113 protein-coding genes and 1 pseudogene (2 of these 114 only partly in view) are annotated in these 113,505 nt (G+C 56.6%); 73 read left to right on the forward strand and 41 right to left on the reverse strand.

Features of this window, described 5'->3' with window-relative positions:
- Positions 1-45: the end of an ATP-dependent DNA helicase RecG gene (gene recG, locus BLR97_RS00555; protein WP_089701420.1), read on the forward strand. It extends 2,034 nt beyond the left edge of the window; the window shows 45 of its 2,079 coding nt (coding positions 2,035-2,079); its start codon lies beyond the left edge, outside the window; its stop codon occupies positions 43-45.
- A gap of 5 nt (positions 46-50) precedes the next feature.
- Here the strand turns inward: recG and yccS are convergent, their stop codons facing one another.
- The 4 genes from yccS to BLR97_RS00575 all read right to left on the reverse strand — a co-directional run bounded on the left by yccS (position 51) and on the right by BLR97_RS00575 (position 4,363).
- Positions 51-2,258, reverse strand: a complete 2,208-nt coding sequence (gene yccS / locus BLR97_RS00560; protein WP_089701422.1) for a YccS family putative transporter — start codon at positions 2,256-2,258, stop codon at positions 51-53.
- Between the two features lie 198 nt (positions 2,259-2,456).
- Positions 2,457-2,813 (reverse strand): hypothetical protein, encoded by a 357-nt coding sequence (locus BLR97_RS00565; RefSeq protein ID WP_089701424.1) that lies wholly within the window; start codon positions 2,811-2,813, stop codon positions 2,457-2,459.
- On the reverse strand, positions 2,813-3,124 hold the full coding sequence (locus BLR97_RS00570) for an HU family DNA-binding protein (RefSeq protein ID WP_170832956.1): 312 nt from the start codon (positions 3,122-3,124) through the stop codon (positions 2,813-2,815). Before BLR97_RS00570 ends, BLR97_RS00565 begins: the two co-directional genes overlap by 1 nt.
- A 69-nt stretch (positions 3,125-3,193) precedes the next feature.
- A complete protein-coding gene (locus BLR97_RS00575; RefSeq protein WP_089701428.1) occupies positions 3,194-4,363 on the reverse strand; it encodes an NAD(P)/FAD-dependent oxidoreductase in 1,170 nt (389 codons plus the stop codon).
- A 158-nt stretch (positions 4,364-4,521) separates the two neighbouring features.
- Between BLR97_RS00575 and BLR97_RS00580 the strand changes: the two genes are divergently transcribed.
- The 4 genes from BLR97_RS00580 (at position 4,522) to phoR (ending at position 8,049) form a co-directional block, all read left to right on the forward strand.
- Positions 4,522-5,016 (forward strand): chorismate--pyruvate lyase family protein, encoded by a 495-nt coding sequence (locus tag BLR97_RS00580; protein ID WP_089701926.1) that lies wholly within the window; start codon positions 4,522-4,524, stop codon positions 5,014-5,016.
- Between the two features lie 35 nt (positions 5,017-5,051).
- On the forward strand, positions 5,052-5,960 hold the full coding sequence (gene ubiA, locus BLR97_RS00585; RefSeq protein WP_089701430.1) for a 4-hydroxybenzoate octaprenyltransferase: 909 nt from the start codon (positions 5,052-5,054) through the stop codon (positions 5,958-5,960).
- Between the two features lie 77 nt (positions 5,961-6,037).
- Positions 6,038-6,727, forward strand: a complete 690-nt coding sequence (gene phoB, locus BLR97_RS00590; RefSeq protein ID WP_089701432.1) for a phosphate regulon transcriptional regulator PhoB — start codon at positions 6,038-6,040, stop codon at positions 6,725-6,727.
- A 2-nt stretch (positions 6,728-6,729) separates the two neighbouring features.
- A complete protein-coding gene (gene phoR / locus BLR97_RS00595) occupies positions 6,730-8,049 on the forward strand; it encodes a phosphate regulon sensor histidine kinase PhoR (RefSeq protein WP_089701434.1) in 1,320 nt (439 codons plus the stop codon).
- Between the two features lie 458 nt (positions 8,050-8,507).
- On the opposite strand, the gene cysZ is transcribed toward phoR, so the two are convergent.
- The 6 genes from cysZ to BLR97_RS00625 form a co-directional block, all read right to left on the reverse strand.
- Positions 8,508-9,236 carry a sulfate transporter CysZ gene (gene cysZ / locus BLR97_RS00600; protein ID WP_089701436.1) on the reverse strand — a complete coding sequence of 243 codons (729 nt, stop codon included), beginning with the start codon at positions 9,234-9,236 and terminating at the stop codon, positions 8,508-8,510.
- An 82-nt stretch (positions 9,237-9,318) separates the two neighbouring features.
- Positions 9,319-10,047 (reverse strand): phosphate signaling complex protein PhoU, encoded by a 729-nt coding sequence (gene phoU, locus BLR97_RS00605; protein WP_089701438.1) that lies wholly within the window; start codon positions 10,045-10,047, stop codon positions 9,319-9,321.
- 28 nt (positions 10,048-10,075) lie between these two features.
- Entirely contained in the window at positions 10,076-10,891 is an 816-nt protein-coding gene (gene pstB, locus BLR97_RS00610) for a phosphate ABC transporter ATP-binding protein PstB (protein ID WP_089701440.1), read from the reverse strand.
- A complete protein-coding gene (gene pstA / locus BLR97_RS00615) occupies positions 10,885-12,282 on the reverse strand; it encodes a phosphate ABC transporter permease PstA (RefSeq protein WP_244511090.1) in 1,398 nt (465 codons plus the stop codon). The genes pstB and pstA overlap by 7 nt, the downstream gene beginning before the upstream one ends.
- Positions 12,279-13,391: an ABC transporter permease subunit gene (locus tag BLR97_RS00620; RefSeq protein WP_089701442.1), complete on the reverse strand. Its 1,113-nt coding sequence runs from the start codon at positions 13,389-13,391 to the stop codon at positions 12,279-12,281. Before BLR97_RS00620 ends, pstA begins: the two co-directional genes overlap by 4 nt.
- Positions 13,392-13,490: 99 nt before the next feature.
- Positions 13,491-14,447 (reverse strand): PstS family phosphate ABC transporter substrate-binding protein, encoded by a 957-nt coding sequence (locus BLR97_RS00625; protein WP_089701444.1) that lies wholly within the window; start codon positions 14,445-14,447, stop codon positions 13,491-13,493.
- 106 nt (positions 14,448-14,553) lie between these two features.
- Between BLR97_RS00625 and BLR97_RS00630 the strand changes: the two genes are divergently transcribed.
- Positions 14,554-14,973, forward strand: a complete 420-nt coding sequence (locus BLR97_RS00630) for an acyl-CoA thioesterase (RefSeq protein WP_089701446.1) — start codon at positions 14,554-14,556, stop codon at positions 14,971-14,973.
- A gap of 61 nt (positions 14,974-15,034) precedes the next feature.
- Here the strand turns inward: BLR97_RS00630 and BLR97_RS00635 are convergent, their stop codons facing one another.
- The 4 genes from BLR97_RS00635 to hexR form a co-directional block, all read right to left on the reverse strand.
- On the reverse strand, positions 15,035-16,129 hold the full coding sequence (locus BLR97_RS00635) for a TRAP transporter substrate-binding protein (protein ID WP_089701448.1): 1,095 nt from the start codon (positions 16,127-16,129) through the stop codon (positions 15,035-15,037).
- A gap of 107 nt (positions 16,130-16,236) precedes the next feature.
- Positions 16,237-16,716, reverse strand: coding sequence for a phosphate-starvation-inducible PsiE family protein (locus BLR97_RS00640; RefSeq protein ID WP_089701450.1), 480 nt, complete (start codon positions 16,714-16,716; stop codon positions 16,237-16,239).
- Positions 16,717-16,780: 64 nt separating this feature from the next.
- Positions 16,781-18,979, reverse strand: coding sequence for a DNA helicase II (uvrD, locus tag BLR97_RS00645; RefSeq protein WP_089701452.1), 2,199 nt, complete (start codon positions 18,977-18,979; stop codon positions 16,781-16,783).
- 65 nt (positions 18,980-19,044) lie between these two features.
- Positions 19,045-19,899, reverse strand: coding sequence for a transcriptional regulator HexR (hexR, locus tag BLR97_RS00650; protein ID WP_066316464.1), 855 nt, complete (start codon positions 19,897-19,899; stop codon positions 19,045-19,047).
- Positions 19,900-20,153: 254 nt separating this feature from the next.
- Here hexR and BLR97_RS00655 point away from each other — a divergent pair, with 254 nt between their 5' ends.
- Positions 20,154-20,372 (forward strand): PA3496 family putative envelope integrity protein, encoded by a 219-nt coding sequence (locus BLR97_RS00655; RefSeq protein ID WP_089701454.1) that lies wholly within the window; start codon positions 20,154-20,156, stop codon positions 20,370-20,372.
- Positions 20,373-20,440: 68 nt separating this feature from the next.
- On the opposite strand, the gene BLR97_RS00660 is transcribed toward BLR97_RS00655, so the two are convergent.
- The gene (locus BLR97_RS00660; RefSeq protein ID WP_089701457.1) at positions 20,441-21,784 is read right to left on the reverse strand and encodes a sodium-dependent transporter; all 1,344 of its coding nucleotides are present in this window, start codon (positions 21,782-21,784) and stop codon (positions 20,441-20,443) included.
- A 176-nt stretch (positions 21,785-21,960) separates the two neighbouring features.
- Positions 21,961-22,815: a DUF72 domain-containing protein gene (locus tag BLR97_RS00665; RefSeq protein WP_089701459.1), complete on the reverse strand. Its 855-nt coding sequence runs from the start codon at positions 22,813-22,815 to the stop codon at positions 21,961-21,963.
- 194 nt (positions 22,816-23,009) lie between these two features.
- Between BLR97_RS00665 and hglS the strand changes: the two genes are divergently transcribed.
- Complete coding sequence (hglS, locus tag BLR97_RS00670; RefSeq protein WP_089701462.1) at positions 23,010-24,380, forward strand: 2-oxoadipate dioxygenase/decarboxylase HglS; 1,371 nt, start codon at positions 23,010-23,012, stop codon at positions 24,378-24,380.
- On the opposite strand, the gene BLR97_RS00675 is transcribed toward hglS, so the two are convergent.
- Positions 24,354-25,148 (reverse strand): IclR family transcriptional regulator domain-containing protein, encoded by a 795-nt coding sequence (locus tag BLR97_RS00675; protein WP_089701464.1) that lies wholly within the window; start codon positions 25,146-25,148, stop codon positions 24,354-24,356. The genes hglS and BLR97_RS00675 overlap by 27 nt on opposite strands.
- A gap of 179 nt (positions 25,149-25,327) precedes the next feature.
- Between BLR97_RS00675 and aroQ the strand changes: the two genes are divergently transcribed.
- On the forward strand, positions 25,328-25,771 hold the full coding sequence (aroQ, locus tag BLR97_RS00680; RefSeq protein ID WP_089701466.1) for a type II 3-dehydroquinate dehydratase: 444 nt from the start codon (positions 25,328-25,330) through the stop codon (positions 25,769-25,771).
- Positions 25,772-25,782: 11 nt separating this feature from the next.
- Here aroQ and BLR97_RS00685 read toward each other — a convergent pair whose 3' ends face one another.
- From BLR97_RS00685 to BLR97_RS00710, 6 genes are all read right to left on the reverse strand, one after another.
- Entirely contained in the window at positions 25,783-26,733 is a 951-nt protein-coding gene (locus BLR97_RS00685) for an AEC family transporter (protein WP_089701468.1), read from the reverse strand.
- Positions 26,734-26,808: 75 nt separating this feature from the next.
- Complete coding sequence (locus BLR97_RS00690; RefSeq protein ID WP_089701470.1) at positions 26,809-27,687, reverse strand: shikimate dehydrogenase family protein; 879 nt, start codon at positions 27,685-27,687, stop codon at positions 26,809-26,811.
- Complete coding sequence (locus BLR97_RS00695; protein ID WP_089701472.1) at positions 27,684-29,570, reverse strand: bifunctional sugar phosphate isomerase/epimerase/4-hydroxyphenylpyruvate dioxygenase family protein; 1,887 nt, start codon at positions 29,568-29,570, stop codon at positions 27,684-27,686. The genes BLR97_RS00690 and BLR97_RS00695 overlap by 4 nt, the downstream gene beginning before the upstream one ends.
- A gap of 28 nt (positions 29,571-29,598) precedes the next feature.
- Positions 29,599-30,864 carry a TRAP transporter large permease gene (locus BLR97_RS00700; RefSeq protein ID WP_170832957.1) on the reverse strand — a complete coding sequence of 422 codons (1,266 nt, stop codon included), beginning with the start codon at positions 30,862-30,864 and terminating at the stop codon, positions 29,599-29,601.
- Positions 30,861-31,358, reverse strand: coding sequence for a TRAP transporter small permease (locus BLR97_RS00705; RefSeq protein ID WP_089701476.1), 498 nt, complete (start codon positions 31,356-31,358; stop codon positions 30,861-30,863). Before BLR97_RS00705 ends, BLR97_RS00700 begins: the two co-directional genes overlap by 4 nt.
- A gap of 88 nt (positions 31,359-31,446) precedes the next feature.
- A complete protein-coding gene (locus tag BLR97_RS00710; RefSeq protein ID WP_089701478.1) occupies positions 31,447-32,487 on the reverse strand; it encodes a DctP family TRAP transporter solute-binding subunit in 1,041 nt (346 codons plus the stop codon).
- Between the two features lie 167 nt (positions 32,488-32,654).
- Here BLR97_RS00710 and BLR97_RS00715 point away from each other — a divergent pair, with 167 nt between their 5' ends.
- The 11 genes from BLR97_RS00715 to BLR97_RS00765 all read left to right on the forward strand — a co-directional run bounded on the left by BLR97_RS00715 (position 32,655) and on the right by BLR97_RS00765 (position 43,567).
- The gene (locus BLR97_RS00715; protein WP_089701480.1) at positions 32,655-33,338 is read left to right on the forward strand and encodes a TetR/AcrR family transcriptional regulator; all 684 of its coding nucleotides are present in this window, start codon (positions 32,655-32,657) and stop codon (positions 33,336-33,338) included.
- Positions 33,339-33,476: 138 nt separating this feature from the next.
- Positions 33,477-34,805, forward strand: a complete 1,329-nt coding sequence (locus BLR97_RS00720) for a class-II fumarase/aspartase family protein (protein WP_089701481.1) — start codon at positions 33,477-33,479, stop codon at positions 34,803-34,805.
- 188 nt (positions 34,806-34,993) lie between these two features.
- Entirely contained in the window at positions 34,994-35,812 is an 819-nt protein-coding gene (locus BLR97_RS00725) for a CoA transferase subunit A (protein WP_089701483.1), read from the forward strand.
- On the forward strand, positions 35,812-36,585 hold the full coding sequence (locus tag BLR97_RS00730; protein ID WP_089701485.1) for a CoA-transferase subunit beta: 774 nt from the start codon (positions 35,812-35,814) through the stop codon (positions 36,583-36,585). The genes BLR97_RS00725 and BLR97_RS00730 overlap by 1 nt, the downstream gene beginning before the upstream one ends.
- A gap of 26 nt (positions 36,586-36,611) precedes the next feature.
- On the forward strand, positions 36,612-37,814 hold the full coding sequence (pcaF, locus tag BLR97_RS00735) for a 3-oxoadipyl-CoA thiolase (protein ID WP_089701930.1): 1,203 nt from the start codon (positions 36,612-36,614) through the stop codon (positions 37,812-37,814).
- An 11-nt stretch (positions 37,815-37,825) separates the two neighbouring features.
- Positions 37,826-38,995, forward strand: coding sequence for an alpha/beta fold hydrolase (locus tag BLR97_RS00740; RefSeq protein ID WP_089701489.1), 1,170 nt, complete (start codon positions 37,826-37,828; stop codon positions 38,993-38,995).
- 33 nt (positions 38,996-39,028) lie between these two features.
- Positions 39,029-39,757: a protocatechuate 3,4-dioxygenase subunit beta gene (gene pcaH / locus BLR97_RS00745; protein ID WP_089701490.1), complete on the forward strand. Its 729-nt coding sequence runs from the start codon at positions 39,029-39,031 to the stop codon at positions 39,755-39,757.
- A gap of 16 nt (positions 39,758-39,773) precedes the next feature.
- Positions 39,774-40,418, forward strand: coding sequence for a protocatechuate 3,4-dioxygenase subunit alpha (gene pcaG / locus BLR97_RS00750; protein ID WP_211605014.1), 645 nt, complete (start codon positions 39,774-39,776; stop codon positions 40,416-40,418).
- 307 nt (positions 40,419-40,725) lie between these two features.
- On the forward strand, positions 40,726-41,754 hold the full coding sequence (locus BLR97_RS00755) for a TRAP transporter substrate-binding protein (protein WP_089701492.1): 1,029 nt from the start codon (positions 40,726-40,728) through the stop codon (positions 41,752-41,754).
- A 6-nt stretch (positions 41,755-41,760) separates the two neighbouring features.
- Positions 41,761-42,288, forward strand: a complete 528-nt coding sequence (locus BLR97_RS00760; RefSeq protein ID WP_089701494.1) for a TRAP transporter small permease — start codon at positions 41,761-41,763, stop codon at positions 42,286-42,288.
- On the forward strand, positions 42,278-43,567 hold the full coding sequence (locus BLR97_RS00765) for a TRAP transporter large permease (RefSeq protein ID WP_089701496.1): 1,290 nt from the start codon (positions 42,278-42,280) through the stop codon (positions 43,565-43,567). Before BLR97_RS00760 ends, BLR97_RS00765 begins: the two co-directional genes overlap by 11 nt.
- A gap of 6 nt (positions 43,568-43,573) precedes the next feature.
- On the opposite strand, the gene BLR97_RS00770 is transcribed toward BLR97_RS00765, so the two are convergent.
- Complete coding sequence (locus tag BLR97_RS00770) at positions 43,574-44,476, reverse strand: helix-turn-helix domain-containing protein (protein ID WP_089701498.1); 903 nt, start codon at positions 44,474-44,476, stop codon at positions 43,574-43,576.
- 148 nt (positions 44,477-44,624) lie between these two features.
- On the opposite strand from BLR97_RS00770, the gene pobA reads away from it, so the two are divergent.
- The 3 genes from pobA (at position 44,625) to BLR97_RS00785 (ending at position 47,324) form a co-directional block, all read left to right on the forward strand.
- A complete protein-coding gene (gene pobA / locus BLR97_RS00775; protein ID WP_089701500.1) occupies positions 44,625-45,809 on the forward strand; it encodes a 4-hydroxybenzoate 3-monooxygenase in 1,185 nt (394 codons plus the stop codon).
- Between the two features lie 252 nt (positions 45,810-46,061).
- Positions 46,062-46,892: a 3-oxoadipate:acetyl-CoA acetyltransferase gene (locus BLR97_RS00780; protein ID WP_089701503.1), complete on the forward strand. Its 831-nt coding sequence runs from the start codon at positions 46,062-46,064 to the stop codon at positions 46,890-46,892.
- Positions 46,893-46,922: 30 nt separating this feature from the next.
- Positions 46,923-47,324, forward strand: a complete 402-nt coding sequence (locus BLR97_RS00785) for a nuclear transport factor 2 family protein (RefSeq protein WP_089701505.1) — start codon at positions 46,923-46,925, stop codon at positions 47,322-47,324.
- Between the two features lie 47 nt (positions 47,325-47,371).
- Here BLR97_RS00785 and BLR97_RS20075 read toward each other — a convergent pair whose 3' ends face one another.
- From BLR97_RS20075 to BLR97_RS00800, 4 genes are all read right to left on the reverse strand, one after another.
- A complete protein-coding gene (locus tag BLR97_RS20075; protein ID WP_280140165.1) occupies positions 47,372-47,494 on the reverse strand; it encodes a hypothetical protein in 123 nt (40 codons plus the stop codon).
- 235 nt (positions 47,495-47,729) lie between these two features.
- A complete protein-coding gene (locus BLR97_RS00790) occupies positions 47,730-47,924 on the reverse strand; it encodes a tautomerase family protein (RefSeq protein ID WP_089701507.1) in 195 nt (64 codons plus the stop codon).
- 127 nt (positions 47,925-48,051) lie between these two features.
- The gene (locus BLR97_RS00795; protein WP_089701509.1) at positions 48,052-48,972 is read right to left on the reverse strand and encodes a LysR family transcriptional regulator; all 921 of its coding nucleotides are present in this window, start codon (positions 48,970-48,972) and stop codon (positions 48,052-48,054) included.
- Between the two features lie 71 nt (positions 48,973-49,043).
- Positions 49,044-49,961, reverse strand: coding sequence for a LysR family transcriptional regulator (locus tag BLR97_RS00800; protein ID WP_089701511.1), 918 nt, complete (start codon positions 49,959-49,961; stop codon positions 49,044-49,046).
- 158 nt (positions 49,962-50,119) lie between these two features.
- Here BLR97_RS00800 and BLR97_RS00805 point away from each other — a divergent pair, with 158 nt between their 5' ends.
- The 3 genes from BLR97_RS00805 (at position 50,120) to BLR97_RS00815 (ending at position 52,474) form a co-directional block, all read left to right on the forward strand.
- Complete coding sequence (locus tag BLR97_RS00805; RefSeq protein WP_089701513.1) at positions 50,120-50,569, forward strand: DoxX family protein; 450 nt, start codon at positions 50,120-50,122, stop codon at positions 50,567-50,569.
- A 68-nt stretch (positions 50,570-50,637) separates the two neighbouring features.
- Positions 50,638-51,585, forward strand: coding sequence for a glutathione S-transferase family protein (locus BLR97_RS00810; protein ID WP_089701515.1), 948 nt, complete (start codon positions 50,638-50,640; stop codon positions 51,583-51,585).
- A 73-nt stretch (positions 51,586-51,658) separates the two neighbouring features.
- Positions 51,659-52,474 (forward strand): DODA-type extradiol aromatic ring-opening family dioxygenase, encoded by an 816-nt coding sequence (locus BLR97_RS00815; protein WP_089701933.1) that lies wholly within the window; start codon positions 51,659-51,661, stop codon positions 52,472-52,474.
- 35 nt (positions 52,475-52,509) lie between these two features.
- Here the strand turns inward: BLR97_RS00815 and BLR97_RS00820 are convergent, their stop codons facing one another.
- Complete coding sequence (locus BLR97_RS00820; protein WP_089701517.1) at positions 52,510-53,415, reverse strand: LysR family transcriptional regulator; 906 nt, start codon at positions 53,413-53,415, stop codon at positions 52,510-52,512.
- Between the two features lie 158 nt (positions 53,416-53,573).
- Between BLR97_RS00820 and salA the strand changes: the two genes are divergently transcribed.
- From salA to BLR97_RS00885, 13 genes are all read left to right on the forward strand, one after another.
- A complete protein-coding gene (gene salA, locus BLR97_RS00825; protein ID WP_244511092.1) occupies positions 53,574-54,908 on the forward strand; it encodes a salicylate 1-monooxygenase in 1,335 nt (444 codons plus the stop codon).
- Positions 54,909-55,261: 353 nt separating this feature from the next.
- Positions 55,262-56,380, forward strand: coding sequence for a muconate/chloromuconate family cycloisomerase (locus tag BLR97_RS00830; protein ID WP_089701519.1), 1,119 nt, complete (start codon positions 55,262-55,264; stop codon positions 56,378-56,380).
- Positions 56,381-56,446: 66 nt separating this feature from the next.
- Positions 56,447-56,737: a muconolactone Delta-isomerase gene (gene catC, locus BLR97_RS00835; protein ID WP_089701520.1), complete on the forward strand. Its 291-nt coding sequence runs from the start codon at positions 56,447-56,449 to the stop codon at positions 56,735-56,737.
- Between the two features lie 66 nt (positions 56,738-56,803).
- Positions 56,804-57,778 (forward strand): catechol 1,2-dioxygenase, encoded by a 975-nt coding sequence (catA, locus tag BLR97_RS00840; RefSeq protein ID WP_089701523.1) that lies wholly within the window; start codon positions 56,804-56,806, stop codon positions 57,776-57,778.
- Between the two features lie 53 nt (positions 57,779-57,831).
- Complete coding sequence (locus tag BLR97_RS00845; RefSeq protein ID WP_089701525.1) at positions 57,832-59,199, forward strand: Rieske 2Fe-2S domain-containing protein; 1,368 nt, start codon at positions 57,832-57,834, stop codon at positions 59,197-59,199.
- A 34-nt stretch (positions 59,200-59,233) separates the two neighbouring features.
- Positions 59,234-59,722 carry a benzoate 1,2-dioxygenase small subunit gene (gene benB / locus BLR97_RS00850; protein ID WP_089701527.1) on the forward strand — a complete coding sequence of 163 codons (489 nt, stop codon included), beginning with the start codon at positions 59,234-59,236 and terminating at the stop codon, positions 59,720-59,722.
- 103 nt (positions 59,723-59,825) lie between these two features.
- Positions 59,826-60,998, forward strand: coding sequence for an ABC transporter substrate-binding protein (locus tag BLR97_RS00855; protein ID WP_089701529.1), 1,173 nt, complete (start codon positions 59,826-59,828; stop codon positions 60,996-60,998).
- Positions 60,999-61,063: 65 nt separating this feature from the next.
- Entirely contained in the window at positions 61,064-61,924 is an 861-nt protein-coding gene (locus BLR97_RS00860) for a branched-chain amino acid ABC transporter permease (RefSeq protein WP_089701531.1), read from the forward strand.
- Positions 61,925-61,936: 12 nt separating this feature from the next.
- Positions 61,937-62,998: a branched-chain amino acid ABC transporter permease gene (locus tag BLR97_RS00865; RefSeq protein ID WP_089701533.1), complete on the forward strand. Its 1,062-nt coding sequence runs from the start codon at positions 61,937-61,939 to the stop codon at positions 62,996-62,998.
- Between the two features lie 2 nt (positions 62,999-63,000).
- Positions 63,001-63,768 carry an ABC transporter ATP-binding protein gene (locus BLR97_RS00870; protein ID WP_089701535.1) on the forward strand — a complete coding sequence of 256 codons (768 nt, stop codon included), beginning with the start codon at positions 63,001-63,003 and terminating at the stop codon, positions 63,766-63,768.
- Entirely contained in the window at positions 63,765-64,496 is a 732-nt protein-coding gene (locus BLR97_RS00875; protein WP_089701537.1) for an ABC transporter ATP-binding protein, read from the forward strand. Before BLR97_RS00870 ends, BLR97_RS00875 begins: the two co-directional genes overlap by 4 nt.
- 76 nt (positions 64,497-64,572) lie before the next feature.
- Entirely contained in the window at positions 64,573-65,769 is a 1,197-nt protein-coding gene (locus BLR97_RS00880; protein ID WP_089701539.1) for a benzoate/H(+) symporter BenE family transporter, read from the forward strand.
- A 27-nt stretch (positions 65,770-65,796) separates the two neighbouring features.
- Positions 65,797-66,600, forward strand: a complete 804-nt coding sequence (locus tag BLR97_RS00885; RefSeq protein WP_089701541.1) for a universal stress protein — start codon at positions 65,797-65,799, stop codon at positions 66,598-66,600.
- 24 nt (positions 66,601-66,624) lie between these two features.
- On the opposite strand, the gene BLR97_RS00890 is transcribed toward BLR97_RS00885, so the two are convergent.
- Positions 66,625-67,527, reverse strand: coding sequence for a LysR family transcriptional regulator (locus tag BLR97_RS00890; RefSeq protein ID WP_089701543.1), 903 nt, complete (start codon positions 67,525-67,527; stop codon positions 66,625-66,627).
- Between the two features lie 212 nt (positions 67,528-67,739).
- Between BLR97_RS00890 and BLR97_RS00895 the strand changes: the two genes are divergently transcribed.
- Complete coding sequence (locus tag BLR97_RS00895; RefSeq protein ID WP_089701545.1) at positions 67,740-68,183, forward strand: universal stress protein; 444 nt, start codon at positions 67,740-67,742, stop codon at positions 68,181-68,183.
- 325 nt (positions 68,184-68,508) lie between these two features.
- On the opposite strand, the gene BLR97_RS00900 is transcribed toward BLR97_RS00895, so the two are convergent.
- From BLR97_RS00900 to hemC, 4 genes and pseudogenes are all read right to left on the reverse strand, one after another.
- Entirely contained in the window at positions 68,509-69,771 is a 1,263-nt protein-coding gene (locus tag BLR97_RS00900) for a heme biosynthesis HemY N-terminal domain-containing protein (protein WP_089701547.1), read from the reverse strand.
- Positions 69,768-71,270, reverse strand: a complete 1,503-nt coding sequence (locus tag BLR97_RS00905) for a uroporphyrinogen-III C-methyltransferase (protein ID WP_089701549.1) — start codon at positions 71,268-71,270, stop codon at positions 69,768-69,770. Before BLR97_RS00905 ends, BLR97_RS00900 begins: the two co-directional genes overlap by 4 nt.
- A 16-nt stretch (positions 71,271-71,286) precedes the next feature.
- A pseudogene (locus tag BLR97_RS00910) lies at positions 71,287-72,065 on the reverse strand (uroporphyrinogen-III synthase).
- A complete protein-coding gene (gene hemC / locus BLR97_RS00915; RefSeq protein WP_089701550.1) occupies positions 72,062-73,006 on the reverse strand; it encodes a hydroxymethylbilane synthase in 945 nt (314 codons plus the stop codon). The pseudogene BLR97_RS00910 and the gene hemC overlap by 4 nt, the downstream one beginning before the upstream one ends.
- Before the next feature lie 139 nt (positions 73,007-73,145).
- On the opposite strand from hemC, the gene BLR97_RS00920 reads away from it, so the two are divergent.
- From BLR97_RS00920 to BLR97_RS00955, 8 genes are all read left to right on the forward strand, one after another.
- Entirely contained in the window at positions 73,146-75,572 is a 2,427-nt protein-coding gene (locus BLR97_RS00920) for a bifunctional diguanylate cyclase/phosphodiesterase (RefSeq protein ID WP_089701552.1), read from the forward strand.
- Between the two features lie 189 nt (positions 75,573-75,761).
- Complete coding sequence (argH, locus tag BLR97_RS00925; RefSeq protein ID WP_089701554.1) at positions 75,762-77,168, forward strand: argininosuccinate lyase; 1,407 nt, start codon at positions 75,762-75,764, stop codon at positions 77,166-77,168.
- Positions 77,165-77,272 (forward strand): LPS translocon maturation chaperone LptM, encoded by a 108-nt coding sequence (gene lptM, locus BLR97_RS00930; RefSeq protein ID WP_089701556.1) that lies wholly within the window; start codon positions 77,165-77,167, stop codon positions 77,270-77,272. The genes argH and lptM overlap by 4 nt, the downstream gene beginning before the upstream one ends.
- Positions 77,273-78,544 (forward strand): diaminopimelate decarboxylase, encoded by a 1,272-nt coding sequence (gene lysA / locus BLR97_RS00935; protein WP_089701557.1) that lies wholly within the window; start codon positions 77,273-77,275, stop codon positions 78,542-78,544.
- Positions 78,544-79,377, forward strand: a complete 834-nt coding sequence (gene dapF / locus BLR97_RS00940; RefSeq protein WP_089701559.1) for a diaminopimelate epimerase — start codon at positions 78,544-78,546, stop codon at positions 79,375-79,377. Before lysA ends, dapF begins: the two co-directional genes overlap by 1 nt.
- 71 nt (positions 79,378-79,448) lie before the next feature.
- Positions 79,449-80,159, forward strand: coding sequence for a DUF484 family protein (locus tag BLR97_RS00945; RefSeq protein WP_089701561.1), 711 nt, complete (start codon positions 79,449-79,451; stop codon positions 80,157-80,159).
- Positions 80,152-81,060, forward strand: a complete 909-nt coding sequence (locus BLR97_RS00950; RefSeq protein ID WP_089701563.1) for a tyrosine recombinase XerC — start codon at positions 80,152-80,154, stop codon at positions 81,058-81,060. Before BLR97_RS00945 ends, BLR97_RS00950 begins: the two co-directional genes overlap by 8 nt.
- Positions 81,057-81,794 carry an HAD family hydrolase gene (locus BLR97_RS00955; RefSeq protein WP_089701565.1) on the forward strand — a complete coding sequence of 246 codons (738 nt, stop codon included), beginning with the start codon at positions 81,057-81,059 and terminating at the stop codon, positions 81,792-81,794. Before BLR97_RS00950 ends, BLR97_RS00955 begins: the two co-directional genes overlap by 4 nt.
- Here the strand turns inward: BLR97_RS00955 and yihA are convergent.
- Positions 81,788-82,423, reverse strand: a complete 636-nt coding sequence (yihA, locus tag BLR97_RS00960) for a ribosome biogenesis GTP-binding protein YihA/YsxC (RefSeq protein ID WP_089701566.1) — start codon at positions 82,421-82,423, stop codon at positions 81,788-81,790. The two genes, BLR97_RS00955 and yihA, sit on opposite strands and share 7 nt — an antisense overlap.
- Positions 82,424-82,750: 327 nt before the next feature.
- On the opposite strand from yihA, the gene BLR97_RS00965 reads away from it, so the two are divergent.
- The 10 genes from BLR97_RS00965 (at position 82,751) to dtd (ending at position 91,415) form a co-directional block, all read left to right on the forward strand.
- Entirely contained in the window at positions 82,751-83,371 is a 621-nt protein-coding gene (locus tag BLR97_RS00965) for a c-type cytochrome (protein ID WP_089701568.1), read from the forward strand.
- Positions 83,372-83,480: 109 nt separating this feature from the next.
- Positions 83,481-84,113 (forward strand): thiol:disulfide interchange protein DsbA/DsbL, encoded by a 633-nt coding sequence (locus BLR97_RS00970; RefSeq protein WP_089701569.1) that lies wholly within the window; start codon positions 83,481-83,483, stop codon positions 84,111-84,113.
- Positions 84,114-84,148: 35 nt separating this feature from the next.
- Entirely contained in the window at positions 84,149-84,958 is an 810-nt protein-coding gene (locus BLR97_RS00975; RefSeq protein WP_089701571.1) for an endonuclease/exonuclease/phosphatase family protein, read from the forward strand.
- A 98-nt stretch (positions 84,959-85,056) separates the two neighbouring features.
- The gene (locus tag BLR97_RS00980; RefSeq protein ID WP_089701573.1) at positions 85,057-85,614 is read left to right on the forward strand and encodes a TRAP transporter small permease subunit; all 558 of its coding nucleotides are present in this window, start codon (positions 85,057-85,059) and stop codon (positions 85,612-85,614) included.
- The gene (locus BLR97_RS00985) at positions 85,614-87,020 is read left to right on the forward strand and encodes a TRAP transporter large permease (RefSeq protein ID WP_089701575.1); all 1,407 of its coding nucleotides are present in this window, start codon (positions 85,614-85,616) and stop codon (positions 87,018-87,020) included. Before BLR97_RS00980 ends, BLR97_RS00985 begins: the two co-directional genes overlap by 1 nt.
- Positions 87,021-87,197: 177 nt before the next feature.
- Positions 87,198-88,310 (forward strand): TRAP transporter substrate-binding protein, encoded by a 1,113-nt coding sequence (locus BLR97_RS00990; protein ID WP_089701577.1) that lies wholly within the window; start codon positions 87,198-87,200, stop codon positions 88,308-88,310.
- 118 nt (positions 88,311-88,428) lie between these two features.
- A complete protein-coding gene (gene thiD / locus BLR97_RS00995; RefSeq protein WP_089701579.1) occupies positions 88,429-89,259 on the forward strand; it encodes a bifunctional hydroxymethylpyrimidine kinase/phosphomethylpyrimidine kinase in 831 nt (276 codons plus the stop codon).
- A 132-nt stretch (positions 89,260-89,391) separates the two neighbouring features.
- Positions 89,392-90,234 (forward strand): universal stress protein, encoded by an 843-nt coding sequence (locus BLR97_RS01000; RefSeq protein WP_089701581.1) that lies wholly within the window; start codon positions 89,392-89,394, stop codon positions 90,232-90,234.
- A gap of 95 nt (positions 90,235-90,329) precedes the next feature.
- A complete protein-coding gene (locus BLR97_RS01005) occupies positions 90,330-90,926 on the forward strand; it encodes a chalcone isomerase family protein (RefSeq protein WP_089701583.1) in 597 nt (198 codons plus the stop codon).
- A gap of 51 nt (positions 90,927-90,977) precedes the next feature.
- Positions 90,978-91,415, forward strand: a complete 438-nt coding sequence (gene dtd, locus BLR97_RS01010) for a D-aminoacyl-tRNA deacylase (RefSeq protein WP_089701585.1) — start codon at positions 90,978-90,980, stop codon at positions 91,413-91,415.
- 11 nt (positions 91,416-91,426) lie between these two features.
- Here dtd and BLR97_RS01015 read toward each other — a convergent pair whose 3' ends face one another.
- The gene (locus BLR97_RS01015) at positions 91,427-93,373 is read right to left on the reverse strand and encodes an ABC-F family ATP-binding cassette domain-containing protein (RefSeq protein WP_089701587.1); all 1,947 of its coding nucleotides are present in this window, start codon (positions 93,371-93,373) and stop codon (positions 91,427-91,429) included.
- A gap of 26 nt (positions 93,374-93,399) precedes the next feature.
- Here BLR97_RS01015 and BLR97_RS01020 point away from each other — a divergent pair, with 26 nt between their 5' ends.
- The 7 genes from BLR97_RS01020 (at position 93,400) to BLR97_RS01050 (ending at position 99,673) form a co-directional block, all read left to right on the forward strand.
- Entirely contained in the window at positions 93,400-93,990 is a 591-nt protein-coding gene (locus tag BLR97_RS01020; protein ID WP_244511094.1) for a TIGR02444 family protein, read from the forward strand.
- A gap of 171 nt (positions 93,991-94,161) precedes the next feature.
- Positions 94,162-95,184, forward strand: a complete 1,023-nt coding sequence (locus tag BLR97_RS01025; RefSeq protein ID WP_089701589.1) for a TRAP transporter substrate-binding protein — start codon at positions 94,162-94,164, stop codon at positions 95,182-95,184.
- Between the two features lie 257 nt (positions 95,185-95,441).
- Positions 95,442-96,020 carry a TRAP transporter small permease gene (locus BLR97_RS01030; protein ID WP_089701591.1) on the forward strand — a complete coding sequence of 193 codons (579 nt, stop codon included), beginning with the start codon at positions 95,442-95,444 and terminating at the stop codon, positions 96,018-96,020.
- Between the two features lie 30 nt (positions 96,021-96,050).
- Entirely contained in the window at positions 96,051-97,334 is a 1,284-nt protein-coding gene (locus tag BLR97_RS01035) for a TRAP transporter large permease (RefSeq protein ID WP_089701593.1), read from the forward strand.
- 21 nt (positions 97,335-97,355) lie between these two features.
- On the forward strand, positions 97,356-97,799 hold the full coding sequence (locus tag BLR97_RS01040; protein WP_089701595.1) for a universal stress protein: 444 nt from the start codon (positions 97,356-97,358) through the stop codon (positions 97,797-97,799).
- 128 nt (positions 97,800-97,927) lie between these two features.
- On the forward strand, positions 97,928-98,608 hold the full coding sequence (locus BLR97_RS01045; protein ID WP_089701598.1) for a BamJ family beta-barrel-assembly machinery protein: 681 nt from the start codon (positions 97,928-97,930) through the stop codon (positions 98,606-98,608).
- Between the two features lie 78 nt (positions 98,609-98,686).
- Positions 98,687-99,673: an alpha/beta hydrolase-fold protein gene (locus BLR97_RS01050; protein WP_244511096.1), complete on the forward strand. Its 987-nt coding sequence runs from the start codon at positions 98,687-98,689 to the stop codon at positions 99,671-99,673.
- Here BLR97_RS01050 and BLR97_RS01055 read toward each other — a convergent pair.
- Positions 99,670-100,263 carry an SCO family protein gene (locus tag BLR97_RS01055; RefSeq protein WP_089701602.1) on the reverse strand — a complete coding sequence of 198 codons (594 nt, stop codon included), beginning with the start codon at positions 100,261-100,263 and terminating at the stop codon, positions 99,670-99,672. The genes BLR97_RS01050 and BLR97_RS01055 overlap by 4 nt on opposite strands.
- Before the next feature lie 100 nt (positions 100,264-100,363).
- On the opposite strand from BLR97_RS01055, the gene BLR97_RS01060 reads away from it, so the two are divergent.
- Positions 100,364-101,278 carry an AEC family transporter gene (locus BLR97_RS01060; RefSeq protein ID WP_089701604.1) on the forward strand — a complete coding sequence of 305 codons (915 nt, stop codon included), beginning with the start codon at positions 100,364-100,366 and terminating at the stop codon, positions 101,276-101,278.
- 73 nt (positions 101,279-101,351) lie between these two features.
- Here the strand turns inward: BLR97_RS01060 and BLR97_RS01065 are convergent, their stop codons facing one another.
- Entirely contained in the window at positions 101,352-102,629 is a 1,278-nt protein-coding gene (locus BLR97_RS01065) for a M20 family metallo-hydrolase (protein WP_211605016.1), read from the reverse strand.
- A 27-nt stretch (positions 102,630-102,656) separates the two neighbouring features.
- Positions 102,657-103,325 carry a DUF1028 domain-containing protein gene (locus BLR97_RS01070; RefSeq protein WP_089701606.1) on the reverse strand — a complete coding sequence of 223 codons (669 nt, stop codon included), beginning with the start codon at positions 103,323-103,325 and terminating at the stop codon, positions 102,657-102,659.
- Positions 103,326-103,493: 168 nt separating this feature from the next.
- Between BLR97_RS01070 and BLR97_RS01075 the strand changes: the two genes are divergently transcribed.
- From BLR97_RS01075 to BLR97_RS01105, 7 genes are all read left to right on the forward strand, one after another.
- Positions 103,494-105,071 carry an ABC transporter substrate-binding protein gene (locus tag BLR97_RS01075; RefSeq protein ID WP_089701608.1) on the forward strand — a complete coding sequence of 526 codons (1,578 nt, stop codon included), beginning with the start codon at positions 103,494-103,496 and terminating at the stop codon, positions 105,069-105,071.
- 63 nt (positions 105,072-105,134) lie between these two features.
- Positions 105,135-106,082 (forward strand): ABC transporter permease, encoded by a 948-nt coding sequence (locus tag BLR97_RS01080; RefSeq protein ID WP_089701611.1) that lies wholly within the window; start codon positions 105,135-105,137, stop codon positions 106,080-106,082.
- Complete coding sequence (locus BLR97_RS01085; protein WP_089701613.1) at positions 106,079-107,977, forward strand: dipeptide/oligopeptide/nickel ABC transporter permease/ATP-binding protein; 1,899 nt, start codon at positions 106,079-106,081, stop codon at positions 107,975-107,977. The genes BLR97_RS01080 and BLR97_RS01085 overlap by 4 nt, the downstream gene beginning before the upstream one ends.
- A complete protein-coding gene (locus BLR97_RS01090; RefSeq protein WP_089701615.1) occupies positions 107,974-108,999 on the forward strand; it encodes an ABC transporter ATP-binding protein in 1,026 nt (341 codons plus the stop codon). The genes BLR97_RS01085 and BLR97_RS01090 overlap by 4 nt, the downstream gene beginning before the upstream one ends.
- The gene (locus tag BLR97_RS01095; protein WP_089701617.1) at positions 108,996-109,805 is read left to right on the forward strand and encodes a FadR/GntR family transcriptional regulator; all 810 of its coding nucleotides are present in this window, start codon (positions 108,996-108,998) and stop codon (positions 109,803-109,805) included. The genes BLR97_RS01090 and BLR97_RS01095 overlap by 4 nt, the downstream gene beginning before the upstream one ends.
- Before the next feature lie 756 nt (positions 109,806-110,561).
- Positions 110,562-111,473 (forward strand): ectoine hydroxylase, encoded by a 912-nt coding sequence (gene thpD / locus BLR97_RS01100; protein ID WP_089701619.1) that lies wholly within the window; start codon positions 110,562-110,564, stop codon positions 111,471-111,473.
- A 178-nt stretch (positions 111,474-111,651) separates the two neighbouring features.
- Positions 111,652-112,254, forward strand: a complete 603-nt coding sequence (locus BLR97_RS01105) for a glutathione S-transferase family protein (RefSeq protein WP_089701620.1) — start codon at positions 111,652-111,654, stop codon at positions 112,252-112,254.
- 6 nt (positions 112,255-112,260) lie between these two features.
- On the opposite strand, the gene trmB is transcribed toward BLR97_RS01105, so the two are convergent.
- Together trmB and BLR97_RS01115 are read right to left on the reverse strand one after the other, a co-directional pair.
- Entirely contained in the window at positions 112,261-112,989 is a 729-nt protein-coding gene (gene trmB, locus BLR97_RS01110; RefSeq protein ID WP_089701622.1) for a tRNA (guanosine(46)-N7)-methyltransferase TrmB, read from the reverse strand.
- A gap of 19 nt (positions 112,990-113,008) precedes the next feature.
- Positions 113,009-113,505: the 3' portion of a thiazole synthase gene (locus BLR97_RS01115; RefSeq protein WP_089701625.1), read on the reverse strand. Its footprint extends 298 nt past the window's final position; only the last 497 of its 795 coding nucleotides appear in the window; the start codon falls outside the window, past its right edge; its stop codon occupies positions 113,009-113,011.

The raw sequence follows: 113,505 nt of genomic DNA on the forward strand, positions 1-113,505 counted from the left end.
CGCCGCTGGCTGGGCGAAGCCGCCGGGCGCTATGGGCAGGTTTAGGTCCGTTAAGCGCTAGCGGGTTGCGATTTGGTGTCTGGCTCGCTGTTCGTGAGTCGACCGGCGGCCTCGCTCAGCGGTGCTAACTGGTTGGCGATCAGGCGTAGCTGGCTTTGAATCGGCCGGTAACGAGTGATGGTTTTATCCTCCGTGGCGGCTGCCCCCTGCTCATCTAACTGGGTTAACAGCGCCTCGGCCTGATCAGCTAGTGGCGCAATCGACTGGCGTTTATATAGCCGCTCGGCCAACTGGTCGAGCAGCTCGCACATGCGCTTGGCAGCCGGCACCAGCGCGGTGTCGTCCTCATCGTCTGCCAACTGGTGGCGGTGAGCGCCCAGTGCGGAAAGGTGGCTTAATAAGGTGTTGGAGAGCACCAAAAAGCGCAGCCCGTTATCGGCATCCTGTTTACGGTAATGCCCCGGTTCGTGAAGCATATTGGTCAGCATGGTGGACAGCGCGGCGTCGGCGTTATGCGCATTGCGGCGGGCCAGGCGGTAAGCCAAATCGTCCTGCTTGCCTTCTTCGTACTGGTGGATGATTTCTTCCAGATAGCGGCGATGGTTGGTCAACACATGGGCTGCCTCGCGGTTGAGCTTCCGCCCTTGCCAGTCGGGCAAAATAAAGAATACCGCTAGGCCGGCAATGAACGCGCCAATTAGCGTATCGAATAACCGTGGCCAAATAAGATCGAATCCATCGCCCACCTGGTTAAAGCTGCACAAGACCAGCAGGGTAATGGAGGCGGTGGCCAGCACGTAGTGTTTTTCACGGTTGGCAAAAAACGACACTCCGGCGGCCACGGCGATCATGCTCTGCACCAGCGGGTGGGGAAATAAACTGATCGACGCCCAGCCGACTACCAAGCCGAGTATCGTGCCGATAATCCGTTGGGAGAGAAACCGCCGAGTGGTGGCAAAGTTAGGCCGGCAGACAAACAGCGTCGTGAGCAGAATCCAAAAGCCCTGCTCGGGGTCGATCCACTGCATGAGTCCATAGCCCGTCATCAATGCAATGGAAAGCCGCACCGCGTGGCGAAATGTGGGCGAGCCCAGATTAAGGTTCATGCGTACCCGTTTCCACGCTTCGAGCAAACTTGACGGAGAGCGGTCAAACAAGTCGCTATCCCGGCGATCGTCGGTCGCGTCCGGGGTATGGGCACTGGCGATCTGGGATTCCAGCGTGGTCAGGTTGTCGGCCAGGGCATTAAGCGGGCGTATGAGCGGTCGCCACTCGGGCTTGCCTCGGTCACGCAGGTTATCAATCGAGGCGCGTAAATCGACCAGCGCCTGTTCGCTTTGTTCGTGGCCAAACGGGCGATTCAGCAGCAGTGACTTGGCTAACTGGCGGCAGGCGCGGCCTTGCTGATCCAACAGCCGCTGGCAGCGGAACAGCACATCATGATGAAAAAAGGCATCGGTTAAGGCGCTATACGGGTAGTGGGTTGAGCTTGCCCGCTCGTGGATATCTTGGGCGATAAAGTAGATGCGTAGATAACGGTTGAGCTTACGGTCGCCCCGCTGGCCTTCTAAGCGACGGAAAATCATCTCCTTGGCCTGGTTAAGCGCGCCGACTACTTTGCCGTTTTGGCGTGCCAGCGCCACGCGGCGGGCTTCCACATCCACGCCGCGAACCGGCTCAAACAGCGCCGATTTCAAAATCAGAAATTCACCCAGCGCCTTATACACCCGCGCCATGCTCTGTTTGACCGGCTGGCGCGAAAACAGTGCGCACCACACCACGGAAATGGCGCCGTACCAGGCAGCCCCCGCCAACAGCAGCAACTGGCGTGCCGCCACGTCTTCGTCTACTCCGCCGTGCTGTTCGATGTTGATCATCGAGTAGATCGATAGAATCAGCGTGCCCGAGGCAATTGTGGCGTAGCGTTGGCCGACAGCGCCGAGCATAATCAGCGTAAAAGCCGAAAGCCCCAGCCCAAGGGCAAACAGCCACGGCCAGGGGAACAACCACTGCACGATAAACGACGCCGAGGCAAAGCACACAAGCGTCACCAGCAGCGCCTGAAAGCGACCCTCCCAGCTGTCGTCGGTTTCCGACAGGGCGCTGGCGATAATGCCGAGAAAAAGCGGGATGACCAGCGCCACATCGCTCAGCGTAATACTCACCAACAGCGCGCCACTAAACGCGATAAATACGCGCAGGCTATAGGCGAATTTATCTAGCGTCCAAAGACGTCGCAGTGGCAATGAAATGGGCATAAGGTCTCTTGTTGATCGTCATTATTAGACTTTAGTCGTGACCTTAGTATAGAGGGTTGGCATACCGGTTGTCTTCAACGGCGGCCCACTTGATAACGGCAGGCGCCATTAAATACAGGCGTCAGGCAGGGGGATATCGATAGTTGGCGTGGTTTAGGTTGGCCCCTCAAGCGTCAACCTGGCTGTCGGGGCCATCCACTACAAATACTTGAGCAGTTTCTGCAGCTTGTTCATATCGGCGGAGTCGCCTACCAGGCGAACTTCGCCGTTAATCATACCGTCGAGAAAGGCTTGCTGCGTTGGCTTTTTGAGGATGCGTAGTGCCGCCTCATCATCGCGAAAACGCAGCTCAAGATCCAGATCGACAGGCAACCCCTTACCCGATGTGATGCTTGTCGGCGACATCCGGTAATGGCGGGCAATGCTCAAATCTTCTGTGGCAATGCCCCAGTTCAGGCCGCGCATCCGTTCGAGTTGTTCCCGAAATTGCGGCTTGCGGCGCAGGGCTCGTTTGAGCAATAAGCCCAGTAGCCACAGCGTCAGTTTGAGCTTCATTACGAGACGGCATCCTTAAGCGCTTTACCCGGCTTAAATGCCACGTTCTTGCTGGCCGGAATCTGCAGCGGCTCACCGGTTTGCGGGTTTTTACCGGTACGGGCGGCACGTTCACGAACGGTGAAGGTGCCAAAGCCAATCAGGGCGACGTCTTCGCCTTTGGACACGCTGTTGGTAATTTCATCAAGAATGACGTTGAGTACTTGTCCCGCTTTGTCTTTGGACAGGTCGGCATTTTCAGCAATGGCGGCTGCAAGTTCAGGTTTACGCATAAGGAAACTCCCCTTGTTTAATAATCGTGCAAGATACACTGTCGTGTTGTTGGTAACGTCACTTAAGGCTGAGCCAGAGATTTAGACAAGCCGTCAGCGCCGCGGGATTTAGCCTAGCAGCGCAGGGGCTGCTCTGGAAAGCTCCACTTTCCTTCTCACGCAGCCGCCTGTCAATGCGAAACCAATCAAACGTCCGTCCCTATCTTCAGCGATCGCCGTCATATCTCCGCCTTCGCCTTCGATTCGCCAGCGCTCGGGAGGGTTAAGCGGCGGGTAGGCGACCACCGGGAGCAACGGCGTTTTGACGATGACCGGCCAAGCACCGAACCGCACCGGCGTGGGCGTGCCCGCCAGGGTCGTGGCAAGGGCCTGAGCACTGGCTTGAAGGGGCTGTACGTACATTGCGTTGACGCCGTCGACGCAGGCCACATCGCCCAGAGCGTCGATGTCTGGATGCGAGGTGCGTAACTGCCGATCCACCTGAATACCGCTGGTCGAGACGTCAAGCCCCGCGGCTTCGGCCAGCGCGGTACGCGGGGCCAAGCCGGTCGCCATTAAAATGATATCGGCGTTGAGCGAGTCCTCGTTATCCAGCGTAAGCGTCACACTATCGTCATCGTTCAACGCCATGGTATTGAGCGTGCGACCCAGCGCAAGGCGAATGCCCGCGTCAAGGAACGCTTCACCTAGCGCGCGGCCTAGCGGATCCGGTAACAAGCGGGATAGTGGTGTGGTGTCAGGCGCGATAACGGTGACGGCGTGGCCCCCCGCGTGCAGGTCATTGGCAAACTCGCAACCCACTAGCCCCGCGCCGATCACCGCCACACGGGCAGGCATTGACCCCAAGGCGCGATGAAAACGGCGATAGTCGTCAAGGTCGTTAATGGTAAAGCAGCGCGCTTTTAGCGAGTCGGGTATCGCCATCGGCACATGCGGTTTGGCCCCCGTGGCGAGCACCAAACGGTCGTAGTCAAGCGTATGACCGTCTTCCAGCCGTAGCGAACGGTTATCCACGTCAAGCTGGCCCACGCGGGTGTGGGCTATTACCCGAGCGTTAAGCGTTGTTTCGAGCTCAGCGGCGTTGCGTTGGGCGAGTCGCTCCGGAGGCAGGCGCTTGGCAAAGCCGGTAGATAGCAGCGGTTTGCTGTAGTCGTCGCCACTGTCGGCGCTGACCAATAGCAGAGAGCGCGTATCTCCCTGGCGGCGTAGCGCACGAGCAAGGCCAATGCCCGCCATGCCAGTGCCGACAATGATGAGCTCAGCGTGTGATGAGGGCATACAGTCACCCAAAGGTCGATGGGACAAAAGCCTTTACAGCGCCACATGTTACACTAATGCATCGTTTAATTACCTAGGAGGCGCTGGTGTCGCGTCGCTCTGTTTGGTCAGCCGATGACTTTCCCTGTTGGCGTCCCGTGAAAGCGCTGCGCCCTGCTATGAGTGCGCCGTGGTGGCAGTGGGTCGCATCGACCGATTCATTGACCGCGCGTATTGTGGCAGCTAGTGGTCACCGGCCTTTCCACGTGCGCTTATTGCGCCAGGGGGTGGCGCTGCCTGAACCGCACGAAGCCCAGGCGCTGGGCATTGCCGCCCGACGCTATGCTTGGCGGCGCGAAGTGGCTTTGTGTGTGGGCGAGTCACCCTGGGTGGTGGCGCGCTCGCTGGCCCCGCTGGCGTCATTAAAGGGCCAGTGCCTGGATCGTTTAGGCGAACGGTCATTGGGCAGTTGGCTGTTTCGTCAGCCGGATTTGGTGCGCGGCCCGCTCTACGCCACTCGCCATGCGCCTAGGTTCGCGTACCCGACAAGGGAGGCAGGTATTGGTAGCTGCTGGGGGCGGCGTTCGGTGTTTCAGCACGCGGGGTTATCGCTGCTGGTACAGGAATACTTTTTATCAACCATGGTGGATGATCTTGCGCTGCCTTCGCGCTAGGCTAGCGCTGCGTTTCTTGGATGGGTGAGGTAAGCATGGATCGTTCTCTATTGCGGCCAACGGGGGTTGGTCGCGTTATGGATTTTATACGGCTGATGCGCTTGGATCGGCCGATTGGCACTTGGCTGCTGATGTGGCCAACGCTCTGGGCATTATGGATTGCCGCCGAGGGCGTTCCGGGGCGTAACGTGCTGCTGATTTTTATCGCCGGGGTATACGTTATGCGCGCGGCGGGGTGTGTGGTGAACGACTATGCTGACCGACACCTTGACGGTCATGTGAAGCGCACAAAACATCGCCCATTGGCCACCGGCCGAATCAGCGACACCGAGGCCCAACTGCTGTTTATCGTACTGGTGGCCGCAGCGTTTATGCTGGTGCTGTTAACCAATTGGTTTACCGTACTGTTGTCGGTGGGCGGTGTGATACTGGCGTTTATCTACCCGTTTATGAAACGTTATACCCACCTCCCCCAAGCCGTGCTGGGCGCGGCGTTCTCCTGGGCGATTCCCATGGCCTTCGGGGCTATCTTGGGGTATGTGCCGGTGGAGGCTTGGTTGCTGTTTAGCGCCAATGTGCTGTGGACCGTGGCTTATGACACCCAGTACGCCATGGTGGATCGCGACGATGACATTAAAATTGGTATTAAATCGACGGCGGTACTACTGGGCAATGCTGATCGGCTGGTGATTGGGCTACTGCAACTGGCTACGTTGGCGCTTTTGGCCTGGGTTGGCTTACGCGTTGGCTTGGGCGGTTTTTTCTGGTTGGGTTTGGCGGGTATGGCGGCCACGTTTGTCCACCAGCAGCGCTTGATTCGTCACCGCGAGCGGGATCCTTGTTTTCAGGCGTTTTTGAATAATCACTGGTCGGGGCTATTGGTGTTTGCCGGCATCGCACTGAGTTGGTGGCCCATTGCTGGCGAATCCCTGGCTATGTCATAAAATTGTCATCAAGTCATGGTGTGATCGTCATAGACCAGTCACTGGATTTTTTCTATCGAACACCGTGAGGCACTGGAATGACCGCCAAGACCGTTTTAATTGTCGATGACGAGGCACCGATTCGCGAGATGATCGCGGTGGCGCTGGAAATGGCTGACTATAATGTACTTGAAGCGGATAATGCCCAGGACGCCCATGCGATGGTGGTCGATCACCAGCCCGACCTGCTATTGCTCGATTGGATGATGCCCGGTACCAGCGGCATTGAGCTGGCACGGCGTCTCAAGCGAGAAGAAACCACCGCCGAACTGCCAATTATCATGCTCACCGCCAAAAGTGAAGAAGATAATAAAATTCAAGGGCTTGAAGCAGGTGCCGACGACTACATTACCAAACCGTTTTCGCCCCGAGAGCTGGTGGCTCGGCTAAAAGCTGTACTCCGCCGCTCCACACCGCACGGTGTCGAAGACCCAATTGAAATCAACGGGCTGCTGCTTGATCCGGTGAGCCACCGGGTCAGCGCTGACGGTAAAGCGCTGGACATGGGGCCAACCGAATATCGCTTGCTACAATTTTTTATGACCCACCAGGAAAGGGCTTACACGCGCAGTCAGTTACTCGACCAGGTGTGGGGAGGCAATGTGTACGTGGAAGAGCGCACCGTTGATGTTCACATACGTCGGCTACGGAAAGCCTTGGGCGACGCGCATCAAAACTTAATTCAAACGGTACGCGGTACAGGCTACCGCTTCTCCGCGCGGGTGTAACCTTGCGTTTGTGGAGCCGTGAGTTGTGGCGCCTGCTGGGATGGGCGTTACTTGGCACGTGCTTAGGTTGGTTAGTGGGGGTGCCGGGCCTGGGGTTAGCCGGTGGCTTTGCCGTTTGTTTGGTCTTTCACCTGCGCCAACTGCGTGCCGCGTATCTTTGGTTGACGCTACGTCCGCAAGGCGAGCCGCCCACTGCAAGTGGCCTGTGGGGCGAGCTGTTTGATCGCCTTTACCGCTATCAGAAAAGTCAGCAAATTACCCAAAGTCGCCTGCGGACTACCCTGGCCCGTATTCAGGAATCCTCGGAAGCCATGCGCGACAGCATAGTGATGCTGGATCGCCACGGCGATCTGGAATGGTGGAATAGCGCCGCCAGCAATATGCTGGGACTGCAAACCGCCCACGACCGTGGCCAACACATTACTAACCTGCTGCGTGACCCGCAGTTTATTAGTTACTTCAACGGCCGTGATTACAGCGAGCCGCTCACCCTGACATCTCCCATCGACGAGCGGCGTATCTTGCAGTACCAGATTACCCTTTACGGCGACGACGAGCGCTTGGTGATGGCTCGCGATATCACGCGACTGCATCAGCTTGAGCAGATGCGCCGTGATTTTGTCGCCAACGTATCCCATGAGTTGCGCACGCCGTTAACCGTGCTATCAGGCTATCTTGAAACCTACAGCGAAATGGCCGAGCAGCTTCCTCCACGCTTGGGCCGCAGCATCGGGCAGATGCAGGCTCAGACCCAGCGGATGCAAAATCTGGTGAACGACCTATTGCTACTATCGCGATTGGAAATTGACCAGGGCGGGAAGGATCATGAGCCCCTCGATGTCACGGCGTTGCTCAACAGTGTTGCAGCCGATGCACGGGCGCTTTCCGGTCATCAGCATGCGCTCACCATCGAAGGCGATTACGCGGCACAGCTGGTGGGAAGCGAGCAGGAGGTTCGTAGTGCCGTATCCAATCTCGTCTTTAATGCGGTGCGTTATACGCCCGCAGGCAGTGCCATCACGCTGCGCTGGAAAGCTTTCGGCCAAGGAGCCTGTATTGAAGTGAGTGACGACGGGGAGGGTATCGATCCCGTACATATTCCCCGCCTAACCGAGCGTTTTTATCGTGTGGATAAAGGCCGCAGTACCGCGACGGGAGGCACCGGACTGGGGCTTGCCATCGTCAAGCACGTGCTGTTACGCCACGACGCCCAGTTACAAATAAGCTCCCACCCGGGAGAAGGGGCACTGTTCCGCTGCGTGTTCCCTGCGACACGTATCCATCTTCCCGCAGCTCTGCCGCGCAATGCTTCATCGGTGTGAGAATCCACGCTGCTGGATAAGCACGTCACATGTGCCATTTCGACTCACTTTAAGCGTGCCCTAATGTCACCCTCAGGTTTGACGGACGCCTCGCGCTTAAAACTCAACTCTTTGTTATTAAAGCATAATATGCTTTCAAGTGGGTAGCTGGCACAAAGTCTGCTCTTTTAAATGTAAGGCAGTCACTTCACATTGTAAAATGTAGAAAACTGTTGATACTTTTCTTTACGGAACGAAGAAAAGTAACTACGCTTAGAAAGTAAAACGATGCAGGGCAAGGATGTGCTGTATTAACAGGGATGATTGAAGATTCAAAGGATGAATCAAACAGGCGGTCACACGGCCAGTTAGGGTAACGTCCAAGGTTGGAATCCCGCAAAAGGAAAGGAAGCTGGTAAGCTCCATCGCCTGATAATGATCACTGTCGAAGACCCCGCCCCGGCGGGGTCTTGTTTTTGCTAGCGGCTAAGAACTGGGGCATTGCGGTAGTGGTAATCCCACATCAGCACGGCACCGGCTACGGCACCGGGGATCAAAAACAAGTTGGCCAGCGGGATCCAGGTCAGCAGTGTGACCAGGCCGCCGAAGCTAAAACTCTGCCACCATCGAGCGGATAAGCGATAGCGCATATCGCGGAACGATACCTTGTTGTTGTCCATGGGGTAATCCAAGTAGGTGATAGCCATCACCCAGGCGGAAAACAACGCCCACAGCAGCGGTGCAACGAGGTTAAGCCCTGGGATCCAGCCCAGCACAAATAGCAGCGCCATGCGCGGCAGGATATACCCCAGTTTGACCAACTCGCGTCCTAGCGCATCCACCGCCGTCTTGGCTAACCCGCGCTCATCCAGCGGCTCTCGGCCGATGACTTGACGTTCCACTTTGGCGGCCAAAAAGCCGTAAAACGGCGCGGCGATAAAGTGCGTTACCAGCGTAAAGGTGAAAAAAATCACCACCAGCAAACAGATAAAAAACACCGGCCAAATCAGCCAGGAAAGCCATTCCAGCCAGCTAGGCACGGCGCTCATCCAACTGGCTAGCCAGCCTGAAAAGCGCTCCAGCACGATGTGAAGCATCGCGCCGTAGACAAGCATGTTGACCAGGATGGGCAGAAAAATATAGCGTCTCAGCCCAGGCCCATAAACACAGCGTGTACCTCGGCTGATTGCAGTGACCGCGTCTAGCATGAAAAGGGGAGACTCCTCGTTGATTACAATGCCCTGGCTGCCGCGCAGCCAGGGCGTATTGCATGAGGAATCGAGGGATAGGTCAAGACTTTTTCGGCACTGCCTGCTGATCCAGGGTGTTGGGATCGGTATGGCGAATATCCAGCCCTTTGACGAGGTAAACCACGTGTTCTGCGAGGTTATTGGCATGATCCCCCACACGCTCTAGGGCACGCAGTATCCACATGACGCTGAGCACTGAGGTAATCGAGCGCGAATCTTCCATCATAAAGGTCACCAGCGAGCGCATAGCGCTGCCGTATTCACCGTCGACAAATTCATCTTCACGGATGACCTGCATGGCCAGTTCGGTATCAAAGCGAGCGAACGCGGTCAGCGAGTCGCGCAGCATTTTGCGCACGTGCTCACTGATATGACGCACCTCGACAAGCCCGCGCACGGAATTGCTGCTTTCGCTTAAGCTCAGGGCGTTACGGGCAATCTTGCTGGCTTCATCGCCAATCCGCTCTAAATCAGAGGTGGCGCGGATTACCGCCAGCACCAAGCGCAAATCCGAGGCGGCCGGTTGGCGACGGGCAAAAATGCGGGTGCATTCGTCATCGATTTGTAGCTGTAAATCGTTCACCTGGGCGTCGCCATCGCGAACCTTCTCGGCCAGCCGGGAGTCGCTTTCCATTAACGCGGCGATGGCGTCCTGCACCTGTTTTTCGACCATGCCACCCATCGCCATTAAATGGGTTTTGAGCTCTTCCAGCTCTTGGTTGAATTGGCGCGAGATATGTTGGCTGTGGGAATCACTGGTAATGTCCATGTCGCCCTCCTAACGGGGTTGCTTCAACCTAAGCCATGCGGCCGGTTATGTAGTTTTCGGTGCGTTGTAAACGGGGGTTAGTGAACACGTGGTCGGTGGGACCGTACTCCACAAGTTCACCCTCCTGTAAAAAGGCGGTGTAATCGGACACTCGCGCCGCCTGCTGCATATTGTGGGTCACTAACACTAACGTTAGCTGAGATTTGAGGTTACGAATCAACTCTTCGATCTTAAGCGTAGAAATCGGATCAAGCGCCGATGCCGGTTCGTCGAGCAGCAACACATCGGGTTGAACCGCCAAGGTGCGAGCAATCACTAAACGCTGCTGTTGCCCACCGGACAATCGCCAAGCGGAGCGATGCAAGTCGTCTTTGACTTCATCCCATAGAGCCGCCGACGTTAATGCCCATTCGATAATGTCATCACGCTGGCGCTTGGCGAGGCGCTTCTGCAGGCGCAGGCCAAAGGCAACATTGTCGTAGATCGACATCGGAAAGGGGTTGGGGGTTTGGAATACCATGCCCACCCGACGCCGTAGCTCTGTCACGTTTATCCCCGGGTCGTGAATATTGTGGCCCTCCAGCGAAATGCTACCGCTGTGGGTGACCGATCCATTCAGATCGTGCAAGCGGTTGATCGCCCTCAACAACGTCGACTTACCACAGCCCGATGGCCCAATAAAGGCTGTCACCCGATGGCGTGGCACCTGCAGGGTTAACGCCTGCAACGCCAATTTCCCCGCATAGGCGAGGTTGAACTGCTCAATGTTCAGGCAGCACTGATCCGCCGGAAAATGCGTTGCGGGTGCCTGAGTTGTCTGATCGACGTGTCGAGATGCTAGCATTCGCTTCCTCGCTGACGACGTAGATGATGACGCAGTAATATGGCAGTTAGGTTAAGCACCAACACAAGCAGCACTAACAATAAGGCGGTGGCATACACTAATGGGATAGCGGCCTGCACATCCTCGCCGTGAAAAGCGGTATCAAACAGATGATAACCGAGGTGCATAAACTTGCGTTCCAAATGTAAATAGGGAAATTCACCGTCTAGCGGCATCTGCGGCGCCAGTTTGGCAACGCCCACCAACATCAGCGGGGCCACTTCCCCCGCCGCCCGCGCCACGGCTAAAATGACGCCCGTCAACATGGCCGGCATAGTCATGGGCAGCACCACCCGAGTGATCATTTCAAGCCGCGTGGCACCCAGCGCTACCGCGCCTTCTCGTTGCGCTTCGGGGATGCGCGCCAGTCCCTCTTCGGTCGCCACGATGACGACCGGTAGTGTCAGTAGGGCGAGGGTTAACGAGGCCCACAGCAAGCCGCCGGTACCAAAGGTAGGCGAAGGCAACGCCTCGTCGAAAAACCATTCGTCCAGCGAGCCGCCAATACCGTAAACAAACACGCCTAAGCCGAATACCCCATAGACAATCGAGGGCACCCCGGCCAGGTTGTGAACGCCGATGCGCACTAAGCGGGTGAGGGGCCCCTGATGGGCGATCTCATTGAGATAGATGGCGGCTAACACGCCAAACGGCGTCACCATGACGGACATCAAAATAACCATCAGCATGGTGCCAAAGATAGCCGGCCATACACCGCCCTGGGTATTGGCCGCACGCGGGCCTTGGCTTAAAAATTGCCAAATACCGTTTCCCCACGTTTGGACTTTTTGCCCTACGCTCATGGCGTTGGGCGCTTCAGCGCTGAGCACGGTGGCCAATGACTGGCGCAGCGTTTGCCCCTGGGGAGTGCGCAGCGTGAGTTGATACTGGGCGCGTTGAAGTGTTGGTAAGCGTAGTGCTTGCTTTACCTGCTGCCAGGCGTCTTGGCCAGTAATACGCTGCCCGTTAACGTCGACGGCTTCCAGGTAGCCAATAAAGTCGCCCCAGGTGCGCCGTTCCAAACGAAGTAAAGTCGCCGGCTGTGTGCGTTGGGCAATGCTGTCCAGTGCTACCCAGCGCCAACGGACGTCGTCGATGTCGCGGTTGCCGATGAAATAGAGGCGTTCGTTGCCTGCTTGATCGGGAAGCGGCAACTCGCGCACGGCTTCACCGGCCACAATATCGCCATTGGCCAGCGTGACCTCGTCTAATGTTGCTGGCCAGAAATGCCCTAATCCACGGGTCAGCAGCAGCGCCAGCAATGCCCCTAGCATTAGCAGCGAGAGTGCGACACTGCCCGCACATAGCCAGGGCCAAACACCTTGCCGGAGGGCGCTTTTTAGTCGCTTCACGAGGCTCCCCCTATGCGGTGGTAGCGACGCCGCAGCCGTTGACGGACAACTTCCGCCAGGGTGTTAACTAAAAAAGTGAACAGAAACAGCACCAACGCCGCTAACACTAGCATGCGATATGGTGTCCCACCGGCGGAAGCTTCGGGCAGTTCAATGGCGATGGCGGCTGCCATCGTGCGCATGCCCTCAAAGGGGCTGGCACTTAGCAGCGCCGTATTGCTGCTGGCCAGCAACACAATCATGGTTTCCCCAACCGCTCTACCCGCGCCGATCATGGTCGCCGAAAACAAACCCGGCCAAGCCGCGGGCAGGGCCACTTTCATAGCGGCTTGCCAGCGACTGGCGCCTAGCGCCTGAGCACCTTCCATGAGCGAGCGAGGCACCTCGGTGAGGGCATCTTCTGCCAGCGAGTAAATGCTGGGAATAACGGCGAAGCCCATCGCCAGGCCGACAATCAGCGCATTGCGCGTGACATAATCGAGACCAAACCACAGATAAAGCCGTTGACGAAGGTCGCCACCCCACCAGGCCTGTTCTACCAACGGCGTTAACCAGAGCGCCACCATGAACATGGCGATTAGCCAGGGTATGAGCCACAGGGCTGCCCATGAAAGCGGCAGCCGGCGCTGCCAACGGCGACTCGCCAGGTGCCAGAGTAAGCCTGCGAGGCCCATACTGAGTGGCAGCCAAATTAGGAGTACTAGGGTGCTGGCCAGATGGCGCTCGACCCACGGGGCAAAAATCAAGCCGGCGATAAAACCGATGACCACGCCGGGAATCGCTTCCATCATTTCCAGCGTCGGCTTAATGCGGCTGTGCAACTGACGAGACATGAAAAAACCCGAGTAAAACGCCGCCCCTAGCGCCAGTGGCAGCGCAAATAGCAGCGCCATTAGTGCCGCTTTCAACGTACCCCACGCCAGCGGTGATAGCCTGGTGAGCGCGTTAGTGTTGCCGCTAAGTAACAATGGCATCGCTTCCCATACCAGGAACACCCCAATGCCCAACACTGCCAATAGCACACCCATACCACCGGCGGTAATTAATCCGGTAGCGATGCGGTCTTGTAGGTGGCGAAACGGCTGAGAAGTGAGCCGGTTGCGGGTCATGTGACGATCATGGACAAGTCAGTGATAAGATCAGCAAGTGGGATTGCATAAGGCCTCTTTACGTTACGTCACCTTTATGACAGTTAAATGACATTCTACCTACCATGTCCGCTGGGCTTCCAAGGTGCTTAAGGGCAAGGGAACAAAGCCTGCCGCGCGGGTAATCTGCTGTCCTTCAGCGGAAATCACCATATTCAGAAACGCCTGTTCGGCGGCAGGGAGTGTCTCGCCGGGCGGTAAGTTGATATAGACATATAGGTAGCGCGAGAGCGGATAGTCACCGTTTTGAATCGTGGTCTCGCTAGGCATCACCGCGTTACCCTGCTGGGTAGATAGCGGCAGTGCCCTTACCGAAGGCGTTAAATGATTATATCCGGAGTAGCCCATTGCCGCATATGACTCGCCGACCGCTGCGACCACCGCCGATGCGCCCATATGTTTACTGACATCGGGCCGAAATTCGCCGTCGCACAGCATGCGCTGACGAAACAGACCGTAGGTGCCAGACGCCATATTACGGCTATGCAACGCGATTCGACCCCTCGGCCCCGTATCATCCTCCACCAGTGTTTCCCAGCGCGCTATCGGATGGTCGCCACCACAGGCCCGCGTGCTTGAAAAAATCGCATCGACATCTTTAAGGGAGATCGCGGGCAGCGGATTATGGCGATGTACAATGACTACCAAGGCATCGCGTGCAACGCGCAGTTCTAACGGCGGGTAACCGTAGCGCTCGACAAAGGCATTGCGTTCCTCGTCGGTCATGCGCCGCGACATAGGGCCGATGCGGGTGGTTCCGGCGAGTAGCGCAGGGGGCGCGCTGGCGGAGCCGCTGGCTTGGAATTGAAGGCTGATATCCGGGTGCCGGGTAGTGAGTGCTTCTCCCCAACGCAGCATCAACCCGGCCATGGTGTCTGAGCCGACAGAGCCAAGGGTGCCGCTTGCTGAAGGCCCCGAGGTTTGCGCCCAGCCGGTAAGGGGCAAGCTGCAAAACAGCCATAGCAACCCCAAGGCGGTACGATATTTAATGCGTAAAGCGAAACCGTTACTATTCAATCGTAAACTCTCTTGTGATTAACTACTCGCGTATTGCGACGCAGCACGGTGCGCCCTCGATGGCGGCCTGATTTTCACAATAATAAACCGACAAAGCGACCGACACATGACATTGTTGGATACTGATTTGGATGACGTCCCCGCTCCCCAAGGACAACTCACCCTAAAATTATTGGCCTCGCGCCAGGATACCAATGTTTACGGCGATATTTCCGGCGGCTGGCTGATTAACCAGATGGATCAAGCGGTCGAGCTGGCGGCTGGGCGTGAGGCAGGTGGGCGTACCGCGACCGTTGCCATCGAGGCGATGGATTTTTTAAGCCCGGTGCGAGTCGGCTCGGTGGTCAGTGTGTACACCCAGCTACAGGAAGTGGGGCATAGCTCAATGACGATCGACGTAGAAGTATGGGTACGCGCCCCCCACGAGCGGCATTCGGACGAGCATCAAAAAGTCACCGAAGCGCGTTTTGTGATGGTGGCGCTGGATGACAACGGCCGGATTCGCGCCGTGCATGGTCAAGCCTAAACGATAAAGGACGCTTGTTTAAGCGTCCTTTATGCGTGTTTCATGTTGCCGCTTGGGTGGCTTAGGCGCCTACGTTGTCACGGCTTTTCAGGTACGCGTATTCGCCTACATCGCTGAACGGACGGACGATCTTTTGGAACGCCGCGTAGGACTCGTACACGCGGCGTGATTCCTCGTCGTCGTCTACCTGGCGTTGAATGGCGTCCTGAGAGCTTTGGTAAAGTGCCGTCATGACGTCTTCCGGGAAGGTGCGCAACTTAACGCCATGTTCGTCAACCAGGGCTTCAAGGGCCTGGGCATTACGGAAGGCAAACTCGCTATACATGGCCAGGTTCGAGGCGCGAGCGGCTTCGGTGATGACCGCTTGAAGATCTTCAGGCAGCGCGTTCCACGCATCCAGGTTGATGGTGCCTTCCAGCACGGCCGAGGGCTCGTTCCACACCGAGGTGTAATAGTAATCCGCCACCTGATGAAGCCCAAATGCCAGGTCGTTATAGGGGCCCACCCAGTCGGCGGCATCCAGCACGCCAGTTTGTAGCGAGGTGAATATCTCTGATCCCGGCATGTTGACGGTGCTCACGCCGATGCTGTTCATCGCTTCACCGGCGAGGCCCGGCAGGCGCAGTTTCAGCCCTTGCATATCCTCCAGCGAGTTAATCTCTTTCTTGAACCAGCCCGCCATTTGAGGCCCGGTATTGCCGACCGCAAAGGGTTTCAGATTGTGCTGAGCGTAAATCTCATCCCATAGCGTCTGACCGCCACCGTAGTAAAGCCAGGCGTTCATTTCGGTGGTGGTCATGCCAAAGGGCACAGCAGTGAAAAACTGTGAGGCGGCGACTTTTCCGCGCCAGTAATAGGACGCCGAGTGGCCCATTTCGGCGGTGCCAGCGGCGACGGCATCGAACACTTCAAGGGCAGGTACCAGCTCACCTGCCCCGTGAACGCGGATCTTCATGCGCCCGTTGGAAAGCTGCTCGACCCGGCGTGCAAAATCATTGGCACCGGTGCCTAAGGCGGGGAAGTTTTTCGGCCAGGACGTGACCATATCCCAGGTGTAGGTTTCGTTGGCGCGCGCAGTCGATGTGGCAACAAAGGGGGCGGCAGCGGCCCCTGCGACGCCAAGACTGGCGGTTTTGAGGAAGTGACGGCGTTGCATAGTGAGCAAGACTCCAAAAGTAAGCAGGCTGTTGTTATTAGGCGCCTAGGGCGCTGAGTAAGCGTATTAGTATGCGTGAATGCGAATTTTACTCGCAAGCTTGCTGATTAATCGTCGCTTGCGTCTTTCATACGGTTGGCATGGCGAACCAGCCAATAGGTACCCCCCAAGGCCAGCCCCGCAGCGGCCAGTGAGGCAATTTGCCAGGGGTCGATGGTTTCCATGTCCAGCACCATAAACTTGCGCACCAACGCCATAATGGCAATCAGCACCACGATTTCGACGTGGATAAAGCCTTTGCCGCTGGTCATCGTGCGGATGATGGAGTTGTTGAATTCCATGGCAATCAACACGGTGAGAATCATGTCGAACAGGGCTTGAAACACGCGGTAGTCGAAGGGGTCGCGACTCTCAATAAACAACAGCTGCACCACGTGAATCACCAGGTAGTACATGGCGACCAGCACAGCGCCGCCGATGGCCAGCGCCAGTACCAGCGAGATAATGCGTTCAAAACGATGGTAGCCGCTAAGTTCCGACCAGCCGTTACACACTTCAGGAAATAGGCGTTTTAAGCGTTGTTTCATAAGGCCCTCTGGATGGCGCATGGATGCGCGAGTAATGACGCGTGTGCGACGATTCGTGAGTGATTTACAGCGGCGTTAGCTTAGCAAACCCTAACACCAGCCATTTAACGCCTTCGCCTTCAAAGCTGACCTGCACGCGGGCGCGGGCACCTTCGCCTTCCGCGTTAAGAATAATGCCTTCACCGAATACTGGATGCTCTACCCCCTGGCCGACGTGCAGGCTAGGAAGGTCGCCGTCGCTCTCGACGCTTTGCTGGGCAAACGAAGTGCGCGAAGCGGTCACCGGGCGTGAAATATGCCCGCGCAGGCGGACTTCTTCGAGCAGGTGCGGCGGTAATTCGCGTATAAAGCGAGAAGGTCGTGGAAACACCTCTTTGCCGTGCAGGCGGCGCGTTTCAGCATGGGTTAAGTAGAGTTTTTGCATTGCGCGGGTAACGCCCACATAACAGAGTCGGCGCTCTTCCTCGAGCCGTCCAGGCTCCTCCAGCGACATCTTGTGGGGGAACAGCCCCTCCTCTACGCCGGCGATAAACACCACCGGGAATTCCAGGCCCTTCGCCGAGTGCAGCGTCATCAGCTGCACGCTATCTTCAAACTCTTCGGCCTCGTGGTCACCGGCATTGAGGGCCGCTTCGGATAAAAACGCCTCCAGCGCGGCCATGCCTTCGCCGGCTTCCGGCGTTTCAAAAGCATCGCCGTGGGTAAACGCCCGTGCGGCGTTGACCAGTTCTTCGAGGTTTTCCACTCGCGCTTGGCCTTTTTCGCCGCGTTCGCTTTTGTGGTGCTCAATCAGACCCGTGTGGTCGGTCACGTGGTCGATGATCTCGTGTAGAGGCAAACCGGCGGCGTCGTTATCCAACTGCTCGATCAGGTTGGCAAATGCCTGAACGGCATTGCCCGCACGGCCTTTCAAGGTGCCGTCTTGCATCGCGTCGTGCAATGCTTGCCATAGTGGGATGTTCTGCTCGCGTGCACGCAGGCGGACGATTTCCACCGTGCGGGTGCCAATGCCCCGGGTGGGCACGTTAATTACCCGTTCCAGGGAGGCGTCGTCGTCGCGATTGAGCAGCAGACGCAGGTACGCCAGGGCATTTTTAATTTCCAGCCGTTCGTAGAAGCGGTGGCCACCGTAGATGCGGTAGGGCATCCCCTGGCGTATCAGCGTCTCTTCCAGCAACCGCGATTGTGCATTGGAGCGGTAGAGAATCGCCATATCGCGTCGGTTCAGCCCCTCATCGACTTTTTCTTTGATGGTGTCGACGATGAAACGGGCTTCTTCGATATCGTTAAAGCCAGCGTATATCGAGATGGGTTCGCCTTCGCTGCCCTCTGTCCATAGCTGTTTGCCCATGCGTTCACTGTTGTGGCTGATAAGCGCGTTGGCGGCGTCGAGGATGGCGCTGGTCGAGCGGTAGTTTTGCTCAAGGCGCACGGTGTGGGTCTGGGGAAATTCCTGCTCAAAGCGGCGAATGTTCTCCACTTTGGCGCCGCGCCAGCCATAGATCGACTGATCGTCATCGCCGACGACCGTCATGGGCGTTTGCATGCCTGTGATCAGTTTTAGCCACGCATACTGAAGCGTATTGGTGTCCTGAAACTCGTCGACCAGTAAGTGGCCGAATCGCTCGCGATAGTGGGCCAGTAGCGCCGGGTTATCACGCAGTAGTTCGAGGCTTCTAAGCAATAGCTCGCCGAAATCGACCAACCCGCCGCGCTCGCAGGTCAGCTGATAGCGTTCGTAGAGCTCGACCATTTGGCCCAGGTAGGCATCGCCGTCCACGTTAACCTGGTGAGGGCGCAGGCCTTCTTCTTTGCAGCCGGAAATGAACCCTTGAACCTGACGCGGCGGAAAACGTTCGTCGTCGATGGAATAGTCTTTCAGCAGGCGTTTCACCAGCCGCAGTTGGTCGTCGGCATCAATGATCTGAAAGTGTTGCGGCAGCCGCGCATCCTGCCAGTGGGTGCGCAGCAGCCGATGGGAAATCGAGTGGAAGGTACCCACCCAGACATGGCGCAACGACAGACCTAGCAACGCCTCCAAACGAGTGCGCATTTCGCGCGCGGCTTTATTGGTAAAGGTCACTGCGAGCAACGCGTAGGGCGACAGCCCCTCCGCTTGCATTAGCCAGGCAATACGGTGCACCAGCACGCGGGTTTTACCTGAGCCCGCGCCCGCGAGTACCAATAGGTTGCCTTGGGAGGCGCTGACCGCTTCGCGCTGGTCAGCGTTAAGCTGATCAAGTATCGCCGTGACGTCGTCCATGTAAGCCGCTGCCGGGTCGAAAAATGGGCGACCAGTTTAGCACAGCCGAGGCGATAACTCGGCGTTCACGAGTCTTCCGGAAAGCGCAGCGAGTTAAGGCTCTTCTTCACCGATTTGAGCTGCTCTGCCAGCTTGGGACCGCGGGTTTTGGCCACGCCCACCGCCAGCACGTCGACCAATACCAGATGCGCGATGCGCGAACTCATCGGCGTGTAGATTTCGGTGTCTTCGTGCACGTCGATGTAGAGCGGCAGCGTGACTTCTTCGGCCAGCGGCGAGTCACTGGGGCAAAGACCAATCACCGTCGCCCCCGCTTCCCGCGCCAATCGCACGCTCGCCACCAGCGCCTTGGTGCGTCCGGTTTGCGAAATGGCCACCACCACATCGCCTTCCTTGAGCGTCACTGCCGACATGTTCTGCATGTGGGGGTCGGCATAGGCCGAGGTGGAAATCTGCAGCCGGAAAAACTTGTGCTGGGCGTCAAACGCCACGGCGCCAGAGGCGCCAAAGCCGTAAAACTCCACGCGATTGGCCATCGCCAGGGCATTCACCGCACGCCCCAGGGCGTCGTTGTCCAGGCGGTCGCGTACCGAGAGCAGCGTGCCCACCGTCGAATCGAAAATGCTGTGGGAGAACTCGGCGACCGAGTCGCTATCGTTCATCGAGAATTGGGCAAACTGGCTGCCGGTGGCCAGCATTTGCGCCAGCTGCAATTTAAAATCCTGGAAACCGTTGCAGCCCAGCGCGCGGCAGAATCGCACCACGGTGGGCTCGCTGACCTTCGCCTCGGTGGCGAGGTCAACGATCCGCATATGAATCACTTCTTCCGGATTGCGCAGTACAAACCGTGCCACTTTCTGCTCGGAGCGTCGAAAGTGCTCCATGCGGCGTCTCATTTCATCAAACAGGGCGCGACTCACGTGTAGCTCCTTTAAATCAAGCGGGCGCAGCGTTATGTGCTAAGCGTGCGCCTAGTATGCCTGAGTGACGCACTAAATGGGCAAGCAACGCACTGGCCCACGTTAGGTTGACACGGCGTTAGACGATTTTTTTCGAATTGGTCATCATTTTGTCAAGTAGGTTATAGTAAGAAATGAAGTGCCGCACTGCATCATCTAACAGTCGTCACCGATGTAGGTGGACGAAGGCATATTCACCTGGAGGAACGTCGATCATGCGAAACGTCGAACGAATCACCTCGGTTAAGAGCGAATTGCTCGATATTTTCATGAGTATGGAAGTGGACGAACACGCTGAGCGCCGTCGTAGTGCCGCGCAACGTAACCTGCGCGCACGGCGGGGGATAGAGCTGCATCGGGAATTTCAACAGCTATCGCGGGAGATCGCCCCCTTGCCGGACGAAGATGAACGGCAAGAGAGCGAACTGCACTAAAGTCTAAGATCAGGTTATTAAGGTCAAGCGGCTACGCCCTGCCACTGCAGGGCATAGACAACCAGTGATTAAAGGATGCCCGCCAGGAACACGGCAATCACGCCAATCGGTGCGATAAAGCGTGCGACGATGTTCCATACGTTCATTCCCGTCGCGGATAAGGCCAATTCTTGCTCGACGCCCTTACGCTCCAGGCACCACGCGACAAAAACGACCGCACCAAGACCGGTCAGCGGCAGTAGAATCTTCGCGGTGAACGTATCCAGCAAGTTGAAGATATTCAGCCCGAAGAACAACACGTCTGACCAAAGGTTAAACGACAGCAGGGCAGCCACGCCTAACAGCCATATGGCAATGCCGCTTACCAGCGTTGCAGTGATACGCGACAGCGGCGTGCGCTCTTCCAGCATCTCAACGGTGGGCTCAAGCAACGAAATCGCCGAAGTCAGCGCGGCAAAGGTTAGCAGCAGGAAGAACATCAGTCCCAATATCACGCCACCGGACATGTTACCGAACGCGATAGGCAGCGTGACGAAAATCAGGCCTGGGCCTTCGCCGGCGCTTAAGCCATTGGCAAACACAATGGGGAAAATCGCCAAACCGGCCAGTAGCGCAATGGCGGTATCAATAATGATAACGGTGCGCGCTGTGCTCAGCAGGTTCACGTCTTCGCCGAGATATGAGCCGTAGGCCATCATAATGCCCATTCCCAGCGATAGGGTGAAGAACGCTTGACCCATGGCTGCCAGCACCACGCCGCCATCCAGCGCGCTCCAGTCGGGGCTGAACATAAATTCTAGTGCTTCGCCGAAGTGGCCGGTGGTCATCCCGTAGCCCACCAAAATCAGCATTAAAATGACCAGTGCGGGCATCAGCGAACGCACGGCACTTTCCAGCCCCTTGGTCACGCCGCGGGCGACGATGCCAATCACCAACAGCATAAAGGCGCTGTGCCACAGCAGCAGTGTGCCGGGGCTTGCCAGCATACCGCTAAAGATCTCGCTGACGCTGTCAGCATCTTGGCCGCTAAAGGTGCCCATCACCGAACTTAGCGTGTAGTTGAGCGACCAGCCGCCAATCACGCTGTAGAAAGACAAAATCAAGAAACCGGCGAGTACGCCACTAATACCGACCAACGCCCATCCCTGGGACTTTCCACTTTGCTTGGCCAGCTCTCGCATACTATCGATGGGGTTTTTCTGCCCGCGTCGGCCAATCAGCCACTCAGAGAGCAAAATGGGCACGCCAACCAATGCCACGCAGGCAAGATAGACCAGCACGAAAGCCGCCCCACCGCTTTCTCCGACCAAATAAGAGAAGCGCCAAATATTGCCTAAACCAACCGCAGAGCCAGCGGCTGCCAGCACAAAGGCCATTTTGGATGACCACTGCGCATGCGCAAGTTTTGCCATACATCACCTGTTAATTAATTGATTGTAATAAGTCGTTGTCGGCGCGTTGCACCGCTATTCGAAGCTATTCGAAAAAAACATAGGTAAGCAGCAGATTGCCAGCGTCTTTTTCGAAAGTACGCGCAATTTATCCGATCAGTGCCGTGCATGCCAGTCAGCCACCCTAAAAAGGTGGGTTAAAATAGTTGGCTCTGCTTTTCACCGGCAAAGGGGACAAGCGGGGGGAGTGGGGTGATGTCGTGGACATCGTTATACAGCCTGCGGGCAAGCTCGGGCGACTCGCGGTTATCTGCAGTATGCACAAATAAGAAAGGGGTTTTCCCCTGATTTATCCACAGGCTTAGGCGAGCTTTCCAGGCATTGAAGTAGTTAACGTTAATGGTTTTGTCAACATGGCCAATAAAGCGAATCACAGGATGTTTCGCTGTTGAAAGCACGTGTAATGGGAGTTTCGGCTTTTCTTGCTGGGCATGAGCAAGGTTCGGATAGCCATTGGCTGAGGTTGAAAACAGCGGGCGCACATCAAGCATGACGCGGTTCGCCCGATAAGTTATCAACAATTGGTTAAGCGCTTTCTCAGCGGCGCCCTTGTGGAAAAATACAGGGTGGCGCACTTCAACTGCACAGGCTAAATGCGCGGGCCAACTGGCGAGCAGGGCTTCCAACTGCGGCAATTCATCGGGGCCAAAATCGCGGGGTAACTGAACCATCGTGGGGCCTAGCCGATCGTGAAGCGGGGCGAGGGCTGCTAAAAACGCCCAGGCGTCTTCCAGGCGTGTCAGGCGCTGGTCGTGGGTAACGCTGGCGGGTAGTTTGAAGCAAAAACGAAAATGCGCGGGTGCTTGGCGCGCCCAGGCAGCTACCGTCTCCGGCTTGGGCGCACCGCTGTAAAAAGTGGTATTGCCCTCGACACTGGAAAACACCGCGGCGTAATCGCTGAGCAACTCGGTCTTGGCATGACGCGGATAGAGCGTGCCCAACCAATCCTGGTTGGACCACATGGGCAAGCCGATATAGAGCGGGCACGTCATGATGAGGCGTCTACCTTAAGAAACGAGGCTGCTAATGTAACAGTCGTGTGGCGAACGTCGCCAACGACTTATCAGGGTGTTTGCTGTCTACCCAATGGCATTTTGATGAAGCTATGGGCGGAAAATATGCAATTGTCGGTTTAACAGTCGCGCTACTATCTTACCAAGTTCTTATTCTTCCCAAGGAGCGCATGATGAGTGCAGTGCACGTCAGCAGCGACGACATTCGCGATCAGTTTTCCAACGCCATGTCGGCCATGTACCAGCAGGAAGTGCCCCAATACAGCGCCCTACTGTCGTTGGTTGCGTCGGTGAATACGGATGTGCTGGCGGCAGATCCGACGCTGCGTGGCAGCCTCGCGGCGAATAACGAGTTAGCCCGCCTCGATGTGGAGCGTCACGGTGCGATTCGCGTCGGCACGGCTGATGAGCTTGCCATGCTGCGGCGTATGTTTGCGGTCATGGGCATGCAGCCCGTGGGTTACTACGATTTAGCCGCGGCGGGGGTGCCGGTTCATTCCACGGCGTTTCGCCCGGTCGACGACGCGGCGCTTTCGCGCAATCCCTTTCGAGTCTTCACCTCCTTGCTGCGCCTGGAGCTGATTGACAATCCTGAACTGCGTCAGCAGGCCAGCGAAATTCTTGATGCGCGCCGTATTGTCACCCCGCAGGCCGTTGCGCTGATTGAATGCTTTGAGCGCCAAGGCGGGCTGAACGCTGAACAGGCAGAGCAGTTTGTCGATCAAGCGCTGGAAACCTTCCGTTGGCATGAACAAGCCACCGTGGATCTAGCCACCTACGAGCGCTTGCAGCAAGAACATCGCTTAATTGCCGATGTAGTGTGCTTCAAGGGGCCACATATCAACCATCTGACGCCGCGCACCCTGGATATCGACGAGGTGCAACGGCGCATGCCGCAAGTGGGCATTGACCCGAAAGCTATCATTGAAGGGCCGCCCCGGCGGCGCTGCCCACTCCTGCTGCGTCAAACCAGTTTCAAGGCACTGGAAGAGCCCATTTCGTTTGCTGACGCGGCCCAGGGATATCACACCGCACGTTTTGGTGAAATAGAGCAGCGTGGCATTGCCCTGACCCACGCCGGGCGGACGCTGTATGATCGTTTGCTAGGCGAGGCAAAAAATGCAGCGGTGGCGGAAAACGATGCCCATCAGGCCCACTTGTCGGCGGTGTTTGAGGATTTTCCGGATGACGAAGCCACCCTGCGGCGTGAGGGGTTGGCGTTTTTCCACTACCACGCGGTACCAGGCGCCCATGTAGCCGGGCCCGTCGATGCAGATGACGTGGAACGCTTATTTGAGCAGGGCATGCTGACGGTCACGCCGATGATTTACGAAGACTTTTTACCGGTTAGTGCAGCGGGCATTTTCCAGTCAAACCTGGGCGACAAAGGTCATAATGGCTACGCTCGAGATGCCAATCAGCAGCAGTTCGAACAGGCGCTTGGCGTGCCGGTGATTGACGAAATTGCGCTTTACGCCAAGCGCCAGCAGGCATCACTTCAGCGGGCGCTGGCGCAGTTAACTGGTAATGGTGGTGCGAATTAGCCGGGCTTTTTCCAACAGCAGCGGCAAGTGTCGTTCCATCAGGGCCTCAAGGTCGACCCGGGCGGCATTGGTACTGATGTTGATGGCGCCTAATAGCTTGTCGTTAGCATCAAACGCCGGTACCGCCAATGAACGCAGACCCGGATCAAGTTCCTGGTCGGCAATTGCGTAGCCTTGCTGACGAACCTTGCCAATGCACTTCTTAAGGTCGTCTTTGTGGGTAATGGTTTTGTCGGTGTAGCGAGTCAGCGTAATCCGTTCCAGATAGGCGTCGAGCTTGGCCTCGGGAAGCTGAGCGAGCAGCACACGCCCCATGGAGGTGTGCGCGGCGGGCAGCCGTGTGCCCACTGATAGGGTAATGCCCATCAGCCGGTGGGGGGCGGCAGAGCGGGCCACGTAGGTGATGTCATCGCCATCCAGTACGGCAAGTGAAGAGGACTCACCGCTCTCCTGGGTAATATCTTCCAAGTATTGTTGAATGACGCTGCGGTAGTTGTTGGCCGACAAAAAGGCATAGCCAAGTTGCAGCACGCGGGGCGCGAGCTCAAAGTAGCGCTGCTGTTTGCGTACGTAGCCCAATGAGTGCAGCGTCAGCAAAAAACGTCGCGCTTTGGCGCGATTCATGCCGGTTCGCGAGGCCACTTCGCTTAATGTCATTCGCGGGTGCGCATCATCAAACGCCAGAATGACGTCCAAGCCGCTGGCAAGCGCGGTGACAAAATCGCGGTCATCGGGATCAAGTTTGTCTTCCTGAACCATTGCGTCCATGGGGTCGATAGGCCATTTTGAGGGTGATTAAAAAACGCAATATAACACGTTGTTCGAATAACGAACAAATGAGCGTTTTTGGAAGTCACCCGCTGATAACGTAGTATTAATAACAAGTTATAATGATTGTATGAGCTTATCTACGATGATGGCCTAGCGCTAAGAAAGGATATTAATCAATGAGTCAGCCAAAAGTAACGGTACTCCATGGTCCCAACCTAAACCTTTTAGGGGTACGCCAGCCCGATGTGTACGGGTATGAGACGCTTGACGATATTAACAACGCTTTGCGCGAGACAGCGGTAATGGCGGGCTGGGATATAAGCTGTTTTCAGAGTAATCACGAGGGCGAACTGATTGACGCGATTCATGCGGCGCGTCTCGATGGAACGCTGGCCATCATTATGAACCCCGCTGCCTATACCCACACGTCTATCGCTATCCTGGATGCGCTCAATGCCTTTGAAGGTAAGGTTATTGAGGTGCACATTTCAAATGTCCATAAGCGTGAAAGCTTTCGGCATCACTCCTATGTCTCGCTGCGTGCCGATGGGGTCATTGCAGGTCTTGGCACGCAGGGCTATCAAGCGGCGCTAGATTCTATTCTAAAATCCGCCGACTAAGCATTGACGCGCTACATGGTTAGCAAGCCTGCTAGCGTCATCCACCAGATAATCAGGCTGAGCGTAAAGAAGGACGCCACTGTCGCCACCAGCATGGCGGTGGCGCTGACACCGCCTAAGCCATAGCGCTGGCCGAACAGTGGGTAAATGCTGATCATCGGCGCGGCAGCGAACAGCAGCGCGCCGGCAAAGTAAACTGGGTCGATATTGGGGATCAGCAGAAACGCCACCAAGATCGCCAGAGGATGAAGGATAAGCTTGCCGACCACAATTTGGCCCACATCGCGCACCATCCCCTTAACGTGCAGGCCAAAGAGCGACCCGCCAATCACAAACAGCGCCGCAGGCCCCGCTGCTTCGGCGAGCATATTGATGACTTGATCGATAGGGCCGGGAACGGTGAGCCCTGTTAATGCGATCAATATCCCCACCGATAGCCCAATTAATACCGGATTTTTGGCCAGGCTAAGCACTGTTTGGCGAACGGTTTGCCATAGGCTGGAACCATGTTGGTTGCCCATTTCAGCAAGAATCAGCGTCGCCGGAATAATAAGAAGATTTTCAATCAGCATATTGAGAGCCAAAAGCACCGCGGCGGGAGAGCCGATGACCATGGCCGCAACAGGGTAGCCAACGAAACCGCTATTGGCCGCGGCCATGCCCAGCGCGTGCATGGCACTGGCGTTAAGCGGCTGGCGCTGTAGCCGCAAACAAAGAAACAAACCTGCGCTGAAAACGACGATGGAGCCCAAGCCGTAAGCGATCAGGTAGTTGAGTCTAAAAATCTCTTCCAGAGGCTGCTGGGTTAACGCGCGGATCACCAAGGCCGGCAGCGCGCAGTACAATACAAATACGCCGACACCCTGCAGTTGCTCGCGTGAGATTATGCCGCTCCACCGCGCCCCATAGCCAATGCCGATCAGCAGAAAGATGGGCGCGGTAATCGCCAGAATCGCGAGCATGTCAGCCTCTTTAGCGCATAATGGTAAACGGTGATATTCGAATAGCGAATAATTGTACGCTATTTTGCAGAGACGTCATGACACGCTGGGCGCCCGTGGCGAGACAAGCTGTTCGACATAGTGAGTACGCAGCGGTATCACATGCGGATCAATCTGTTCAGAAGCGATGTGACCAGCGGTGAAAAAGCGAAATGCATCCACGCCCTGGAACACGAAGAGATCAACGCCGGAGAGCGTTTTGGCACCGGCCTGATAAGCGGCATTTAAAAGTTCGGTATGGGCGGGGATGTACACTGCGTCAAACACCCAATGTTGGGCGCCCAGCCCGGCGGTATCGATGGGGCAGCCGGGGTGGTTGATATGACCAATGGGCGAGCAGTTGACCACGCCTTGCCAATTAGGCAGTTCTTGTTGCGCCTGCTCCGCTGTGATGGATTGTGCGGTAATACCCATGGCGTTGAGGTCGCGGCTGAGGTTTTTTGCCCGCGTGATATCGTGTTCGAGAATGTGGACGCAACTGACTGCGAGCTCACCCAAAGCACACGCCACCGCGCGACCCACGCCCCCGGCGCCAATCAGTAACACATCACCCGCGGGCTGGCTGCCGAAAGAGTGGCGATAGGCGCTGATAAAACCGGTGTAATCGGTGTTTTCAGCGCGCAGACCGTCAGCGTCAAACAGCAGCGTGTTGGCGGTGCCCACCCGGCGAACGCCTTCGCCGCGGATATCGGCCAGCTTCGCGGCTTTTTCCTTAAAGGGGAACGTAACGTTGGTGCCCCGGTAGCCTTCGGCACGTAGCCTTTGTATGGCGCTGGGAAAGTCAAAATCCGCCACGCCCCGGCTATCGACTAAATCGTAGCGTACCGGCTCGCCCAACGAGGCACCCAGGCGTTCGTGCAAATCCGGAGATTGCGATTTGGCAATGCCTTCCCCTACCAGTCCGAGTTTGATCATGCTTGGCTCCCTCCCGAGTCGTGGTTTGGTGTTTCTTGAGCAATACCATCAATTTCCGCTTCGAGGCGCTGCTGCGCGGTCACGCGCACAAAGGCATTCGGTGCGCCCAGCCCTTGGTAACCCTCACGCTGTACCAGCTCAAAGAAAAACGCCTGGCGCCCGGGTTGGGTATACAGCTGATGGAAGTCGCCGTCGCTGTCCTGGTCAAAGAGGATGTGGTGCTCTTGCATCCATTGCAGAGTTTGTGCCGGCAGGTCAAAGCGCGCGGCCAGGTCGCGGTAGTAGTTGCCGGGAATTGGCAGTACCGGTGTGCCTGCTTGCTGCAGTGCTGCACTGGTGTCGCGCATGGAGTTTGTGCGCAGGGCAACATGGTGGATTCCTGAGCCGCCGTACTGGCGCACAAAACGATTGCTGGCGGTATCCGGCGAGGCGCTGGCGTTAAGCGCCAGGCGGAAGCGACCGTTGTAGTTCTGCAGCACTTGGCTTTGGATCAGCCCGCGGGGATCGGTGACATCGAAGGAGGGCGTTGGCTCCAACTGGAAAATAGCGCGGTACTGCAGCATCAGCGAGAGGTAGTCGTGGTAGGAGAGCGCCACGCTGATATGGTCGATATCCACCAGCGACCCCTGGGGAATGGGCTGTACATCGACAGTGAACTCGCGATCCCAGGTGCGGCTTAGCTGTGAGTCATCAATAATGTAGGAGAGGCTGCCATCCACGTTGCGCAGTGCACTCATGCGGTGGCTGGCGTCGACCTCTTCGGGCTCGACGATATCGTAGCCAAGCTTGTCCGCCCGCTTGAACGCTTCATAGGCGTTGCCTACGCGCAGGCCAATGGCAGTGATAGCAGTGGCGTCGCGCCCCGGTACACGGCCGGTGAAACTCGCCTCGGTATTGAGCACCAGATTAACGTCACCCGCGGCCCAGCGTTCGGCGTTTAGCGTGTGGTGGCGCCCCACACAGGCCATACCCAGCGCGCTGAGCAACTCGCGTAGTGACGCTAAATCGTCAGGCTCAACGGCGATTTCCAGAAAGGCGACCGACTCAATCGGCTGCGGCGCGGGAATACCGCTGTCGCCCTGCATGCTGCGCAGCAAATTATACGAGCGCAGACCGTCGCGGGCGGTCTGGTCGCTATGGCCCATACGGAAAACATCGTTAAAGATCTCGTGGGAGAGCGGGCCGTCGTAACGGGTCTCCTGCAGCATGGCCATGAAGCTATCCATCTGCAGCTCGCCCTGGCCGGGGAAGCAGCGGTAGTGGCGGCTCCACGATAGGTGATCCATGGATAGACGCGGTGCATCGGCGGTCTGTACCAGGAAGATCCGATCCCCCGGAATGCGGCCGATGGTGCCCAACTCCGTCTGGCGCGAGAAGATATGGAAGGTATCCAACACCAGGCCAACATTGGGATGCGCGGCGCGGCGCACCACTTCCCAGCTGTCGCGGTAGTCGTGAATATGGCGGCCCCAGGCCAGCGCCTCATAGGCCACGCGCAGATTACGCCGCGCGGCACGCTCGCCGAGCTCATAATAGTCATCGGCGGCGCGGCTTAATCCCGGTAGTGAATCGGGATGAACGGTACTGCATGCCATAAGGAGATCGGTGCCGAGCTCCTCCATCAGGTCAAACTTGTGCTCGGCGCGGTCGAACGCCCGCTCCCGCGCGCGCCCCTGCAGGCCTTCAAAATCGCGAAATGGCTGAAGCGTGACCAGTTTGAGCCCGCGGGAGCGGATCAGCTCACCGGCCTCGCGTGGCGTGCCGGTGAACGCTGTTAGGTCGTTTTCAAACAGCTCAAGCCCCTCGAAGCCGGCCTGGGCAATGGCGTCTACCTTCTCTTCCAGCGAGCCGCTTAGGCAAACCGTGGCGATGGATGAGTACATGGCATTACGCTCCTTTTATTGATTAACATCAGTAACCCGCCAGGCGCGGCAGGAAGGTGACCAGCTCAGGCACGAAGGTAATCAGCAGCAGGATCAAAAACTGCACGGCGAGCATCGGTAGAATTCGGCGGATAATGGGGCCCATCCCCACGCCAGAGACGGAGTCGGCAACAAACAAGCAGAGCCCCATGGGCGGTGTGATCAGCCCCATCATCAGGTTGAAGATCACCACGATGCCGAAGTGCAGTGGGTCGATACCCAGCGCCATGGCGATGGGGTGAAGGATGGGTACCAGTACCAAAATGGCCGCGATGCCCTCCAAAAACAGCCCCACCACCAGTAGCAGGAGAATGACGGCAATCAGGAAAGTCCACTGGGTGTCGATGCTCATCAGCGCCCACTCGGTGAGCATGTTGGGCACGCGCTCGAACGTTAGTACCCAGTTGGCTGCGGCAACAGCGCCCATGATGACCATGATCACCGCACTATCGCGCATGGCCCGGGCGAAGATGCCGGGCAGATTCACCAGTTTGATATTACGGTAGAGCACCACGCCCAGAATCAACGCGTACACCACGGCAAAGGCCGCCGCCTCGGTGGGCGTGACGATACCGGCGAGAATGGCACCGACCACAAACACCGGCATGAGCGCGGGTAGCAGGCCGTGAAGGAGGGCGTGGCGGCGCGACTGCTGTTTTGACTGCGTGGCACCCAGGTCACCGGCAAAAAAATAGACGTAAATGGATAGCCCTAACGCCAGCAATAGCCCGGGCACGATACCGGCCAAAAAGAGCCCCGGCACTGACACCCCAGAAACCGTGAGTGCGTAGATAATCACCGGGATACTTGGCGGAATAATTGGGCCAATCACCGACGAGGCAGCGGTAAGCGCGGCCGAAAAATCACGCGGGTAGCCTTCTTTCTCCATCGCTGGAACGAACACCCGCCCCAGCGCCGAAGTATCGGCAATCGCCGAGCCAGAAAGGCCGGCAAAAATCACTGATGCCCAGATGTTGACGTGGGCTAACCCCGCCTTAAGGCGGCCCACAATGGCGGTAGCCAGGTTAATAATCCGGTGGGTGATACCCGCTTCGTTCATCAGCTCGCCGGCCAGAATGAACAGCGGTATCGCCAGCAGCGGAAAGGACTCCATGCCGCCGAAAAATTGCTGCGAAACAATACGGATGTGGTAGGGCAAGTCGCCGGTACTCATCAGCACCGTGAGCGTGCCGAGTATGGCAAAGGCAAACGGTACGCCAAGCAGGATGAGGGCTAAGAGCAATATAAAAATCAAGATGTTGCCTCCTCATCGGCATGCTTGGTCAAACGACGTGCGCCCATCACCATGGCAGAGAAGCTCAGCAGCCCACCGCCAATCAGCATGGAGGCTTGAAAAAGCCACATCGGCATACCCGTGCTTGATGAGGTGCGCCCACCACGCGCGGCGATAAATTCAACCGCCGACACCATTAAGCCGATGCCAATCACCAGTACCATTAAGTCGACAGCAACGGCCTGCCAGCGCACCCAGCGTGGCGGTAGCAGGCGTCGAATCAGGTCAAAGTCGATGTGTCTGTCCTGTAGGTACGCCCAGGACATGCCAAACATCAGGCCGTAAATCATTAGATAAATGGCGGTATCTTCTCCCCAGGTTATGGAGCCGCCAAAGGTGTAGCGCGCAAAGGCGTTGCCTGCGACCAGCAGAAAAATCAGCACCATGGCAAGCCCTGCCAAGCTGCCATTGAACAGGATCAGGCCGCGGTGTATCCGGGCGAGAAGAGGAGACATAAGAGCACCTTCAATCGATAGTCAGGCACGCAGGGTCGCGAGTGGGCCTTAGGTGGCCCACTCGCAAAGCGCTTTGATCAGGCGGGAGTTAGAAGCGCGCGGAAGCCTCTTCAACAGCGGAAGAGAGACGCTCAATCCACTCCGCGTCATCGCCAAGCTCTTCGGTCAGGTACGCCTGAACCGGCGGTTGGGCGGCTTCGCGGAAAGCTTCCATTTGCTCAGCGGTTGGCTGGGTGATTTCCATGCCCTCTGCCGCCAGTTTGGAGATGCCCTCCGCCGAGTTGAATTGCTGAACGGCACGACCGGTGGTGCCAGCGACCACAGCGGCGCGTTTAACCGCGGCTTGTTGTTCCTCGCTAAGCGACTGGAATATCTCATCGTTGATGAGGATATGATCCACACCGTAAACGTGGCGATCTAATGTGAGGTAATCCTGAAACTCGTAGAAATTATTGCCGTAGATCACCGAGATGGGGTTCTCTTGACCATCGACCACGCCAGTCGCGAGCGCCGTTGGCACCTCGCCCCAGGCGATACCCTGTGGTTCAGCGCCAAGTCCTTCTACCATTTCCAAATAAAGCGGAATGGTTTGCACGCGGAACTTCAGGCCTTCCATATCCTCCGGGGAGTGGATCGGGCGCACGGAGTTAGTGAAGTGGCGAAAGCCCGTTTCACCGTATGCCAACGTGCGCAGGCCCGTCTCTTGTAAGCAGTGCTCGGCCAGCGCGGTGCCAAACTCACCATCCATGACTTCCCAGGCCACCGGCGCTGAAGGGAAGGTGTAAGGGATATCGGTGACGGCAACCGCTTCGCAGAAGTTAGCGTAGGCACCGGAGACCATGGCGATGCTGATGGTGCCATCTTGGGCGCCTTCAATTAGCTCTGTTTCACCGCCCAGTGAGCCAGCGGGGTAAAGCTCCACGGTGAGATCGGTTTCAGCTTCTACCAGATTCTTGAACACCTGACCGGCCGCGCCTTTTTTAGAGGTGGTCCAGTCATCCGGGTCAACGTGGGCAAAGCGTAACGTTTGAGCAGAGGCACTGGCCGCGGTAGCGAGAGTGGCGGCGGCGACGGCAGCGGTTAGCGTGCGCTTAATGGATACTTTTTTTGTAAATGGGGTTAAAGGCATTGTTGTTGTCCTCTTATCGGGGTGTTGTCATGGGTTTGAAAAAGCCATAAGTAAAGGCGTGCTTGGCCGTTTCATCCTGTCCCAATGAACAATGTACGAAATGGTACGTTCAGTCAAGCTGTGGCATACTAGACAAAAGACGACCATGACAATAAAAGGCACGCTTTATGACAGTCCCTTCGACCAAGGCCAGCCCTCCTGCCGCGCGGCGTCGGCGTAAAAATGACCCCGAATCTGTGCGCGCCGATATTCTTGCGGTGGCTACCCGCGAATTCTCGGAAAAAGGCCTCTCTGGGGCTCGGATCGATGAGATCGCAGAGAAAACCCGCGCCTCTAAGCGCATGATTTACTACTACTTTAATGATAAAGAGACGCTCTACCTGCACACCCTGGAAGCTGCCTACCAGAAAGTGCGCCTGCAAGAGGCCGAGCTAGATCTTGACCACCTAACCCCGCTTGAGGCGCTTAGCCGACTAGTGCGGTTTACTTTCTGCCATCACGCCACAAACCCTGACTTTATTCGCCTGGTAATGATCGAAAATATTCATCATGGCCGCTTTTTGGCGCAGTCAGAGTTGATTCAATCGCTCAATGCCGGGGTAATTGATGTACTCACCAACGTCTATATCCGTGGTGTAGAGGAGGGTTGTTTTCGCGAAGGCTTGGATCCTCGGGAACTGCACTGGCTGATTAGCGCGTTGTCATTTTTCAATGTCTCAAACCAGCACACCTTTTCGCTGATTTTTGATTGGCACCAAGCCGCGCCGGAGAATCAGCAAAAATTAGAAGATCATGTTACCGACATGGTGCTGCGTTACGTACGTGTCGACGAGGAACCTTCTAAATCTTGAGTAAAAGCCACTTCACGTTGACGTTTGTTGGTCAGGTGGTGTTTGAAAGATGGTGCCTGCCTATTTAGCGTGTAGTTCGAATGACGAACATATGTGCAATTTTATCCTGAGCAACGTTATAAAGGAGGCCCGCTGCCCATGCCCCCCGTGTTTTTAAAGCATCCGTTCATGAGCCAGCATGCTATAGACGCGTGCGACGATAATGCCATGGTGCGCGCCATGCTGGCCTTCGAGTTGGCTCTGGCAGAGGTACAGGAAGCTAGCGGCGCCGTGCCAAATGGCGTTAGCCAGAAAATACGCAGCCAGCTGGAAAGCGCTACCTTTAATGTCGCCGACATTGCCGAGGGCATCTCAAGCGGTGGCAATGTGGCGATTCCTTTCGTCAAGCAGAGCCGTGCGTTGCTCGCCGATGACATCAAGCGTTACTGGCACCAGGGGGCAACGAGCCAGGACGTCATCGACTCCGCGCTGATGCTGTTACTTAAACCACGTTTAGCGGCGCTGGATAAGCTGCTGTTGCGCTGCCGCTCGGCTGCGACGGCGCTGATGGATGCGCATATCGACACGCCCATGGTGGGGCGCACCTTAATGCAGCAGGCGCTGCCAATTACCTTTGGGGTGAAAGTGGCTCACTGGGCAGTCGGCCTGGAGCAAGCGCGCCGCCGCTTGAGCAGCGTTGAGCTACCCGTGCAGTTTGGTGGTGCGGTAGGTGTGCACTCGGGTTGGGATACCCTCGGGCTTGAGTGGATGGATGCCTTGGCCGAGCGGCTAGGTCTGGCCGCGCCGGTGCTCCCCTGGCATACCGACCGTTACCCTATTCATACACTCGGCACGGCGTTAGATGCCGTGGCGGGGGCAGCCGATAAAATTGCCCTGGATGTGTCTCTGCTCACCCAGACCGAAGTCGGCGAAGTGGCGGAGCCTTCCGCTCCGGGGATGGGAGAATCCTCGTCGATGCCTCACAAGCGCAACCCGGTTCGCAGCGCCCTGATCCGCAGCGCGGCGCGGCAAGTGCATGGCCATACCAGCGTGCTGCTAAACGCCACCGCCCAACCCCATGAGCGCGGGTTAGGCGAATGGCATGCAGAGTGGGCGCCGCTTACGGAGAGTGTTCTGCTGGTAGAAGGTGCATTGGAGCAAGTGGCGGTGCTGCTTGAAGGTTTAGAGGTGAACCACGCGAACATGCAACACAACCTGGCGGCCACGGGCGGCGGCATTATGGCCGAGCCAGTAGCGCGATTGCTTACTCCCCAATTAGGTGCGGATAAAGCGAAAGCCGTGAGCGCGGCGGCTGCGGAAACGGCTCGCCAAGAAGCACGACCCTATTCCGATGTGCTTGCCGACCACTCCGATGTAAAAGGCAGCGTTGATACCGATGCGCTGCGCAAAGCGTGCGACCCTGCATTATACCTTGGTAGTAGCGCAGCTCAGGTCATGCGCGCTAAAAAATGGCTAAAAGCGAAATAAGCGCATTGAAAAACAATACGTTAAGTTACAGATGTGAAGTATGCGGGTGGTTCGCCAGGGCGTCAGGCGAGCGCTGATAGAGTTGACCGGATTAGCGTTCGACAGTAACTTGTTCGTATAGAGAATCTATGTTCGTTTAACGAACAAATACCGATAAGTTAGTAACGTCCAGCTAAGAGGCACCCCACATGGCCGAGTTACTCAGCTTGCATGACGCGGTAGCGCGCTACGTCGAAGACGGCGCTACCGTGGCCATGGAAGGCTTTACCCACCTGATTCCGTTTGCGGCGGGTCACGAAGTGATCCGTCAGAAAAAGCGCGACCTGACGCTGATCCGCATGACCCCCGATATCATCTATGATCAACTGATTGGCGCGGGCTGCGCCCAAAAGGTGATCTTCTCCTGGGGAGGCAACCCCGGCGTGGGCTCGCTGCACCGCCTGCGCGATGCGGTAGAGAAAGGCTGGCCACATAAGGTCGAGATTCTCGAGCACAGCCACGCCGCCATGGCCTGCGCTTTTGAAGCGGGTGCCGCCGGTCTGCCGCTGGCAGTTTTTCGCGGCTACATCGGCAGCGAACTGCCCAGCGTCAACGATCAAATAAAATTCATCGAATGCCCGTTTACTGGTGAGCGCCTAGCCGCCGTGCCGTCGGTGCGCCCGGACGTCTCGATCATTCACGCCCAGCGGGCGGATCGTCAGGGCAATGTGCTGGTGGAAGGTATCGTTGGCGTGCAGAAAGAGGCGGTTCTGGCGGCCAAGCACAGCATCGTCACGGTGGAAGAGATCGTCGATGACCTGAACACGCACCCCAATGCCTGCGTGATTCCTGGTTGGGCCATCAGCGCCATTGCCGTCGCCGAGAAAGGCGCGCTGCCCTCGTACACCCACGGCTATTACGATCGAAGCAACCGTTTCTACAAAGAGTGGGATGCCATCGCCCGTGACCGCGACACCTTTACCCAGTGGCTCGATGAAAATGTGTTTAAAGCGGGAGGCCAAGCCTGATGAGTCTGGAATATAGCTCTTCTGAAATGATGTCGGTGACCGCGGCGCGGGCACTGGAAAATGGCATGACCTGCTTTGTGGGTATCGGGCTACCCTCGGAAGCCGCCAACCTGGCGCGGCTTACTCACGCGCCTGAGGTGGTGCTGATTTACGAGTCCGGCACGCTACAAACCAAGCCCGAAATTCTGCCGCTTTCCATCGGCGATGGCGAGCTGTGCGAATCAGCGCTGACCACAGTCGCGGTGCCGGAAATGTTCCGCTACTGGCTCCAGGGCGGAAAGGTAGACGTGGGCTTTCTGGGCACTGCGCAAATCGACCGCTTTGCTAACCTGAACACCACGCTAATCGGCGATTATAAGTCGCCCAAGGTTCGCCTGCCGGGCGGCGGCGGTGCGCCGGAAATTGCCACTAACGCCGGTGAAGTGTTTATCACCCTAAAACACTCCAAGCGCGCCTTTGTGAAAGATGTCGACTTTGTAACCACCCTTGGCTTTGGCCGCGACGGCAAAGGGCGGGACAACGTGCCCAATATCGGCAAAGGGCCGACCCGGGTAATCACCGACCTGTGCGTCATGAAGCCTGACCCGGACAGCAAAGAGCTGGTAGTGGTGTCACTGCACCCCGGTGTGAGTCGCGAAGACGTGATTGAGGCGACCGGCTGGGAGATTCGCTTCGCCGAACAGCTTGAGAGCACTCCAGAGCCCAGCGAAAACGAGCTGACGATTTTGCGTGAGCTTAAAGCGCGCACCGAGCGGGCTCACGCGGACGCATAAAGGATCTATTTATGAGCGATGTTGTTATGCAAGACGTCTATCTATGTCATCCCCGCCGCACCGCCGTTGGCCGCTTTGGTGGCACCCTTGCCAGCGTGCGCCCAGATGATTTCGCCGCGACGATTTTTAAAGCCGTGCTGGCGGAGGCGCCGGATCTCGACCCCGCTGCGATTGAAGAAGTCTTTATGGGCTGCGCCAACCAGGCCGGTGAAGATAACCGCAACGTGGCGCGGATGTCATCGCTGCTGGCGGGCATTCCCACCTCGGTACCCGGCACGACCATGAACCGCCTGTGCGGCTCCGGTATGGACGCAGTGGGCACGGCGTTTCGTGCCATTAAAGCAGGTGAGGTGGCGCTGGCGCTGGCAGGTGGCGTGGAGTCAATGTCCCGCGCGCCCTACGTGATGGGTAAAGCCGACAGCGCCTTCGCCCGTGGGCAAAAAATCGAAGACACCACCATCGGCTGGCGCTTTATCAACCCACTGATGAAGAAAGCCTACGGCGTGGAGTCCATGCCGGAGACGGCTGAAAACGTCGCCGAGCAGTTCAACATTTCCCGTGAAGACCAGGACGCCTTTGCCCTGCGTTCCCAGCAGAAAGCCGCCGCGGCACAAAAGGGCGGGCGTTTCGCCCAGGAAATTACCGCTATTGAGATTCCCCGCCGCAAGCAGGAACCGCTGATCTTCGATCAGGACGAGCACCTGCGGGAAACCACGCTCGAGAAACTCGCTGGCCTGCCCACGCCCTTCCGCGATGGCGGTAGTGTTACGGCAGGTAACGCCTCGGGCGTCAACGATGGCGCCGCCGCCATGCTGGTGGCAAGCGAAGCGGCGGTAAAACAGCACGGCCTTACCCCGATGGCCCAAATCATCGGCATGGCGACGGCGGGCGTCGAGCCGCGCATTATGGGTTACGGGCCCGTTCCGGCCGTCAACCGGCTGCTTGAACGCACCGGCGTAAGCCTCGATGACATCGATATTATCGAACTTAACGAAGCCTTTGCCGCCCAGGCACTGGCGTGTATGCGCGACCTGGGCCTTAAAGATGATGACCCCCGCGTCAACCCTAACGGTGGCGCGATCGCCCTGGGACATCCGCTGGGTATGTCTGGCGCCCGCCTGTTGCTCACCGCCGCCCATCAGTTGCAGGCAAGCGGCAAGCGCTACGCGCTGTGCACCATGTGCGTAGGTGTCGGCCAGGGTATCGCCACACTGATTGAACGCGTTTAACGGAGAAAGTCATGGCATTTCATACCATCAACGGTCGCAGCGTAGCCTACCGGCTGCTCGGCGCGGAAGTGAATCCACTCGTGGTACTGGCGCATCCCCTGGGCATGAGCCAGGCAGTATGGGACGACGTGATCCCCGCGCTGCTTTCACGCTATCGGGTGCTGACCTGGGATCTACCTGGCCACGGCGCCAGTCAGGCGGTAAGCGGTGAGCAGATTACCCCTGCTGATTTGGCCGAAGAGGCCTTGGCCCTGGTGAAGCTTGCGGGTGCTCAGCGCTTTCACTTCGCGGGTACCTCGATTGGTGGCGTGGTTGGCCAGCAGCTGATTGCGGAGCATGGTGATCGGCTGCTCTCCGCCACGCTGACCAACACTGGCGCAGTGATCGGTAACCCGGATCTATGGAATACCCGCGCAGGGCGTGTGCGCCAGGAAGGCCTGGCGACGATGTCCCAGGAAATCGTGCCGCGCTGGTTTGCCCCATCGGCGTTTGAGGAAAGTCCCGCGCTGAAAGCGGGCTGGTGCACTCAGATGGGCCGTGGTGACGATGAGTCCTACGCCCAGCTGTGCGAAATGCTTGGCCGAGATATCTTCACCGGTAAGCTCTCCGGCAAGCGCGTCAAAGTGCAGTTGTTCGGCGGCAGTGAGGATATGGCTACGCCGCCCGCGACGCTGGAAGCGCTGTCTACTGAACTCGATGGAGCGCCGCTTGAGATTTTTGCCGACGTGGGCCACGTGCCCCCGGTGGAAGCCCCGGCGCTATTCGCGCAAAAGCTACTCGCGGTGCTCGCCGCTGATCTAGGCGACGTGGCCAATCACGGCGTGGCCTACACCAACGGCCTGGAAACCCGCAAGCAGGTGCTGGGAGAAGAGCACGTTGAACGTTCCACTGCCAACGCCAACAGCCTGGATGCGCCCTTCCAGCAGATGATTACCCGCCTGGCCTGGGGCGAGCTGTGGAGCAACAACGACCTGACCCACCGCGAGCGCAGCATGATCACCACCGGTATTCTAGCCGCGCTCGGCCGTGAAGAGCTTGCGCTGCACTTAAAAACCGCCAAGCGTATTGGTCTGACAGAGGCCGAGTTGCGCCAGGTACTGATGCACGTGGCGATTTACGGCGGCGTACCGGCGGCCAATCACGCCTTCGCGCTAGCCAAAGAGCTTGGCTGGGGTGAGTAGGCGAGTGATGTTAACAAACGAGAGGTAAGGGTGATGACCCACGATAATAAACGCTTTGTAGCACGCGACCGGGACTGGCATCCGCCTGCCTATGCCCCAGGGTACAAAACTTCGGTGGCGCGCTCGCCGCAGCAGGCACTGGTGAGTATGCAGCAGCCGACTGTGTCGGAACTAACCGGCCCGGACTTCAGCCATCTGCGTATGGGGCCTCACGACAACGACCTGTTGCTAAACTTTCGGCAAGAGTCTAGCCAGGGGCTGCCCCAGGGCGAGCGAATTATCATGTTTGGTCGGGTAGTGGATCAGTTCGGCAAGCCCGTGCCGCACACCCTGGTGGAAATGTGGCAGGCCAATGCGGGTGGCCGTTACCGGCACAAAAATGACAAGTACTTGGCGCCTCTGGATCCGAATTTCGGCGGCGTGGGTCGCTGCTTAACTGATGAGCTGGGCGTTTATCGTTTCCGCACCATTAAGCCAGGTCCTTACCCGTGGCCGAACGATATGAACAGTTGGCGGCCTGCGCATATTCACGTATCGGTCACAGGGCCTGCGATTTCCACTCGCCTGATTACCCAGATGTATTTTGAGGGCGACCCGTTAATTCCCCTTTGCCCTATCGTGCATACGCTGAAGGATCCCGACGCCGTTGAAACCATGATTGGGCGGCTGGATATGGCCCACAGCAAGCCGATGGACTGCCTAGCCTATCGCTTTGATATTGTGGTGCGCGGCGAGCTGCAAACCTACTTCGAAAACCAGTAAGGCGAGGGGAGTCATCATGAAACAGCCTGCTATTCAGCCCAACAGCCAGCCGACCAGCGAGATGATGCTGCGCGAAACCGCTTCGCAGACCGCTGGCCCCTACGTACATATTGGTCTTGCGCTCGCCGCGGCGGGCAACCCCGTGCGCGATGAAGAGATCTGGAACGAGATGGCCAAGCCCGACGCCGAGGGTGAGCATATCGAAGTGGTGGGTACCGTAATAGATGGCAATGGCGATTTGGTACGTGATGCTTTTGTAGAGGCGTGGCAGGCCGATGCTAACGGCGAGTACCAAGCGGATTATGACCTGAGCAAGCCGTTCAATAGCTTTGGCCGCACCGCTACCACCTTTGATCATGGCAGCGAGTGGTCGCTTGCGACCATCAAGCCCGGCGCGGTCAAACACCCCAGCGGCCAAATGATGGCCCCGCATATCAATCTCACGCTGTTTGCCCGTGGAGTGAATATTCACCTGCAAACGCGGCTCTACTTCGACGATGAAGCAGACGCAAATGCCCAATGCCCGGTGCTATCGCGCATTGAATCCCCGGCACGCCGCCAAACCTTGATCGCCAAGCGCGAAGAAGTCGAGGGCAAGGTTCGCTATCGATTGGATATCCGCCTGCAAGGTGAAGGCGAAACGGTGTTTTTTGATTTTTAGCCACAGACGTTAGTTATAAAAGCGTTGTTCTGGACTGAGCAGCGCTTTTTTTATGCTTAGACCATCGTCGTGGTTCCATACGGGAAAAGTCCAACTTTCCCTTGGCATTGTGACTTATTCAGACGCCTTGCCTAGCTAACACTGGGCGTGTTGCTGAAAAAGGCTGTGAGTAGCATAGGCATGGTCGTGATTATAGACCAATGTCGATTAGCCCTGCTGCCTGTAGTGAACTAACGTAGTGGTTAGAAACGAACTAATATTCGTAATGCGAACATATAAAAATCTAATAAAAGTCCAGGAGCTTCCGATGAAAACAATGCTTTCCCGCTGTGCGCTTGCTGTTTCGATGGCTGGTTTCACCATCGCCTCGGCGCAAGCAGAAACGACCCTGCGTATGGCGCATTTCTGGCCAGGCGCCTCAGGTATCAACGAGGATATTTTTGAAGTGTGGGCAGAGACCATCGAAGAGGAGTCCGGCGGCGATTTAACCGTTGAAATGTTCCCTTCCGGCACCCTCGCCAAGCCCGACTCCATCTACGAAGCAGTGGCAAATGGCATTACGGACATTGGTGCAACGGCGCAGGGCTATACCGCTGGTCGCTTCCCGCTGTCACAAATTGTCGAGCTGCCTGGCGTTGCCACGACCGCGACGCAGGGAGCCTGCGTGCTGCAGACGCTATACGACGACGGTCATTTGGATAGCGAGTACGAAGATACCCGCCCGCTGTTTATGTTTACCACCGGGCCGGGCGGTATCCATACCATCGATACTGATGTGCAATCGCCCTCGGATTTAGAGGGGTTGCGTATTCGTCGTCCGACTGCCGTTGCCGGTCAGATGTTGGAAAACATGGGGGCTAACCCGGTCGGTATGCCAGCGCCGGATATCTATACCTCCATGCAGCGTGGCGTTATCGACGGCCTAAGCTTCCCTTGGGAAGGCCTGAAAGGTTTCCGGATCAACGAACTGGTCAGCTATCACACCGAAGTACCCTTCTACACGCTGATTTTCGTGGCCACCATGAATCAGCGTGCTTATGACAGCCTGACACCCGAGCAGCAGGCGGTGATTGATGATAATTCGGGAATGAAATGGGCAGAAAATGCCGGTGAGGTGTTTGACCGCTTGGATGTGGAAGGCAAACAAGAAGCCGCCGATGCGGGCCATACCATTCGTGAAATTGAAAACCCGCTGGATCATCCTGACTGGCAAAAACCTCTTCAGGACGGCATTGAGAGCTACCTCACCGAGCTCAAAGAGCGTGGTTTACCCGGTCGCGAGGTTTATGACGCAGCGCTCGAGGCAAGCGAATCCTGTGCTACCCAACAGGGGTAATCGGTAATGCAGTTAATTCTGTTAAGGGCCAGCCACTGGCTGGCCCTGTTTTGTCGTCTGGTCGCGGGTGTAGCGCTTGTTGGCCTATTGGCTGTCACTATTGCAGATGTCTCTACGCGCTATTTATCCCGGCTAACCGAAGGGGTGATTGCGTTTCGCGTGAGCGGCAGCGTCGAACTGGTCAGCTACTTAATGCTTTTCTCATTGTTGGCAGCGATGGCGGCGAACGTCGAGAAAAGCCAAGTGGTGGTGGAGGCTTTCTCCCATGGTCTTCCGACGAAGCTAAAAACACGGCTGCAGGGCGTCTATCTACTGGGTTTTGCAGCACTTGGCTTAGTGCTCTTTGTGGGCTTGCTGGATTCCGCCTCCGCGGCGGCTCGCCATGGCGAGATAACACAAGATCTGCGCATTCCGATGGGGCCGATTTACTATCTGGCGGCCTTTTTAAGCCTGCTGTTGGGTGTGCGCAGTGCGCTACATGCGCTGCTAGGCGCGCTGTTTGGTGTGGATCAGGAGGTAGCCCATGGGGAGTGAAGCTATCGGGGCCATGGGGCTAGGGCTTTTATTGGTACTGATGATTCTGCGCGTACCGGTCGCTCTAACGATGCTTATTGTCGGCGTGGTGGGATTTGCTCAGATCATCAGTTGGGATGCAGCCGTTGCGCAATTGAAAACGGTGCCAGTCGAGGTGCTCTCCAATTACAGCTTTAGCGCTGTCCCCATGTTTATTTTAATGGGTGTGCTGGCGGCCCACTCGGGAATGGCCGGTAAACTATTTGATTCGACACGGACAATTTGTGGCGGCTGGAAGGGCGGCCTGGCCATTGCGGCGGTGGGCTCCTGCGGTATCTTCTCTGCCATTTCCGGTTCTTCGCTGGCGACGGCGAGCACCATGACAAGAGTGGCGTTACCGGAAATGGAGCGCTACGGCTATAACCGGGGCTTAGCCACCGGGGCGCTGGCGGCAGGCGGTACGCTGGGCATCATGATTCCGCCGAGTATTGCGCTGCTGATTTACGCCATACTGACCGAGCAGTCGGTGGGTGACATGTTTATGGCGGGGCTAATTCCCGGCCTGCTGGGGCTGGTGATGTACTCGCTGACGATTACCGTGATAATGCGTTTACGTCCATCGCTCGCAGTGGCCGGGGAGCCGACTTCGTGGAAAGCCAAGCTGGCGTCGATGACAGGATTGTTGCCGTTTTTTGGCGTCTTCCTGATCATGATACTGGGGATCTATTTTGGCGTCTTTACCCCAACCGAAGGGGCTAGCGTAGGGGCATTTGCCACGCTGATTTACGCATTGGTTAAAGGTATGCGGCTTGCTGGTTTGTGGCACAGCGTACAAGAGACGCTGGCGCTTTCCGCCGTGGTATTTTTTATGCTGGTGGGGGCCGAAACTCTCGGCTATTTCATATCGGTATCGCGCATATCGTTTTCGATTACCGATCTTCTCTTCAGTATGGATTTAACGCCGATCGTGGTCGTGCTGTGCATCCTCGCGCTCTACTTTGTGCTGGGCATGTTCATGGACTCTATCGCCATGTTGGTGATCACCGTGCCGGTGGTGTATCCCATCATCCAAGCCATGGGCATTGACCCGGTGTGGTTCGGTATCATTACCGTTTTGACGGTGGAACTGGGGCTAATGACGCCGCCGGTGGGTATGAACGTCTTCGTGATCAAAGCGATGGCGCCCCACGTTGGGCTAGGCGAGATTTTTAAAGGGGTTGCGCCTTTTGTCGTGTCTGACTTGCTCCGCTTGGCGCTTTTAATCCTCTTTCCGGTGCTCTCGACCTTCTTTCTGCTCTAAACAGTATTAACACTCTTGAGACTGGCGAAGTCGAAAGTCACGCGGGGAAAGTTTGGTATTGCGCTTGAAAAACCGCGTGAAGTAGGCGGGTTCCGAGAAACCCAAACTATCGGCCACTTGGCCGATAGTCATGTTGGTGTAGGTTAATTGCCTTGTCGCTTCCAGTAAAAGACGTTCGTGAAGCAGCTGTAAGGCACTGCGCCCGGCGAGCTGGCGGCAGAGCATATTCAAATGCGCGCTGCTGACGCCCAACTGTTCGGCGAGCTGCTCAATGCTCGGCTGCTCGCGGTAACATTGCTCGATCAGCGCTTGAAAATTTTCCAGGTGGTGGCGCCCTCGGTCATGCTGGCGCGGACCGTAGCGTTTTGGAGCGTTGCCGCTGGATATCGTCAAGCGGGAAAGCTCCACGACCAGCGCTTGTACCAGCGCTTCCAGCAGGGTTTGCCGGCCTAATGCGGGCTGGCGGTATTCCTGGTCAATCTGACTAACCAGCGTGGCGATGCGCTGGCCCTGCTTAGCGCTTTCAAAATGCACAACGCCAGGCTTTTTCAAAGCGCTGTGTTCGCCAATATGGGCGTTTAAGTGGTCCGCGAGTGGCTTGGCAAGGGTGATGACGTGGCCATCGATATCGGGTGAAAAGTGAAAGCCGTGGATCGCCATCGACGGCACCAAAACCACTGCGGCGCCGTTAAGCGAGTGACGTTCCCCTTCAAGTTCAAGTGTCACCTTTCCCTGATGAATAAATAAGACATGCACCAAGTCGGCATGCCGGTGTGGCCGAATCTGCCAGTTATGCAAACGACTGCGCTCGGCGATGGATTCGCAGTGCAACAGGTCCGGCGTTGGCCAGTGCTGGGTTTCACCGTATAGTTTGAATACCGGCACGGTGCTCGTTGTGGTGCCCCCCATCTCCGACTCCTGCTTATGCGACCAAGGTCGTGGTAAAAGATGCTAAAAATCCAATTAATAGTTTCAATCATGCCTTATTGTGCGGACCATTTCATTGAAAAATACAAGTCATTAGTTTGTCGATAATGATAATGATGAGGCACCTCTTATGAAGACGCAGGTCGCGATCATTGGCGCTGGCCCTTCAGGTCTTTTGCTTGGCCAACTGCTACAGCGTCAAGGGATAGATAACATTATTGTCGAGCGCCGCTCGGGCGATTACGTGCTTAGCCGCATTCGCGCCGGAGTGCTTGAGCAGGGCATGGTGGATTTGCTGCGTGAAGCGGGCGTCGACCAGCGCATGGATGAAGAAGGTCTGCCCCACGATGGTTTCGAGCTGGTCTTCGACAACCGCCGTGTACGGGTGCCGCTGGATAAGCTGACCGGTGGCAGTAAAGTCATGGTATACGGCCAGACGGAAGTGACGCGGGATTTAATGGCCGCCCGCGAAGCGGTGGGAGCGACGACTCTCTACGAAGCCGACAACGTCCAACCCCACTCGCTGGAAAGCGAGCATCCATATCTGACCTTCGAGCATAACGGTGAAACGATCAGGCTCGATTGCGATTACATTGCTGGCTGCGATGGCTACCACGGGGTATCGCGCCAGTCGATTCCCCAAGACCGACTTAAAGAATTTGAAAAAGTCTATCCGTTTGGCTGGTTAGGCATGCTATCGGACACCCCGCCAGTGTCGGATGAGTTGATTTACGCCAGCCATGAACGGGGCTTTAGCCTGTGCAGCATGCGCTCTGCTACCCGCAGCCGTTATTACCTCCAAGTTCCGCTAGACGAGAAGGTGGAAGATTGGTCCGACGAGCGCTTTTGGGATGAGCTCAAGCGTCGCTTGCCTGATGATGTGGCCGACAAACTCGTTACCGGGCCGTCGATCGAGAAAAGCATCGCGCCGCTGCGCAGCTTTGTGGTCGAGCCCATGCAGCATGGCCGGCTATTTCTGGTGGGTGATGCTGCGCATATCGTCCCGCCTACCGGCGCTAAAGGCCTCAATCTGGCGGCCAGTGACGTCAACACGCTGTATCGGCTAATGGTGAAGGTCTACCAGGAGGGGCGCACGGATTTGATCGAGCGCTACTCAGCCACTTGCTTGAAGCGCATTTGGAAAGCCGAGCGCTTCTCCTGGTGGATGACCTCTATGCTGCATAACTTTTCGGAAGAAGAAGATTTCAACAGCCGTATGCAGCTGGCTGAGCTGGACTACGTGACCAGCTCCCAAGCCGGGCTGACCACGATTGCAGAAAACTACGTTGGTTTACCCTACGAGCCGCTTGAATAACTCCTAACCTTGATCAACCCATTCTCATTGCCCAAGCACCTGCTTGGGCACTTTTGCACTTAAGTGCCATGAGGGTGGAGAGCTTACTCCACTCATTACACCCGCAGCGTTCTCGGGCCTCAGAGTAAGAACCTGGGTAAAATGGTGGTATGAACACCGTGAGCTAGTAAGGATTTGACGCTTGCGAATATCTGGCCTACTTTGTTCGCATGACAAATTATAATGCGTAATGCGAACAAAAGTGAGGTTTCTATGTCTCTTCCCTGTATTATCTGCGTCGCTATAACCGGTAGCCTGCCGCGTAAAGAGAATAACCCCGCCGTTCCCATCACGGTTGAAGAACAGATTGAAAGCACCCAGGCGGCCTTCGAGGCGGGCGCGAGCATTGCTCACTGCCATGTGCGCAACGATGACCAAACGCCTTCCTCTGACCCTGAAAAGTTTGGCCGTTTGATGGAAGGGCTCAAGAAACACTGCCCGGGTATGATTATTCAGCTCTCCACCGGCGGGCGCTCGGGCGCGGGGGAGGCACGCGGCGCAATGTTGCCGCTCAAACCCGATATGGCTAGCCTATCGGTGGGGTCCAACAATTTCCCTAACCGTGTTTACGAGAACCCTCCGCAGCTGGTGGAATGGCTTGCCGATGAGATGCTCAAGTACGCCATCAAACCCGAAATAGAGGCGTTTGATTTGTCGCATATCCATCAGGCGGTCGCACTTTCCAAACAGGGCAAGCTTAAAACGCCTCTCTACGTGCAGTTCGTGATGGGTGTTAAGAATTCCATGCCAGCGGACAAGCCTACCTTTGATTTTTATATTGAGACGCTCAAGCGCCTGGCGCCGGACGCCCAGTGGTGTGGCGCGGGCATCGGCGCCAACCAATACCTGCTAAATGAATGGTCGATTGACGCTGGTGGACATACCCGAACCGGGCTTGAAGATAACGTGCGCCTGGACCGCGATACGCTAGCGCCTTCAAACGCGGCGTTGGTCGAGCGTACCGTGGCGCTGTGCGAAAAGTACCAGCGCCCAGTGGCCACCTGGCAGCAGGCGCGAGAAATACTAGGGCTACAGCAAGCGTAAAACCTTTCACTAATCCAAAGGAAGTTAAAAATGACGAATACCGCTGTCGTCGGGGAAGCACCTGAGATAGACGAGATCAAGCGCGTTGTGCAGCTATATGTTGATGGCTTTCAAGGTGGTAGAGAAAAGCTACAGGAAGCGTTTCATAAGGATGCGTGGATTTTTGCGCTGGACGCGGAAGGCGAATTGGCGACGGATCTCATCAGCGAGCGTTTCGAACGTTGGGCAAATAGCTATCGGCCAGTCAAAAGCCGTTTTATTGCCGTGACACAGGCCGGCGATGTCGCCAGCGTGCTGCTGGGCTTTGACAACAGTGAAAACATTGTAGATTCCTGGGTTGATGTGATTGCCCTGATAAAGGTTGACGGCCTTTGGAAAATCACCAGCAAAACGGCCGCCCATAGCAGCCGAGCGGCGTGGGCCAAGCCTTAACGCCAGTGGCAGTGCCCCCAGCGTTTCTGGGACCGCAGTTGGAGAAGCTAAACCAGAGAAGCCTCGATTTCGAGCCCCGTGTGGTGCAATACGGGGCCGATAACCTCACGAATGATGGCGGCAGGGTTGGGGGTCGCCATTGTACCGGCCGCCAGCCGTAGCCATCCCATGCCCGGTATCTGTTTTATTGAGCTTGAGGAGTTAACCACCTGTGATATGCCGCTGTAGTTGGCATTACATGGCGTGCGGGTGAGGTATCTCCTGTGCTGGATAATTTTATCCATATGGCAGTAGAGGTGTTTGGTTAACTTCGAATGCTCGGTCTAATACGAGCAAGCCGCTGCGATTTTAACGCAGAGACTTGAGCGAAGGCTGATAGTGGTGCAGCAGCCGGGGTTTGAACTATCAGGATTTTTTGAGCGTTTCAGCAAAAATCTCGCCGGAAATGGCCCAGTTTTCCATGGCTACATCATTAAAAATGACATAAACGTATTGCGGGTCGATGTTGCCATGTTGAGCAATCGCATCGGTGACGGCTTTGGCAATAGCAGGTTTGGCTTCGTCGCGGCCATCAAACATCTGAATATTTACGACTGGCATGTTGAATCCTCTTGGGGTTTAGGTGGTAGGTTTCGTCGAGCTAGCTGCTCGAAAAAACAGCTTAGTCCTGTTCCAAAGGTTGATAAACACGCTACAAACTTATTCAGAGTAGAGTTAAATTCTACAGTCAGCCGAAAGTATTCTGACCTGCCAGTGAGACCAGTTCGTCGATAATAAAGCGAACGCTCGGTAGAAGCTGGTATGAGCGTGGCCAAATAATATTCAACTCGGTTGGCGAGGGAGCATGCTCCGGGAGGATCGTCACCAGCTTTCCCTGAGCGATAAAAGGCCGTAGCAATGCCTCTGGAAACTGCACGATCCCTGCGCCTGCCATGCAGGCATCAATCATGGCGTCACCATCGCTTATTTGATGAAAAGGTGGCGGATTAAACCTCACTTCCTGCCCATTATCGTCTTTGACTCGCCAACTCAACGGTGACCCACCGCGCCACGCCATCAGGCAACGGTGTTGACTGAGCGCCTGTAAGTTCTGTGGGCTTCCATAGCGTTCAAGGTAGCTAGGCGATGCACAGAGCAGGAGATGCTGGTCATTGAGCTTCTTGGCGACCAAGTCACCACTGTCTTTCAATGCTCCATAGCGGATGGCGAGGTTAAACCCCGCATCGAGTGGATCAATGATACGGTCATTGAAGGTGAGGGTGAGTTTCAGGTGTGGGTAACGTTCGGTCATACCCAGCAAAATAGGCATCATCACCGAACGACCGAAAGCGGCGGGCATATCAATCCGAACCGTACCGGACGGCTCGGTTAGCTTGGAACGCAGCGAGGTTTCTGCCGCCCGCAGTGTGTCCAGAGCGTTTTGGCAGCTGGCAAAATAGGCTTCCCCTTCGGTAGTGAGACTTAGTTTACGCGTCGTCCTGTAAAGTAGTTTGGTTGCTAAGTGCTGTTCCAGCTTAGCGATACTTTTACCCATTGCCGACTTAGAAATACCCAGTTCGTTGGCCGCTGCGGTGAAGCTTCCCGCTTTAGCAACGGCCACAAAATAGACAATGGCGCGTGGATTGTCAGAAAGAACCGGGCTGCTCATGGTAGGTAGTCCTGTATGACGGCGCGGGCGGTTGTCAACATGACATAGACGTAATGGCGGAGAAGCTAAGGCTATTCGCCCGTCTCGAAGTTGTCCCAGTACGGGGGTTCTCCGAAATACCCGTCTAAAAAGTCGATAAAGCAGCGTACCTTACTTGCCAGTAATTTGCGGTGCGCATAAACAGCATAAAGCCCTAAACGGGCGGGTTCGCACTCGGGGAGAATCACGTTTAGACGGCCCTGGGCAATCGCATCGCCAGAAATAAAGGTGGGCTGAATGGCAATGCCGGCCCCCTGAATAGCGGCTTTGATCAGCACATCACCATTGTTACAGATTAAGTCTCCCTCCTGATGCCGCCCGGTGGTGGTGAGCCACTCCGTCGCGGGCAGCCCCATATCATGCTCCATATAGCTGTAACGCAGATATCGATGGTTTTTAAGTTCACTGGGGCTTTTAGGTGTGCCATGGCGGGCTAAATAGTCAGGCGAGGCGCATATTACCAGTCGCACGGGGGCGATATATTTCGCGATCAAGGAAGAGCTCTTCAAATGACCAATGCGTAAGGCAATATCAAATCCTTCCTCTACGATATCCACCTTCCTATCGTTCAATTGTAAGTCAATGCTGACGGCCGGATGTGCCTGCTGAAAGTCAGCAAGCATTGGCGCTAAGTGCAGTGTCGCAAAGGAGACAGGGGCACTGATCCGCAAACGGCCGCGAGCACCTTCTTGCAAGTCATTGAGCTGACTGTCCATATCGTCGATGTCGTCAAGCACCTGCTGGGCATGCTCAACGTAACGAATACCCGCTTCTGTCAGATGGACTTTGCGGGTGGTGCGGTTCAAAAGGCGTACCCCGAGGCGTTCTTCCAACTGAGACACGTACTTACTGACGAGTTGAGGTGACATCTCAAGCCGTTCAGCAGCCTGGGTGAAGGTGCCTTCGTTAACCACGTTGACGAAGGCCCGCATGGCGTCAATACGATCCATTCGTGTGCCCTACCTGAGTGAAAAGCTGATTATCAACACTATGTTGTTAATTATGCAATATATGCGGCCTTATTGTTCTTTAACGGCGAGAGTAAAGTGCGTACAGCAGTCACGCACAGAGGGTTGAACAAACCCATTCGCTATTTGAGGAGCAACTCATGAAAAATTCATTCGCACACACCTTATTTAACTCTACTGGCGGCTATGCGGCCCTGGCTTTGAGACTACCGGTCGGGCTGATATTGGCGGCACATGGCGCACAGAAACTGTTTGGTTGGTTTGGGGGCTACGGCTTGGAAGGCACCGGACAATGGATGGCCAGTATCGGGCTTGAACCCGGCTATGCCATGGCATTACTGGCAGGAAGTGCCGAATTTTTGGGCGGGATCGCTTTATCCCTCGGACTTCTGACGCGCCCGGCGGCGGTCGTGACAGCCATCACGATGCTGGTCGCCATTTTCAGCGTCCATGTGAGTAACGGCCTCTTCCTGACGAACGACGGCTACGAATATGCACTCACGCTTTTCGCTGCCACTACTGCCTTAGCGATCCAAGGCGCAGGGCACTTGTCAGTCGACCGCTCGCTACAGTCGCGCTTTGCCCGTTAATAACGCTCAGCATTCTGAATCGCCCCGACTTGATTGACGGGGCTTGTTTTGGCACGGAGTAGAGTCGTATGTTGGTTAATGGAACATGGCAGGAAAACTGGCACCCGGTTCAGGCCAAAGACGAAGAGGGGCGGTTTATTCGCCAATTATCGTCGTTTCGCCACTGGATCACGCCCGATGGCTCGCCTGGCATCACAGGCAAGGGTGGCTATAAGGCAGAAAAAGACCGCTACCATCTCTACGTTGCTTATATCTGCCCCTGGGCTTCCCGAACGCTTATGGTGCGCCAGTTGAAAGGGCTTACGAATCTGATCAGCATGACGGTCGTTAATCCCCGGCTATCCGATAACGGCTGGCAATTTGGCGGCTTTCCCGGTGCCAATGACGATGATCTTAACGGTGCCCAGTATTTGCATGAACTGTATTCACAAGCCGACCCGACCTACACAGGGCGGGCAACCGTTCCCATTTTGTGGGACAAGAAAACACGCACCATCGTCAGCAATGAGTCAGCCGATATTCTTCGCATGCTCAACAACGCGTTCGAAGCGTTTGGTCAGCAAGGGCCGAATCTATACCCGGCAGATTTAGCCGACGACATTGATGCGTTGAATGAGGTTATCTATAACAACCTTAACAATGGTGTCTACCAAGCGGGGTTTGCTTCGACACAACAGGCGTATGAAGAAGCGTATGACAAGGTGTTTCTGACCCTGGATGAGCTCGAAGCGCGCTTGTCAGACGGGCGCGCTTATCTGTTTGGCGAACGACTAACCGAGACCGACGTGCGGCTGTTCGTGACCTTGGTCAGGTTTGATGCTGCCTATCACGGGCTCTTTAAATGCAATCGGTATACGCTTATTGCCATGCCTTACTTGCACGCTTTTATGCAGCGTATCTATGCGATTAATGGTATCGCCGAGACGGTCAATATTGAGCACATTAAAGCTGGATATTACTCAATCAAAGCGCTGAACCCCAGCGGCATTGTGCCGGTTGGTCCTGCCATCATTTGAATTTAAATTAATTAATAGGGGTATGGCTGCATTTTGCTACCCAGAATTCTTAAGTCACCACGAGAAAATGATGATGAACACCTCGCCAGATATTTTATTCCTCTCCCACGGCGGAGGGCCTCTGCCGCTATTGGGCGACCCAGATCATCAGGAGATGGTCGAGTCGCTGAAAGGGATAGCCAACGTCATCAGCAAACCGTCGGCTATTTTAATTATCAGCGCCCATTGGGAAGCGTCTGTACCCACGATCACTTCAGGGGCCGCCCCAGAGCTGAACTACGACTATGCGGGCTTCCCACCCGAAGCCTATCGAATTCAGTACCCCTGTCAGGGTGAGCCTGAGTTGGCGCAACAGGTGAGTCGGGCACTTGAAAACGCCGGTATTCCAGCCCAGCAAGATGCCCAACGGGGATTTGACCATGGCGTGTTTGTCCCGCTCAAAATAATGTACCCAGAGGCTGATATTCCCTGTGTACAGCTCTCGTTGGTTAACAGCCTCAGTGCGGAGACGCACCTTGCCATCGGCCGAGCGCTCAAATCGCTGGAGCGCGAGAACCTGCTGGTGATCGGTTCGGGTTTTTCATTCCACAATATGCGGGAATTCTTCAGCCCTATCACGCAAGACAGCCAAGCAAAAAATAACGCCTTTGAAGACTGGTTAGTGGAAACGTCCTCCAGCCATCACATTGATGAAGTAGAACGCAGCCGTCGCTTGGCAAACTGGGACAGCGCCCCCCATGCACGCTTCTGTCACCCTAGGGAAGAGCACCTTCTGCCGCTGCATGTCTGTTATGGCTTAGCGGGCAGGCCGAGCGATGAACAGTTATCAGCCACGATATTGAACAAGGCATCAGGCATGTTCTATTGGTCAAGAAAGAGTGCCAAGTAAAGCGCGCTGAGGGGAGTCGCTGAGTGAGAGATGTATTACTCTGAGAACATCTCAAACATAAGCCCTCTTAACCAGCGGTTGCCAGGGTCTTGATGAAAGCGGCGGTGCCAGAAGAGATTGATCGGAATCTCGGGGAAGGCCAAAGGGTGCTCGCGGGCGATTAGCCCAAAGCGCTGGCAGGTTGCTTCGGCCAGCTTTTTAGTCACCGTCACAATAAGGTCGCTGCTGCTGACGATATAGGGAACGGCTGCGAAATGCGGCAGGGTTAACCGAACCGGGCGCACAACCCCGGCGTGCGCCAATTGCTCTTCGATAATGCCATGCCCGGTACCCTGGGCAACCACCACGGCGTGATGCGCTGCGCGAAAATCCTCAAGGCTAAAATCCCCAGAAGCGAGTGGGTGATCCGCACGCATCAGGCAAACGTAGCGCTGCACAAATAGCCGTTGCTGGTAAAAACCGGCTCCTAGCTGCGGAATCAGGCCAACCGCCAGGTCAATCTCTCCCTCCTCCATTTCGTGTTTCAGGTCGTTATGGTGGCTGCGCACGGTGTTGAGTGAAACGTCCGGTGCATGTTGCGAGAGGTGCTGCAGCAGGCGTGGAAGAAATACTATTTCACCGATATCAGTCATATTGAGATGAAAGGTGCGATCGCTCTTTGCGGGGTTGAAATCGTCGCATAGGTTCAGTGTGTCGTTCATTCGCACCAGCGCATCTGCAATGCCAGGGTGAAGTCGGCTGGCACGGGGCGTAGGTTGCAGCCCTTGTGACGTGCGCTCGAAAAGTTCGTCCTCCAGCAAGTGGCGTAACCGCTTCAGTGCATGGCTCACCGCCGGTTGAGTGATACCCAAGCGCAGCGCAACCCGTTGTGTATTTTGCTCTTGGTACAACAAGTCAAAAACGACCAGCAGATTAAGGTCAATGTTGGCAAGTTTTTCCATCACCTAGCGCCTTGCCACGTATCCAACAATAGTTGAATGCGGCAGTCGAAGAGGTTTTTAACTGATTGATTCATATTGTTATTAGCGCCGTTTATAGTCCGAATGAAGGAAGCTGTGTGGTTACTGTTGACACTCGCGAATAGCGTTAGAGGGAGAGCATGACGCTCAACATACAACGACAAGCCCCAGAGCAGAGTGAAATCATGGTAGCTAACAATACAGTAGCAAATACACAGCAAAAGCGTCTTTCGATTGGCATCGTTGGTGGTGGTATCGGTGGCGTGGCCTTCGCCGTTGCGCTATCTCGCGATAGCCAACTCGATATCCAGCTTTTCGAAGCTGCTCCTCAGTTCTCTGAAATTGGTGCTGGGGTCTCCTTTGGCCCTAATGCGGTAAAGGCTATTCAGCGGCTGGGCTTGGAAGACTCCTATCAACGTATAGCCGACTCTTCGCCCGCTCCCTTTGAAGATGTTTGGTTTGAATGGCGGCGTGGCAGTGATGATGCTTACTTGACCGCCAGCCTGGCCTCGGGCGTTGGTCAATCCTCGGTACACCGTGCCGATTTTCTGGATGCCATTGTCGCCAATCTACCGGAGGGCATCGCTCATTTCGGCAAGCGATGTGTCGAGGTGCAACAGGATGCCGATAGCGCAACGGCTTACTTCGACGACGGCACCCACTTTACCGGCGACGTGATCATTGGCTTTGACGGTATCAAGTCAGCAGTGCGTCACCATGTTATGCCCCCAGCGGAGTATGGCGAGATTACTCCTTTTTGGAGTGGTACTTATGCCTATCGCGGCATGATACCCACCGATGAACTGGAGGCCGCCTTAGAGGCTAAAGGCAGCGAGAATCGACTGGCACTCGTACCCCAGATGTATCTGGGCAAAGACCGCCATATTCTGACGTTCCCGGTAAAACAATCACAACTGATCAACGTCGTCGCGTTTATCACTGACCGGACCACCCCGAATCCTAAGCTGTCCGAAGGTGAAGAGTGGGTGCAAGCCGTCAGCCAGGAGGAATTGCTGGAGGTTTTCGAGGGGTGGAGCCCAGCCTGCCAAGCGATTCTTGAATGCATTCCTGAGCCAACCCGCTGGGCGCTGCATGAGCTGCCTGAATTGCCCCGTTATCATCGCGATCGCGTATTGATTGTCGGCGACGCCGCCCATGCATTGGTACCGCATCAGGGGGCTGGAGCCGGACAGGCGCTCGAAGATGCCTACGTACTGGCAAGCCTGCTGTCGGATGAAAACTGTGATCGCCACACGGTGAACGATGTCTTAGCCGCTTTTGAGCAAGTACGCCACGCGCGCACTTGCAAGGTACAGCGAACTTCGCATGAGGCCGGGAATGTCTATGAATATGCGGGGATAGGCATCGGCGATAACGAAACCAAGCTGATCGAAAATCTGGAACACCGCTTCGATTGGCTGTGGAACCACGACCCTCACGACGATGTTGTGGCGGCGCAGCTATACCTAGCTTAGCCATAGAGGGGTATGGGCGGAGATTGATGTCCCTTTGAGCCTTATTCTTTTGTCGCAAGCGTGCTTGCGGCCAACCGATATAGGGGCCAGCGCACTGCCCATGTAATAGAGGGAATAATAAATAACTGATAAATAAGCCTATATTTATAGGCTTGATAGGAATTAAGCGTATTGCTTGGCTCATCAATAGGAAAAGAGCGATAGCCTTGGGAGGCGAATGTGTTAGTACACAGGGTTAATCACCACTGGTGATACCTCCTCGGTATGGCAAGGCACCTAAACAATATTGGTTCCGTCTTCCTAGCGCAATCAAACTGAACTCCAGTCAATGATTGCCAGACGCCGGAGCCGCCATGTCAACCGTCATCCAACATATTGAGACACTGCTGGTCGATTTGCCGACCATTCGTCCTCACAAGCTTTCCATGACCACCATGGCCTGCCAAACCATGGTCATTGTGCGCATGCGCCATTCCGACGGTATTGAAGGGTTGGGCGAAGGAACCACCATTGGTGGCCTTGCCTATGGCCCGGAAAGCCCGGAGAGCATCAAGCGCAATATCGATACCTACCTGGCGCCGCTGCTAATTGGGCAGCCTTCTCACAATATTCACCAACTACGTACCCGACTGAACCGTCATGCACGCGGCAACATGATCGCCAAGTCGGCGCTGGAAACAGCGTTACTGGATGCCCAAGGCAAGCGGTTGGGGCTAAGTGTCACTGAATTGCTTGGGGGTGCCCATCATGAGCACATGCCTGTGCTGTGGACACTTGCCAGCGGCGATACCGCCAAGGATATCGATGAGGCGCTGCTGCGTTTAGAACAGCGTCGACACTGCGATTTCAAATTGAAGATTGGCGCTAATCCGCTCAAGCAAGACGTTCGTCACGTAGCGGCGATAAAAGAAGCCCTGGGTGATCGTGCCAGCGTTCGTGTTGACGTTAACCAGGCATGGGATGAATCCACTGCAGTGCAAGGGATTCAGGCGCTGCAGGATGCCGGTATTGAGCTAATCGAGCAGCCCATTCCCGCCCGCGAACATGCCGGCCTTGTGCGCTTAGCCAATCGCTTCAACGTACCGATGTTGGCTGATGAAGCCGTTCAGGATGCCCGAGATGGTCTGGATCTTGTATGTGGCGGTTTTAGTGGTGCCTTTGCTTTGAAAATTGCCAAGTCCGGCGGTATCTACAGCGTGCTGGAACTGGCCCACGTGGCGCAAGCGGCTGGTATTGGCCTATACGGCGGCACACTGCTAGAAGGCACCATTGGTACGGCGGCCTCACTGCATGCTTGGGCCACGCTGCCGGAAATGGCTTGGGGTACCGAGATGTTTGGCCCGCTGTTGTTGAAAGATGACATCGTCGTTGAACCACTCAACTACACCGAATTTGGCGTGGAGCTACCCCAGGGCGCTGGGCTGGGCATCACGTTGGACGAAGATAAATTGGCTCACTACTCACGTAAATAAAGCCGCGTCACCAACCGCGCGCCAGCTCCAGTTTGCGCTCGCCCGCGACATAAAGAGGAGAGACATATGCTATTTCAAGTAGAGATGACCGTTAAGTTGCCGACCGATATGCCAGCAGAGCAAGCGGCCAAGATCAAAGCCACCGAAAAGGCCTATTCACAAGACCTTCAGCGCCAGAGCAAATGGCGTCATCTATGGCGGGTGGCGGGCAGCTACTCGAATGTCAGTATTTTTGACGTCGAAGATAACGCTGAGCTGCAAGAGCTGGTTAGCAACCTGCCGCTGTTTCCCTATATGGAAATCAACGTCAAGCCATTGTGCCGTCATCCTTCTTCAATTCGTGACGACGACACCTAAACGCTCACCCAATACGCCAGTTCTTATTCATAAAACAACACCCTATAACAAGCTGAGGGTTTCACCATGACCGTGAAGATATTTGATACTCCCGAGGTCCAGGACTTTGTCAAAACCGTGGCCGGCTTTGACCAGACCGGCGGCAACGAGCGCGCCAAGCAGATTGTCCATCGCCTGGTCGGCGATCTGTTCAAGCTGATCGACGATTTCGACGTCAGCGAAGAAGAGTACTGGGCCGCCGTCAATCTGCTCAACGCCCTGGGCGGCCAGACCCAGTTCGGCCTGCTCTCGCCCGGGCTTGGCTTTGACCACTTCCTTGATATGCGTCAGGACGCCATCGACGCCGAAGCCAAGCGCGTGGGCGGTACCCCGCGCACCATCGAAGGCCCGCTGTACGTGGCCGGCGCCCCGGAAGCGGAAGGGTTTGCCCGCCTGGACGATGGCCAGGATAACGACGGCGAGACCATGTGGCTGACCGGCCAGGTCCGTGACGTTGACGGCCAGCCGATTGCCGGTGCCAAGGTCGAGATCTGGCACGCCAACTCCAAGGGCGGCTACTCCTTCTTTGATCCCAGCCAAAGCGACTACAACCTGCGCCGCACGATCTATGCCGACAGTGAAGGCCGCTACACCGCGCGCAGCATTATCCCCTCCGGCTACGGCGTGCCCGAAGGCGCCCCCACCGATGTGGTACTCAAGTCGCTGGGTCGCCACGGCGAGCGTCCGGCGCATATTCACTACTTCGTCTCCGCCCCCGGTCACCAGCACCTGACCACCCAGATCAACCTGGCAGGCGACCCCTACACCTTCGACGACTTCGCCTTCGCCACCCGCGAAGAGCTGGTGGTCCCCGCCGAGCGGATTGAAGACCCGGCCGAGATCGCCAAGCGCGAGCTGGACGGTCCGTTCTCCCACGTGGAGTTCGACGTCGAACTGGCCAAAACCGACGCGCCGGAGCTGCAGGTCCGTCACGCCCGCCCGCGGGCCAAGGAAGACGAACAGGACCTGGCCAGCCAGCTTGCCGGCACCGCCAAGGTTTAAGCTCAACAGCGCCACCCCTGCGGGGGTGATGCATAAAAGAGAGGAGAGAGATCATGACCATTAAGCTTGATCAACTCGCAGCCCGCGTTCGCGGCGCCGTCCAAGACGACCCCGAACAAGGCATCTTCCGCTGCCACCGCAGCATGTTCACCGACCCCGAGTTCTTCGAACTCGAACTCAAGCACATCTTCGAAGGCAACTGGCTGTTCCTGGCGCATGAAAGCCAAGTCAGTGAGCCCGGTGACTACATGACCGTCACCATGGGCCGCCAGCCGGTGATCATCACCCGCGACAAGCAAGGCGAACTGCATGGTCTGATCAACGCCTGTGCCCATCGCGGCGCCACCCTGTGCCGCCGCAAGCGCGGTAACAAGGGCACCTTCACCTGCCCGTTCCACGGCTGGACGTTCAAAAACGACGGCCAACTGCTCAAGGCCAAAAACGAAAAGACCGGCGCCTATCCCGACAACTTCAAGCAGGATGGCTCCCACAACCTCAAGCGCCTGCCGCGCTTTGAGAACTACAAAGGCTTCCTGTTCGGCAGCCTCAGCGATGACGTACAACCGCTCGAACAACACCTTGGCGAAACCACCAAGGTCATCGACAACATCGTCGACCAGGCACCGGAAGGCCTCGAGATCCTGCGCGGCACCTCGTCGTACACCTACACCGGCAACTGGAAGCTCCAAGCCGAAAACGGTGCCGACGGCTACCACGTCAGCTCCGTGCACTGGAACTACGCCTCCACCATGGAACGCCGCAACTACGACGCCGGCGGCACCAAAGCCGTGGACGCCGATGGCTGGTCGAAGAGCAAAGGCGGCTTCTACTCCTACGACAACGGCCACATGATGCTGTGGACCCGGCTGCTCAACCCCGAAGTCCGCCCGGTCTACCAGCACAAAGACTGGATCCAGGAACAGCTGGGCGAGGCGCGTGCCGACTCGATCGTCAACCAGACGCGCAACCTCTGCCTCTACCCTAACGTCTACCTGATGGACCAGTTCTCCACGCAAATCCGCGTGTTGCGCCCCATCGACGTCAACAAAACCGAAGTCACCATCTACTGCTTCGCACCCAAAGGCGAATCCGCTGAAAACCGCGAAGTGCGTATCCGCCAGTACGAAGACTTCTTCAACGTCTCCGGCATGGGCACCCCCGACGACCTGGAAGAGTTCCGTGCCTGCCAAGAAGGCTACAACGGGGCGCTGGCCGAATGGAACGACCTCTCCCGCGGGGCCAAGCAATGGGTCGAAGGCGCGGATGAAAACGCCCAGGCCATCGACATGAAACCCCTGCTCAGCGGCGCCTCACCGGAAGACGAAGGCCTCTACGTGATGCACCACAAGCACTGGGTCGACGAAATGCTGCGCGCGATCGACAAAGAGCGTAGCCAGTTTATCGCCACCGAGACTGCCTAAGCGTCCAGCGCCTGATAAAGAGGAGAGAAGTGACATGAGCATTAGCTATCACGACATCCAAGCCTTCCTGTACCGCGAAGCGCGGCTGCTGGACGACCGGGAGTGGGACGAGTGGCTCGCGCTGTATCGCAAGGACGCCGAGTTCTGGATGCCCGCCTGGGACGACGACGACCAGCTCACCCGCGACCCACACAGCGAGATCTCGCTGATCTACTACCCCAACCGCGAAGGGTTGGAAGATCGCGTGTATCGCATCAAGACCGAGCGCAGCGGGGCGAGCACGCCGGAACCGCGCACCACGCATCAGGTGAACAATCTGGAGATCCTGTCGCAAGACGGTGACACGGTCGAGCTACGGTTCAACTGGCACACGCTCAACCACCGCTACAAGAAGACCGACAGCTTCTTCGGCACGTCGTTTTACCGCCTGGACGTCTCGGGTGAGACGCCGCTGATCACAAGAAAAGTCGTGCAGCTGAACAACGACTATATCCATCAAGTCATCGACGTCTATCACGTGTGATCGATATTGATGAGACAGGGATGTCGCTTACCTAGATATCGTCTGAAGCGATATCTAGGTGGCAAAAACAACTTAACAACAACTGAACCCTGGTGAAGACGTAATGAAAACATTTAAAAAGACCTCCCTAGCAACTCTGCTTAGCGCTACTGCCATACTGTCAGCAGGTAGTGTCGTCGCCAATGAAGATCCGGTGAAACTCGGTTTGATGCTTCCTTACTCAGGTACCTATACGGCGCTTGGGGAAGCCATTACTAATGGCTTGAAACTGGCCATTGAACAAGAGGGCGGTCAGTTGGGTGGCCGTGAGGTGGAGTACATCGAGCTTGATTCGGAGGCTGATCCATCCAAAGCACCCCAGAACATGAGTCGTCTAGTTAACGGGGATAAGGTTGACTTCGTGATTGGGCCCGTACACTCAGGCGTTGCCATGGGCATGCTGCGAGTGGCTAAACAGTCCGGTGCGATCACGATCATTCCTAACGCGGGATTGGGTGCAGCCACTAATGAACTCTGCATGCCGAACGTTTTCCGTACCTCGTTCAGTATGTGGCAAGACAGCTATCCAATGGGCAAAGTGGCTTACGATCAAGGGCATCGCAAGATTGTGACCATTACCTGGGATTATGCTGGTGGAAAGGAAGATCTAGCGGGTTTTGAAGAGGCTTTTACCGCTGAGGGTGGTGAGATCGTCGAACAAATTTTAGTGCCTTTCCCAAGCACCGAATTTCAGAGCTACTTGACGCAAATAGCTAGCCTTGAGCCAGACGCTGTATACACCTTCTTTGCAGGTGGTGGTGGTGTGAGTTTTGTTAAGGATTATGCCGCAGCGGGTTTGAAAGAAAGCATACCGCTACTAGGATCAGGCTTTCTTACCGAAGGTAATTTAACCGCCTTAGGTGATGCTGGCGAAGGGGTAATGACTACGCTGCACTACGCTGAGACTCTCGATAATGACGCGAACCAAGCGTTCGTTTCCGCCTATGAAAATGCCTATGGTGAAATGCCTGATACCTATGCCGTGCAGGGCTATGATACGGGCATGATGTTGGTGCAGGGACTCTCTGAACTGGATGGCGATACCTCAGATCAAGAGCGCTTGATAGACGTATTGGCCAATGTGGAATTGGAAAGTCCACGTGGGCCGTTAAGCTTCTCCGACTCCCACCATCCCATTCAAAATGTCTACCTTCGTGAGATTAGAGACGGAAAGCACGAAGTCGTTAGCATCGCTCACGAGAATCTAGAAGTACCCGATGAAGCCTGCCAGATGTAACAGCATCTTTATGCATTATGGGGCGGGTGTAGCCCGCCCCTCATTCTGATTCTCGGAGGGATCTTATGGATCTCGCATTTTTCAGCGTACAGCTACTTAACGGTCTGCAGTATGGCCTGCTGCTTTTTTTGATTGCCAGCGGGTTGACTTTGATATTCGGCATTATGGGAATCATTAATCTAGCCCACGGTGCCATGTATATGATCGGTGCCTATTTGGTTTACGACCTTAACTTGCGGTTGGGCAATTTTTGGCTGGCCATTATGGTCGCTATTCCCATAGCGATTGCACTGGGGCTCATCATTGAGCGCCTGTTTCTCGATACGCTGTATAAGCGCGACCACCTTTACCAAGTGCTGTTGACCTTCGGACTGATATTAGTACTCAACGAAGCGCAGCGCATTATTTGGGGTGGCGATGTCCATCGTGTTCCAGTGCCCGCACCGTTTGATGCCAGTATCCAACTGACAGACAACTTACAGTACTCGGTATATCGCCTCTTTGTGATGGGTGTCTGCTTAGCATTGGCCGGGGTGATTTATTGGGTTATCCGCCATACAAAGCTGGGCATCATCATTCGCGCCGGCGCCGTTAATCGCGACATGGTTGAAGGTTTGGGAATAAATGTCCGCACCCTCTTTACGCTTATCTTTAGCGTAGGTGTTGCGCTAACCGCCTTCGCGGGAATGATCGCCGCACCGCTTACCTCCATCGCGCCAGGAATGGGCGATAACATCCTTATCACTTGTTTTGTGGTCGTCGTCATCGGCGGTATTGGTTCCATTAAAGGGGCATTTTGGGGAGCCATTATCATTGGTATGGCCACTACCTTTGGTGCGGTGCTAATTCCGAGTCTCGCCAGCATGGTGATCTACTTGATTATGGCGGCGGTGTTGCTGGTGAAACCGCGCGGTCTTTTCGCGTGAGGAGAATAAGACATGTTACATAGATATCCCAAGCGCGTTGCGATCATCATGCTGATATTGACGGCTTTGGTGGCAGCTTTTCCTCTATGGGGAGAAGCGGTATTCGGTACCCAGGCCAACTTCATGCTAGAAAAGCTGACATTAATGCTGATTCTGGCGCTGTTCGCCATGAGTCTGGATTTATTGGTCGGAATCGTGGGCTTAGTAAGCCTGGGGCATGCGCTTTTCTTTGGGCTGGGTGCTTACACGCTGGCGTTAGCCAGTCCCGACTTTAGTCCAGCATCGATGTGGTGGATGCTGCCTCTTGTCATGGGCGTCTCGGCTTCTATCGGATTATTCATAGGTGTATTAGTGATCCGAACCAAAGGCATCTTCTTTATCATGACGACCCTGGCGTTTGGGCAGATGCTTTACTACTTCATTAGTACTTCCCAGTTCGCGGGAGGGACTGATGGGGTTTTTATAATGTTCCGTCCCAGCTTGGCGATAGGTGAGCGCACGCTAGTGGATCTTGATAACCCTTACAGCTTTTTTTACTTCTGTCTGGGTATGCTGCTGATCGGTTACTTCTTTCTACGCTGGCTGACCCGCTCCTACTTCGGACAAGTGCTCGATGGTATTCATGACAACGAGCACCGTATGCAGGCATTAGGTTACGCCACCAGCGGTTATAAACTGATTGCTTTTGTTATCGCTGGAGTAATGGCGGCGATTGCCGGGATGTTGGCGGCGATGCAGTACGGCTTCGCTAATCCGGCGCAGCTAGGCTGGCACACCTCCGGTGAAGTGCTAATGATGCTGATTTTAGGCGGCATGGGTACCATCTTTGGTCCCATTTTAGGCGCCTTCGCCTACGAAATTCTGCTCTTTATCTATGAGCATGCCACTACTCATTGGCCGATCCTGATGGGACTGACCATTATCGCGGCAGTACTGGTACTACCACGAGGTATTGCAGGTTTGATTATCGCTCCCCCTTGGCAGCGAAAGCGTAACAACGACGATGCACCGGCAGCCAAGAAAGAGCAGGCGTCAGAGGCAGTGCAATCCACCACGCCGAGAAAAGAGGGCTAATCATGCAAGATAAAACGATATTAGCCACTCATGGCCTTACCCGTCGATTTGGTGGCTTGGTGGCGGTCAATGAAGTGGATTTCGACGTGGCCTCCAATGAGATCCACGCCATTCTGGGGCCCAATGGCGCGGGTAAAAGCACACTGATTAACCTGCTCTCTGGTGAGATTCCGCCCTCTGAAGGCGAAGTGCTGTATCGGGGACAATCGATTCAAGGCAAGAGCATGCGTCAGATCGCCCGTATGGGGATCGGTCGTAGCCACCAGAAAACAAATATCTTTCCGCGACTTAGCTGTTTGCAAAACTGTGAGTTGGCGGCGCGCATCCACATGGGAGGTGTCTTTGGTAGCTGGCGTTCCCGGCTGCGGGCACACGCGGTAAGCGAACGTGCAATGGAGATGTTGGAGACGTGTCGGCTAACTCACCGAGCCTATATCCCTGCGGCTGCTATGAGCTATGGCGAGCAGCGCCAGTTGCAGATTGCCATGGTGCTCGCGACAGCACCGTCACTGATGCTTCTTGACGAACCAATGGCGGGAATGGGCCGAGAGGAAACTGCTCAGGTAACCGAGCTACTCGCGAGCTTAACGGATCGCTATACCCTGGTGTTGATAGAGCATGATATGGACTCGGTATTTCGCTTGGCGGATCGGATCACTGTCATGGTCGATGGCAGCGTATTAGAGAGCGGCCCGACCGAGCAAATTCGCACGAGTGAAAAGGTTCGCGATGTCTATCTTGGACGTCATGACGAGGAGGTGACGGCATGACGGAAGCACATTCTACAACACCGCTGATCGATGCCCGCGGGCTGCATACGTATTACGGTGAGAGCCACATTTTACACGGCGTGGATTTGACCCTGATGCCGGGTGAAACGTTAAGCCTCCTTGGAAGAAACGGCATGGGCAAAACCACCACGCTGAAGTCGATTCTTGGTTTTGTGCCGCCGCGACGAGGCGAGGTCTTTATCAAGGGGGTTTCCACTGCGAAGCGACGTCCCTGGCAGCTGATTCGCCAGGGGGTTGGCTACGTACCGGAAGGGCGGGGTATTTTTCCCGGTATCAGTGTACGTGAACACTTGATTATGGCGGCACGACCCAACGAGAGCGGGGAGAACTCCTGGACGTTGGGACGCGTCCTGGATACGTTCCCGAGGCTTGGGCAGCGTATCAACCACGATGGTTCTTTTCTCTCTGGCGGAGAACAGCAGATGCTTTCAATTGGCCGGGCGCTGACCACCAACCCAGATCTAATGATTCTCGATGAGGCAACGGAAGGGTTGGCTCCCCTGATCCGCGACGAAATATGGAAAATTATCCATGAAATAAAGGCGTCGGGTATCGCCACGATTATCGTCGATAAAAATATCGATCATTTGCTGAAAGTGGCTGAGAAGCACCTGCTGTTAGTGAAGGGGGAAGTGGTCTACAGCGGAGGAAGCCAGGGGTTAAAGGATGATCCTTCCATCCTTGAGACGCATCTAGGCGTTGCCTGAAATGGAGCTGGCAGGCGCAAGTCTGCCAGCGTCAATTGATGAGCGATAATATCCACTAACTCTCGGGATTTTTGGTATGCAATTTCTAAAGGACGCCTCGATACCTGCGGTCACCGCCGGTTTCGTAGCGGTGCTCGTCTCATATTCCGGCCCGCTCGCGATCTTTTTCCAGGCGGCTCAGAGCGCGGATATATCCAACGCGATGATGACCTCGTGGGTCTGGGCGATCTCGATAGGAGCTGCAATATCGGGGATTCTGCTAAGCCTCTGGTTGAAGGTGCCGGTGGTGACTGCCTGGTCTGCCCCGGGCACGGCGTTGCTGGTGACCTTGTTTCCAGGGTTGTCGCTCAATGAAGCGGTGGGGGCATATTTGACCGCGGCGATCGTGATTTTCGTGATTGGTATTACCGGCTCTTTTGATCGAATTATCCAAATGATCCCGCCGGGTATTGCCAGTGCGATGATGGCAGGCATTCTGTTTCAGTTTGGCGTAGGGGTGTTTGATTCATTGGAAAGCGTACCAGCATTGGCGATTAGCATGATCATTGCCTATCTGGTCTTCAAACGCTTGACGCCGCGCTACAGCCTGGTGTTGCTGCTGGTGGTTGGCGTTATGTTGGCGGTAGGGTTGGAGGGGGCCAGTTTGGAGGGCGTCTCTATCCAACTGGCCGAGCCGCAGTTCATTCGTCCTGAGTGGACGTGGAATGCCACCCTGAGCCTGGCGATTCCGCTGGTATTGGTCAGTCTGACTGGCCAGTTTCTGCCCGGCATGGCGATTTTACGTACGTCCGGCTATTCAACTCCGGCCAAGCCGATTGTCACCGTGGCCAGCTTAACTTCCATTATTACTGCTTTTTTTGGTGGTATCACGACGGTGATTGCGGCAATTACAGCGGCGATCTGCACCAGCAAGGAAGCCCACAAAGACCCGGATAAGCGCTATGTTGCTGGCGTGGCCAACGGGGCTTTCTATCTGATTGGCGGCACCTTCGCTGGCACGATCGTGGCGCTGTTTACCTCATTGCCAGGAGAGTTCGTTGCAGTGCTGGCGGGCTTGGCGCTGATTGGTGCGATTACCAGCAACCTGAGCTCCTTTGCTGCCCATAAAGATCATCTCGAAGCCTCGGTTATTACCTTCATTGCGACGGCATCGGGCATTAGCTTTTTAGGGCTGGGCTCGGCTTTTTGGGGCGTGGTTGTAGGTGCACTTGCCTATAACTTATTGCATCGGCGTTTTTCGTCGTCACAGGAAAAAACGCAAAAACAAGTTTAACAGTGTGGCGGTTTCAGGAGGGGCATCATGGATAAGATCTATGTGGCGATAGATGATAGTGAGGATTCACTGCGCGCGATGGCGTTTGGCAAGTCGTTTGCCGAACAGCTCGACGCATCTCTAAGCATCGTTTCAGTTGTGCCAACCCAGGAAGGGAGTGCCGCTAGGTATTCCGCCCTGAAACCGCACTTGTCGGTTTATCAGCTCGACGAGACAGCGCTGGAGGTGGTGGTGCATGACAGTGCCAAAGCCTATCTCGGTGAACTGGCTGGCGGTGAGCATACGGGGTTATGCATGATGGCCCATGGGCGTCGCCCAGTGCCGGAGATGCTGATTGGCAGTGTCACGGCGGGCGTAGTACGCCGGGCGCATCGTCCAGTCTATTTGTGCGGGCCTCGCTATGATGCGATCAAGCATCAGCGAGTCGAGTTGCTGGCAGTCTGTGTAGATGGATCCAAGCTTTCCGAGCGGATTCTACCTTTTGCGGCAGCGCTTGCTAAACGGCTTAAGGCGCGTTTGCAGTTGCTGCAGGTTCTTGATAGCGCTGCGTCTCGGAAACCGACAGCGTTAGACCATGCCGATGTAAGCGAGTCGAGCTACTTGCAGGGATTGGCGCGAAGAGTTGGACACGAACAGTCACTAGAGGTTGACTGGGAAGTGTTGCACGGTGATCCGGCAGACTCCATCGTCAGTTATTTAGCCGCTAGCCGTAACACGATGCTTGCAATGACAACCCATGGGCGCAGTGGCCTCTCGCAAGTGGTGGCAGGCAGCGTGAGCCACGAAATACTCCACGAGGCATCTTGCCCCGTGGCGGTGATGCGTCCGTAAGTTTGCGGTAGTCGTCAAAAACGGTTAGGGGTAGCGTCCGGAACGGCGATTTTCAACCAGCACCTCTAAGATTGCGTTCGCCTCCTGCATCAGCGTGGAGGGCGCTTCACCGCGACGGCGACTACAGATCACCGGAGTAACAAGGGATTTATCCGCCAACGTAATATAGGTGATACCTTCGCGTTGAACGCGCTTGACCTGCTCGGGCACCAGGGTGATGCCGATGCCGGAGGCCACCAGGCTGAGCGCCGTTTGCAGTTCGTTGGCTTCTTGCACGACTTCTACCTTTAGCCCCTGTCGGCGGAAAATGCCAAGTATCATGTCCGCCATGCTCGGGCGAGGCTTGGCCGGGAAGAGAATCAGCGGGTAGCGTGCGAGTTCCTCGCAGCTCGGGGTCGTGCCTTCCAAGGGGTGGCCATTAGGCAAGGCAGCTATTAATGGCTCATTAAAAAGAATCTCTTGCTCGACGTCTGGGTCATCGATACGTAAACGGCCAAACCCGATATCGATACGGCCAGCCTTGAGGGCCTGAATTTGTTGGACAGTAGTGAGCTCCGCTAAGGAAAGCTCGACATTATCCTTTTGGCGTAAGTCGCGCACTAGCATCGGCAGTTGGCCGTAAAACACAGAGGGAACAAAACCAATACCGAATAGCTGACGTTTGCTGCGTGCCATCCGCCGCGTGGCATCAATGGTCACTTCGACTTTTTCCAGTATTTGTAGTGCATGCTGCTGAAAGAATAGGCCTGCAGGAGTCAGGCGTAAGCCTCTGGTGCTACGTTCAAATAATTCTGCGCCTACTTCCTGTTCCAGCTGTTTGATTTGGCGGGATAGAGGCGGTTGCGACATGTGCAGACGCTCGGCTGCGCAGGTGAGGTTGAGCTCCTCTGCAACAATACAAAAGTACCTCAAATGGCGCAGTTCCATGATACCTCCTGGGTATGAGCGGCTGCTTAAACAATATTGGTTTTATCATTTTGCTGGCAGCAGGCTGTTTATAGTGGTTGTTAGGACAACGCCAGAGCTGCATCAGGTCAATTGCTGGCCTTATCATACAATTTTTTGCTCGTTAACGATTAAGCGTGTCGTACGTAAGCGACGCAATAACACAACAAACGTATCAACAGGGTGGTTTTATTATGTATAACCGTATTCTGGTACCCGTCGATGGTTCTGAACATGCCAAGGAAGCCTTATCCATCGCTTGCAGGCTGATGGATAGCAATAACGCGACGCTTTATGTGTTGCACATACCCCAGGCGCTGGCGTATGGAACAACATTGGTCTGGGGGGTTGGCGCGATCAATGCGTCAGCCCCCCTCGCTGAGCGCGAGAAAGCAGGCGATCAATTGCTGGAGCAGGCGATGACATCTGCGCGTGAGCAAGGCGCCCCGCAGGTTGAGAAACGCCTAACACAAGGTGATCCGGTGAGAGTTATCCTGGAAACCGCTAACGAGCTGGATGTTGACACGATTGTCATGGGAAGCCGCGGCTTAAGCGATTTGGGCGGCGTCATAATTGGCAGCGTATCCCATAAGGTGAGCCATTCCGCGAAGTGCCGGGTAATCACTGTCAGTCAGTAGGATTAACACCAGGGTATCGCCTCGGGAGAAAGCCGAGCGCTTTTCCTGGTGGATGGCCTCCATGCTTCACAACTTTTCGGAAGAGGAAAATTGCAACACTCGTATGCAGTTGGCTGAACTGGACTAAGTGACCAGCTCTCAAGCGGGGCTGACCACGGTTGCGGAAAACTACGTTGTTTTACCCTACGAACAACTCGAATAACCCTAGCCGTTTGTAGCGCTTTATCCCCCTTGCCCAGGCGTTGCCTGGGCTTTTTGATTATGACATAAAAAAGGGTGCCCGTAAGGCACCCTCTTCGTTTGCGGTCGTAAGGCCAGCTGGCTTTTAAGCGCGCTTTGCGGCTTTTTTGCCGCTGCCCGGTTGGCTGTCGCTGGCATCGCTGGGTTGAGGCAGCGAGGGTAGAGACTTGGCCAGCATCTCAACGCTGTGGCGGTAGTACAGCTGGCTTTTGTTGTGTTCGCCAAGGCTGGCATAAAGCCGTGCAAGCTCGGCACAGACCACGCCGCTGGGGCGTTGACGCTGGCTTGCCTCAAAGTACTCTTGCGCCTTGGCCCACTTGCCGGTGCGTAACGAAAGACGTCCGCAGGTCAGCAGTAGCTCGGGGTCGTTGGGCCGCTCTTGAAGCCACTTTTCGGCCTTGGCGAGCTGGCGTGCCGGGTCAACGTTGAGTAGTCCGTAACGCTTGACGAGACGCGCATCCCAGTGATGGTCGAGGGAATGGTTCAGCAATCGCTCGGCAATGGCGTCTTCATTGGCTTGCAGCAACGCTTCGGCATACAGCACGATGAGTTCCGTTTTGCCGCGCAGGTAGTCGGGCATGTCGGCCCAAAGGCTGCGTACCCGTTCGATATCGTTAGGGTTTTGGGCCTCGAAGATAATCAGCTCACGATAGGCTTTAAACTCAAGCTCCTCGCGTTCCTGCTGTGAGATCAGCTTTTGCGCGGCTAAACGGGGAATCAACCGGCGTAACCCTTCCCAGTCGTTGACGCTCAAGAAGACCTGCTTAAGCAGCTTGAGCACCTGAGGATGGTTGGGGAGCTGTTTGTCCAACCGGTTGAGAATGGCCAGCGCTTCCTCGGGTTGCTGGCGATCAATCAACAACTGAGCTTGCATTAAACCAATCGCGGTATCGGCGCCTTCGGTCGTCAGTTGGGCCTGATTGATATGCTCCTGGGACTGGGTGTAGTGGCCTTGATAGTGCGCCGCCAGCGCCGCAGAGAGATAGTTGACCAGCGGCGTACTGGAGTCGTCCGCTGCTTTCACCAGGGTTTTTTCGGCGCGTTTCCAGCGCCCTTCGGTCATCGCCACCAGCCCCCGTTCGGTGCGCTTCATCGCGCGGCGGTTACGGGCGCGGCTGTTCCATGTGCGGAAACGACCTACCGGGCGAATCATGCCGCCTAGTAAACGCAACACAAAATGCACCACAAGGAAGGCAGCCAACAGTAGAACCAGACCGAACCAGAACGAGGTTTGTACGGACGTATCACCGACACGGATCAGCCAGTAGCCGGGAACCGACATCATTAGGTGACCGAACAGTGCCCCAACGGCGAGCCCGGCGACAATCAGCAGGATGAGCTTTCTCATGACTCACCTCCCTCTTGCTGGCGCGACTCGTGACGGTTTTCGATAAATTCCGCCATGGCTTGCTGTGACCCGCTAATATCGGGCAGCTCGGGTTCAACGGTCTTCTGCTTCAGTTCCTCAAGGCGTTCGATGACGCGCTGGGCTTCCTCGCGCGAGGTATCGTAGTAGCCGTTGAGCAAATTAAGCGCCTTGTCGATGCTCGCCTCATATAGCCCCTGCTCTTCTTTGAGCAGGGCTAACTGGGCCTGCTCAAGGATTAAGCGCAGGCTTTGACGCAGATAAGACTCTTGTTCCGGCGTGACCAGCGTTTCAAGGGCCTCATCGTGATGGCGGATCATCACTAAGTCTTTTAGCTCTTCGCCGAAGCGGGCCAGCTGACGCTGGAAGGTGCCGGTAGGCGGCTGCTCGATACTGGATGTGACGGCGCGCTCTTCCACTTCTTGGGAAAGACGCAAACCGGCCACACGCTCTTGCTGGGCATTAAGCGCCAGATAAACCCCGGTGCGATCTAAGCGCGGAACGGCGTCAAGTGCGGCTAAATCGTTGGCGATCTCACGACGTACGGGCGTTAAGGCGGGGTTGTCGGCATCTGCCAAGCGGGCATCAGCGGTGCGCAGCAGTGCGGCGGCGCCTTCAACATCGCCCTCCAGCTGTAAACGCTGATTGGCTAGGCGAAGTAAATAAGCGGCCTCGGCATGTAGCCAGTCGCGTTCATCGGTTTCTTGCTCTTGCGAGAGCTGCTCAAGGACATTGTCCAAGGTCTCGTCGACGTTGCTGCGATAGTCGGCAAACTCATTGCGCAGTTCGCTCACGGTGCTATCAAGCTGTTGCTCACGCTCGGCTTCGCCGCTTTCAATTTGCGACGCAAGCTCATCGACAGCCTGCTGTGATGCGCTGCTCTCGGCGCGCTGGGTCAGCTCATTGAGTCGCTGCTGTTGGGCTTCTAAACGTAGCCAGCCCTGCCAAGCGATAACGCCGACGATCACCGCCAGTATCAGCACCAAGATAATCGCGAAAACGCTTTTGCCTTTGCCGCCACCACTGGTGGTGTTGTTTTGGGGCGGCGTGCTTTGCTTGCCACCGGATGTCGACGTTGAGGACGAAGCAGCCGTGTTGTTAGCGCTGTTGGTAGGCGTGTCCTGTGAAGATGACGTCGACGTTGGCTTGCTGGATGCCGACGCCGTGGTATTTGTCTCACTACTGGATTTGCTGGCGGTTGGCGCGCTGTCTTTAGCTGTGTTCTGGGGTTTGTGCTGAGTGGTGTCTTGGGCCGCGTTGTTTTTGGCGCTTTTTTGGCGCCGCCGCGAGCGCTGACTGTTAGTTGAAGAGGCAGGCGGTTGTGACGACGGTGAGGCCGGGGTATCGGTGGCAGGGCGGGTTTCTTCACCGCGACTGTTGGCACCGGTTGGCGAGGATGGAGACGTGGCCGCATTGTCCTCGCTGGCGGTGTCCGCCGCATTTTTCTGCGTATCGTCCTGATCGTTTGTTTGTTTGCTCATCTGTCGCTAGCCCTTATTAAGTTCCTTGATCGACATCGGCACCCGCTGGGTCTAGGTCCGAGCCAACGCGGCAATTAACGCCGGTGGTGTGGCTCCTGACGCCACGGTGGGGGCACAAAACCCCAGTCTTTCTGCCAGTGTAGCCAAACGGCGACTGGAAACGATTAGCGGTTGGTTCAACGCTGCCGGTTGGCACCATTTTGCCAGATGTTCTAAGAGTTCGCCGCTGGTAACGATCAACGCCCGATAATCACCCGCCGCGAGACGTGCTTGCATGGTGCTTGACGGTACCAGTAAGCGGCGTCGATACACCGCCAAGCGGGTCACCTGGGCTCCGCGCGCGGCAAGCGTATCCGCTAAAAGTGAACGTCCGCCTTCCCCTGCCACGATTAATGCGCGCCGGTGGGTCAACGCTTGGAGCGACGCTAAACCCAGCAACGCCTCGCTGGTGTCTTCGCCAGCGCTTGTCGGGGCAACATGCACGCGAACCCCTAGTTGGTCGTGAAGTGTTGCGGCAGTACTTTGCCCCACGCTGTAGTAATCAATGCCAGCCGGCAGCTGTGGCCAATAGCGATCAAGCGCCTCGCTTAAACACCCTGCGGCAAAGGGGCTTACGACCACTATCTTATGGTACTGATCAATATCTAACCATACTTGGCGCATGGTGGCGTCTTCAGGCAGCGCCTCAAGTTGCATGACTTCCAGGGTATCGACCGTCACCCCTTCGCGACGCAAGGCGTCGGCGAGTATCTCACCGCGGGGCCCTGGCCGGGTGATGAGCACCGGTAGCGTCATATATCGTTGCCGTAGACCTCGGCGAGGATCTTACCGGCGCCTTGATCCAGCAGGTCTTCGGCGACCCTTAGGCCCAGCGCTTCGGGTTCATGCATCGAGCCGCGATCTTCGGCGCGAAGCACGTTGGTGCCTTCTGGATTGCCCACCAGCCCACGTAGCCACATTGTTTCGTGCTCAAGATCCAACACGGCATGGCCGGCAATGGGCACTTGGCAGCCGCCTTCCAAGCGCGTATTCATCGCTCTTTCCGCGCGCACACGGGTGGCAGTATTAGCATCGTCTAGCGGCGCCAGAAGTGCAATTAATTCAGGGTCATGAAGTCGGCACTCGATGCCTAGTGCGCCTTGGCCGCAGGCTGGCAAGCAAATTTCAGGTGGCATCGCTTGGGCGATGCGGTCGTCAAGGCCGAGACGTTTGAGGCCGGACGTCGCTAAGATGATCGCCTCGAATTCGCCGCTATCCAGCTTGCCCAAACGGGTTTGCACATTGCCGCGCAGGTTCAAAATGGTGAGGTCGGGGCGTGCCTCGCGCATTTGTAGGCCGCGGCGTAGGCTAGCCGTGCCTACCCGTGCGCCTTCGGGCAGTTCGTCTAGGCTTTGGTAATGGTTGGAGACAAACGCATCGGTAGGGTCGGAGCCATCCAAAATCACTGACAGGCCCAGGCCCTCGGGGAAGTGCATGGGGACATCCTTCATGGAGTGAACCGCAATATCGGCGCGGCCATCCAGCATGGCGTCTTCTAGCTCCTTAACAAATAACCCCTTGCCACCAATCTTAGAAAGCGGCGTATCGAGGATTTTGTCGCCCTTGGTCGAAAGTGGCACAAGCTCAACCTCAAGCCCGCTGTGCACCGCCATCAGGCGGTCGCGTACATGCTCCGCTTGCCACATCGCCAATTGGCTTTTCCGTGTGGCGATGCGTAGTTTGGTGATAGATGCCACGTTATACTCCTTAATTGCCGCGAACACGGCGCGTCTAATTATGATAGTTCCATCATAAAGCACCCGGCCACGCAGTAAAAATAACCACCATCAGGAACGATCTTTACATGCGCCTTGCGATATTGCCCCAGGATACCCTATGACACCCGCTGGACCGCATGGACAGCTGGATCAATTTTTCTTGCTTTCACATGATCTGTTTTGCTGCATTGATCTAGATGGGCGAATGCTGCAAGTGAACCCTGCGTTTGAGACCTTGCTGGGTTACCCCGCCGACGCGCTGTTAGGCAAGCCCTGCGGTAAGGTGATTGACGAGCGCGATCATGGCGTCATTGAGGGGGTGCTGGCGCGCATCGTCGAGGGGCGCGATGTCGCCGCCTTCGAGGTGCGTGCGCGATCGGTGACGAGGGCGCTGCACTGGTTAGAGGTCGATCCTTCCCTTGGCGAGGGGGTGGTTTATGTGGTGGCGCGTGTGGTTACCGAGCGCAAGCGTGTAGAGGAACATCTAAAGCGTACCCAGCAGTTGTTCGAGATTGTCGGCAAGACGGCGTTAATCGGTGGTTGGTATGTTGATATGGACGAGGGAAAGCCGATCTGGTCCGACGAGGTGTGCCATATCCATGGCGTAGCGCCGGGTTTTCAACCGACTATCGATGAAGCCATCGCGTTTTATACCCCCACCTATCAGCCGCGTATCAGAGCATACTTCGATGCCTGCTGTGAGCACGGGATTAGCTTCGACGACACCTTTGAAATCATTACGCACGATTATCAGCCGCTTTGGGTACGCGTGATTGGCAAAGCGGTATGCGATAGCGACGGCAACGTAATTCGGGTGCAGGGCTCCACCCAGGATATTACCCAACGCAAAGCCACCGAGCGCCAGCTGCAGCTGCTGGAGCGCAGTGTCGAATCAAGCACCAATGGTGTGTTGATTGTCGATGCAGGCCATGATGACCTCCCCATCGTGTATGCGAATACCGCTTTCGAGCGGATTACCGGCTATAGCCGTCAGGAGGCGCTGGGTCGCAACTGTCGCTTTTTGCAAGGCGAGGACACCGACCCCAACACCGTCAAGCAACTCCGCCAGGGCATTGCGGCTGAGTCCGAAGTGCACGTGGTGATTCGCAACTACCGGCGTAGCGGTGCGCCGTTTTGGAATGACCTGTACATTTCCCCGGTGCGCGATGACCTGGGCCAGGTGACCCATTTTGTTGGCGTACAAAATGATATTTCCGAACAGCGAGAATACCAAGCTCAACTGGCCTATAACGCTAGCCATGATGCGCTCACCGGGCTACCCAACCGGATGCTTCTGACGCAGCGGTTAGAGCAAGGCTGTTTGGTAGCACGCCGCTACCAGCGTCATTTAGCCGTGCTGTTTATCGATTTAGACGACTTTAAACCGATCAACGACACCTTAGGGCATGAGGTGGGTGATTTCATTCTGGTCGAAGTAGCCAAGCGGCTTGAAGATGAGCTTCGCCCTTGGGACACCATCGCGCGTTTTGGCGGCGATGAATTTGTGGTGTTACTGCCGGATCTGGCTCATGAAAACGACGTCATCCAGGTCGTCGAGCGGATTCTCAAACGGTTGGCGACCCCCTACTGGCAGCGCGGCGGCGAACTGCGTATTACCGCGAGTATCGGGGTGGCGATGAACGACGGCTTGATCAGCGAGCCGCTTCAACTGATCCAGCAGGCCGATTTGGCGATGTACAAAGCTAAACGGCGAGGGCGAAATACCTGCCAATGGTATACCGACGACCTCAACCGTAAGGTGAGCGAGCGAGTCAGCCTACGCAATGCGCTGCAACAGGCCATTGAGCAGGAGGAATTCGAGTTATATTTCCAACCGCAAATACACGGGCCCAGCGGTAGGGTCATCGGCGTAGAGGCGCTGATTCGTTGGCAACACCCCGAGCGCGGCTTTGTTTCCCCCGGCGACTTTATCCCCTTGGCGGAAGACACCGGCCAGATCATCCCGATTAGCGATTGGGTATTGACCACCGCCTGCCGGGTGGCCAAACAGCTAAATGGGCTGGGCTTGGGGCGTATCACCATGGCAGTGAATGTGTCGCCCATGCAGTTTCAGCGCCCGGGGTTTTTAGCGTCTATTCAGCTGGTGTTGGAAGAAAGCGGGTTGGCCGCCGATTTGCTTGAGCTTGAGCTGACCGAAGGGGTGCTGATGGATAGCGCCGAGCAGGCGATTCAAGCGTTGCAGGATTTGCGACAGCTGGGCGTTCACATTGCCATGGACGATTTTGGCACTGGTTTTTCGAGCCTTAGCTATCTGAAACATCTGCCGATCAATAAAATCAAGATTGACCGCTCGTTTATTAACGATGTGGTCAGCGACCACCGCGATGCGGCGATTGTCGAAGGCGTGTTGACTATGGCGGCCAAGCTGGATTTGGATGTGTTGGTGGAAGGCGTGGAAACCGCCGCGCAGTATGCCTACTTGCGCCAACAGCTTTGCGACTATTTCCAAGGCTTCTATTTTGCCCGCCCGATGCCCCTGGAGGCGCTACTAAGTTTTCTCTGCGAGCAGCAACGGCACTTATAGTTGACCAGTGTCGCTCGCGCCCAGGGTGATGGTGCAGCAGGCGTTTCGCCATCCCTCACGGTTGCGGCAGGCCCGTCAGACGAGTGCCGTGTTGCCGGATCGCTAAAACGGCGTGCCGCTCGGGTTGGTGACTCTGTTACACTTTCTGCTATTCGACTCTAATTGTTTTGTCAGCAGGATATGCCTCCGATGAGCCAAGCTACGAACCAGTCTTGGGGCGGTCGCTTTAGCGAGCCCACCGATGCCTTTGTTGAACGCTTCACCGCGTCCGTTAATTTTGATCAGCGCCTGGCGCGCCAGGATATTCAGGGCTCCATTGCCCACGCGACGATGCTGGCCCGGGTGGGCGTGCTGACCGACGATGAGCGCGACGCGATTATCACCGGTCTGAGCGAGATTAAAGGCGAGATCGAACGCGGCGAGTTTGACTGGTCGGTGCCGCTGGAAGACGTGCACATGAATATTGAGGCGCGGCTGACCGAAAAGATTGGCATCACCGGTAAAAAACTGCATACCGGCCGCTCGCGCAACGACCAAGTGGCCACCGACATTCGCCTGTTCATGCGCGACGAAATCGACGTGATCGAAGCCGAGCTGGTTCGCCTGCGCGAGGGCATGATCGAGCTGGCGGATCGTGAAGCTGAGACCATCATGCCCGGTTTTACCCACCTGCAAACGGCCCAGCCGGTCACTTTTGGCCACCATTTGCTGGCCTGGCAGGAGATGCTTGCCCGCGACCATGAGCGCTTATTGGACTGCCGCAAGCGCGTCAACGTGATGCCGCTGGGCGCCGCCGCCCTGGCCGGCACCACCTATCCCATCGACCGCCATGTGACGGCAGAACTGCTAGGCTTTGAGCGCCCGGCAGAAAACTCGCTGGATGCCGTCTCGGATCGCGATTTCGCTATCGAATTCACCAGTTTCGCCAGCATTCTGTTGATGCACCTGTCGCGCATGAGTGAAGAACTGGTGCTGTGGACCAGCGCCCAGTTTGATTTTATCGACCTACCCGATCGTTTCTGCACCGGCTCGTCGATCATGCCGCAGAAGAAAAACCCCGACGTCCCCGAACTGGTGCGCGGCAAAACCGGGCGTATCTATGGCCATTTAATGAGCTTGCTCACGCTGATGAAGTCTCAACCGTTGGCCTATAACAAAGACAACCAAGAAGACAAAGAGCCGCTTTTCGATGCGGTGGATACCGTACGCGATTGCTTGAAAGCCTTTGCCGATATGGTACCGGCCATCGAGCCCAAAAAAGCCAGCATGCTTGAGGCTGCACGGCGTGGGTTTTCCACCGCCACGGATTTGGCCGACTACCTGGTACGCAAAGGGGTGGCCTTCCGCGATGCCCATGAAATCGTTGGCCAATCGGTGGCATACGGTTTAAAAACCGAAAAAGACCTGTCGGAAATGACCCTTGATGAGCTCAAGCAGTTCTCCGACACCATCGAACAGGATGTTTTCGAGGTGTTAACCCTGGAAGGCTCTGTTGCCGCGCGTAACCATATCGGCGGCACCGCCCCCGATCAGGTGCGCGCTGCCGCCCAACGCGCCCGCGATTCGCTGGCTTCAATGCAGGGGGCTGGGCAATGAAAAATATCGCTTTACTCGCGGTGGTCGCGCTGTTGCTTGTTGGCTGCGGACAAAAAGGGCCGCTCTATCTGCCCGACGACGATGCTACTCAGCAGGAGGGCTAAGTGGATCATTTTAACTACCGTGATGGCCTGCTATACGCCGAAGAAGTGCCGCTTGAACAGATTGCCGAGGACTACGGCACACCTTGCTATGTCTACTCAAAAGCGACCCTGACGCGGCATTTTCGCGCCTATACCGACGCCTTGGGTAGCCATCCGCATTTGATTTGCTACGCAGTGAAAGCTAACTCCAATATCGCCGTACTGGGGCTTTTAGCGAAGCTAGGCGCCGGGTTTGATATTGTCTCGGTGGGCGAGCTTGAGCGGGTTCTTAAAGCCGGTGGCGACCCAGCGAAAGTGGTGTTTTCCGGCGTCGCCAAGCAGGCACACGAAATGGCTCGTGCGCTGGATGTGGGCATTAAGTGCTTTAACGTCGAGTCGCGCCCCGAGCTTGAGCGGCTCAACGCCGTGGCCGGTGAGCGTGGTCAGGTGGCCCCGGTATCGCTGCGGGTCAATCCCGACGTAGATGCTGGCACGCACCCGTATATTTCGACCGGCCTAAAAGACAACAAGTTTGGTATTCCCATCGACGATGCTCTGGCGGTGTATGAACTGGCCGCGAGTCTGCCTAATCTTCAGGTTAAAGGGCTGGATTGCCATATCGGCTCGCAGCTTACCGAGACGGCGCCGTTTCTCGATGCGCTGGAGCGGTTGTTGATGCTAATGGAGCGGCTGCGCGAGCGTGGCATTGAGATTGACCATCTGGACTTGGGCGGCGGACTCGGTGTGCCTTACCGTGATGAAACTCCGCCCCACCCATTTGATTACGCCAGCCAGCTGCTTGCGCGTCTGTCGCGCTGGGAAGGCGGCGAACGGCTCACGCTGCTGTTCGAACCCGGCCGTTCGATTGCCGCCAACGCCGGGGTCATGCTGACGCGGGTAGAGTTCCTAAAACCCGGCGAGACCAAGAATTTCGCCATCGTTGATGCCGCCATGAACGATCTGATTCGCCCGGCGCTGTATCAGGCGTGGCAGGCCATTGTACCGGTGGATACGCGCCCGGTGCGCGAAACCGCCATCTACGATGTGGTCGGCCCGGTCTGCGAAACGGGGGATTTTCTCGGCCAGGAGCGCGAGCTGGCGATTGCCCCCGGCGACCTACTCGCCGTGCGTTCTGCCGGTGCCTATGGTTTTGTGATGGCCTCCAACTACAACAGCCGCCCGCGGCCCGCCGAGGTCATGGTGGATGGCGAGCACTGCTACGTGGTGCGCGCGCGTGAAACGCTGGAAAGCCTGTGGGCCGGTGAAGCGCTGCTGCCCGAAGGAGCCTGCTGATGCTGCTGCACTTCACCAAAATGCACGGCTTGGGCAATGACTTTATGGTGGTTGATCTGGTCACCCAGCGTGCCCGGCTGCGTGACGAGCAGATTCGCCAACTGGCCGACCGGCGCTTTGGGATTGGCTTTGATCAGTTATTGATCGTCGAGCCGCCCCGCGACCCCGACATGGATTTTCGCTATCGGATTTACAACGCCGACGGTAGCGAAGTCGAAAACTGCGGTAACGGTGCGCGCTGCTTTGCACGCTTTGTCCGCGAGCAACGCCTGACCCACAAGCACGAGATCCGTGTGGAAACCGCTGGCGGCCCACTGGTGTTGAACGTGCAGCACGACGGCATGGTGCGAGTGGATATGGGTCAGCCGCGTTTTAATCCGGCCATAGTACCGTTCGACGCGCCGGGCGATAAGCCATTGCACGAGGTCGAGGTAGACGGCGAAACGCTGGCGATGGGCGTGGTGTCGATGGGTAATCCCCACGCGGTCTTGCAGGTTGATAACGTTGATGCCGCCCCTGTCGAGCGCCTTGGCCCGCTCATTGAAGCGCACCCACGGTTTCCCAAGCGGGTGAACGTGGGCTTTATGCAGGTACTATCAGCTAGCGAAATCCGTCTGCGGGTGTTTGAACGCGGCAGTGGCGAAACACTAGCCTGTGGTACGGGGGCGTGTGCCGCCGTGGCCAGCGGTATTCGCCAAGGACTGTTAAAAAGCCCGGTACGCGTGCATTTATCCGGCGGCGAACTGAGCATTGAGTGGCCGTCCCCCGAGGGCGCGCTGATCATGGTGGGCCCGGCGACGCGTGTGTTCGATGGCCGGGTAGCAATTTACTAATCCCAATGACTTACCGGCTTGCCAGCCGAGCCTAAAGCGAACAGTCTTTCACTAACCCAAGGAGAACGGCGATGTCTCAAGCCCCCGAACCTCGCAAAACGCTCGACCCCGACCAAGTCGCGTTTTGGCTGGCTCGTCATCCCGATTTCTTTGTGGGTCGGGAAGGCTTATTGCAGCAGTTGCAGGTTCCCCATCCGCATATCGAGGGAGCGGTCTCGCTGTTGGAGCGGCTAGTGATCGATTTACGCCAGCGTGCCGAGACCGCCGAGGGGCGTCTTGAGCATTTGCTGGAAACCGCCCGCCACAACGAGGCCCAGTATCGTCGCCTGCGCGAGACGCTGCTGGCGCTGGTGGAAGCTGATACCCGCGACGCCCTGGCCCAGGCGCTGGCAACCCAGCTGAGCGAGCGTTTCAACACGCCCGCGATGGCGCTCTGGTGCCCCGCCACGCTAAGCGACAGCGAACCGTCGCCACCGCAACCGCCACGTCATGTTTTAGATCAGCACGCCGGGGCGCGGCTGGCGGCGTTGCTCGATGGGCGCACCAGTCGTTGCGCCAAGCTTAGCGTTAGCGATTGGAAGTGCTTGTTGCCCCACGTGAAGGCGCCGCGCAAAGCAGGGTCATGCGCGATCTCGCGTCTCTCGGCGGGCGAATCGATGGGCTACTTGCTGCTCGCTAGCCCCGACGCTGACCAGTATCGAGCCAGTATGGACACGCTGTTTACCGAGTATTTAGGCGATATCGTCGCGCGGCTGCTGATCCGCTTGAACCCCCATGAATGAAGCCGCTATCCGCCAGCACGCGGAGGCGTTTCTTGTCGCGCTGGCGAGCCACTCAAGCCCGGCCACGGTAGCGGCTTACCGTCAGGATACCGCTGCGCTCTGCGCGTTTGTCAGCCGTCAAACGGGTGACACCCTTGCCTTTGATCAACATCTATTGCGCGCCTTTTTGGGCGCCGAGCGCCGCCGGGGGCTTGCGCCGCGTAGCTTGGCACGGCGCCGTGCGGCGCTATCACGGTTTGCCGACTATCTGGTGAAACAAGGGGTTATCGACGATAACCCGCTGGATCTGGTGCGTACTCCCAAGCAACCCCAACACTTACCACGGCCGGTGGATGTGGACACGCTGGCGCGTTTTCTGGATATGCCGCACGATGACTCGCCGCTGGCGCGTCGTGATCAGGCGATGCTGGAGTTGCTGTATTCAAGCGGCTTGCGTTTGGCGGAGCTGGCCGCACTAGACCTCAACGCCTTGGAACCGACGCGCGTGCGCGTGCTGGGTAAGGGCGGTAAACCACGCCAAGTGCCGGTGGGGAGCCGGGCTCAGCAGGCGCTGGCGGCGTGGCTGAGCGCGCGGCCAAGTTTGGCTCCTGACGATGAATCGGCGTTGTTTGTGGGACAGCGCGGGTCACGTTTAGGCCACCGAGCGATTCAAAAGCGCTTGGCTCAGTTGGCCATTCAGCGGGGGCTGCCGGAACACTTGCACCCTCACCGGCTACGCCACTCGTTCGCCAGCCATCTGCTGGAATCCAGCCAAGACCTGCGCGCGGTTCAGGAATTGCTGGGCCATGCCAACCTCTCGACCACCCAAGTTTATACGCGGCTAGACTGGCAGCACTTGGCGACGAGCTACGATGCCGCACACCCCCGAGCGAAGCGCCGCCCGACACGGAGTGAGCCATGACCTCTCTTAAGGCGATCACCTTCGATTTAGACGATACGCTATGGGATAACAGCGGGGTGATGGCGCGAACGGAAACGGGGCACTACGGCTGGCTGCTCGAGGCGCTACCCCCTTGGTTAGCTGAGCGCCGTTGGCCGCAGTGGGCGTTAAGCCACGAAGACGGCCTGCAAGATTACCTTCAGCGTCGCCAACGGATTGCCGCTGAGGTGCCCGAGCGGCGCGGTGACTTTACTTGGTTACGCTTGCGTGCTTTGGAAGCTCAGCTAGAAGCCCACGGTTTGCCGCGCAGTGCTGCTCAGCTTTGGGCTGCTGCGGCCATGAATGAATTCCATCGACTCCGGGTGCAGGTCACACCGCATCCCGAGGCGGCCGACTTATTGACGGCTCTGGGGCAGCGCTATCGTCTGGCGGCGATTACCAACGGCAATATTCATCTCAAACGCCAACCCTTGGCGGGCTACTTCTCAGTGGCGATTGCCGCCGGTGAGCTATTGACGCCAAAGCCTGATCCCAAGGCGTTTCTCACCGCGCTCGCGCGTCTCAACGTCGCGCCGGAACACGCCATGCATGTGGGCGATTCCTGGGAAGAAGACGTGCTACCTGCCCAGCAGTTGGGCATGCATGCAGTGTGGATATCTGAGACGTGCGTCGACGCATTGCCAGAAGGTGTCTATCAAATTGCCCATATCAAGGAGTTGCCCGGCGTGCTAAACGCGCTGAAAGCACCCTATTGAGGGGTATGCAGCCACTGATCCAAGCGTTGCGCAAGGCTATCGACGCCGTCGCGTTTGAGCGACGAAAACAGCTGAACCGACACCAGGTCTTCCCATTCCTGTAAGCGCGAGCGTACTTTTTGCAGCGCCGCACTGGCGGGGCCTTTTTTCAGCTTATCGGCTTTGGTGAGCAAAATATGCACCGGCATGTCGCGCTGATCGGCAAAGCCCAGCATCATTTGGTCAAATTCGGTGAGCGGGTGGCGCGCATCCATTAACAGCACGAGCCCGCGCAGGCTTAAGCGACTGTGCAAGTAGTCAGACAGGTGCTTCTGCCACTCCAGCTTGACGGCTTCCGGCACTTGGGCATAGCCATAGCCAGGCAGGTCAACCAGCCGACACGCCTCGTTGTTCATCACGCTAAAAAAGTTGATCAGCTGAGTTCGGCCTGGGGTGCGCGAGGTGCGCGCCAGCGCTTTCTGCTGGGTGAGGGCATTAATCGCGCTGGATTTGCCCGCGTTGGAGCGCCCGGCAAACGCGACTTCGGCACCGGTATCCTCCGGGCACTTTGCAAGCGTAGGCGCGCTGGTCATAAATTGCGCGGTGGGGTAATTAAGTCGCACAACTGGACTATCATGGTAGGTAGGCATGGCATTGATCCTGACAAACTAAGAGAAAAAACAATGAGTAAAGGTGGCCATGAATGCGCGACGACATTTGCGACGACAAAGGCGAGCGGCACCGCGACGAATAGCCTCTGGTGTCGTTGAACGACAACATTCCTCCTATCCTGAGGCTTCGTTATACTGAGCAAAGCGATATGTCTTTGAACTGGGGCTAGTGTAACACCGCGCTTTGTCGGGCAGCGACTAACCTGTTGGGTTGTTTACACGGGTAGCGGTTCGTTATGCCAGTGCCTTAGTCAGCGCCTCGTGTATGATTACAATATTAACTACTTACATAAAAATGGACGAGCGATGAGAATGTTACTGGTAAGCCTGGCCATTAGCGTCGGTGCGATAAGCACCGCGTCTGCAAACCCTCGGGCTGAGGCCGATGCCTCTGCCGGTGAAGCTTTAGCAACGCCCTGCGCGGCTTGCCATGGGCAAGCGGGGATTAGTCCCACGCCGGTATTTCCCCATTTGGCGGGCCAGCAGATGTCGTACCTCGCCAAGCAAATCATGGATATTCGTGACGGTCGCCGCGTGGTGCCGCAGATGGCGGGCCAGGTGGATGACTACGATGACCAAGACGCTTGGAATGTCGCAGCATTTTACGCGGGCCTAGAGCCCCACCTGGGCCAAGCCGATGATGATGACGATTTGCTGGCCCGCGGCGAAGCACTGTATCGGGCCGGAGATCAGGACAAAGGCATTCCCGCCTGCAGTGCCTGCCATACACCTACCGGGGCGGGTATCGGCAGTGCGGTTTATCCGGCGCTCTCGGGGCTGCAACCTGACTACACCGTGTCGACCCTACAAGACTTTGCCGCCGGTGAGCGAGACAACGACCCCAATCAAATAATGCGCGATATCGCCGCTAAAATGAGCGATGACGATATGCAGGCGGTCGCCAATTATCTGTATGGTTTGAATTAAACGACCACCCTCAATAAGCTAATCTTTTTAACCGCTTGCTTGCTCAAGCGCGGAACCCTGGCAGACCGTTAGGGTCATAGCTTTCGCTTTCCCACGGAGAAAAGACACTATGTTGAAAACGTTGATGGTCGCGCTAGCAGGGCTAGGTTTGTCGGCAGCGGTCAGCGCCCAGGAACTGGTCGAAGACCAGCACTACGAAGCGCTGGATGAGCCGGTCGAGACCCAGGTGGATGAAGGCCAAATCGAAGTGCTTGAAGTGTTCTGGTTTGGTTGCCCGCATTGTTATCGCCTGCAATCACACGTTAACGAGTGGTATGAAACCCTCGATGATGACGTGACGGTTGTAAAAATGCCCGCCACGATGGGCGGCGATTGGAATACCCATGCCAACGCATTTTACGCTGCTCAAGCGCTCGGCATTGAGGATGACCTGCACGCAGACTTCTTCGACGCTATCCATCAAGACGAGCGCTCGATGACCGATAGCGACGACATCGCTGCTTTCTTTGCCAACTATGGTGTCAGCGAAGAAGAAGCCCAAGAAGCCCTCTCGGCGTTTAACGTCCGCAGCAACGTCAATCAGGCCAACGGCCGTATGCGCGATATGCGTTTAATGGGAGTGCCCGCACTGGTGATTGATGGCCGTTACGTCGTCACGCCAAGCAGCGCCGGTAGCCTGGAAAACATGCCCAACATCGCGGATGCGCTGGTCGACCAAGTGCGTGAAGCGCGCGATGAGTAGCGTTGTTTGACGGCTGATTCGGCATGGGAAGAACCATGAGAGAGATGGAGGCTCGCAAGCCGCTGCTTAGCAGCGGCCATTTGCGCCTGTTAACGTTTAATCTCCAGGTGGGTATTCAGACCTCGGCGTATCACCACTATGTGACGCGCAGTTGGCAGCATTTTCTGCCTCATCCGAGCCGTTTGAAGCGGCTTGAGGTGATGGGCGAGGTGCTGGGCAAGTTTGATGTGGTGGGGCTGCAGGAAGTTGATGGTGGCAGCTTTCGTTCAAGTCGTATCAATCAAGTTGAATACCTGGCCACCAAAGCGGGCTTCCCCAGTCATTTTCAACAGCTCAACCGCAACCTCGGCCACATTGCCCAGCACAGCAATGGGCTGTTGTCGCGCCTGGTACCCAGTCAAATTGAAGAGCACCGGTTGCCAGGCGCAATGCCAGGGCGCGGGGCTATCCATGCACGTTTTGGGGATGGCCCGGATGCGCTGCATATCTTTGTGGCCCATTTGGCACTGAGTCACCGTGGGCGGGTACGGCAGTTGAATTATCTCAGCGATATTATTCAACCGCTGCGCCATGTGGTGGTGATGGGCGACCTAAACTGCACGCCGGATCAGCTGCATGCCCACGAGCGTTTCAATGCCGCGTTACCGCTGCACCCCGTGAAACCCCTGCTTAGCTACCCCTCCTGGCAGCCGCGCCGCGCGCTGGATCATATTCTGCTGTCGCAATCCCTAGAGGCAGTGGATGTTCAGGTGTTGGATCACCTGTTCTCCGACCATCTGCCGATTGCCGTTGACCTGCCGCTACCCGCTGCCTGTTTGGCGGCGATTCGCTCAAGCGTTAAATAATAAGCGCGTCTCGCCGCTAAGGGACGCTGCATTGTCTGCGTATATGCGCTATTGTCTGGTCGCTGACACCCCTTAGCCGTTTTATGCGAGACACTCCCATGTCGGACACTACACAACTACCTGCGTTTATTGGTGCGCTGGATCGCGCTTCAGAGTGGTTCGGGCGTACCCTTGCGTGGCTGATCATCATCATGATGCTGATTCAGTTCGCGATTGTACTGCTTCGTTATGCTTTCAGCGTGAATAGCATATTTATGCAAGAGCTGGTGATGTATATGCACGCCAGCGTCTTTATGCTCGCGGCCGCCTATACCTTTCGCCATGATGGCCATGTGCGGGTGGATATTTTCTACCGGGGAATGTCACCGCGTCGACAAGCCTTAATTAATGTCGTGGGTATCATCACGCTTCTTATGCCGGTAATGGTCTACATCATCGCGTCCAGCCTGGGTTACGTGGTCAATTCCTGGAGCATTCTCGAAAGCTCGCCTGATTACGGCGGTATTCCGGCGGTGTACGCCCTGAAAACCTTAATACCGCTATTTGCATTGCTGATGATCGTACAAGGCGTGATTGAGGTGGTGCGCAATGGCTATGTGTTAACCGGAAGAATTGCGCCAGCCAAAGATGAAAGCCACCTTGAGGAGCGCCTTTGATGCTGGAATTCATGCCGATTGTTTTATTTGCTGTTATCTGCATCGTATTGATGTTCGGCTTTCCCGTGGCGCTCTCGCTGGCGGGCACGGCGTTGCTGTTTGCCGGGATGGGGCTGGGCCTGGAAGCCATGGGTATCGATGCCAATTTCGATGGAGGCTATCTCGCCGCGCTGCCCAACCGGCTTTACGGCATCATGACCAACCAAACGCTGTTGGCGGTGCCACTGTTTGTGTTAATGGGCGTGTTGCTGGAAAAGTCCAAAGTGGCGGAAACCCTGCTCGACGCCATGGCGCTGCTGTTTGGCGCCATGCGCGGTGGTCTGGGCATTTCGGTGACGCTGGTGGGCATGCTGATGGCTGCCTCTACCGGTATCGTGGGGGCCACGGTGGTCACCATGGGCCTGATGTCGTTGCCTACCATGCTCAAGCGTGGTTATAGCACCTCGCTCGCCACCGGCACGATTTGCGCCACAGGCACGCTGGGTCAGATTATTCCGCCATCCATCGCCTTGGTACTGCTGGGTGATGTGCTGTCGTCGGCGTATCAACAAGCGCAACTGGATATGGGGATTTTCAGCCCGAAAACGGTCTCTGTGGGCGATCTGTTCATGGGCGCACTGGTGCCGGGCTTAATTCTGGTCGTGATGTATATGCTCTATGTGGCCTTCATAGCGTGGCTGCGCCCCAGTATGGCGCCTGCTGCCGACCGGCAAGAGCTAATGGAAGAGTTGGGCCACACTTCCGGGATAGGCATGCTGTTGCTCAAAGGCTTGGTGCCGCCCGTAGTATTGATTGTGGCAGTGCTGGGGTCGATCCTGAGCGGTTTTGCCACACCCACCGAGGCATCCTCTGTTGGGGCCTTTGGTGCCTTGGTGTTGGCGCTGGCCTATCGCCAGCTCGACTGGGCGACCCTAAAAGACGTATTACGCTCGACAACCCACGTCACCACTATGGTGTTTCTGATTCTGATTGGTGCCGCGCTGTTTTCGCTGGTGTTCCGGGCGTATGGCGGCGAACACATGGTCACCGAGCTGTTTGAGGGCATGCCCGGTGGTGTAGTGGGCGCGACGATCATCGTCATGCTGGTGATCTTTCTGCTCGGCTTCATTCTCGACTTTATCGAAATTACCTTTGTGGTGGTGCCCATTGTAGGGCCGATTCTGCTCGCCATGGGGCTGGATCCGATTTGGCTCGGCATCATGATCGCGATTAACCTACAAACATCGTTTTTGACGCCGCCGTTTGGCTTCGCGCTGTTTTATCTGCGCGGTGTGGCGCCCCCGTCGGTGCCCACCTCGGCCATTTATCGCGGGGTGATTCCGTTTATCCTGATGCAGTTGGGCATGTTGCTCATGCTAACGTTCTTCCCGCAGCTGGCGACATGGCTGCCCACGCAGTTCAGCTAACGGGGGGTTGAAAATCAGTAGGGTTGTCAACGCAAGGACGTGGCAAGCTGTCACAAAATTAGTTAAATAACTGACTACAATTTTGCAGTAAGCCGCCTAGTATTTTGTTTGCTACATCGTTCTAGGCGGTGTCTCTAAACCATAAAAGTAATAATAGAAAGCAAAGAGGTTTAACGTATGAAAGTCAAAACACTCCCCGTCGCCATTGCCATGACGACTGCTATGTCCGCCAGCTTGCTGGCGGTTTCGAGCATTGATAATCACGCCCAGGCACAAGAAGAAGAATTCCGCTGGAAAATGGTCACCTCATGGCCGAAGAACTTCCCGGGCGTGGGCCAAGGCCCCGAGCGTCTTGCGGAACTGGTTGATGAAATGTCGGATGGTCGCCTGACCATCGAGGTCTTCGGCGCGGGTCAATTGGTGCCGGGGTTTGAGGTATTTGACGCCGTTTCCGACGGCACTGCCGAATTGGGCCACTCCGCTTCCTACTACTGGAAGGGCAAAGCCCCCGCGGCGCAATTCTTCGCTGCCGTGCCGTTTGGCATGAACGCGCAAGAAATGAATGCTTGGCTGCACTTCGGTGGCGGCATGGAGTTGTGGAACGAACTGTACGATGACTTCGGCGTCGATGTGCTGGTGGCCGGCGCTTCAGGCGTTCAAATGGGCGGCTGGTACAACAAAGAGATCAACTCGGTTGACGATCTCGATGGCCTCAAAATGCGCATGCCGGGCCTAGGTGGTGAAGTGATGAGCCGCATGGGTGTGGCGATTGTGAACATGCCGGGCGGGGAAATTTTCACCTCGCTGCAGTCCGGCGCCATTGACGCTACCGAATGGATTGGCCCCTACAACGACCTAGCTTTCGGCCTGCACCAAGCGGCGGATTACTACTATTATCCAGGCTGGCACGAACCGACCGTGATGTTCGAAGCCATCGTCAACGAAGAGGCCATGGCTGAGTTGCCCGCGGATCTGCAGGCAATCCTGAAAACGGCTGTGCGCGACGTCAATGCCAACGTGCTGGACGAGTACACCGCACGTAATAACGATGCACTGGAAACCCTGGTCAACGAGCACGATGTCGAGCTACGCCGGATTCCTGACGACGTGCTGGCGCAGGCGCGTGAGCATTCGGAAGATGTGGTTGCCGAACTGGCCGAATCCAGCGAAATGGCGACGCGTATCTACGAGTCTTACAGTGCTTTCCAGGATAAGGTCGAGGACTACCACGCCATCTCTGAACAGGCTTATTACAACGCCCGCAACCCTGACGGGGATACCACCGAGTAATATCGCGTTCAGCTAGACTGAATGGCCGCCTTCGGGCGGCCATTTGCGTTTAAGTGCAGCACAAAAGTTCCAGCTTGGGTATCCTAGGCAAATACTGACGATTCTGCCGAGGAGCCCCATGTCTACCGATTCCCGCCTCCGTAATGTGCTGACGATCGCCGGCTCCGACCCGTCCGGCGGTGCCGGCCTGCAGGGTGATCTCAAAACTTTCTCGGCGCTCGGGGTGTACGGCACCAACGTGATTACCGCGGTGATTGCCCAAAATACCTGTGGCGTGGCCTCGGTGTACCCAGTGTCGCCCCAGGCCATTCGCGAGCAGCTTGAGCATCTACTCGATGATGTGGCGATAGACGCGGTCAAAATTGGCATGGTGGCTAGCCGCGAGGTTGCCGAGGTGATTGCCGATGTATTGCGCCAGCGCCGACCACGCTGGATTGTGCTCGACCCGGTGATGGTCGCTAAAAGCGGCGATATGCTGGTCGATAACGCCGGTATTCGCGCAGTGCGGGATATTCTGGTGCCGCTTGCCGATGTGATCACGCCTAACCTCCCCGAAGCCGCCGTATTGCTCGATACGCCATCGCCCACCAGCTTGGATGCCATGGAAGCCATGCTACCTGGTCTAACGCAGCTTGGTGCGCCTTACGTGGTGCTCAAAGGCGGGCATTTACGCGGTTCATCCTGCCCTGACTTGTTGGCTACGCCCAATGGCCATGAGTGGCTTGCGGCCTCACGTATTGCGACCGAGAATCTGCACGGTACCGGCTGCGCGCTGTCTTCGGCGATCGCCGCTTGTTTGGCTAAGCTGCCTGTGCAGGCAAACGTGGATGCCCCGGTAGCCGCCATCAGCGATGCCAAGCAGTGGCTGCATGCGGCCCTGGAGGCCAGCGTACGCTTAAACGTGGGTAAAGGGCGCGGCCCGGTGCATCACTTTCATGCCTGGTGGTAAGGAGCTCAGCGCGTCGGGTAGCCAACGCACATCGCCTGACTTGCGCAATAGGTCGTTGCGCACCATGCTGAAGGATGTTCGCTTGCAGGCTGGCTAGATAAGGCTGAGTCGCTCGGCCGAGGAGCATTTGCCATGACCCGTACCGTGCTGTTTGCCACCGATCTGTCGGCCGATAACCGGGCCGCCTTTGCCAGAGCGCTGCGATTAGCCTACTTCGACGGCGCGCAGCTTGATATTGTCCACGTCCTTGACCCCTACTTGCCGCATCGTGTGCTCCATGAAGTGGAGGCGGCGGTGGTGGATGATATCGCCGCGACCCTCAAAGATATTCGTGAAGACTACGCTCTAGATGAGCCCAAGACGCTGATCCAGACCGTGACGGGATCACCTTACGTCGAAATTGTCCGCGAAGCTCACGAGCGTCAAGCGGATCTGGTCGTGGTAGGGATGCACCGCAAGCGTGGTCAGAAAGACCTGCTAATGGGAACCACGTCGATGCGCATTGTACGCAGCGCCCCCTGCCCCGTGGTGATTGCCTCGCAGCCGCCTACCCAACCGTGGCGCTCGATTCTGGTGCCTGTTGATTTCTCACTGACCGCTCGGCATAGCTTGCGCGAAGCGTTGCAGCGCTTTCCCGATGCCTCCTTGACGCTATTGCATGCCTGGACCTTGCCTGGTGAGCGAGAGCTGGGTTCGCACCCCTATTATGCTCAATGGCGTGACCATGAGGTGGCACAAGTACGCGAACGGCTGGCCCAGGAAGTCGACAGTTTGATGACCGAGCTGGCCGGCGTGCCGGATGTTGAGCTGGTGCTGGAGCACGGCCTACCCGGTGACGTGTTGAACGCCTATATCAAACGCCAAACGCCCGATCTGGTGGTGCTCGGCAACCGTGACCAGCCCCACCATGTCAGCCAATTGACCGATATGCTGCTGTGCGAGCCGCATTGCGACGTGATGCTTTGCCGCGGATAGTCATATGAAAGAGTCGTATGGAATAGTTGTACGGAACTTTAATATAAAAAGCATGTAGTATAAGCACTGTTTGTGTGAATAAGAGGTGCTTTGCTATGCCGCTACTATCCGGTATTTCATTACTGCGGGGACGCCACGTCGGTGTATGGCTCGTTAGCGCGTGCCTACTTGTCGGGTCTTCGGCTGCTTGGGCACAAACGGTCAGCGTCGAGGGTGAGCGCTTTGAGCGAAACGTGGAAGAAAACGGCCAGCGCTACGCGCTAATCGGCAGCGGCATTTTCACTTATATGCTCTGGACGGCCTACGTCGGGGCGTATTATCAGGTGGAAGGTGAGCCCGAGCCACAGCCTCAAAACGATATTCCTCGGCGTCTGGAACTGGCCTACTTCCACGATATCGAGGCTGGAGAGTTTGCCGAGGCTACCACTGAAACCCTACAAGATACGCTGAGCAGCAGCGCTTATCGTGCGCTTCAAAGCGACCTTGAAGCGCTTAACGATAGCTACCGCGACGTGGCCCCCGGTGATCGATACGTGCTGAGTTGGGACGGTGACCAACTGCGCCTTGTGCTGAATGGCGAAACGCTGTTTGAAGGCGGCGACGCCACCTTTGCCAACGCTATGTTCGGCATTTGGCTGGGCCAGGAACCGCTAGGTGAAGACTTTCGCGACGCGTTACTCGGCAGGGAGTGAGCTTTTTCGGTAGCACGTTATACTGGTGCTTTTTTGCGTGGGAGTAACGGCGTGAAAGCACTGATACAGCGGGTAAGCCGCGCGAGCGTTGACGTTGAGGGGCAAACCATTGGAGCTGTTAACCAGGGGTTGCTGGCGCTAATCGGCGTCGAAAAGGGTGATCACGAAGCGGACGCCGATAAGTTGCTGCACAAACTGCTTAACTACCGCGTGTTCAGCGATGCCGACGATAAAATGAACCACAATATTCAACAAGCCAGCGGCGGTTTGCTACTGGTGCCGCAGTTCACCTTGGCGGCGGATACCCGAAAAGGGCTGCGGCCCAGTTTCTCAAGCGCCGCGCCGCCAGCGGAGAGTCAGCGCCTGTTTCATTATCTTGTTGAGCAGGCGCAGTCAGCATGGCACGAGGTGGCCACCGGCGAGTTCGGGGCCAATATGCAGGTATCACTGGTCAACGATGGCCCAGTAACCTTCCTGTTGGAAAGTTAGTCGAAACGCGATTAGGCATTTTCACTGGCCAGCAGTTCGGCTTCCATAGCTTCTAAGGCCTCCTCGGCGGCGAGCCATTGCTGCTCGGCGTTATCCAAGCGGGCTTTGAGGTCGGCCTGTTTCGCCAGGGCATCGGTCAACTCCGCTTTGCGGGCGCCGTCGGTGTAAAGCTCAGGGTCTGAGAGTACTTCCTCAACGCCTTCTAACGCCTTCTGGGCTTTCTCCATGGCTTTTTCCGCTTGGTCGCGTTGCTTTTTTTGCGGACGCAATTTTTCACGCAGTTCGGCCGCCGCTTTGCGAGCGGCTTTGCGGTCGCCGATGGGCTGTTGCCCCTGGCGCTCGCTCTTCTCGTTGCGGCTGTCACGGCGACTTTCTTCCAGGCGTGCTTTTAGCCACGCCCGGTAGTCGTCCAAGTCGCCGTCGAAGGGCTCAACGCGGTGGTCGGCGACCCGCCAGAATTCATCCACCGTGGCGCGCAGTAAGTGGCGGTCGTGAGAGACCAGAATCACTGTGCCTTCAAAGCTGGCCAGCGCCTGGGTGAGCGCCTCGCGCATTTCCAGATCCAGGTGGTTGGTGGGTTCGTCCAATAGCAATAGATTGGGTTTTTGCCAGGCCACCAAGGATAGCGCTAAGCGGGCTTTTTCACCGCCTGAGAAGTTTGCCACTTGGCCGAAGGCGTCGTCGCCTTTAAAGCCAAATCCGCCTAGGAAGTTGCGGATATCCTGGTCGCTGGCGGTGGGCGAAAGGCGCTGTACATGTACAAACGGCGAGGTGGTGACGTCCAGCCCTTCTAACTGATGCTGGGCAAAGTAACCGATGGCTAAATGCTCGCCGGGCACGCGTTTGCCTTGCAGAAGATCTAGCTCGCCAGTGAGCGATTTGATCAGCGTTGATTTACCAGCGCCGTTGGGGCCTAGCAAGCCGATACGGCTGCCTGGTAGCAGGGTAACATTGACCTTTTCGAGCTGGGCGACATCGCCTGTGCCACTGCGATAACCCAACGTCGCCTGGTCGAGCACCAGCAGCGGATGCGAGGTTTTATCCGATGCGGGTAAGGTGAAATGGAAGGGTGAATCGACGTGGGCAACGGCGATGTCTTCCATGCGCTCGAGCATCTTGACGCGGCTTTGCGCCTGCTTGGCCTTGGTTGCCTTGGCTTTAAAGCGAGTGATAAAACGCTCGATTTCCTCGCGCCGTGCCTGCTGCTTGGCGGCTTCGGCCTGCTGGAGGGCGAGCTTCTCGGCGCGGGTGTGCTCAAAGCGCGAGTAATTGCCGCGGTAAAGTTCCACCGTTTGATGATGCATATGCACAATGTGGTCGCATACGGCATCCAGGAAGTCGCGGTCGTGGGAGATCAACAACAGCGTGCCGGGATAGCGGGTGAGCCACTGTTCCAACCACAGCAGCGCGTCCAAATCCAGGTGGTTGGTGGGCTCATCCAGCAGCAGTAGGTCGGAGGGCATAAACAGCGTGCGGGCTAAATTGACGCGCATTCGCCAGCCGCCGGAAAACGCTGACAGCGGGCGGTCGAGGTCGGCCTGAATGAAGCCGAGGCCGACCAGTAATTGAGCAGCGCGGGATTCGGCGCGATAGCCGTCCAAGGTTTCAATCAAACCGTGTAGCTCGGCCTCACGGTGGGCGTTGCCGGCGTCGCGGGCGGCCTGTAAATCGGCTTCTGCTTGGCGCAGCGCGATATCGCCGTCGAGCACGTACTCGATAATCGACCGATCTAGTGCATCGACTTCCTGGGCCATGTGGGCGATACGTTGCCCACCGCTCAGTTCTACCTCGCCCTGATCGGGGCCAAGTTCCCCCAGTAACAGCTTAAAGAGGCTCGATTTGCCTGCACCGTTAGCCCCGATAATGCCCGCTTTCACCCCATCGGGTAGGGTAAGGTCGGCGTTGTCGAGTAGCGTTTGCTTGCCGCGTTGCAGGGCGACTTGGCGCAGTGCGATCATGCGTTCTCCCGAAAAGAGTGGGTCTTATGATGCGAGATTCTATTGCGCTTGATTCTACCCGATTAGCGGCGCTACAGCAGACACCGTTGTGGGATTTTGCGCTGACGTTTTATGCGCGCCCGGGCGTCGAGCAAGCGTGCTTGACGTTGCAGGAGGCGGCCTCCATCGACGTGTGTGAACTGCTGTTTCATAGCTGGCTGTATGCACACGGACTGGAGGCATTGCCTGTACCATTATCAACGCTGCGCCAGGCGCGTCGTGAGTGGCAGGCCGGGATAACCGAGGTGCTGCGCGGGCTACGGCGCGATTTAAAATCGACAGTTAACCCGAGCGAGACCGTGACGACCCTACGTGAACGGATCAAGCAGGCAGAGTTACTCGCGGAGCGTGAAAACCTTCAACGTTGGCAAACGTGGGCTTGGGACAACGATCAGTCTTCAGCACACTTAAGAAACCGGCGCGAAAATCCGCATGATGCCGGGAGATGGCTGCAAGAACGCCTATTATTGCCTCAAGATGAGACCTCACCTGATTGTGACACAGAGGCCACTTCGGCTATTCAATACGCCTTTGCCGTGCTAGGTCAGCAGCTTGACCCCTTACAACGGGCGCGCTAGCCTAAAAATTAGCTGCTTTTGAATAACCGTTTGTTATTCGGGCTTTCAGACGTGCAGCGCCAGCGAGCGTTGGCACTATTGTGAATAACAACTGCGCGTTGCTAACGCGCCGATCAAAGCAGATTTTTGCGCACTCGTATAGCGCGCTTACCACTGCAAGGGGAATACCGCATGAAGGCAAGCAAGTTAGTAACGACGGCGAGCGTCAGCGCACTGTTGGTGGGTATGTCAGGCGTCGCTCAGGCGGAAAACTGGCGTTATGCCCACGAAGAATACGAAGGTGACGTTCAAGACGTCTTCGCCTACGCGTTCAAAGAACACATCGAAGACAACTCAGACCACACCGTGCAGGTCTATCGCTTTGGTGAGCTGGGTGAGTCTGACGACATTATGATGCAGACTCAAAACGGGATTCTGCAGTTCGTTAACCAGTCGCCTGGCTTCACCGGCTCGCTCATTCCAGAAGCACAAATCTTTTTCATTCCCTACCTGCTTCCCACCGACGAGGAGACCGTACTCGAGTTCTTTGACGAGAGCGAAGCAATCAACGAGATGTTCCCAGAGCTCTACGCCGAGCAAGGCCTTGAGTTGCTGCAAATGTATCCGGAAGGTGAAATGGTCATCACCACCAATGAGCCGTTCACCTCGCCAGAGGAACTGAATAATAAGAAAATCCGCACGATGACCAACCCACTGTTGACGGAAACCTACGACGCGTTCGGCGCGACGCCAACGCCACTTCCCTGGGGTGAGGTCTATGGTGGCCTGCAGACCGGCATCATTGACGGTCAAGAGAACCCAATTTTCTGGATCGAGTCTGGCGGTCTTTACGAGGTGTCTCCGCACCTGACCTTTACCGGTCACGGCTGGTTCACCACCGCGATGATGGCCAACCAGGACTTCTACGAAGGTTTATCCGACGAGGATAAGGAACTGGTTCAAGAAGCCTCCGAAGTGGCTTATGACCATACTATCGAGCACATCCAAGGGTTAGCTGAAGAATCGCTGGCCAAAATTCAGGAAGCGTCTGATGAAGTTACCGTCACGCGCCTGGATGAAGAGCAGATTCAGGCCTTCCGTGAACGTGCACCACAGGTTGAAGAAGCCTTCTTGGAAATGACCGGTGAGCGTGGTGAAGAGCTGCTTGAGCAGTTCAAAACTGATCTGGAAGAAGTAACCAACGACGAAGAATAAGCAGCCCTCGCCATTAAGGCGCTGCAACTGAAGGATCAAAGGGGCGGCCAGCGGCCGCCCCTTTTTCATCTGTTTGATAGCAATATCAATTCGCTAAGGTGAATTGCCTTCGTTCATCAAACGTTGAACCAGTAACGTTGGGTTACCGTTAGGCTAGTGATGTTAGCCATGAGTGGATCGACAACACCCGGTATCGAGATCGGTGTGGGAACGAGAAATCGGCAGTTCAAGACTGCTGTGATTAAAGGAGTCCGGCCATGACCGAAGAAGAGTCTGAGAAAGGCTACCGCTCTGGTTTGCCTGGTATCCTCGGGTTAGTGGATACCGTCATCAGCAAAATTGAGTCAGTGATTCTGGCACTTGGCGTGATACTGATGGCAGTGAACACAGTGACGAATGTGGTCGCGCGCTTTGTGTTTGGCAACAGCATTATGTTTTCAGGCGAGCTTAACCGCATCCTGATCATCATGATCACCTTTGCCGGTATCGGCTATGCAGCGCGCCACGGCCGCCATATTCGTATGTCGGCGATTTACGATGCGCTCCCGACCGGCGGCCGCAAGGTATTGATGATCGCTATTGCCTTGCTCACCTCAATAATGATGTTCTTTTTGCTTTACTACTCGGTGTTTTTCATCATCGATTTGTATAGCAAAGGGCGCGTACTGCCTTCATTGGGGATGCCGATTTGGATTATTTACCTATGGGTACCCATGGGCTTTTTCATTACCGGAGTGCAATACCTGCTAACGGCAGTTAAAAACATGACCTCACGAGATGTGTACCTGTCGACCGGGGTTGTTGATGGTTATAAAGATACCGAAACGGAAGTCTAACGCGGGGCACAGCTGCCTAGGGGAACTGCTATGACGACAATAATGGTCTCAACGATGATTGTCCTGCTATTGCTGGGCTTTCCGATGATGATCCCGTTGATCACCGCCTCGGCCATTGGCTTTTTCATGATGTTCAACGGGTTTGGGCAGATGGAAACCTTGATTCAGCAGATGATGGCAGGCATTCGCCCCGCGTCGCTGATCGCGGTACCCATGTTCATTCTTGCGGCGGATATTATGACGCGAGGCCAATCCGCTAGCCGTCTTATTGACATGGTTATGTCGTTCATTGGCCATGTGAAAGGCGGTCTGGCTGTTAGCACGGCGGCTTCGTGTACGCTGTTTGGCGCGGTATCAGGGTCGACCCAGGCCACCGTTGTGGCGGTAGGCTCGCCGCTACGCCCGCGTATGTTGAAAGCGGGGTATTCGGATTCGTTTACGTTGGCGTTGATTATTAACTCGAGCGATATTGCCTTTCTGATCCCGCCCAGTATTGGCATGATCATTTACGGGGTGGTGTCGGGTACGTCCATTGGTGAGCTTTTCATTGCCGGCATTGGGCCTGGCGTGATGATTTTAATGATGTTTGCCGCCTACAGCATGATTTATGCGACGGTGAAAAAAGTACCCACAGAGCCAAAAGCGACCTGGGGTGAGCGTGGTAGGGCCGTGCGGATGGCGCTTTGGCCACTTGGCTTCCCTGTGATTATCGTCGGTGGTATTTATGGCGGTATTTTCAGCCCCACGGAAGCGGCCGCGGCCTGCGTACTGTATGCCTTTTTCCTTGAATTTATGGTGTTCCGCTCGCTCAAGCTGAACGATATTTACGCGATCGCCAAATCCACGGGGTTAATTACCGCTGTTGTGTTCATTCTGGTGGCCGTGGGCAATAGCTTTTCTTGGATTATCTCGTTCGCGCAAATACCCCAGGCCATTCTGGAAGCGGTGGGTGTTAATGAAGCAGGCCCCACGGGCGTGCTGATTGCGATTTGTATCGCGTTCTTCGTGGCGTGCATGTTTGTCGACCCGATCGTCGTCATCCTGGTGTTAACGCCTATCTTCGCGCCGGCGATCGCCTCTACGGGGCTGGATCCGGTACTGGTCGGGATTTTGATTACGCTACAGGTGGCGATTGGCTCGGCAACACCACCCTTCGGTTGCGATATCTTTACCGCCATCGCGATTTTTAAGCGCCCGTATTGGGATGTGATCAAAGGCACACCGCCGTTTATTTTCATGCTGATTTTAGCGGCCGCTTTGTTGATCATGTTCCCGCAAATTGCGCTGTTCCTGCGTGATATTGCCTTCCGCTAAACAGCCACAAGGAGTGCGCGTATGTTCAACCGCATTTTAGTTCCGGTGGATGGCTCCAAAGGGGCCTTGAAGGCGCTTGAAAAGGCCGTTGGTCTGCATATGTTGACGGGTGCGGAGCTTTACCTGCTGTGCGTTTTCAAGCATCACAGCCTGCTTGAAGCCTCGTTGTCGATGGTACGGCCTAGCAAGCTGGATATTCCCGACGATGCGCTGAAAGAGTACGCCACGGAAATTGCCGTCCATGCTAAGTCTCACGCGATTGAATTGGGCGCCGATGGCGCGCGCGTGCGGGCATTCGTGAAAGGTGGTCGACCGTCGCGTACCATCGTCCGTTTTGCACGTAAGCGTGAGTGTGACCTGGTCGTCATCGGGGCCCAGGGGACTAACGGCGATAAAAACCTGCTGCTGGGGAGTGTTTCCCAGCGGGTAGCCGGTGGCGCCCACTGCCCGACGATGGTGGTGTAACGCGCTTCCCCGTAAACGTCGATGGGTATTAACACCCGCCGCCTCGGCAGATGCAGCCTGGGGCGGCGGGTGTTATTCTTTTAATGACCCTCATTAAGGTGCTTTGCACCATGGAAAAAAGGTGTTTTATGAAAGTAGCTATTTCGTCAACCACGCTGGTTAGTTTACTGCTGGTAGCCCCTTTGGCGGCTGCCGCGCCGGAAACCGAAGAAGAGCGTTTGGCTTATAGCCTGGGTGTCACGCTCGGCGAAAGCATGCAGGCTGATGTCGAGGATTTGGACATCGATACCTTTACCGATGGTATGCGCGATGTGTTCGAAGGTAATGACCTGGCGCTTGACGACGAGCAAATGAGCGAAGCGTTAATGGCGTTCCAAGAGCAATCAATGGCGGCTCGTGAAGCGGAAGCAGCCGAAGCCAGCGAAGCCAATCGTGAAGAAGGCCAAGCCTTCTTGGCCGAGAATGCTGAGCGCGACGAAGTGACCGTTACTGAATCTGGTCTCCAGTATGAAGTGATTGAGTCGGGTGATGGCGAGTCTCCCGGCCCTGAAGACACCGTCGAAGTGAATTATGAAGGCATGCTGTTAGATGGCACCGTTTTCGATAGCTCCTTTGAACGCGGTGAATCAGTCAGCTTTCAAACCAATCAAGTGATCGAAGGTTGGCAGGAAGCGCTACAGATGATGAGTGTCGGTGATAGCTGGATGTTGTATATCCCCGCTGATCTTGCCTATGGCGAACGTGGTCAAGGGCCGATTGGGCCTAACGAGGTGTTAACCTTCCGTGTTGAACTGCTCGACGTTGAATAAGTGATGTCTTTGCCGTCGTGTCGCCCCCCGCGCTGTTTAGCGAGCGGCCTGTTGCTGATCGGCAGCTCATGGATGGTAATGGCTGTCCAGGCCGCGCCCGAGGCGCTGCCTGCCCTGGATGCTAAGCAACAAGACACCAGCGTGGTGGGGGTTTCGTCCGGCGGCTATATGGCCACCCAACTGGCGGTGGCGTTTCCCGAGCACTTCAGTGGCTTGGGGGTGTTGGCCGCCGGCCCCTGGGGCTGCTCGGGAGGGTCGTTAATTCGGGCGCTGAATACCTGTATGACAACTGAGAGTGGCGAGCCTTCGCTTGACCGGCTTGATACCCGTCGTCGTCGGTATGAATCAGCGCAGCAGGTAGGTTCCCAGGAAGCGCTTAGCCGATTAAGGGTGTTTTTATGGCACGGCGCGGATGATGAGGTGGTGGAACCTGAGCTGGGCGATTTATTGGCGGCTCAGTGGGAGCGCTGGCTGGCCTCACCCGAGCAGCTTCGCGTGATCCGCCGCGAGGAGACGGGGCACGGCTGGCCGGTGCGCTTAAACGACGATCCACCGTCTCCCCAGGTTCTGGGTGACTGCCAGCAAGGCGGTGGCAGTTACCTGCTTGCCTGCGATGACGATGTGGCCGGCCAGATGCTGAGCTTCTTGTACCCCGAGCGCGAATCACAAAGCGAAGGCCAAGGGCAGTTAAGTACGTTTGATCAATCACCGTTTGCCGTGAACGGTATGGGCGATACCGGCTTCATATACCTACCCGAAGGATGCGAGCAGGGTGGCTGCCCGATCACGCTAGCGCTTCATGGCTGCCAAATGGGCCAAGACGCGATTGGCGATGCGTTCGCGCGTCACAGTGGCCTAAATGATTGGGCGGCGACCCACGGGCAAATCATCGTGTATCCACAAGCAACAAGCACCCTGAAGAACCCTCAGGGCTGTTGGGATTGGTGGGGATACGCTGAGCGCGCTTTACCGTTGACGGCGCTGCACGACACCCGTGAAGGCGTTCAGGTTGAAGCGCTGATGGCGATGCTAGAACACCTGCAAGCGTCACCTAACAACGATTAGCGACTCAACTCGTTTTCCAGGGCGGCGTTAAGCCCTTGAGGGGTTGGCGAATACAGCACGCGTTGTAGGATCTTCCCGTCACGGTCGACTAAATAAAGCGACGAACTATGATTAATCGTGTAGTCGATTGCCGAGTCGGGGGTCTCAACCCGCTGGCGTATCACGTCATACCGGGACATGACATCGTCTAACGCCGCTTGATTGCCCGTAGCGCCGATAAACGCCTCACCAAAAAATGCCAGATAGTGCTCAAGCCGTTCCAAGGTATCGCGTTCCGGGTCAACGGTGACCATCACGGGCACCACCCGCTCGCGCTGTGACGGCGAAAGCGTGGCGAGGGCTTGGCGCTTTACCGCTTGGGTCATCGGGCACACATCGGGGCAAAATGTATAGCCGAACGACACGATGGCGATTTGATCGTCGGAAAGCTGGGTAAGCGAAAAGTCACCCTGTGTGGACGCCAGTTCAATCGGGCCGCCGCGAGGTGTGTCGTTGGGGGTAGATAACGCGACATCATAGAGCGCGACGCCACTTGCGACGATCACTACAACCGCCAAGCCTGCACCCAACCAACTTCTTGGATAGGTCATGGTTTTCTCCTCGCAAGCAGTGAGTCAGATCACAATTGTCATAGTAACAGCAAACCCGCGACTGTCACGGCGAGTTCGAACGTAAGGATAAGGAAGCCCGATGGAAAGCATTAGCGGTGCCCTAGGCCCCCTGTTTTTATTGATTTTGCTAGGCGCCGCACTCGGTTTTAAGCGCTGGCCTAGCGATACGTTCTGGCCGCATATGGAACGGCTAATCTACTTTGTGCTGTTTCCTGCCATGCTGGTGAGCACCCTGGCTACCGCCGATGTTAGCCAGGTACCGGTCGGGCGCTTAGCATTGGTGCTATTGAGCGCGATAGCGCTGTTTGGCTTTCTGTTATGGCGTTTGCGTGGCTGGCTACGTCTGTCGCCCGCTGAGTTTACCTCGGTGTTTCAAGGCGCCGTGCGCTTTAATACCTATGTGGGGGTGGCTGGCGCAGCGGCGCTACATGGGAGTGCGGGAGCTACCACGGCGGCAGTCGCCGTGGCGTTGATGGTGCCGGTCGTCAACGTGATGTGCGTGGCCAGCTTTGTAGCCGCCGGCACGCTAGGTAATACCAGCATCGGCAAAAGCATGATGGCGCTGATCAAAAACCCATTGATTTTGGCGTGTTTGCTGGGTATTAGCCTTAATCTCTCGGGGGTCGGGTTGCCGGGCTGGAGACAAAATACTGTCGAACTATTAGGTCGTGCCGCGTTACCGCTGGGATTGGTAGCGGTGGGCGTGGCGCTACGTCCTGCGGCATTGCTGCGCGTTGATCGCGGTGTGATGGCCACTAATAGCGTTAAGCTGGTACTGATGCCGGCTTTGGTATTGGGCTTGGCTTGGCTGTTAGGCCTTGACGTAGTGAGCCGTGATGTTGCGTTGTTATTCGCCGCGCTGCCCACCGCCACCTCGGCGTATATTCTGGCGCGCCAACTGGGCGGCGATGCTGAACTGATGGCGGCGATTATTACCGGGCAGACGCTGTTGGCGATGCTGACGCTACCGTTTTGGCTGCAGCTTGGTGGTTGATGAGACCACGGCAGCCAAGCCAGCAGCGGACGCTTAAGCAAATTACTGCCTGGGGAGCGTTCATCCCGTCAATCTACGCTTTCTTTTCCCACACACTCAAGGGTCGTGACATATCGCCCATTTTGGTCAGTAAGCGCATGATCACCCGTACGCCTGCCTCAGCATCTTTCGCTGCAATGGCTTCATCAGGGTGGTGACTTAAGCCCCCCCTACAGCGGAGAAACAACATGCCAATATCGGTCAGATCATGCATTGCCAAACCGTCATGCCCCGCCCCGCTAAACAAGCGGCGGGTTGCCTGACCTTCATCTTTGCACGACTGTTCCAGAGCCTCGATCATCCACTCAGCGCAAGGAACTCCCTCAGCCTGGTAGTCCACGCGGGTGCTTATTTCCAGCCCACGCTCCTTGGCGATACCGGACAGCGCAGCAAGGATCTCGCGACGTCCAGCAAGACGCTTATCCGTATCTGGCGAGCGCACTTCCAGCGTGAACTCGACCTCGGACGGAATGACGTTTACGGCGCCGGGCCTCACACAAAGCTGGCCGATTACGCCGACCAAACCGTCCAAATGGCGAAGCAGGCTGTCGGCCTCCAGAACCATGGCCGAGGCACCCACCAGTGCATCACGGCGACCCGCCATGGGGGTTGTGCCAGCATGACCTGCCTTGCCGGAGACCTTTACACGGTGCCGCTCGATGCCCGTCAGAGCCGTCACCACTCCCAGCGCTAATCCCTCATTTTCGAGCACTGGGCCTTGTTCAATATGTACCTCGATATACCCCAAAACTCGCGCGGGATCGCGTGCGGTCTCTGCCAATCGTGACGGGTCTGCTCCGAGACGTTCCAGTGCTTCGCGCAGCGTTATGCCCTCCTTGTCCTCTCCTTCCAGCACTTTCGGATCCAGCGTGCCAGCAAGCGCACGGCTGCCCACGAGGGTGGATGGAAAGCGCACCCCCTCCTCATCGCCAAAGGCCACGATTTCTACTGCACAACTGGGCTCGCGTCCCTGTTCACGCAATGCTTGCAGCGCCAGCAAGGGCATGACGACACCTAGCATGCCGTCGTACTTGCCCCCTTCAACTACGGAGTCTTGGTGAGAACCAAGAATAAGCGCAGGCTCCCCGGCAAGTGCCCGTGGGCATCGTCCCACGAGGTTGCCCACGGCATCCAGCTCCGGCTCGAGGCCGGCGAGTCGCATCCATGATGACACCAGAGGAAGTAATTTGCGGTGCTCTTCGCCAGCGAAAAGTCGTGTAACGCCTGGCCCCGGCAACGAATAGGATGCGGCTTCATCGAGTCGATCCATCAGGCATTGCCCGAGGTCGTCAAGGGGAGTGGAATGGGTCATGGCAATGCTCCTCTGAGTGATCGAAGCCTAATGACGGTGAGGGTCTGTAGCATCCGGCAGGCGTGCCAGAAAGGTCTGAAAATCCTGATCCCCGCGAATTTGGCGATGCAAGCGCTCCAGCGCTAACACTGCCTCCGCATCATTATCGATGCGCAGGTCGTAGGGCACGCCGCCAGGGCATCTAACCTTCAAAGCCGCCGAAACGGCACCTCGCTGATCTCCCCCTTCGGCCCGGCCAGCGGCCAACGAGGCCAACAGCGACTCAGCCATAGGTTCACCTCGGGATCTAGCCTCATGGAAAGCCGTAACCATGACGGGCACCACGCGGTTACTGGCAAGCATGTTGCCAGCCACCACCAATCCGTCAACGAGATGCATATCCATAAACGGTAGATTGCATTCGCCGGTCCAGCCGGCAACGCTCCCTTGAACATCCATGATCGCTAACTGACGCCAGCTGGCACCCTGGTCGGCCTGGCGCAGGGCCGACACCACTGTGTGCACGGACTCGCCTATTGCAAGGCGTGCCAGTCCCTGCTCAGCCGCCAGCACGTGGGTACTGTACCCCTGAGTAATGGCGGCACCCACGCCGGGCCACAGATGGAGCACGAAACCACCGACCGCGGGGCTACCAGTAGCGCAAGCCATCCCGAGGCAGCCATTGTCGGGATCCAAAGCAATCAGGCTAAAGGTCATGGGATTCTCCGTATGTCACCCTAGCTGGCTTGCATGGTCAGCTTCTGTGTGCCATACCTAAAGGGTAATTTATCATGATAAATATAAATGAGAGCAAGCGTACTCGCTATCGCTTGCTCTTGGCAATTCGCCAGCGAACAACCAAAAACTCAATTGAAGAGGCAAACCATGACACTCAAATCTTCGGGAACACATCGCTGGCTGCTCTCCACCCTGGTCACTACCGCTCTAGTCGCCGCTAGCCACGCCCTGGCTCAGACGCCCCCCAATGTGCTGATCGTGGGGCAAATCGCCGAGCCCAAGGCGCTCGACCCGGCTCAAGTCACTGCGGTCAATGATTTCCGTATCGTGATGAACCTCTATGACGGCTTGGTGCGCTACGCCGATGGCTCTCTGGAGGTTGAGCCTTCCCTAGCCAGTGAGTGGACGATCAGCGATGACGGCACCGTCTATACGTTCACCCTGCGCGACGACGTCAATTTCCATGACGGCAGCGCATTCAACGCTGAGGCCGTCGTGTTCAACTTCGAGCGAATGCTCGATGAGGAGCACCCCTATCACGATACCGGCCCCTTCCCGCTCGCTTTCTTCTTCGATGCCATTGATTCAGTGGAGGCCACTGGCGATCATGAGGTCACCTTCCAACTGGAAGAGCCCTATGCGCCTTTTCTCTCCAATCTGGCCTACCCGACTGGCCTCATCGTCTCTCCGGCCGCAATCGAGCAGTACGGAGAAGAGATCGCGCGTAATCCCTCAGGCACTGGCCCCTTCCAGTTCGAGGAGTGGCAGAGCAACAGCCGCGTGGTGGTGACGCGCAACGAGCAATACTGGGACGGAGCGCCTTCGCTTGAAGCCGTCGTCTTCCGCCCCATCACTGATGCCAACACAAGGGTCGCCGAGATGCTCTCCGGCGGCATCGACCTGATGGTGGAGGTGCCACCGGACAACCTCGCCAGCATGGCCTCGGAAACGACTTTCGACGTCTATGAACAGGCCGGCCCTCACGTCTGGTTTCTGATCCTCAACACGCGAGAGGGCCCCTTCGAGAATCAGTCTATGCGCCAAGCCATCAACTTCGCCATCGACAAACAATCTCTCGTCGAAAATGTCCTTCAAGGCACCGCTGAAGTGGCTGCGGGCCCCACCCCCCCGGCCTTTGAATGGGCCTACAATGAAGAACTCGACCCATACCCCTATGACCCGGAAAAGGCGCGTGAGCTAATTTCAGACGCCGGTTACGAAGGCGCAGAGCTAACCTTCTACGTCACCGAAGGCGGTTCAGGCATGCTGGATCCCATCCCGATGGGAACCGCCATTCAAGCTGATCTCGCCGAGGTGGGACTTGAGGTCAACATTGAGACCTACGAGTGGAATACCTTCTTGGATCGCGTCAACTCAGGGTTGGAAGGCAAGGCCGATATGGCTCAGATGGCCTGGATGACGAACGATCCCGACACGCTCCCCTTCCTCGCTTTGCGTAGTGATGCCATGCCAGAAAGCGGTGGCTTCAATTCCGGCTATTACAGCAACGCCAAGGTCGATGAACTGCTTGAGCAGGCTCGACGCAGTGTGGATCAGGATGAGCGCGCTGCCCTCTATCGCGAGATGCAAGCCATCGTCCACGAAGATGCCCCCTGGGCTTTCATTGCCAACTGGAAGCAAAACGCAGTGGCCAGCGCCAATGTCGAGAACTTCCAGCTGCAGCCATCCTTCTTTCTGCTACTCCACGACGTCGAAAAACGATAATCCGACCGCTGGCGGCACGGCATAAGCCGTGTCGCCGAAACACCTGATTCGGACACCGTTAACATGATCCGCTATACACTGCGCCGTCTGCTGATGACCTTTCCAGTACTGCTTGGGCTCTCGGTCATCGTCTTCTTGATCATGTCGCTAATCCCAGGCGACCCGGCCCAAGCCATTCTGGGCTCCTATGCGACACCAGAAAATCTTGAACAACTGCGCGCCGACCTCGGCCTCAATCTGCCCTTGCCCCAACAGTATCTTGTGTGGCTAGGCAACATCCTGCAGGGAGACCTCGGTCGCTCCTACACGCTCAACCGGCCTGTGCTCGACGAGGTACTTGAGCGATTCAGCGCCACTCTGATCCTCGCTGGCACATCGCTGGTGCTGTGCACGATTGTCGGTGTTACTGCCGGTATCGTTTCGGCTATTCGACAATACGGCTGGGGCGACAGGATCATCACTCTGCTGGTTTTGGTAGGTATTTCGGTGCCAGCCTTCTGGCTCGGCATGCTGATGATTATGTACTTTTCGGTGGGCCTTCGCTGGTTTCCGGCCAGCGGCATGACAGCGGCCTACGGCGGCGGTGGGATTCTGGATGTACTGCATCACTTGGTGTTGCCAGCCATCGCACTGGCCGTGGTAGCTGCCGGGGTGATTGCCAGGCTGACACGCTCCAATATGCTGGAAGTTCTGCGCCAGGATTATATTCGCACGGCCCGCGCCAAGGGGCTCGGCGAGCACCGCGTGGTGCTACGCCACGCCTTCAAGGTGGCTCTGGTCAACCTGATCCCGGTAATAGGTGTACAGGCAGGCTTCGTCATCGGCGGTGCCGTTTACATTGAGACGGTCTTCCAGTGGCCCGGCATCGGTCGCATGCTGGTCAACGCCATCTCTACCCGGGATTTGTTGCTGGTCCAAGGCGGTGTGCTGGTGGTGGCCGCCGCTTATGTGCTATTCAACCTGATGGCCGATCTGTTCCAGCACTGGCTCGACCCGAGGATCCAGGCATGACGAACTTCATCAGGCTTATCGCCCGCAACCGACTGGCCGCTTTCGGCGGTATAATGCTGGTGCTGCTCGTATTGCTGTGCCTGATCACCCCCTGGCTCCCGCTGGACGATCCCAACATTACCAGCCCTGAAAACCGGCTGAAGCCCCCCCTGTCAGCGGGTCACCTGCTTGGCACTGACGCCCTGGGGCGCGATATCCTATCGCGTCTCTTGTGGGGAACACGCGTCAGCTTGGCCGTAGGCATTGCCGCCTCCTTGGTGGCGGCCTTTTTCGGCTCGCTAATAGGCATCGTTGCCGGATACTTCGGCGGACGCACCGATAACACCATGATGCGTGGTATCGACATGCTAATGGCCTTTCCCTATATCCTACTCGCGCTGGCCATTGTCGCGGTATTAGGCCCGGGGCTGATGAACGCACTCTATGCCATTGCTATCGTCAATATCCCCTTTTTCGCCCGTAATATCCGTGGCGTCACCGTTGGCATTGCCCACCGCGAGTTCATTGATGCTGCTCGACTCTCCGGCAAGGGCCACATCCGTATCCTGGCCAGCGAGATTTTACCCAACGTGCTGCCGGTCATCGTGATCACCATGTCCACCACCGTTGGCTGGATGATCCTCGAAACGGCTGGCCTCAGTTTCCTTGGCCTTGGGGCCCAGCCGCCCCAGGCTGACTTGGGCTCGATGCTTGGCGAGGGGCGCAGAATGATGCTTAACGCCCCCCATGTAGCCGTTTTGCCCGGCCTGGTGATCTTTTTGCTGGTGATGAGCATCAACCTGCTGGGAGATGGCATTCGCGATGCCCTAGATCCCAGGCTAAAATCAGGTGCCTTATCGCGGCCGGCCCCCTTCACGCATATTCGCCGTCGTCAGGTGCCGCCTGAAAATGGCTCGGCCGCTAACGCCCTGCTAGACGTGCAGGATTTGCACACCCATTTCGAAGTGGGGCGGCGCACACACCGCGCCGTTAACGGCGTTAGCTTTACTATCAGGCACAACGAGTGCCTGGGTTTGGTCGGTGAATCAGGCTCCGGCAAGTCGGTCACGGCTCTTTCATTGCTGGGTCTTGTCGCGTCGCCACCGGGGGTGATCACCGAGGGGCGCATCGCCCTGGAGGGGCGAGACTTGCTCGACTTGCCGCATCGTTCGATCCGCCGGATTCGAGGGCGCAACGTGGCCTATGTTTTCCAAGACCCGCTCTCCACCCTGCACCCTTTATTCCGAGTCGGTCACCAGTTGATTGAGGCAATCCAACAGCACCAGGCGATACCACGGCAGGAGGCCCGGGAACTTGCTGTCTCGCTGTTGGATCAGGTGCGTATCCCAAACGCCGAGCGGCGCGCCGACCAGTACCCGCACGAGCTCTCCGGGGGCATGCGCCAACGTGTCGGCATCGCCATGGCGCTGGCCAATAATCCGCAGCTGATCGTTGCCGACGAACCCACCACGGCGCTGGACGTCACCGTCCAGGCACAAATCCTGGCGCTGATTCAAAACCTACGTGAGACCAAGGGCACGTCGGTGCTATTTATCACCCACGACTTCGGTGTGGTTTCTCAAGTCTGCGATCGTGTCGCTGTCATGTACGCCGGTCGCATCGTGGAAATCGGTCCAACTGCCGACATTCTCGACGACCCGCGCCACCCCTATACTCAGCGACTGATCGACTGCGTGCCGCGTCTGGGAGAGCCCAACAACGAACCAGCCGCCATCCCCGGCCTGCCGCCCGCTGCCGACGCCTTACCGGAAGGCTGCGCATTTGCTGACCGTTGTGATCTCGCCGAGGACGCCTGTCTCCGTGGTGATATCGCATTAAGAGCCACGGATAGTGACCGCCAAGTGCGCTGCATTAAACCGCTGGGCCTTCCAACTCGCCAAGGAGTTATGCAATGAGCAAGCCCCTCCTCGAGATTCGCGGTCTTACCCGAACCTTCGGTGGTGGCCGACGCTGGTTTGGCCACGACATACCTGGTGTGCATGCTATCCAGGGAATCGATTTGGACGTAGCGCAAGGCGAGACACTGGGCATCGTCGGCGAATCCGGATGCGGCAAGTCTAGCTTGGCCAGGCTGTTAGTCGGACTCGATACTCCAACTGCCGGCCAAATCCTTTTCGCTGGGGAAGATCTTCAGGCACTGCGTAAAAAAGACCGGTATGCTCTTTCACGGCGGCTGCAGTACGTGTTTCAGGATCCACTGAGTTCACTCAATCCACGCAAGCGTATCCGCGACATCCTGGCGGCGCCGCTTCGGCATCTTCGCGGACTGGAAGGAACAGCCCTGGATCGCCGCCTCAGCGAGCTGATGGAGGTGGTCAATCTGCGCCCTGAGTTCATTTCCCGGTACCCTCACGAATTTTCCGGGGGCCAGGCCCAGCGTATTGGCATCGCCAGAGCGCTGGCCGCCGAACCTAAGCTGCTGGTACTCGACGAACCGGTCTCGGCGCTGGACGTTTCCATCCAGGCCCAGGTGCTAAAGCTTTTGCGCCGACTGAAAGACGAGTTCGACCTTACCTACCTGTTCATCAGTCACGATCTTTCGGTGGTGGAAGCCATCAGTGATCGTATTGCGGTAATGTACTTTGGACGCATCATTGAGCAGGCACCGTCCCGCCGCCTATTTCACTCACCGGCGCATCCTTACACGCGTCTGTTGCTGGACAGTGCTCCTGTCCCAGGTGGGCCGCCTATCCGTGCAGAATCTGGTGAGTCCGAGCTGCCTGATCCGCTTGCCCCGCCACCAGGCTGCTCTTTCGCTCCGCGCTGCCCGAAGGCTGAACCCGATTGCCGTCAAGCAGTACCATTGCTGGACACGCTGGGACAAAGAGGTGACCATCGAGTTGCCTGTCACCACCCCATCGAAGGGCCATGGCGACGCCTAGACACCCAAGAAGTCAACGAGACAGCCAACGAATGACGTCAACCACCCCACGTCGTAAGCGCCCCGAAGCGATAGGAGAAGCCATCAAGGAGTATGTGGTTGCCCAGGCACTGCGTCCCGGCGATCGTCTACCCAGCGAGGAACATTTAATCAACGCTCTGGACGCTGCCAAGGGCACCATTCGCGAAGCGATGCGCGGCCTGGAGTTCCAAGGTTTGATCCAGACGCGCACCGGCCCCGGTGGCGGTGCCTTTCTTTCAGAGGTCAGTGATAATCGTGCGATGGAGCTGCTCGGGAACTACTTCTTTTTCCGACCACCGACTATTTACGATATCTACGAAGTCAGAAAGCAGCTTGAGCCCGCCTTAGTAGCGAGCTTGACCGGCCAGCTAACGGAAAATGACCTTGCAAAGCTGGAAGCGGTGATGGCCTTTTATGACCACCCACCGAATTCCCTGGAAGAGGAGCGGGAACAGCGTATCAAAGAGTTGGAGTTCCATCTGCTGTTGGTGGATCACTGCCCCAACCCCCTGCTCGCCCTAATGTGCCGCTTTCCGATCCGCCTGCTGATGAGCATGACCGTCTGCCAGCGCATCTACTCGCACCCCTATCCCGAACTTCGCCGCCGTGGTCACGGTTACCAGCGGCGATTGATAGAAGCAATGCGGCACCAGCAAACCGAAGAGGCGAGCGCGATCATGGCCGAGCACATGTGCGCCGCTCAGGCACTGATGGAGGAGAGAGAAGCTATGCTCCAGCATACCTTTTTCAGGGCCGACGCCTCCACGAGTCGTGACTACCTGGCGCTCAACAAGCACCTGGCAAGTGGCAATCATTACTGATCGGCAAGCCTGACGACGAACTTTTCTATTGCCAGCGTTTAAAAATAAATAAAAAGTATTCGCATTTGTGTTGACAGGCTAAATGAGAATTATTACATTGCAAGGGTCGGCGTTTAATGAGACGTCGACAACCACGACAGCTGCTTGGTGCGGCTTGGTAACAAAGCAGCGCCTGTTTCCTGTCATGGTTTCTCCTTCTCATTGCTAGTCACGGTCTTTTGCCGCTCCCTTTGGAGCGGCTTTCTTTTTTTCTGGCAGGCGACAGTGGTTTTCGTTGATCTCCGCTAACGAAGACGCACGACGTTTGTGCAGCTGGGTGCCAAGCCTGACGACGGACCGTTGCGATTGCCCGCTTTAGAAATAAATAAAAAAGATTCGTATTTGTGTTGACAGAGTAAATGAGAATTATTACATTGTGAGGGTCGGCGTTTGATGAGACGTCGGCAACCACGACAAAGGCTGGGTAAAGCATCATCACCAGCTGCCTGTCATGGTTTCTCCCTCTCATTGCTAGTCACGGTCTTTTTGCCGCTCCTTTGGAGCGGCTTTCTTTTGCCTGCTCTCTGCCCGTCTCCTTCTGCCCATACTGACCCTTTTCCGCTTATTTCCTCGATTAGCAGCTGTTTTTCAATGCGTTAATGATAGCGCCGGGCTGAAGCGGCGAAGGCGCCGTTGATGGGCCGCATTTTGGCGTCTACGTTTTATAAGTAGCGTCTAAGGCGCTTATGACCACGCATGCTAATGGAGGAGTTTGCCATGAGTGATACCCAAGACCTTTTCCCTACTCGCTTGGAACGAAAGCTGGGAATGTTCGAGCGCATCGACCCAGTGGTATACGGCGATGAAACACAGCTTGCCAAGGGGCCGTTGGATAAGTCGCAAATCGATGAGTACGAGAGAAAGGGGTTCCTCTCCTTTGAAGGCTTTTACGATGCTGATGATATGCAGGTTTTTCTTCAGGAACTGCGTGAGTACGAAGACGATGCCGACCTGAAGCTCTCCGAAGGAACGATCCTTGAGCCGGGACGTGAAGAGATACGAACCATTTTTGGTATCCACGATGTTTCAGAGCGTTTTCAACGCCTGACTCGGGATCCCAGGTTGCTGGCAATCGTCAAACAGCTACTCGGTAGCGACGTCTATATTCATCAGTCACGGATCAACTATAAGCCAGGCTTCAAAGGAAAGGGCTTTGAATGGCACTCGGATTTCGAGACGTGGCATAGCGAAGATGGCATGCCGCGCATGCGTGCACTGAGCTGTTCCATCGTGCTCACTGATAACGGGGAATTTAATGGGCCTCTAATGCTGATTCCCGGTTCGCACCGCTACTTTGTGCCCTGCGTGGGACGTACCCCGGAGAATAACTACAAGGAGTCGCTCAAAAGCCAAGAGGTGGGAGTACCGCCAGCAAGCAGCCTGCGCGAGCTAATGTTGGAGCACGATATTGAAGCGCCCAAGGGCCCAGCCGGATCCCTGGTGATTTTCGAAAGCAACACCATGCACGGTTCCAATATCAACATGTCCTGCTGGCCGAGAAGTAACCTGTTCTTTGTTTACAACAGTGTTGAAAACACACTTCATGCCCCTTACTGCGGCAACCGCCCCAGGCCGGAGTTTCTGGCCAATCGCTCCGAGTGGGAACCGATAGAACCACTTCAGGAGTAATACGGTAGAACGCTACTCGTTGAGCTTTTTGATGCGCGACGGGCGGCAGACAACCTTTGCCATGACCACCTAGAGAATATTGATACCTTCGAAAGTGGCAGTGGGACAATGCATCAGGTCGTTTACGATAATCAGAAGTAGCCCAGCATGCCGATTCGCTCACTCTTTGGAGACCTTTATGCAGCTATACCTTAATGCGACGTCCCCCTACGCCCGTGTGGCACGTATCTGCCTTTACGAGAAAAAGTTGATCGAGCGCACCGAGCTTTGCTGGTGCGACCCCTGGGCAGCCGATAGTGAGCTGTTGCAGATAAACCCGCTGAGCCGTATTCCGACGCTGGTCACCGACGACGGCGAGGTGTTGACCGAGTCGGTGTTGATTGCGCTCTACCTGGATGCTCAAGGGGAGGGGCCGGCGTTGCTTGCCCACGACGCCTTGACGGATACCTTGGCGTTGACAGGGTTGGGGCAGGGCTTGATGGACGCCGCGTTCAACGTGGTGATTGGTCGTAAGCACGGCGGCAATGAGGTGGACTTGACGCTGCTGGGTAGCCGCCGTTTGAAGGCCATTGAACGCACGCTGGCGACGCTCAATACGCACCCCAGCGTGCTGGCAGGTAAGACCGAGCGAACGCTGGGGTCGATTGTGGTCGCCGTGGCGCTGGCCTATATCAGCTTTCGCTTACCCGCGTTTGATTGGCCAAACCGCTTCCCGGCGCTTAACACTTGGTATAGCGAGGTAGTGGAAAGCGAGAGCTTTGACCTAACAGCCTTTGAATAGAGCGGACTAGTCACAACGCTGGTAAATCAAATCCCATACGCCGTGGCCGAGTTTTTCGCCGCGCGCCTCGAACTTGGTTAGCGGGCGAAAATCCGGTCGTGGCACGTAAGGGGCCGTGGTGGTGCTGGCGGTGTTCTCATAGCCGGGGGCTGCCTCCATTACCTCGGCCATCCATTCGGCATAGGCTTCCCAGTCAGTTGCCATATGCAGCGTGCCACCGGGTTTTAGGTGCGTGCGAATCAGCTCCACAAAGGCGGGCTGAACAATACGCCGCTTGTGGTGTTTCTTCTTCGGCCAGGGGTCGGGGAAGAACAGCTGCAACGTGGTCAGCGAGCCTTCCGGTAGACACTGTTCCAACACCGCTAGCGCATCCTCGCGATACACTCGCAGATTGGTGAGGCCGCGTTTATCGACCTCGTCAAGCAGTTTGCCGACGCCAGGGGCGTGGACTTCAATACCGATAAAGTCGGTATCCGGATGGTTTTCGGCCTGCTCAATCAGCGAGTTACCCATGCCAAAGCCAATTTCGACCACGCGTGGCGCTTGGCGACCAAACAGGGCATCCAGGTCTTGGCGACCATCGGCCAGTGTCAGCCCAAGGCGTGGCCATACCTCTTCTAGGCCACGCTGTTGCGCCTGGGTCATACGCCCGGCACGAATCACATAGCTTTTGATGCCCCGGCGGTGCAATGGGGCATCGGGGCTTTCGGGCCCCGTATCGTTGGGTGCTGTCATGGTGTCTCTTGAAAGGTGATTAACCGTTAATGCGGTCTGCAAAGGGGGTCGAGGGGTCTGCGCTTTGGCGGCGTGGCATTCGGCCTGATAAAAACGCATCACGGCCGGCTTCAACGGCGAGCTTCATGGCGTTGGCCATACGCAGTGGATCACGGGCGTGGGCGATCGCGCTATTCAGCAATACGCCGTCGCAGCCCAGCTCCATGGCCATGGCCGCGTCTGATGCTGTGCCAATGCCCGCATCCACGAGCACCGGGACGCGGCTTTGTTCAACGATTAAGCGTATATTGTGTGGGTTTTGAATGCCGTGGCCCGAGCCAATCAACGAGCCCAGCGGCATGATGGCGCAGCAGCCCATGGCTTCCAGCTCGCGTGCCACAATGGGGTCATCGCTGGTATACACCATCACGTCAAAACCGTCTTCGAGCAGCGTTTCGGCGGCCTTGAGCGTTTCGACAACGTTGGGGTACAGCGTGGTGTCATCGCCGAGCACTTCCAGCTTAACCAGGTTATGGC

It is taken from the genome of Vreelandella arcis, from assembly GCF_900103865.1.
Lineage (GTDB): Bacteria > Pseudomonadota > Gammaproteobacteria > Pseudomonadales > Halomonadaceae > Vreelandella > Vreelandella arcis.

Bases quoted from the DNA above. Each gene is read 5' to 3' on its own strand.
- uvrD (WP_089701452.1), bottom strand. From the start codon at position 18,979: ATGGACGACGTCACGGCGATACTTGATCAGCTTAACGCTGACCAGCGC.
- pcaF (WP_089701930.1), top strand. From the start codon at position 36,612: ATGCAAGACGTCTATCTATGTCATCCCCGCCGCACCGCCGTTGGCCGC.
- BLR97_RS00640 (WP_089701450.1), bottom strand. From the start codon at position 16,716: ATGAAACAACGCTTAAAACGCCTATTTCCTGAAGTGTGTAACGGCTGG.
- benB (WP_089701527.1), top strand. From the start codon at position 59,234: ATGAGCATTAGCTATCACGACATCCAAGCCTTCCTGTACCGCGAAGCG.
- BLR97_RS01030 (WP_089701591.1), top strand. From the start codon at position 95,442: ATGACCGAAGAAGAGTCTGAGAAAGGCTACCGCTCTGGTTTGCCTGGT.
- BLR97_RS00815 (WP_089701933.1), top strand. From the start codon at position 51,659: ATGAACACCTCGCCAGATATTTTATTCCTCTCCCACGGCGGAGGGCCT.
- BLR97_RS01015 (WP_089701587.1), bottom strand. From the start codon at position 93,373: ATGATCGCACTGCGCCAAGTCGCCCTGCAACGCGGCAAGCAAACGCTA.
- BLR97_RS01095 (WP_089701617.1), top strand. From the start codon at position 108,996: ATGACGTCAACCACCCCACGTCGTAAGCGCCCCGAAGCGATAGGAGAA.
- BLR97_RS00660 (WP_089701457.1), bottom strand. From the start codon at position 21,784: ATGGCAAAACTTGCGCATGCGCAGTGGTCATCCAAAATGGCCTTTGTG.
- BLR97_RS00695 (WP_089701472.1), bottom strand. From the start codon at position 29,570: ATGTACTCATCCATCGCCACGGTTTGCCTAAGCGGCTCGCTGGAAGAG.
- lptM (WP_089701556.1), top strand. From the start codon at position 77,165: ATGAAAAATATCGCTTTACTCGCGGTGGTCGCGCTGTTGCTTGTTGGC.
- BLR97_RS00710 (WP_089701478.1), bottom strand. From the start codon at position 32,487: ATGCCTTTAACCCCATTTACAAAAAAAGTATCCATTAAGCGCACGCTA.
- yihA (WP_089701566.1), bottom strand. From the start codon at position 82,423: ATGCCTACCTACCATGATAGTCCAGTTGTGCGACTTAATTACCCCACC.
- BLR97_RS01045 (WP_089701598.1), top strand. From the start codon at position 97,928: ATGAAAGTAGCTATTTCGTCAACCACGCTGGTTAGTTTACTGCTGGTA.
- BLR97_RS00760 (WP_089701494.1), top strand. From the start codon at position 41,761: ATGCAGTTAATTCTGTTAAGGGCCAGCCACTGGCTGGCCCTGTTTTGT.
- BLR97_RS01075 (WP_089701608.1), top strand. From the start codon at position 103,494: ATGACACTCAAATCTTCGGGAACACATCGCTGGCTGCTCTCCACCCTG.
- pcaH (WP_089701490.1), top strand. From the start codon at position 39,029: ATGACCCACGATAATAAACGCTTTGTAGCACGCGACCGGGACTGGCAT.
- BLR97_RS01025 (WP_089701589.1), top strand. From the start codon at position 94,162: ATGAAGGCAAGCAAGTTAGTAACGACGGCGAGCGTCAGCGCACTGTTG.
- BLR97_RS00955 (WP_089701565.1), top strand. From the start codon at position 81,057: ATGACCTCTCTTAAGGCGATCACCTTCGATTTAGACGATACGCTATGG.
- BLR97_RS00970 (WP_089701569.1), top strand. From the start codon at position 83,481: ATGTTGAAAACGTTGATGGTCGCGCTAGCAGGGCTAGGTTTGTCGGCA.
- BLR97_RS01090 (WP_089701615.1), top strand. From the start codon at position 107,974: ATGAGCAAGCCCCTCCTCGAGATTCGCGGTCTTACCCGAACCTTCGGT.
- BLR97_RS01060 (WP_089701604.1), top strand. From the start codon at position 100,364: ATGGAAAGCATTAGCGGTGCCCTAGGCCCCCTGTTTTTATTGATTTTG.
- BLR97_RS01070 (WP_089701606.1), bottom strand. From the start codon at position 103,325: ATGACCTTTAGCCTGATTGCTTTGGATCCCGACAATGGCTGCCTCGGG.
- BLR97_RS00900 (WP_089701547.1), bottom strand. From the start codon at position 69,771: ATGAGAAAGCTCATCCTGCTGATTGTCGCCGGGCTCGCCGTTGGGGCA.
- ubiA (WP_089701430.1), top strand. From the start codon at position 5,052: ATGGATCGTTCTCTATTGCGGCCAACGGGGGTTGGTCGCGTTATGGAT.
- pstB (WP_089701440.1), bottom strand. From the start codon at position 10,891: ATGCTAGCATCTCGACACGTCGATCAGACAACTCAGGCACCCGCAACG.
- BLR97_RS00975 (WP_089701571.1), top strand. From the start codon at position 84,149: ATGAGAGAGATGGAGGCTCGCAAGCCGCTGCTTAGCAGCGGCCATTTG.
- BLR97_RS00945 (WP_089701561.1), top strand. From the start codon at position 79,449: ATGTCTCAAGCCCCCGAACCTCGCAAAACGCTCGACCCCGACCAAGTC.
- BLR97_RS00755 (WP_089701492.1), top strand. From the start codon at position 40,726: ATGAAAACAATGCTTTCCCGCTGTGCGCTTGCTGTTTCGATGGCTGGT.
- BLR97_RS00855 (WP_089701529.1), top strand. From the start codon at position 59,826: ATGAAAACATTTAAAAAGACCTCCCTAGCAACTCTGCTTAGCGCTACT.
- yccS (WP_089701422.1), bottom strand. From the start codon at position 2,258: ATGCCCATTTCATTGCCACTGCGACGTCTTTGGACGCTAGATAAATTC.
- BLR97_RS00675 (WP_089701464.1), bottom strand. From the start codon at position 25,148: ATGGACGCAATGGTTCAGGAAGACAAACTTGATCCCGATGACCGCGAT.
- catC (WP_089701520.1), top strand. From the start codon at position 56,447: ATGCTATTTCAAGTAGAGATGACCGTTAAGTTGCCGACCGATATGCCA.
- BLR97_RS00630 (WP_089701446.1), top strand. From the start codon at position 14,554: ATGACATTGTTGGATACTGATTTGGATGACGTCCCCGCTCCCCAAGGA.
- BLR97_RS00685 (WP_089701468.1), bottom strand. From the start codon at position 26,733: ATGCTCGCGATTCTGGCGATTACCGCGCCCATCTTTCTGCTGATCGGC.
- BLR97_RS01035 (WP_089701593.1), top strand. From the start codon at position 96,051: ATGACGACAATAATGGTCTCAACGATGATTGTCCTGCTATTGCTGGGC.
- BLR97_RS00565 (WP_089701424.1), bottom strand. From the start codon at position 2,813: ATGAAGCTCAAACTGACGCTGTGGCTACTGGGCTTATTGCTCAAACGA.
- BLR97_RS00880 (WP_089701539.1), top strand. From the start codon at position 64,573: ATGCAATTTCTAAAGGACGCCTCGATACCTGCGGTCACCGCCGGTTTC.
- BLR97_RS20075 (WP_280140165.1), bottom strand. From the start codon at position 47,494: ATGGGATGGCTACGGCTGGCGGCCGGTACAATGGCGACCCCCAACCCT.
- BLR97_RS01020 (WP_244511094.1), top strand. From the start codon at position 93,400: ATGATGCGAGATTCTATTGCGCTTGATTCTACCCGATTAGCGGCGCTA.
- pobA (WP_089701500.1), top strand. From the start codon at position 44,625: ATGAAGACGCAGGTCGCGATCATTGGCGCTGGCCCTTCAGGTCTTTTG.
- BLR97_RS00730 (WP_089701485.1), top strand. From the start codon at position 35,812: ATGAGTCTGGAATATAGCTCTTCTGAAATGATGTCGGTGACCGCGGCG.
- BLR97_RS00895 (WP_089701545.1), top strand. From the start codon at position 67,740: ATGTATAACCGTATTCTGGTACCCGTCGATGGTTCTGAACATGCCAAG.
- BLR97_RS00575 (WP_089701428.1), bottom strand. From the start codon at position 4,363: ATGCCCTCATCACACGCTGAGCTCATCATTGTCGGCACTGGCATGGCG.
- BLR97_RS00720 (WP_089701481.1), top strand. From the start codon at position 33,477: ATGCCCCCCGTGTTTTTAAAGCATCCGTTCATGAGCCAGCATGCTATA.
- thpD (WP_089701619.1), top strand. From the start codon at position 110,562: ATGAGTGATACCCAAGACCTTTTCCCTACTCGCTTGGAACGAAAGCTG.
- BLR97_RS01000 (WP_089701581.1), top strand. From the start codon at position 89,392: ATGACCCGTACCGTGCTGTTTGCCACCGATCTGTCGGCCGATAACCGG.
- BLR97_RS01080 (WP_089701611.1), top strand. From the start codon at position 105,135: ATGATCCGCTATACACTGCGCCGTCTGCTGATGACCTTTCCAGTACTG.
- BLR97_RS00870 (WP_089701535.1), top strand. From the start codon at position 63,001: ATGCAAGATAAAACGATATTAGCCACTCATGGCCTTACCCGTCGATTT.
- BLR97_RS00800 (WP_089701511.1), bottom strand. From the start codon at position 49,961: ATGGATCGTATTGACGCCATGCGGGCCTTCGTCAACGTGGTTAACGAA.
- BLR97_RS00665 (WP_089701459.1), bottom strand. From the start codon at position 22,815: ATGACGTGCCCGCTCTATATCGGCTTGCCCATGTGGTCCAACCAGGAT.
- cysZ (WP_089701436.1), bottom strand. From the start codon at position 9,236: ATGCTAGACGCGGTCACTGCAATCAGCCGAGGTACACGCTGTGTTTAT.
- BLR97_RS01040 (WP_089701595.1), top strand. From the start codon at position 97,356: ATGTTCAACCGCATTTTAGTTCCGGTGGATGGCTCCAAAGGGGCCTTG.
- BLR97_RS00705 (WP_089701476.1), bottom strand. From the start codon at position 31,358: ATGTCTCCTCTTCTCGCCCGGATACACCGCGGCCTGATCCTGTTCAAT.
- trmB (WP_089701622.1), bottom strand. From the start codon at position 112,989: ATGACAGCACCCAACGATACGGGGCCCGAAAGCCCCGATGCCCCATTG.
- BLR97_RS01065 (WP_211605016.1), bottom strand. From the start codon at position 102,629: ATGACCCATTCCACTCCCCTTGACGACCTCGGGCAATGCCTGATGGAT.
- BLR97_RS01055 (WP_089701602.1), bottom strand. From the start codon at position 100,263: ATGACCTATCCAAGAAGTTGGTTGGGTGCAGGCTTGGCGGTTGTAGTG.
- BLR97_RS00770 (WP_089701498.1), bottom strand. From the start codon at position 44,476: ATGGGGGGCACCACAACGAGCACCGTGCCGGTATTCAAACTATACGGT.
- phoB (WP_089701432.1), top strand. From the start codon at position 6,038: ATGACCGCCAAGACCGTTTTAATTGTCGATGACGAGGCACCGATTCGC.
- BLR97_RS00820 (WP_089701517.1), bottom strand. From the start codon at position 53,415: ATGGAAAAACTTGCCAACATTGACCTTAATCTGCTGGTCGTTTTTGAC.
- BLR97_RS00725 (WP_089701483.1), top strand. From the start codon at position 34,994: ATGGCCGAGTTACTCAGCTTGCATGACGCGGTAGCGCGCTACGTCGAA.
- BLR97_RS01105 (WP_089701620.1), top strand. From the start codon at position 111,652: ATGCAGCTATACCTTAATGCGACGTCCCCCTACGCCCGTGTGGCACGT.
- BLR97_RS00810 (WP_089701515.1), top strand. From the start codon at position 50,638: ATGTTGGTTAATGGAACATGGCAGGAAAACTGGCACCCGGTTCAGGCC.
- BLR97_RS00830 (WP_089701519.1), top strand. From the start codon at position 55,262: ATGTCAACCGTCATCCAACATATTGAGACACTGCTGGTCGATTTGCCG.
- BLR97_RS00790 (WP_089701507.1), bottom strand. From the start codon at position 47,924: ATGCCAGTCGTAAATATTCAGATGTTTGATGGCCGCGACGAAGCCAAA.
- BLR97_RS00905 (WP_089701549.1), bottom strand. From the start codon at position 71,270: ATGAGCAAACAAACAAACGATCAGGACGATACGCAGAAAAATGCGGCG.
- BLR97_RS00780 (WP_089701503.1), top strand. From the start codon at position 46,062: ATGTCTCTTCCCTGTATTATCTGCGTCGCTATAACCGGTAGCCTGCCG.
- catA (WP_089701523.1), top strand. From the start codon at position 56,804: ATGACCGTGAAGATATTTGATACTCCCGAGGTCCAGGACTTTGTCAAA.
- BLR97_RS00865 (WP_089701533.1), top strand. From the start codon at position 61,937: ATGTTACATAGATATCCCAAGCGCGTTGCGATCATCATGCTGATATTG.
- BLR97_RS00795 (WP_089701509.1), bottom strand. From the start codon at position 48,972: ATGAGCAGCCCGGTTCTTTCTGACAATCCACGCGCCATTGTCTATTTT.
- BLR97_RS00845 (WP_089701525.1), top strand. From the start codon at position 57,832: ATGACCATTAAGCTTGATCAACTCGCAGCCCGCGTTCGCGGCGCCGTC.
- pcaG (WP_211605014.1), top strand. From the start codon at position 39,774: ATGAAACAGCCTGCTATTCAGCCCAACAGCCAGCCGACCAGCGAGATG.
- BLR97_RS00765 (WP_089701496.1), top strand. From the start codon at position 42,278: ATGGGGAGTGAAGCTATCGGGGCCATGGGGCTAGGGCTTTTATTGGTA.
- salA (WP_244511092.1), top strand. From the start codon at position 53,574: ATGACGCTCAACATACAACGACAAGCCCCAGAGCAGAGTGAAATCATG.
- BLR97_RS00805 (WP_089701513.1), top strand. From the start codon at position 50,120: ATGAAAAATTCATTCGCACACACCTTATTTAACTCTACTGGCGGCTAT.
- argH (WP_089701554.1), top strand. From the start codon at position 75,762: ATGAGCCAAGCTACGAACCAGTCTTGGGGCGGTCGCTTTAGCGAGCCC.
- BLR97_RS00985 (WP_089701575.1), top strand. From the start codon at position 85,614: ATGCTGGAATTCATGCCGATTGTTTTATTTGCTGTTATCTGCATCGTA.
- dapF (WP_089701559.1), top strand. From the start codon at position 78,544: ATGCTGCTGCACTTCACCAAAATGCACGGCTTGGGCAATGACTTTATG.
- BLR97_RS00860 (WP_089701531.1), top strand. From the start codon at position 61,064: ATGGATCTCGCATTTTTCAGCGTACAGCTACTTAACGGTCTGCAGTAT.
- BLR97_RS00950 (WP_089701563.1), top strand. From the start codon at position 80,152: ATGAATGAAGCCGCTATCCGCCAGCACGCGGAGGCGTTTCTTGTCGCG.
- BLR97_RS01050 (WP_244511096.1), top strand. From the start codon at position 98,687: ATGGCTGTCCAGGCCGCGCCCGAGGCGCTGCCTGCCCTGGATGCTAAG.
- BLR97_RS01005 (WP_089701583.1), top strand. From the start codon at position 90,330: ATGCCGCTACTATCCGGTATTTCATTACTGCGGGGACGCCACGTCGGT.
- BLR97_RS00580 (WP_089701926.1), top strand. From the start codon at position 4,522: ATGAGTGCGCCGTGGTGGCAGTGGGTCGCATCGACCGATTCATTGACC.
- BLR97_RS00920 (WP_089701552.1), top strand. From the start codon at position 73,146: ATGACACCCGCTGGACCGCATGGACAGCTGGATCAATTTTTCTTGCTT.
- BLR97_RS00990 (WP_089701577.1), top strand. From the start codon at position 87,198: ATGAAAGTCAAAACACTCCCCGTCGCCATTGCCATGACGACTGCTATG.
- BLR97_RS00655 (WP_089701454.1), top strand. From the start codon at position 20,154: ATGCGAAACGTCGAACGAATCACCTCGGTTAAGAGCGAATTGCTCGAT.
- BLR97_RS00875 (WP_089701537.1), top strand. From the start codon at position 63,765: ATGACGGAAGCACATTCTACAACACCGCTGATCGATGCCCGCGGGCTG.
- hglS (WP_089701462.1), top strand. From the start codon at position 23,010: ATGAGTGCAGTGCACGTCAGCAGCGACGACATTCGCGATCAGTTTTCC.
- BLR97_RS00980 (WP_089701573.1), top strand. From the start codon at position 85,057: ATGTCGGACACTACACAACTACCTGCGTTTATTGGTGCGCTGGATCGC.
- BLR97_RS00690 (WP_089701470.1), bottom strand. From the start codon at position 27,687: ATGATCAAACTCGGACTGGTAGGGGAAGGCATTGCCAAATCGCAATCT.
- BLR97_RS00740 (WP_089701489.1), top strand. From the start codon at position 37,826: ATGGCATTTCATACCATCAACGGTCGCAGCGTAGCCTACCGGCTGCTC.
- BLR97_RS00890 (WP_089701543.1), bottom strand. From the start codon at position 67,527: ATGGAACTGCGCCATTTGAGGTACTTTTGTATTGTTGCAGAGGAGCTC.
- BLR97_RS00635 (WP_089701448.1), bottom strand. From the start codon at position 16,129: ATGCAACGCCGTCACTTCCTCAAAACCGCCAGTCTTGGCGTCGCAGGG.
- aroQ (WP_089701466.1), top strand. From the start codon at position 25,328: ATGAGTCAGCCAAAAGTAACGGTACTCCATGGTCCCAACCTAAACCTT.
- BLR97_RS00885 (WP_089701541.1), top strand. From the start codon at position 65,797: ATGGATAAGATCTATGTGGCGATAGATGATAGTGAGGATTCACTGCGC.
- BLR97_RS00715 (WP_089701480.1), top strand. From the start codon at position 32,655: ATGACAGTCCCTTCGACCAAGGCCAGCCCTCCTGCCGCGCGGCGTCGG.
- BLR97_RS01085 (WP_089701613.1), top strand. From the start codon at position 106,079: ATGACGAACTTCATCAGGCTTATCGCCCGCAACCGACTGGCCGCTTTC.
- BLR97_RS00785 (WP_089701505.1), top strand. From the start codon at position 46,923: ATGACGAATACCGCTGTCGTCGGGGAAGCACCTGAGATAGACGAGATC.
- BLR97_RS00965 (WP_089701568.1), top strand. From the start codon at position 82,751: ATGAGAATGTTACTGGTAAGCCTGGCCATTAGCGTCGGTGCGATAAGC.
- phoU (WP_089701438.1), bottom strand. From the start codon at position 10,047: ATGGACATTACCAGTGATTCCCACAGCCAACATATCTCGCGCCAATTC.
- thiD (WP_089701579.1), top strand. From the start codon at position 88,429: ATGTCTACCGATTCCCGCCTCCGTAATGTGCTGACGATCGCCGGCTCC.
- BLR97_RS00620 (WP_089701442.1), bottom strand. From the start codon at position 13,391: ATGACCCGCAACCGGCTCACTTCTCAGCCGTTTCGCCACCTACAAGAC.